Annotated in this window: 122 protein-coding genes and 1 tRNA gene (1 of these 123 running past the window's edge); 50 read left to right on the top strand and 73 right to left on the bottom strand. The window is 36.5% G+C overall.

Annotated elements, in window-relative coordinates; translation table 11 throughout:
• Together narX and narL are read left to right on the top strand one after the other, a co-directional pair.
• Positions 1-691: the final stretch of a nitrate/nitrite two-component system sensor histidine kinase NarX gene (gene narX / locus J3U18_RS08365; RefSeq protein ID WP_267353605.1), read on the top strand. It extends 1,118 nt beyond the left edge of the window; only the last 691 of its 1,809 coding nucleotides appear in the window; the start codon falls outside the window, past its left edge; it ends in the stop codon at positions 689-691.
• A gap of 3 nt (positions 692-694) precedes the next feature.
• Positions 695-1,348: a two-component system response regulator NarL gene (gene narL / locus J3U18_RS08360; protein WP_065562920.1), complete on the top strand. Its 654-nt coding sequence runs from the start codon at positions 695-697 to the stop codon at positions 1,346-1,348.
• 37 nt (positions 1,349-1,385) lie between these two features.
• Here the strand turns inward: narL and cysG are convergent, their stop codons facing one another.
• The 4 genes from cysG to nirB form a co-directional block, all read right to left on the bottom strand.
• Positions 1,386-2,759 carry a siroheme synthase CysG gene (gene cysG / locus J3U18_RS08355; protein WP_267353603.1) on the bottom strand — a complete coding sequence of 458 codons (1,374 nt, stop codon included), beginning with the start codon at positions 2,757-2,759 and terminating at the stop codon, positions 1,386-1,388.
• 111 nt (positions 2,760-2,870) lie between these two features.
• Entirely contained in the window at positions 2,871-3,638 is a 768-nt protein-coding gene (gene nirC, locus J3U18_RS08350; protein ID WP_065562922.1) for a nitrite transporter NirC, read from the bottom strand.
• 22 nt (positions 3,639-3,660) lie between these two features.
• Positions 3,661-3,993, bottom strand: a complete 333-nt coding sequence (nirD, locus tag J3U18_RS08345) for a nitrite reductase small subunit NirD (protein WP_267353601.1) — start codon at positions 3,991-3,993, stop codon at positions 3,661-3,663.
• 3 nt (positions 3,994-3,996) lie between these two features.
• The gene (nirB, locus tag J3U18_RS08340; protein ID WP_267353599.1) at positions 3,997-6,519 is read right to left on the bottom strand and encodes a nitrite reductase large subunit NirB; all 2,523 of its coding nucleotides are present in this window, start codon (positions 6,517-6,519) and stop codon (positions 3,997-3,999) included.
• A gap of 278 nt (positions 6,520-6,797) precedes the next feature.
• Between nirB and J3U18_RS08335 the strand changes: the two genes are divergently transcribed.
• From J3U18_RS08335 to J3U18_RS08320, 4 genes are all read left to right on the top strand, one after another.
• Positions 6,798-7,295: a MarR family winged helix-turn-helix transcriptional regulator gene (locus tag J3U18_RS08335; RefSeq protein ID WP_065562925.1), complete on the top strand. Its 498-nt coding sequence runs from the start codon at positions 6,798-6,800 to the stop codon at positions 7,293-7,295.
• A 58-nt stretch (positions 7,296-7,353) separates the two neighbouring features.
• Complete coding sequence (locus J3U18_RS08330) at positions 7,354-8,490, top strand: HlyD family secretion protein (protein WP_267330559.1); 1,137 nt, start codon at positions 7,354-7,356, stop codon at positions 8,488-8,490.
• Positions 8,487-9,656 (top strand): ABC transporter permease, encoded by a 1,170-nt coding sequence (locus tag J3U18_RS08325; protein ID WP_218060058.1) that lies wholly within the window; start codon positions 8,487-8,489, stop codon positions 9,654-9,656. Before J3U18_RS08330 ends, J3U18_RS08325 begins: the two co-directional genes overlap by 4 nt.
• 78 nt (positions 9,657-9,734) lie before the next feature.
• Entirely contained in the window at positions 9,735-9,911 is a 177-nt protein-coding gene (locus J3U18_RS08320; RefSeq protein WP_176713967.1) for a hypothetical protein, read from the top strand.
• 119 nt (positions 9,912-10,030) lie between these two features.
• On the opposite strand, the gene J3U18_RS08315 is transcribed toward J3U18_RS08320, so the two are convergent.
• The 8 genes from J3U18_RS08315 to gatA form a co-directional block, all read right to left on the bottom strand.
• Positions 10,031-10,693 (bottom strand): HAD-IA family hydrolase, encoded by a 663-nt coding sequence (locus J3U18_RS08315; RefSeq protein WP_267353597.1) that lies wholly within the window; start codon positions 10,691-10,693, stop codon positions 10,031-10,033.
• Between the two features lies 1 nt (position 10,694).
• Positions 10,695-11,549 carry a tagatose bisphosphate family class II aldolase gene (locus J3U18_RS08310; protein WP_267336174.1) on the bottom strand — a complete coding sequence of 285 codons (855 nt, stop codon included), beginning with the start codon at positions 11,547-11,549 and terminating at the stop codon, positions 10,695-10,697.
• Between the two features lie 26 nt (positions 11,550-11,575).
• Entirely contained in the window at positions 11,576-12,514 is a 939-nt protein-coding gene (locus J3U18_RS08305; RefSeq protein WP_267353595.1) for a hexose kinase, read from the bottom strand.
• Positions 12,515-12,719: 205 nt separating this feature from the next.
• On the bottom strand, positions 12,720-13,493 hold the full coding sequence (locus J3U18_RS08300) for a DeoR/GlpR family DNA-binding transcription regulator (RefSeq protein WP_267329614.1): 774 nt from the start codon (positions 13,491-13,493) through the stop codon (positions 12,720-12,722).
• A gap of 93 nt (positions 13,494-13,586) precedes the next feature.
• Complete coding sequence (locus tag J3U18_RS08295; protein ID WP_220218656.1) at positions 13,587-14,630, bottom strand: alcohol dehydrogenase catalytic domain-containing protein; 1,044 nt, start codon at positions 14,628-14,630, stop codon at positions 13,587-13,589.
• 95 nt (positions 14,631-14,725) lie between these two features.
• The gene (locus J3U18_RS08290) at positions 14,726-16,111 is read right to left on the bottom strand and encodes a PTS galactitol transporter subunit IIC (protein WP_267353593.1); all 1,386 of its coding nucleotides are present in this window, start codon (positions 16,109-16,111) and stop codon (positions 14,726-14,728) included.
• A 4-nt stretch (positions 16,112-16,115) separates the two neighbouring features.
• Positions 16,116-16,400 (bottom strand): PTS galactitol transporter subunit IIB, encoded by a 285-nt coding sequence (gene gatB, locus J3U18_RS08285; RefSeq protein ID WP_065734968.1) that lies wholly within the window; start codon positions 16,398-16,400, stop codon positions 16,116-16,118.
• Positions 16,401-16,417: 17 nt separating this feature from the next.
• Positions 16,418-16,870 carry a PTS galactitol transporter subunit IIA gene (gatA, locus tag J3U18_RS08280; RefSeq protein ID WP_267353591.1) on the bottom strand — a complete coding sequence of 151 codons (453 nt, stop codon included), beginning with the start codon at positions 16,868-16,870 and terminating at the stop codon, positions 16,418-16,420.
• Positions 16,871-17,159: 289 nt separating this feature from the next.
• Here gatA and J3U18_RS08275 point away from each other — a divergent pair, with 289 nt between their 5' ends.
• Positions 17,160-17,690, top strand: coding sequence for a gluconokinase, GntK/IdnK-type (locus tag J3U18_RS08275; RefSeq protein ID WP_267353590.1), 531 nt, complete (start codon positions 17,160-17,162; stop codon positions 17,688-17,690).
• Positions 17,691-17,738: 48 nt separating this feature from the next.
• Positions 17,739-19,544 (top strand): phosphogluconate dehydratase, encoded by a 1,806-nt coding sequence (edd, locus tag J3U18_RS08270; RefSeq protein ID WP_267353588.1) that lies wholly within the window; start codon positions 17,739-17,741, stop codon positions 19,542-19,544.
• Positions 19,545-19,633: 89 nt separating this feature from the next.
• On the opposite strand, the gene J3U18_RS08265 is transcribed toward edd, so the two are convergent.
• Positions 19,634-21,355: a thiamine pyrophosphate-dependent enzyme gene (locus J3U18_RS08265; RefSeq protein ID WP_065562929.1), complete on the bottom strand. Its 1,722-nt coding sequence runs from the start codon at positions 21,353-21,355 to the stop codon at positions 19,634-19,636.
• A gap of 260 nt (positions 21,356-21,615) precedes the next feature.
• On the opposite strand from J3U18_RS08265, the gene J3U18_RS08260 reads away from it, so the two are divergent.
• Together J3U18_RS08260 and fmt are read left to right on the top strand one after the other, a co-directional pair.
• On the top strand, positions 21,616-23,493 hold the full coding sequence (locus tag J3U18_RS08260; protein ID WP_416380396.1) for an SLC13 family permease: 1,878 nt from the start codon (positions 21,616-21,618) through the stop codon (positions 23,491-23,493).
• 243 nt (positions 23,494-23,736) lie between these two features.
• Positions 23,737-24,696: a methionyl-tRNA formyltransferase gene (gene fmt, locus J3U18_RS08255; RefSeq protein ID WP_267353585.1), complete on the top strand. Its 960-nt coding sequence runs from the start codon at positions 23,737-23,739 to the stop codon at positions 24,694-24,696.
• A 34-nt stretch (positions 24,697-24,730) separates the two neighbouring features.
• On the opposite strand, the gene tehB is transcribed toward fmt, so the two are convergent.
• Entirely contained in the window at positions 24,731-25,600 is an 870-nt protein-coding gene (tehB, locus tag J3U18_RS08250) for an SAM-dependent methyltransferase TehB (RefSeq protein WP_267353583.1), read from the bottom strand.
• A 190-nt stretch (positions 25,601-25,790) separates the two neighbouring features.
• Between tehB and fabI the strand changes: the two genes are divergently transcribed.
• Positions 25,791-26,579: an enoyl-ACP reductase FabI gene (gene fabI, locus J3U18_RS08245; RefSeq protein ID WP_065562933.1), complete on the top strand. Its 789-nt coding sequence runs from the start codon at positions 25,791-25,793 to the stop codon at positions 26,577-26,579.
• Positions 26,580-26,684: 105 nt separating this feature from the next.
• On the opposite strand, the gene ppnP is transcribed toward fabI, so the two are convergent.
• Positions 26,685-26,975: a pyrimidine/purine nucleoside phosphorylase gene (gene ppnP / locus J3U18_RS08240; protein WP_065562934.1), complete on the bottom strand. Its 291-nt coding sequence runs from the start codon at positions 26,973-26,975 to the stop codon at positions 26,685-26,687.
• Between the two features lie 242 nt (positions 26,976-27,217).
• On the opposite strand from ppnP, the gene slyD reads away from it, so the two are divergent.
• From slyD to J3U18_RS08225, 3 genes are all read left to right on the top strand, one after another.
• Positions 27,218-27,784, top strand: a complete 567-nt coding sequence (slyD, locus tag J3U18_RS08235) for a peptidylprolyl isomerase (RefSeq protein WP_267353581.1) — start codon at positions 27,218-27,220, stop codon at positions 27,782-27,784.
• A 159-nt stretch (positions 27,785-27,943) separates the two neighbouring features.
• The gene (gene radC / locus J3U18_RS08230; RefSeq protein ID WP_065562936.1) at positions 27,944-28,615 is read left to right on the top strand and encodes a RadC family protein; all 672 of its coding nucleotides are present in this window, start codon (positions 27,944-27,946) and stop codon (positions 28,613-28,615) included.
• 48 nt (positions 28,616-28,663) lie between these two features.
• Positions 28,664-28,867: a SlyX family protein gene (locus J3U18_RS08225; RefSeq protein ID WP_267353579.1), complete on the top strand. Its 204-nt coding sequence runs from the start codon at positions 28,664-28,666 to the stop codon at positions 28,865-28,867.
• A 180-nt stretch (positions 28,868-29,047) separates the two neighbouring features.
• Here the strand turns inward: J3U18_RS08225 and rplQ are convergent, their stop codons facing one another.
• The 35 genes from rplQ to iscR form a co-directional block, all read right to left on the bottom strand.
• Positions 29,048-29,434, bottom strand: a complete 387-nt coding sequence (gene rplQ / locus J3U18_RS08220; protein ID WP_034884211.1) for a 50S ribosomal protein L17 — start codon at positions 29,432-29,434, stop codon at positions 29,048-29,050.
• A 29-nt stretch (positions 29,435-29,463) separates the two neighbouring features.
• Entirely contained in the window at positions 29,464-30,453 is a 990-nt protein-coding gene (locus J3U18_RS08215; protein ID WP_065562938.1) for a DNA-directed RNA polymerase subunit alpha, read from the bottom strand.
• A 25-nt stretch (positions 30,454-30,478) separates the two neighbouring features.
• Positions 30,479-31,099, bottom strand: coding sequence for a 30S ribosomal protein S4 (gene rpsD, locus J3U18_RS08210; protein ID WP_065558591.1), 621 nt, complete (start codon positions 31,097-31,099; stop codon positions 30,479-30,481).
• Between the two features lie 46 nt (positions 31,100-31,145).
• Positions 31,146-31,535 (bottom strand): 30S ribosomal protein S11, encoded by a 390-nt coding sequence (rpsK, locus tag J3U18_RS08205; RefSeq protein WP_025314405.1) that lies wholly within the window; start codon positions 31,533-31,535, stop codon positions 31,146-31,148.
• Positions 31,536-31,550: 15 nt separating this feature from the next.
• Entirely contained in the window at positions 31,551-31,907 is a 357-nt protein-coding gene (rpsM, locus tag J3U18_RS08200; protein WP_034884217.1) for a 30S ribosomal protein S13, read from the bottom strand.
• Positions 31,908-32,078: 171 nt separating this feature from the next.
• The gene (gene rpmJ / locus J3U18_RS08195) at positions 32,079-32,192 is read right to left on the bottom strand and encodes a 50S ribosomal protein L36 (protein WP_034884218.1); all 114 of its coding nucleotides are present in this window, start codon (positions 32,190-32,192) and stop codon (positions 32,079-32,081) included.
• 26 nt (positions 32,193-32,218) lie between these two features.
• Positions 32,219-33,556, bottom strand: a complete 1,338-nt coding sequence (secY, locus tag J3U18_RS08190) for a preprotein translocase subunit SecY (protein ID WP_065562939.1) — start codon at positions 33,554-33,556, stop codon at positions 32,219-32,221.
• An 8-nt stretch (positions 33,557-33,564) separates the two neighbouring features.
• Complete coding sequence (gene rplO / locus J3U18_RS08185) at positions 33,565-33,999, bottom strand: 50S ribosomal protein L15 (protein ID WP_065562940.1); 435 nt, start codon at positions 33,997-33,999, stop codon at positions 33,565-33,567.
• 5 nt (positions 34,000-34,004) lie between these two features.
• Positions 34,005-34,184 (bottom strand): 50S ribosomal protein L30, encoded by a 180-nt coding sequence (rpmD, locus tag J3U18_RS08180; protein ID WP_025314400.1) that lies wholly within the window; start codon positions 34,182-34,184, stop codon positions 34,005-34,007.
• Between the two features lie 6 nt (positions 34,185-34,190).
• Entirely contained in the window at positions 34,191-34,691 is a 501-nt protein-coding gene (gene rpsE / locus J3U18_RS08175; protein ID WP_025314399.1) for a 30S ribosomal protein S5, read from the bottom strand.
• 14 nt (positions 34,692-34,705) lie between these two features.
• Positions 34,706-35,059 (bottom strand): 50S ribosomal protein L18, encoded by a 354-nt coding sequence (gene rplR / locus J3U18_RS08170; RefSeq protein ID WP_025314398.1) that lies wholly within the window; start codon positions 35,057-35,059, stop codon positions 34,706-34,708.
• Between the two features lie 9 nt (positions 35,060-35,068).
• On the bottom strand, positions 35,069-35,602 hold the full coding sequence (gene rplF / locus J3U18_RS08165; protein WP_065562941.1) for a 50S ribosomal protein L6: 534 nt from the start codon (positions 35,600-35,602) through the stop codon (positions 35,069-35,071).
• Between the two features lie 11 nt (positions 35,603-35,613).
• Positions 35,614-36,006, bottom strand: a complete 393-nt coding sequence (gene rpsH, locus J3U18_RS08160) for a 30S ribosomal protein S8 (protein ID WP_034884228.1) — start codon at positions 36,004-36,006, stop codon at positions 35,614-35,616.
• 17 nt (positions 36,007-36,023) lie between these two features.
• Positions 36,024-36,329: a 30S ribosomal protein S14 gene (rpsN, locus tag J3U18_RS08155; RefSeq protein WP_025314395.1), complete on the bottom strand. Its 306-nt coding sequence runs from the start codon at positions 36,327-36,329 to the stop codon at positions 36,024-36,026.
• An 11-nt stretch (positions 36,330-36,340) separates the two neighbouring features.
• A complete protein-coding gene (gene rplE / locus J3U18_RS08150; RefSeq protein WP_025314394.1) occupies positions 36,341-36,880 on the bottom strand; it encodes a 50S ribosomal protein L5 in 540 nt (179 codons plus the stop codon).
• A gap of 17 nt (positions 36,881-36,897) precedes the next feature.
• Complete coding sequence (gene rplX / locus J3U18_RS08145) at positions 36,898-37,212, bottom strand: 50S ribosomal protein L24 (protein ID WP_034884230.1); 315 nt, start codon at positions 37,210-37,212, stop codon at positions 36,898-36,900.
• 10 nt (positions 37,213-37,222) lie between these two features.
• Positions 37,223-37,594: a 50S ribosomal protein L14 gene (gene rplN / locus J3U18_RS08140; RefSeq protein WP_025314392.1), complete on the bottom strand. Its 372-nt coding sequence runs from the start codon at positions 37,592-37,594 to the stop codon at positions 37,223-37,225.
• A gap of 195 nt (positions 37,595-37,789) precedes the next feature.
• Positions 37,790-38,050, bottom strand: coding sequence for a 30S ribosomal protein S17 (gene rpsQ / locus J3U18_RS08135; RefSeq protein ID WP_025314391.1), 261 nt, complete (start codon positions 38,048-38,050; stop codon positions 37,790-37,792).
• A 1-nt stretch (position 38,051) separates the two neighbouring features.
• Complete coding sequence (rpmC, locus tag J3U18_RS08130) at positions 38,052-38,243, bottom strand: 50S ribosomal protein L29 (RefSeq protein ID WP_034902373.1); 192 nt, start codon at positions 38,241-38,243, stop codon at positions 38,052-38,054.
• A complete protein-coding gene (gene rplP / locus J3U18_RS08125; protein WP_025314389.1) occupies positions 38,244-38,654 on the bottom strand; it encodes a 50S ribosomal protein L16 in 411 nt (136 codons plus the stop codon).
• Positions 38,655-38,666: 12 nt separating this feature from the next.
• The gene (gene rpsC, locus J3U18_RS08120) at positions 38,667-39,404 is read right to left on the bottom strand and encodes a 30S ribosomal protein S3 (RefSeq protein WP_065562942.1); all 738 of its coding nucleotides are present in this window, start codon (positions 39,402-39,404) and stop codon (positions 38,667-38,669) included.
• 14 nt (positions 39,405-39,418) lie between these two features.
• Positions 39,419-39,751 (bottom strand): 50S ribosomal protein L22, encoded by a 333-nt coding sequence (rplV, locus tag J3U18_RS08115; protein ID WP_034884235.1) that lies wholly within the window; start codon positions 39,749-39,751, stop codon positions 39,419-39,421.
• 13 nt (positions 39,752-39,764) lie between these two features.
• The gene (gene rpsS, locus J3U18_RS08110; RefSeq protein ID WP_024496505.1) at positions 39,765-40,043 is read right to left on the bottom strand and encodes a 30S ribosomal protein S19; all 279 of its coding nucleotides are present in this window, start codon (positions 40,041-40,043) and stop codon (positions 39,765-39,767) included.
• Between the two features lie 19 nt (positions 40,044-40,062).
• Positions 40,063-40,887 (bottom strand): 50S ribosomal protein L2, encoded by an 825-nt coding sequence (rplB, locus tag J3U18_RS08105; RefSeq protein ID WP_065562943.1) that lies wholly within the window; start codon positions 40,885-40,887, stop codon positions 40,063-40,065.
• Positions 40,888-40,905: 18 nt separating this feature from the next.
• Entirely contained in the window at positions 40,906-41,208 is a 303-nt protein-coding gene (gene rplW / locus J3U18_RS08100) for a 50S ribosomal protein L23 (protein WP_034885052.1), read from the bottom strand.
• Positions 41,205-41,807: a 50S ribosomal protein L4 gene (rplD, locus tag J3U18_RS08095; protein WP_065562944.1), complete on the bottom strand. Its 603-nt coding sequence runs from the start codon at positions 41,805-41,807 to the stop codon at positions 41,205-41,207. Before rplD ends, rplW begins: the two co-directional genes overlap by 4 nt.
• A 16-nt stretch (positions 41,808-41,823) precedes the next feature.
• The gene (gene rplC / locus J3U18_RS08090) at positions 41,824-42,450 is read right to left on the bottom strand and encodes a 50S ribosomal protein L3 (protein ID WP_034902384.1); all 627 of its coding nucleotides are present in this window, start codon (positions 42,448-42,450) and stop codon (positions 41,824-41,826) included.
• 31 nt (positions 42,451-42,481) lie between these two features.
• Positions 42,482-42,793 carry a 30S ribosomal protein S10 gene (rpsJ, locus tag J3U18_RS08085; RefSeq protein WP_006120582.1) on the bottom strand — a complete coding sequence of 104 codons (312 nt, stop codon included), beginning with the start codon at positions 42,791-42,793 and terminating at the stop codon, positions 42,482-42,484.
• Positions 42,794-43,124: 331 nt separating this feature from the next.
• Entirely contained in the window at positions 43,125-43,463 is a 339-nt protein-coding gene (gene fdx / locus J3U18_RS08080) for an ISC system 2Fe-2S type ferredoxin (protein WP_065562946.1), read from the bottom strand.
• Between the two features lie 14 nt (positions 43,464-43,477).
• Complete coding sequence (gene hscA, locus J3U18_RS08075) at positions 43,478-45,337, bottom strand: Fe-S protein assembly chaperone HscA (protein WP_267353577.1); 1,860 nt, start codon at positions 45,335-45,337, stop codon at positions 43,478-43,480.
• A gap of 38 nt (positions 45,338-45,375) precedes the next feature.
• Positions 45,376-45,894 carry a Fe-S protein assembly co-chaperone HscB gene (gene hscB / locus J3U18_RS08070; RefSeq protein WP_267353575.1) on the bottom strand — a complete coding sequence of 173 codons (519 nt, stop codon included), beginning with the start codon at positions 45,892-45,894 and terminating at the stop codon, positions 45,376-45,378.
• Between the two features lie 14 nt (positions 45,895-45,908).
• Positions 45,909-46,232: an iron-sulfur cluster assembly protein IscA gene (iscA, locus tag J3U18_RS08065; RefSeq protein WP_267353573.1), complete on the bottom strand. Its 324-nt coding sequence runs from the start codon at positions 46,230-46,232 to the stop codon at positions 45,909-45,911.
• Positions 46,232-46,618, bottom strand: coding sequence for a Fe-S cluster assembly scaffold IscU (gene iscU / locus J3U18_RS08060; RefSeq protein ID WP_065562950.1), 387 nt, complete (start codon positions 46,616-46,618; stop codon positions 46,232-46,234). The genes iscA and iscU overlap by 1 nt, the downstream gene beginning before the upstream one ends.
• Before the next feature lie 15 nt (positions 46,619-46,633).
• A complete protein-coding gene (locus J3U18_RS08055; protein WP_065734977.1) occupies positions 46,634-47,848 on the bottom strand; it encodes an IscS subfamily cysteine desulfurase in 1,215 nt (404 codons plus the stop codon).
• Between the two features lie 37 nt (positions 47,849-47,885).
• The gene (gene iscR / locus J3U18_RS08050; RefSeq protein ID WP_065562952.1) at positions 47,886-48,341 is read right to left on the bottom strand and encodes a Fe-S cluster assembly transcriptional regulator IscR; all 456 of its coding nucleotides are present in this window, start codon (positions 48,339-48,341) and stop codon (positions 47,886-47,888) included.
• Positions 48,342-48,504: 163 nt separating this feature from the next.
• Here iscR and sltY point away from each other — a divergent pair, with 163 nt between their 5' ends.
• Both sltY and trpR read left to right on the top strand, forming a co-directional pair.
• Positions 48,505-50,433: a murein transglycosylase gene (gene sltY / locus J3U18_RS08045; protein ID WP_267353571.1), complete on the top strand. Its 1,929-nt coding sequence runs from the start codon at positions 48,505-48,507 to the stop codon at positions 50,431-50,433.
• An 11-nt stretch (positions 50,434-50,444) separates the two neighbouring features.
• Positions 50,445-50,735 (top strand): trp operon repressor, encoded by a 291-nt coding sequence (gene trpR, locus J3U18_RS08040; RefSeq protein ID WP_218058433.1) that lies wholly within the window; start codon positions 50,445-50,447, stop codon positions 50,733-50,735.
• A gap of 32 nt (positions 50,736-50,767) precedes the next feature.
• On the opposite strand, the gene robA is transcribed toward trpR, so the two are convergent.
• From robA to J3U18_RS08025, 3 genes are all read right to left on the bottom strand, one after another.
• Complete coding sequence (gene robA, locus J3U18_RS08035) at positions 50,768-51,691, bottom strand: MDR efflux pump AcrAB transcriptional activator RobA (RefSeq protein ID WP_065562955.1); 924 nt, start codon at positions 51,689-51,691, stop codon at positions 50,768-50,770.
• A gap of 85 nt (positions 51,692-51,776) precedes the next feature.
• Positions 51,777-52,355, bottom strand: a complete 579-nt coding sequence (gene nfuA / locus J3U18_RS08030; protein ID WP_065562971.1) for a Fe-S biogenesis protein NfuA — start codon at positions 52,353-52,355, stop codon at positions 51,777-51,779.
• A gap of 102 nt (positions 52,356-52,457) precedes the next feature.
• On the bottom strand, positions 52,458-53,129 hold the full coding sequence (locus J3U18_RS08025; RefSeq protein ID WP_176713969.1) for a phosphoribosyltransferase family protein: 672 nt from the start codon (positions 53,127-53,129) through the stop codon (positions 52,458-52,460).
• Between the two features lie 244 nt (positions 53,130-53,373).
• Between J3U18_RS08025 and J3U18_RS08020 the strand changes: the two genes are divergently transcribed.
• Positions 53,374-53,943 carry a peptidylprolyl isomerase gene (locus J3U18_RS08020; RefSeq protein WP_416380395.1) on the top strand — a complete coding sequence of 190 codons (570 nt, stop codon included), beginning with the start codon at positions 53,374-53,376 and terminating at the stop codon, positions 53,941-53,943.
• An 82-nt stretch (positions 53,944-54,025) separates the two neighbouring features.
• On the opposite strand, the gene J3U18_RS08015 is transcribed toward J3U18_RS08020, so the two are convergent.
• From J3U18_RS08015 to pepB, 3 genes are all read right to left on the bottom strand, one after another.
• On the bottom strand, positions 54,026-54,619 hold the full coding sequence (locus tag J3U18_RS08015; RefSeq protein ID WP_267353569.1) for a tetratricopeptide repeat protein: 594 nt from the start codon (positions 54,617-54,619) through the stop codon (positions 54,026-54,028).
• A 210-nt stretch (positions 54,620-54,829) separates the two neighbouring features.
• A complete protein-coding gene (locus J3U18_RS08010) occupies positions 54,830-55,423 on the bottom strand; it encodes a tetratricopeptide repeat protein (RefSeq protein WP_267353567.1) in 594 nt (197 codons plus the stop codon).
• A gap of 58 nt (positions 55,424-55,481) precedes the next feature.
• The gene (gene pepB / locus J3U18_RS08005) at positions 55,482-56,762 is read right to left on the bottom strand and encodes an aminopeptidase PepB (RefSeq protein WP_267353565.1); all 1,281 of its coding nucleotides are present in this window, start codon (positions 56,760-56,762) and stop codon (positions 55,482-55,484) included.
• A gap of 101 nt (positions 56,763-56,863) precedes the next feature.
• On the opposite strand from pepB, the gene J3U18_RS08000 reads away from it, so the two are divergent.
• Positions 56,864-57,637 carry a tyrosine-protein phosphatase gene (locus J3U18_RS08000; RefSeq protein ID WP_267353564.1) on the top strand — a complete coding sequence of 258 codons (774 nt, stop codon included), beginning with the start codon at positions 56,864-56,866 and terminating at the stop codon, positions 57,635-57,637.
• A 69-nt stretch (positions 57,638-57,706) separates the two neighbouring features.
• On the opposite strand, the gene J3U18_RS07995 is transcribed toward J3U18_RS08000, so the two are convergent.
• A complete protein-coding gene (locus tag J3U18_RS07995; RefSeq protein WP_267353563.1) occupies positions 57,707-58,324 on the bottom strand; it encodes a 4'-phosphopantetheinyl transferase family protein in 618 nt (205 codons plus the stop codon).
• Between the two features lie 97 nt (positions 58,325-58,421).
• On the opposite strand from J3U18_RS07995, the gene metC reads away from it, so the two are divergent.
• The gene (gene metC, locus J3U18_RS07990; RefSeq protein WP_065734987.1) at positions 58,422-59,639 is read left to right on the top strand and encodes a cystathionine beta-lyase; all 1,218 of its coding nucleotides are present in this window, start codon (positions 58,422-58,424) and stop codon (positions 59,637-59,639) included.
• Between the two features lie 11 nt (positions 59,640-59,650).
• Positions 59,651-60,952, top strand: coding sequence for a tRNA lysidine(34) synthetase TilS (gene tilS / locus J3U18_RS07985; RefSeq protein ID WP_267353562.1), 1,302 nt, complete (start codon positions 59,651-59,653; stop codon positions 60,950-60,952).
• A 44-nt stretch (positions 60,953-60,996) separates the two neighbouring features.
• Here tilS and J3U18_RS07980 read toward each other — a convergent pair whose 3' ends face one another.
• Positions 60,997-63,180: a heavy metal translocating P-type ATPase gene (locus J3U18_RS07980; protein ID WP_267353560.1), complete on the bottom strand. Its 2,184-nt coding sequence runs from the start codon at positions 63,178-63,180 to the stop codon at positions 60,997-60,999.
• A 198-nt stretch (positions 63,181-63,378) separates the two neighbouring features.
• On the opposite strand from J3U18_RS07980, the gene J3U18_RS07975 reads away from it, so the two are divergent.
• A complete protein-coding gene (locus J3U18_RS07975) occupies positions 63,379-63,693 on the top strand; it encodes a winged helix-turn-helix transcriptional regulator (RefSeq protein ID WP_416379940.1) in 315 nt (104 codons plus the stop codon).
• A gap of 74 nt (positions 63,694-63,767) precedes the next feature.
• Here the strand turns inward: J3U18_RS07975 and suhB are convergent, their stop codons facing one another.
• Positions 63,768-64,571, bottom strand: a complete 804-nt coding sequence (gene suhB / locus J3U18_RS07970) for an inositol-1-monophosphatase (protein ID WP_065734990.1) — start codon at positions 64,569-64,571, stop codon at positions 63,768-63,770.
• A gap of 698 nt (positions 64,572-65,269) precedes the next feature.
• Between suhB and J3U18_RS07965 the strand changes: the two genes are divergently transcribed.
• The 5 genes from J3U18_RS07965 (at position 65,270) to csdE (ending at position 69,943) form a co-directional block, all read left to right on the top strand.
• Positions 65,270-65,965, top strand: coding sequence for a hypothetical protein (locus J3U18_RS07965; protein ID WP_065563760.1), 696 nt, complete (start codon positions 65,270-65,272; stop codon positions 65,963-65,965).
• 349 nt (positions 65,966-66,314) lie between these two features.
• Positions 66,315-67,310, top strand: a complete 996-nt coding sequence (gene ubiU, locus J3U18_RS07960; protein WP_267353559.1) for a ubiquinone anaerobic biosynthesis protein UbiU — start codon at positions 66,315-66,317, stop codon at positions 67,308-67,310.
• A gap of 120 nt (positions 67,311-67,430) precedes the next feature.
• Positions 67,431-68,309: a U32 family peptidase gene (locus tag J3U18_RS07955; RefSeq protein WP_220225322.1), complete on the top strand. Its 879-nt coding sequence runs from the start codon at positions 67,431-67,433 to the stop codon at positions 68,307-68,309.
• A complete protein-coding gene (csdA, locus tag J3U18_RS07950) occupies positions 68,266-69,480 on the top strand; it encodes a cysteine desulfurase CsdA (RefSeq protein ID WP_267353558.1) in 1,215 nt (404 codons plus the stop codon). The genes J3U18_RS07955 and csdA overlap by 44 nt, the downstream gene beginning before the upstream one ends.
• 52 nt (positions 69,481-69,532) lie before the next feature.
• Entirely contained in the window at positions 69,533-69,943 is a 411-nt protein-coding gene (gene csdE / locus J3U18_RS07945) for a cysteine desulfurase sulfur acceptor subunit CsdE (RefSeq protein WP_267353557.1), read from the top strand.
• A gap of 25 nt (positions 69,944-69,968) precedes the next feature.
• Here csdE and dolP read toward each other — a convergent pair whose 3' ends face one another.
• On the bottom strand, positions 69,969-70,541 hold the full coding sequence (gene dolP / locus J3U18_RS07940) for a division/outer membrane stress-associated lipid-binding lipoprotein (RefSeq protein WP_220225325.1): 573 nt from the start codon (positions 70,539-70,541) through the stop codon (positions 69,969-69,971).
• A gap of 243 nt (positions 70,542-70,784) precedes the next feature.
• On the opposite strand from dolP, the gene J3U18_RS07935 reads away from it, so the two are divergent.
• Together J3U18_RS07935 and J3U18_RS07930 are read left to right on the top strand one after the other, a co-directional pair.
• Entirely contained in the window at positions 70,785-71,483 is a 699-nt protein-coding gene (locus J3U18_RS07935; RefSeq protein WP_267353555.1) for a DUF1266 domain-containing protein, read from the top strand.
• Entirely contained in the window at positions 71,480-74,095 is a 2,616-nt protein-coding gene (locus J3U18_RS07930) for a J domain-containing protein (RefSeq protein ID WP_267353553.1), read from the top strand. Before J3U18_RS07935 ends, J3U18_RS07930 begins: the two co-directional genes overlap by 4 nt.
• 109 nt (positions 74,096-74,204) lie before the next feature.
• Here the strand turns inward: J3U18_RS07930 and J3U18_RS07925 are convergent, their stop codons facing one another.
• The 3 genes from J3U18_RS07925 to xthA form a co-directional block, all read right to left on the bottom strand.
• Entirely contained in the window at positions 74,205-75,881 is a 1,677-nt protein-coding gene (locus tag J3U18_RS07925; RefSeq protein ID WP_267337259.1) for a molecular chaperone HscC, read from the bottom strand.
• Between the two features lie 109 nt (positions 75,882-75,990).
• Positions 75,991-77,334 (bottom strand): exodeoxyribonuclease VII large subunit, encoded by a 1,344-nt coding sequence (xseA, locus tag J3U18_RS07920; protein ID WP_220225329.1) that lies wholly within the window; start codon positions 77,332-77,334, stop codon positions 75,991-75,993.
• An 18-nt stretch (positions 77,335-77,352) separates the two neighbouring features.
• The gene (gene xthA, locus J3U18_RS07915) at positions 77,353-78,159 is read right to left on the bottom strand and encodes an exodeoxyribonuclease III (protein WP_370632635.1); all 807 of its coding nucleotides are present in this window, start codon (positions 78,157-78,159) and stop codon (positions 77,353-77,355) included.
• Between the two features lie 114 nt (positions 78,160-78,273).
• Between xthA and tyrA the strand changes: the two genes are divergently transcribed.
• From tyrA to J3U18_RS07865, 10 genes are all read left to right on the top strand, one after another.
• Complete coding sequence (tyrA, locus tag J3U18_RS07910) at positions 78,274-79,395, top strand: bifunctional chorismate mutase/prephenate dehydrogenase (RefSeq protein WP_065563769.1); 1,122 nt, start codon at positions 78,274-78,276, stop codon at positions 79,393-79,395.
• A gap of 87 nt (positions 79,396-79,482) precedes the next feature.
• Positions 79,483-80,814, top strand: coding sequence for a phosphoglucosamine mutase (glmM, locus tag J3U18_RS07905; protein WP_065563770.1), 1,332 nt, complete (start codon positions 79,483-79,485; stop codon positions 80,812-80,814).
• A gap of 245 nt (positions 80,815-81,059) precedes the next feature.
• Positions 81,060-81,842, top strand: a complete 783-nt coding sequence (gene atpB, locus J3U18_RS07900) for a F0F1 ATP synthase subunit A (protein ID WP_065734997.1) — start codon at positions 81,060-81,062, stop codon at positions 81,840-81,842.
• A 36-nt stretch (positions 81,843-81,878) separates the two neighbouring features.
• The gene (gene atpE / locus J3U18_RS07895) at positions 81,879-82,115 is read left to right on the top strand and encodes a F0F1 ATP synthase subunit C (protein ID WP_065563772.1); all 237 of its coding nucleotides are present in this window, start codon (positions 81,879-81,881) and stop codon (positions 82,113-82,115) included.
• Positions 82,116-82,139: 24 nt separating this feature from the next.
• A complete protein-coding gene (atpF, locus tag J3U18_RS07890; RefSeq protein ID WP_065563773.1) occupies positions 82,140-82,610 on the top strand; it encodes a F0F1 ATP synthase subunit B in 471 nt (156 codons plus the stop codon).
• Between the two features lie 13 nt (positions 82,611-82,623).
• Entirely contained in the window at positions 82,624-83,157 is a 534-nt protein-coding gene (gene atpH / locus J3U18_RS07885) for a F0F1 ATP synthase subunit delta (RefSeq protein ID WP_065563774.1), read from the top strand.
• Positions 83,158-83,168: 11 nt separating this feature from the next.
• Positions 83,169-84,710 (top strand): F0F1 ATP synthase subunit alpha, encoded by a 1,542-nt coding sequence (gene atpA, locus J3U18_RS07880; protein WP_065563775.1) that lies wholly within the window; start codon positions 83,169-83,171, stop codon positions 84,708-84,710.
• Between the two features lie 14 nt (positions 84,711-84,724).
• Complete coding sequence (atpG, locus tag J3U18_RS07875; RefSeq protein ID WP_065563776.1) at positions 84,725-85,594, top strand: F0F1 ATP synthase subunit gamma; 870 nt, start codon at positions 84,725-84,727, stop codon at positions 85,592-85,594.
• Between the two features lie 47 nt (positions 85,595-85,641).
• Positions 85,642-87,024, top strand: a complete 1,383-nt coding sequence (gene atpD, locus J3U18_RS07870) for a F0F1 ATP synthase subunit beta (protein WP_025314341.1) — start codon at positions 85,642-85,644, stop codon at positions 87,022-87,024.
• Between the two features lie 26 nt (positions 87,025-87,050).
• Positions 87,051-87,476 (top strand): F0F1 ATP synthase subunit epsilon, encoded by a 426-nt coding sequence (locus J3U18_RS07865; RefSeq protein WP_065734998.1) that lies wholly within the window; start codon positions 87,051-87,053, stop codon positions 87,474-87,476.
• Between the two features lie 311 nt (positions 87,477-87,787).
• Here the strand turns inward: J3U18_RS07865 and J3U18_RS07860 are convergent, their stop codons facing one another.
• A complete protein-coding gene (locus J3U18_RS07860; protein WP_267353550.1) occupies positions 87,788-89,305 on the bottom strand; it encodes a hypothetical protein in 1,518 nt (505 codons plus the stop codon).
• A 461-nt stretch (positions 89,306-89,766) separates the two neighbouring features.
• On the opposite strand from J3U18_RS07860, the gene recC reads away from it, so the two are divergent.
• The 8 genes from recC (at position 89,767) to J3U18_RS07820 (ending at position 98,286) form a co-directional block, all read left to right on the top strand.
• Positions 89,767-92,928 (top strand): exodeoxyribonuclease V subunit gamma, encoded by a 3,162-nt coding sequence (gene recC / locus J3U18_RS07855; RefSeq protein WP_267353548.1) that lies wholly within the window; start codon positions 89,767-89,769, stop codon positions 92,926-92,928.
• Positions 92,929-92,936: 8 nt separating this feature from the next.
• On the top strand, positions 92,937-93,728 hold the full coding sequence (locus J3U18_RS07850) for a TatD family hydrolase (protein WP_267353546.1): 792 nt from the start codon (positions 92,937-92,939) through the stop codon (positions 93,726-93,728).
• 43 nt (positions 93,729-93,771) lie between these two features.
• Positions 93,772-94,737, top strand: coding sequence for a ketopantoate/pantoate/pantothenate transporter PanS (gene panS / locus J3U18_RS07845; protein WP_065733586.1), 966 nt, complete (start codon positions 93,772-93,774; stop codon positions 94,735-94,737).
• A gap of 112 nt (positions 94,738-94,849) precedes the next feature.
• Positions 94,850-96,232 carry an MFS transporter gene (locus tag J3U18_RS07840; protein WP_220225337.1) on the top strand — a complete coding sequence of 461 codons (1,383 nt, stop codon included), beginning with the start codon at positions 94,850-94,852 and terminating at the stop codon, positions 96,230-96,232.
• 19 nt (positions 96,233-96,251) lie between these two features.
• The gene (locus J3U18_RS07835) at positions 96,252-96,884 is read left to right on the top strand and encodes an MBL fold metallo-hydrolase (RefSeq protein WP_267353545.1); all 633 of its coding nucleotides are present in this window, start codon (positions 96,252-96,254) and stop codon (positions 96,882-96,884) included.
• A 120-nt stretch (positions 96,885-97,004) separates the two neighbouring features.
• Positions 97,005-97,583: a biotin transporter BioY gene (locus J3U18_RS07830; RefSeq protein ID WP_267353543.1), complete on the top strand. Its 579-nt coding sequence runs from the start codon at positions 97,005-97,007 to the stop codon at positions 97,581-97,583.
• Positions 97,559-98,161, top strand: coding sequence for a YiiX/YebB-like N1pC/P60 family cysteine hydrolase (locus J3U18_RS07825; protein WP_267353541.1), 603 nt, complete (start codon positions 97,559-97,561; stop codon positions 98,159-98,161). Before J3U18_RS07830 ends, J3U18_RS07825 begins: the two co-directional genes overlap by 25 nt.
• A gap of 49 nt (positions 98,162-98,210) precedes the next feature.
• A tRNA-Asn gene (locus J3U18_RS07820) sits at positions 98,211-98,286 on the top strand.
• 309 nt (positions 98,287-98,595) lie between these two features.
• On the opposite strand, the gene J3U18_RS07815 is transcribed toward J3U18_RS07820, so the two are convergent.
• The 8 genes from J3U18_RS07815 to J3U18_RS07780 form a co-directional block, all read right to left on the bottom strand.
• The gene (locus J3U18_RS07815) at positions 98,596-99,012 is read right to left on the bottom strand and encodes an SUKH-3 domain-containing protein (protein ID WP_267353539.1); all 417 of its coding nucleotides are present in this window, start codon (positions 99,010-99,012) and stop codon (positions 98,596-98,598) included.
• 421 nt (positions 99,013-99,433) lie between these two features.
• The gene (locus tag J3U18_RS07810; RefSeq protein ID WP_065733579.1) at positions 99,434-99,685 is read right to left on the bottom strand and encodes a hypothetical protein; all 252 of its coding nucleotides are present in this window, start codon (positions 99,683-99,685) and stop codon (positions 99,434-99,436) included.
• 587 nt (positions 99,686-100,272) lie between these two features.
• Complete coding sequence (locus J3U18_RS07805) at positions 100,273-101,286, bottom strand: hypothetical protein (protein WP_267353537.1); 1,014 nt, start codon at positions 101,284-101,286, stop codon at positions 100,273-100,275.
• 366 nt (positions 101,287-101,652) lie between these two features.
• Positions 101,653-102,246 carry a hypothetical protein gene (locus J3U18_RS07800; RefSeq protein WP_267353535.1) on the bottom strand — a complete coding sequence of 198 codons (594 nt, stop codon included), beginning with the start codon at positions 102,244-102,246 and terminating at the stop codon, positions 101,653-101,655.
• 76 nt (positions 102,247-102,322) lie between these two features.
• The gene (locus J3U18_RS07795) at positions 102,323-103,021 is read right to left on the bottom strand and encodes a hypothetical protein (protein WP_267353533.1); all 699 of its coding nucleotides are present in this window, start codon (positions 103,019-103,021) and stop codon (positions 102,323-102,325) included.
• A gap of 647 nt (positions 103,022-103,668) precedes the next feature.
• Positions 103,669-105,051: an MATE family efflux transporter gene (locus J3U18_RS07790; RefSeq protein WP_267353531.1), complete on the bottom strand. Its 1,383-nt coding sequence runs from the start codon at positions 105,049-105,051 to the stop codon at positions 103,669-103,671.
• A gap of 240 nt (positions 105,052-105,291) precedes the next feature.
• Positions 105,292-106,302 (bottom strand): serine hydrolase domain-containing protein, encoded by a 1,011-nt coding sequence (locus tag J3U18_RS07785; RefSeq protein ID WP_267353529.1) that lies wholly within the window; start codon positions 106,300-106,302, stop codon positions 105,292-105,294.
• Between the two features lie 17 nt (positions 106,303-106,319).
• The gene (locus J3U18_RS07780) at positions 106,320-108,752 is read right to left on the bottom strand and encodes an excinuclease ABC subunit UvrA (protein WP_267353527.1); all 2,433 of its coding nucleotides are present in this window, start codon (positions 108,750-108,752) and stop codon (positions 106,320-106,322) included.
• A gap of 634 nt (positions 108,753-109,386) precedes the next feature.
• Here J3U18_RS07780 and J3U18_RS07775 point away from each other — a divergent pair.
• The 4 genes from J3U18_RS07775 to lysS all read left to right on the top strand — a co-directional run bounded on the left by J3U18_RS07775 (position 109,387) and on the right by lysS (position 113,727).
• On the top strand, positions 109,387-110,109 hold the full coding sequence (locus J3U18_RS07775; RefSeq protein WP_267353526.1) for a type 1 glutamine amidotransferase: 723 nt from the start codon (positions 109,387-109,389) through the stop codon (positions 110,107-110,109).
• Positions 110,110-110,295: 186 nt separating this feature from the next.
• Positions 110,296-110,922: a Fe-Mn family superoxide dismutase gene (locus J3U18_RS07770; RefSeq protein WP_065563798.1), complete on the top strand. Its 627-nt coding sequence runs from the start codon at positions 110,296-110,298 to the stop codon at positions 110,920-110,922.
• A gap of 166 nt (positions 110,923-111,088) precedes the next feature.
• Positions 111,089-112,187 (top strand): peptide chain release factor 2 gene (gene prfB / locus J3U18_RS07765; RefSeq protein WP_141677433.1). Its coding sequence is split into 2 segments (ribosomal slippage): positions 111,089-111,163 and positions 111,165-112,187, totalling 1,098 coding nucleotides; the frame shifts between segments, so codons are not numbered across the junction.
• Between the two features lie 25 nt (positions 112,188-112,212).
• A complete protein-coding gene (gene lysS, locus J3U18_RS07760) occupies positions 112,213-113,727 on the top strand; it encodes a lysine--tRNA ligase (RefSeq protein ID WP_267353525.1) in 1,515 nt (504 codons plus the stop codon).
• A gap of 149 nt (positions 113,728-113,876) precedes the next feature.
• Here the strand turns inward: lysS and J3U18_RS07755 are convergent.
• Positions 113,877-115,343, bottom strand: a 1,467-nt coding sequence (locus J3U18_RS07755; RefSeq protein ID WP_267353524.1) for a hypothetical protein, incomplete at its 5' end; no start/stop codon positions are given.

Below are 115,343 nucleotides of genomic sequence, written 5' to 3'. Positions count from 1 at the left end.
AATGACGACAGCACTAATGCTTGATAGGCAAATAGAACAACAAAAACAATATCTATTAATGAAAGAGCGCTCAGCAATGGCCAGAGAGTTACATGACTCTATAGCACAATCTCTTTCTTGTTTAAAAATTCATCTTAGTTGCTTACAAATGCAACCAGATTTAACCTCACAAACAAGTAGTGATTTGCTAGCTATTATGCGTACAGAAGTTAATATTACTTATTCTCAATTAAGAGAATTAATAACTTCTTTTCGTTTACGACTTAATCAAACCGGTTTTTATGCCAGCTTAATGGAATTGATCGAAGAATTTAATCAAAAATTGAAATTTAAAATACAAGCTGAATATCAACTACCTCTCAATGTCATTAAGAGCAAATATGCATTCCATCTATTGCAATGTGTACGCGAATCTTTAAATAATATTTATAAACATGCTAATGCAACACAAGTTAAAATAAGTTTAACTATTGATGATAATCATATTATTAGTGTCAGCATAAAAGATAATGGTATTGGTTTACAAAATAATGCTAATCAAGATAATCATTATGGATTAATAATTATGCGTGATAGAGTTGGAATATTAAATGGCAATTTAACCATTAATAGTAAGCCTAATCTAGGCACTGAGATTGTAATAACGTTTAAAGCAACTACAATGATCCCATTTAAAATGATAGAAGAATAACAAATGGAACAAGTTAAAAGTTCAATATTACTTATTGATGATCATCCCATGTTAAGAAATGGGGTTAAGCAACTTATAAAAACAATCAATAATTTTGAGGTTATCGGTGAAACAGGCTCTGGCTTAGAAGGGGTTATGCTTGCAGAAACACTTGATCCGGACATAATTTTATTAGATATCAATATGAATGATGTGAATGGATTAGAAATCTTGCGTTATTTACGAGAAAAAAATATTTCTGCACGAATCATTATATTTACTGTATCAGATGCAAAAGAAGATATCATTACTGCTATCAAAACCGGTGCTGATGGCTATTTATTAAAAGATATGGAACCGGAAAACCTTCTGAAAGCATTAATAGATATTTCTGAAGGCAAAATCACCATGGATGAAGCAATTTCACCTATTATTCTTGATTATATGCGTCATGGTGGAGGCACGACTACAAGCCAGTCCCATAATATTAATTTACTCACACCAAGAGAACGAGAAATATTTAATTTATTAGTTCAAGGATTATCAAATAAATTAATAGCGAAAGAGTTAGATATTGTCGAAAACACAGTAAAAGTCCATATAAAAAGCATATTTAAAAAACTAAATTTTAAATCTAGAATGGAAATGACTGTATGGTATTTACAAAGTAAAGAATAGCTAGTACTAATTATGCCATTCTTCACTTTATCTAACATTAAAGTTTAGAAAACCAATTTAACTTTTTGCGTAATGCAACTACACGTCCAATAATAATTAAACTAGGACTACAAGCATGTAATGCAAGTTGAGTAAGATCACATAACAATCCCTCTACAACTTTCTGATTGGCTTTTGTACCTTCTTCTACTATAGCCACAGGTATATTACTATCCATACCATGTTTAATTAATTGTGTTTTAATATTTTCTGCTTGTGATAACCCCATATAAAAAACGAGAGTCTGTTTTTCAGCAGCTAAACTTTGCCAATCCAAATGCGAGCCATCTTTCAAATGCCCCGTAATTAAACGAACACTATGAGCATAATCACGATGAGTTAATGGTATTCCACTATAAGCTGAGCATCCTGAAGCAGCTGTAATTCCTGGTACTAACGAAAAAGGAATATTAGCATCAAATAGTGTTTCAAGCTCCTCTCCGCCTCGACCAAAAATGAAGGGGTCACCACCTTTAAGTCTTACTACTCGCAACCCTTTTTGGGCTTGCTCAAGTAATATTTGGTTAATTTGTTCTTGTGGCACACAATGAAAACCAGGCCGCTTACCGACAAAAATTCGCTGAGCATCTCGTCGAGCTAAATTCATTATTTCATCGGATACTAATCGATCGTAAACAATAATATCGGCTTGTTGAATTTGTTGAAGAGCTTTTAATGTCAACAACCCTGGGTCACCCGGACCGGCACCAACTAAAACCACTTCACCTCGATAATCAACTGGCTCTTCAAATAATTCATTAGTTAACATTTCAACTTTTTCTGAATCATTATTAGCTATAGCTTGAGCTAACCTATCATGTGTAAATAGCTTTTCCCAGAATCTTCTACGTTCAGTCATGCTTTGATAAGTTGCTTTTACTTTATTACGTAAATAACCAGCATATTTCGCTAGTTTTCCAATATTTTGCGGTAAAATCGCTTCTAATTTTTCACGTAATAACCGTGCCAATACAGGAGCATGACCTTCTGAAGATATCGCAACCATTATTGGAGAGCGATCAATAATAGAAGGCATAATAAAACTAGCACCTTTAGGTGAATCAACGATATTGCAAAAAATACGTCGCTTTTCTGATTCTATACTGACTTGCTGATTGGTTTGTTGACAATCTGTTGCAGCAATAACTAACCATTTATTATCGAGTAGTTGTGTATCAAATTCACCTTGTATTAAAACCAATTGTTTTTGTTCTTGCCAACAGACAAATTGCTGAGTAAATTCAAGAGCATTGACAGTTAAATTTGCGCCAGCTTCAAGCAATAACCGAGCTTTACGCTCGGCTATTTCCCCACCACCAACTAATAAGCAATCACGGTTTTCTAATTTACAAAATAAAGGTAAATAATCCATAGACTTTAAAAACAACCATTAATATCTTATTGATCTAAAAAATTTACTGTTAATAATCCAATAATTCTTAAAAACAGTAAGCTAAACAATTACAACCTTATTCAATAATGATTAAGGTCGATCTGCTTTAGGTGTTGAAAACCAATATCCTAAGCCCATAAACAGTGCTCCAGATACTAAATTACCCAATGAAACCCATAACAAGTTATGCCCAATACCACCTAAAGTATAGGCATCAGTATGATTTCCAAACCAAGAAAGAGAAAATAACGTCATATTAGCAACACTATGCTCATACCCACAAGCAATAAATGCCAATAAACACCACCATATAGCAATAAATTTGGCTGAACCTTCAACTCGATTTGCCATCCAAATAGCTAAACAAACTAACCAATTACATAAAATTCCACGAAAAAATAGAGCCATTGCGGGAGTGGATGTTTTTGCTAATGCCGCAGTATGTATAAGGGAAGTATCTGTTGCCAATAATGGGCTTGCCGCCCAATAAAATAAAGCAGCAACAAAAATAGATCCCAGTAAATTGCCTAGCCACGTTTGTGGTAATACCCACCACATTTGAAAGTGTGTAATCTTTTTAGCTTGAACACCAAATGTTAAAAACATGGTATGCCCAGTAAATAACTCCGAGCCTGCTATAACAACTAAAGTTAATGCAATTCCAAATGTTGCTCCCATAACTAAAGGTCTAACTGAGGCATCAAGCAAATTACCCAGCGTAAAAATTAATATGATACCCAGACCAACATAAGCACCAGCCATAGCAGAACTTAGCCAAAACCCTATAGGATTGGTTTTAGCTAATTTAACAATACGTGCTGCATTAACAGCACATTTATTAATTGTTTCTGTATACATTTATTATTCCTATTTTTATTTATTAGTTAAATTTAACTTTAACAAATCCATCATTATCAATTTTGACCTCATAGTGTGCGATGGAATAACTTGCATTTTCAAAACAATAACCATCTTTTAAACGAAAGCGTTGTTTTTTCAGAGGACTAGCAACCCATAATTCATTTTGATGCTCACAAATAATCCCCCTAGAAAGCACACTAGCATTAGCAAAAGGATCAATATTACTAATCGCATAAAGCTCGTCAGAATGAAAAGGACGAAAAACAGCGACATGCTCTTTACCAACTAAAGCACAAACTCCTGTTTCAGGAAAAATATCTTCAATTTTACAGATAGTTACCCATTGACTCATAATCTACTCTCCTGACATAACTTGACGTTCTTCAAGGGTGGCGGGACGATGTTGTTGTCGCTCAGGTACAAACTGAACATTATCGTCTCGTTTAGGACTATTAATAAAATGAGCAAACCGGATTTGTGCTTCTGGATTATTAACAGTTTCTTTCCATTCACAAACAAAAAGCTTACGAATGCGAGCCATCTCTTTTTCAAGGTCGTCATTGATACCTAATTTGTCATCAATAATGACACTACGCAAATATTCGATCCCACCCTCAAGGTTTTCAAACCAGACAGAAGTCCGTTGTAATTTATCCGCTGTACGAATATAGAACATAAGGAAACGGTCTAGGTAGCGAATAAGGGTTTCTCGATCTAAATCTGCAGCTAAAAGATCGGCATGACGAGGTTTCATACCACCATTACCACAAACATAAAGATTCCAACCTTTTTCAGTTGCAATAACGCCAATATCCTTACCCTGAGCTTCGGCACATTCACGGGTACAACCTGAAACACCAAGTTTGAATTTATGAGGCGCTCGAATACCTTTATAGCGGTTTTCTAATTCGACACCTAAACTAACACTATCTCCTACCCCAAACCGACACCAAGTGCTACCTACGCAAGTTTTTGCCATACGTAATGCCTTAGCGTAAGCGTGACCACTCTCAAAACCAGCATCAATCAGTTCTTTCCAGATAGCAGGAAGATCATCTTTTTGCGCACCAAACAACGCTATACGTTGTGAACCAGTAATTTTTGAATAGAGATTGTATTTCTTAGCAATCTGACCAACCGCAATCAATCCTTCTGGAGTAATTTCACCACCAGCACTACGAGGAATAATTGAATAAGTACCATTTTTTTGAATATTACCTAAAAAGATATCATTACTATCTTGTAACGGTACAAGATCTGGTTTAAGAATATAATTATTCCAACATGAAGCTAATATAGATCCAACTGTTGGTTTACAAACTTCACAGCCATAGCCGGTACCATGCTTTTTTATCACTTCATCAAAGGAAGTTAATCCTTCAACACGAATTAAGTGAAAAAGCTCTTGCCGAGAATATTTAAAATGTTCACAAAGTGCATGGCTTACTTCAATACCTTGTTTCGCTAATTCCAAATTAAGGATTTGCGTTACTAGTGGTATACAACCACCACATCCACTACCTGCTTTAGTTTCAGCTTTAATTGCAGCAACAGTATGACAACCAGCATGAATAGCTTGAACAATTTTTGCCTTTGTCACATCAAAACAAGAACATATTTGTGCACTATCAGGTAATGCGTCAGCGCCTAATGCAGGCTTAGCACCTGCATGTGATGGTAAAATTAGAGAATCAGGATGTTCAGGTAAATCCATATCATTAAGCATCAGTTGCAGCAAGTTACTATAATCAGATGTATCACCAACTAAAACAGCACCTAATAGTTTTTTATTATCATTAGATACCACTAACTTTTTATAAACTGGTACACTTTCATCTAAATAAACATAGCTTCTGCTAGCTATTGTTTTAGCCTTTGCATCACCAATACTACCAACGTCGACTCCCATTAATTTGAGTTTAGCACTCATATCGGCACCTTCAAATTTAGCGCTTTCACCGATTAAATGTGCTAAGGCAACTTGTGCCATTTTGTAACCAGGTGCAACTAAACCGTAAACTTTACCTTGCCAACAGGCGCATTCACCTATGGCATAAATATCCGGATCTGAAGTTTGGCAATAATCGTTAATAACGATACCTCCTCTAGGTCCAATATCTAATTCACACGCTTTAGCTAATTGGTCATTGGGACGGATGCCAGTTGAAAAAACAATAAAATCAATTTCAAGTGATGAACCATCAGAAAATTGCATAACTTTACCTGATGGGGTATGAATAATTTCTTGAGTATTTTTGCTTGTATGAACTCCAACTCCCATCTCTTCGATTTTTCTACGCAGTTGATCACCACCCATTGCATCAAGTTGCTCTGACATTAAGACTGGAGCAAATTCGACAACATGAGTTTCAACTCCTAAGTTTTTCAATGCACCAGCAGCTTCAAGTCCAAGTAAACCACCACCGACAACTGCACCTATTTTACAATTACTAGCACAATCACGAATCGCATCGAGATCTTCAATGGTACGATAAACAAAACAATTCGCCCCTTCAGCACCTTTAATTGGAGGAACCCATGGATAAGAGCCCGTTGCAATAATCAACTTATCATAAGAAACAATACGCCCAGTTTGTGAATGCACCTCTTTACGTTGGCGATTAATCAAAATAACCCGTTCATTAAGTAAAATATTAATATCATTTTCTTGGTACAAGCCTTCCCGAACTAAAGACAGTGCTTCTGCAGTATGGCCTGAAAAATAGGAAGAAAGATGAACACGATCGTAAGCTACTCTTGGTTCTTGGCAAAAGATGGTAATTTTAAAATTATCAGACTGCATTTTTTCGATAATTTCTTCGACAAAACGATGTCCAACCATCCCATTGCCTATAATAACGAGATTGGTTTTACTCATAAAAAGCTCCAAATTTATTTTTAATTCAATTATTTAATTTTTATCTATACGATATTTTAAGGAACTTTAAATAGAATATAATTACCCTCAAGGATTACCACTTTAGTAGTAGATTAAATAATAAGCTTTAAAACAATAAGTTATCATTATTGACTAACTAAATATCAATGAAAATTAACAAATTAATGAGATCAACCTCTTAAACTAAAGTAAAAAAACAATTGCCATTTTAGGACAAACCAGTATAATTAGCCGACTAAATAAATTAGGTAAAGCAATTGAATTACAACTCAAGAATACTTCCTTCGCGCGAAACTTTAGCAAAAGCACAAAGTTTTAATGATGAAATTATCGAGGTTTCAGGCGTTGATCTGGTCCTAAGTTTAATTACTACTGCCGATTTAATTCGTTCTAATATTTATGCACAACTTGCAAAAGATTATGATGTTTCTGAAGGAAAATTTGCATTGCTAATGTCATTGTATAGTGAAGGTGAAACCTGCGCTAGCGAGCTAGCATTGAAAGTTGGCGTCACTCCTGCAACTGTCTCAGTAATGGTTAAACGGATGTTAGCTGCGCAAGATCCTCTAATATCGATGACGAAAAGTGGGGAAGATGGTCGTTCTCGACTAATCAGGCTCACCACAACTGGTGTAAATCTTATACAAAAAGCGCTACCTAATCACTTAAAATCGATTCGTGCTTTTGCTCAGGTTTTAAATGCACAAGAGCAGGAATCTTTAATTGCAATGTTACGTAAATTATTACGTAAATAATTGCTTTTAATCACTAAAAATCATGATATTTTAACAATATACTTAGCTGACTAAATAAATGAAAAATAAACTAAACTTAGATTTACCAAAAAACATTAAAATTCCTGCTATATTTTTATTGCTACTTCTAATTGGATCAACATTGATTTGTCTTGGTTCAAGGAACGATGCAGTAACTGTTGCTAAAAGTATCAAATCAGGCGTATTAACTGCTGATGAAATCAATGTTGCATTTCAAAATGTAGGTGGCAAAGTCATTAAACGGTTTGTCCAAGAATCACAATTTGTAAAAAAAGGCGATCCATTAATGCAACTTGAAGATACTGATACGCAGCTATCAATAGATCGCTTACAAGCGCTAGTTGATAGTCAAACAGCCGCAGTTAATCAAGAACAAGCAGCAATCGAAATCACTGAAAATGAAACTAACCTCAATGAATTATCAACATGGCGGAAAATAGAAGAAGTTAAAGCAAACTTAGAGGCTGCAATATCTTCTCGAGACTTAGCTAATACTGAATTTCAACGTCATACTCAATTAAGAAAAACTGGAGGTACTTCACAATCACAACTTGATGCTGCACGCAATGCCTACATTAATTCAAAAATGCAAGTTGTACAGATTGAAAGTCAATTATCAACATTGATGATTGGTGCATCACCTGAGCAAATCACCCAGTTTGAACAAACTAGAAATGCAACGGGAATGACATTGCAGTCGATTACTATTGCTAGACAAAAACTGCAAAATCGCCAAAATCAGCTTGCTCAAATCCGTGCTCAACTCGCACAAGCCGAAGCTGATTTAAAGCAACTGAAAGTAAATTATAGCCGCCTTACATTAGTTGCACCAGAAGATGGAAAAGTACTAAAACTAATGTTTGAAGATGGTGAAATGGTGCCTGCTGGCGCACCAGCAGTATTGTTAGAAACAGACCGTAAATATGTTGACATCTATGTTAACGAAAAAATGGTTAATGATTATCAACCTGAAACTAAAGTAAAAGCTAATGTGATTGCTCTGGACAAAACAGTAAAAGGTACTGTCCGTTTTGCAACCGCGGCGCCTTCATTTGCTGATTTACGAATGACTCGGGAACGAGGTCAGGCAGATTTAACATCTTATCAAGTCAGAATTTATATAGAACCTATACCGCATTTATTAACTGGTATGACAATTGAGGTTGATCAATGATGCAAAACATCATTAAATCTATGCTTGAAGAGCTTGATGCTATGTTATCTGGCCACTTCATTCCATATTATAAAGTGTGCTTAGGTTTAGCGGCTATCGTATCACTTGTTTTTTCAATTGTGCTAAGCCATGGTTCAGTTTTTGAAGGAAAAATTGCTGTTATTGATCTTGATGGTTCCAATTACTCAACTGAATTAATCAGTAAAGTAAATACTTCACCATTTATTGAAATAACAGAAGTAATTCGCTCACCAATAAATCCAATTACATTAGTATCACACGACCGTAATTTAGGAGTGTTATATATTCCTAAAGGACTTGAAAAGTCTCTAAAAAAAGGGGATCAAACCGTTAAATTAGGTTATTTTGCTGATGATTCAAATGACGCACAAAATGCCAAGGTAATGCAAAGTCTTAATGAAATCATTCCTGAATCGGGTGCTGAATTGAGCGTTGGTAAAGTTGCAGCATTAGGACTTGGAAGAGAAGCAACTGAAGCAACCTTATCACCAATGCAATTGAAAACTAGGACCATGTTTAATCCATCTAGTTCATCAACAATATCCACTATAATCTATTTCGTTTACTTCTTCTCGTCATTAACGTATGGATTAACATCATTAATGATAATTGGCCGATTAAAAACAATGGGGATGTGGAATACCGTAATAGAACGTGGTTTTGTACCACTATTAGCGAGAACCGTGCCTTATGCCCTATTTTATACCACTGCTTTAACTTTAATTACTGCAATACTGGTTTTATTTGGACAATTACGCTTTGACGGTAATTACTTTATTTTTGTACCTAGCGTATTTATGACTGGACTCGCTTTTGGCTGGTTAGGTTTCCTATTATCTTGGAATACCAACCATCCTGGTGAAGGTGCTAGCAGAATGATTTTCCTTGTTCCACCAGGATTTATCATGGGCGGTTCAACCATGGCAGTAGGCATTATGCCAATCTGGGCATTTTATGTCAGCCACGCATTTCCATTAGTTTGGCTCTTCCGCTTTTTCCGCGATATAGGTATACGAGGACGCTCATTTGTCGATATGTTATCAACATATGGGATATTCATTATTTATTTAACCGTTATTGCTTTTATCGTGATGATGTTTGTTAATCGCTTGAAAAAACCAGACAATCAAACGCAAATTAATTAATTTATTCATACATAAGTTATTGAAACGCTTCCGCGATTCAATAACTTTCTTCTTTACTATTATTCCAAGCGACCAGTGATGATGAAAATTGAATATTTTTATCAATCCACCGTTCAAATTCGTCATTTAACCAAATTAAACCGGCGAAACCCACCACCTAAAGTGACGTTAGAAATGGGGAATTTCCCAATTAACATGCAGGGCTTTTGTACTTTTTCAACCTTTAAACAAGCGATGAGTAAGGCAACGCAATAACCTTTATCTGATTGAAAGTATGCATAAATTTATGCTAAATTTTGTATGCTTTCAATCTAAAGACGGTTAAATAGATTGCGCTTGTGTGGAGCAAAAGCAGGTTGCCGGGTGTTATCCTATTAGCAAAACGTTTTTTTATTAATAATGAATTGATCGCTACCTGTGATTTTTTCAACAATCAGATCATTAAAGTTATCGATAGTTAGCTGAGCATGATGATTAATCAAATTAGACGTATTGACACCAATCACCTGACAATTAGCCTTATTTGCTGACTCAATGCCCGCAGCGGAATCTTCAAAAACAATACACGAACTGGCAGCTAAACCTAATAGTTTTGCGCCTTGCAAATAGCCGTCCGGCGCTGGTTTGGTGTTAACCACCATTTCGCCGGTGATAAATACCGCCGGTTTGGTAACCTGTAGCAAACTAAATCTTGCTTCAGCCACAATTTTAGTGCCGGAAGTAACAATCCCCCAAGGGATATTCATTGATGATAATTGCCGCAGAAAATCGCTTGCGCCCGGTATTTCATCAATCCCTTGTACATCATTTGACTCTAATTGCTCCATCCAATGATATTCTTGCTCAATCAAACTAGCGGGCTGATCAGGTAAAAACAGCTTAATATTATCGATAGCTTTACGCCCATGAATGGTTGTTAATACCTGAGTGGCATCTAAATGATGCCGCTGAGCAAATTTCAACCAGCAGCGTTCAACTGCTGGTAGAGAGTTCACCAAAGTTCCATCTAAATCAAACAAAATACCTTTAGCTTTCATATCATAATTTACCTGCACTTCCACAAATACGGATTTTATCTTCCACAATTTTCGCCATTGCCAGTTTAGCTGGTTGCATGTAGTGCCTTGGATCGTTAGCATCCGGTTGCGCTTGAAAGTATTGTTTCAACGCATCTGAAAAAGCAATTTTTAATTCAGTTGCCACATTCACTTTACAGATACCTAATGAAATCGATTTTTTCACCATTGCTTCAGGTATTCCCGAAGCGCCATGCAACACCAATGGAATGGCAACTTTTTCGCGTATTTTGGCTAATCGATCAAAATCCAATTTAGGCTCACCTTTATACATCCCATGAGCGGATCCAATTGCCACCGCTAAAGAATCGATGCCAGTGCGCTCGACATATTCCCTTGCCGCATCCGGATCGGTAAAGGCACTGTCTTTATCATCCACGATAAGATCGTCTTCTTGTCCGCCCAGACGCCCTAATTCAGCTTCAACACTGGCATTAAATTTATGACTAAATTCGACCATTTTACGCACAATGTCAATATTTTCTTCAAAGGGATGATGTGAAGCATCGATCATAATTGAGCGAATGCCGCCGGCAATTTTGGCTTGGATATCATCGACATCTTCATGGTGATCAAGATGCAAAGCAAACGGGAAATGCTTAATTTGGGCCGCTGTTTTACAAATATTGATTAAATACTCTGTGCCGGCATAACGATAAGTGCCGGGGGTGGCGGCTAATATAACCGGCGACTGCAACTGTTTTGCGGTATCAATCACAACTTGAATTGTTTCAAGGTTATGAATATTAAATGCCGGAACAGCATAATTTTCACGTTGCGCTTTTTTTAACATCTCTTGACTTGAAATAAGATACATAATAACTCCTGAATTAATCTTGATATTTAATAAATTTGGTTAACAATAACTTGTTGAAAATAATCATCATAATTGTGCATATTCACAAACCCGGTTTGCGATTCCATGGCATTTAACATGCCCATTGTCATCGCCCGTTTGAGCATGGTTTCTATCGATTCGTTTTCATGGATACTCACCGCAAGCCCCGCTAACGTTACATCGCCAGATCCAACCGGATTGACAACATTAATTTTAGGGATTGAAACTTGATAATATTGCTGATAACAACGCGCAAAAGCACCATTTTTACCCAGTGAAATAATGATGTAAGGGATTGCATTTAGCAGTGGATGATCAACCGCCTTAATCAACGAAGCCGTATCATTTACATCAATATCCATTTGAATTATTTGTTGTAATTCATCTTTATTCGGCTTAATTAAGTAAGGTTTATGTTCAGACACCAGCGTAGCTAATAACATCTTGCCGGAGGAATCTAGCAAAACAGGAATGCCCTTTTTATTGGCGATTTGAATTAATGTGGCATAAAAATCAACCGGAAAACCTTGTGGCAGCGATCCGGAAATGGTCATCACTTTGGCTTTGTCCATTAACGTTTGATAGTGCGCTAAAAAGGCGTCCACCTCTTTTTGTCCGAGTGTTGGCCCGGATTCGAGAATTTCGGTTTGATTGCCTTCATGTAGTATTGCAATACAATTTCGTGATTCATGCTTGGTAACATAAAAATGGTAGTAGATATTGTCACTATCTAACTGTTTTTGTATATATTCACCTGTTGTACCGCCAACAATACCGGAAGCTAACACCTCGATGCCGGAAAACTTCACACCTCGTGTGACATTGAGTCCTTTACCACCAGCAGTTTTTCTAACATTGGCAACACGATTAATATCATTAATATGGAGCGTATTGAGTGGATAAGAGATATCCACGGAAGGATTCATGGTAATTGTTAATATCATATTCTCACCTACGTATTGATTGCAAAGTCATAGCATTGGGAGAAATAACAAGCTTAAATAATCAAATGAGTTCAATAGTATTAATCAACCAAATAGCCAACAACAATCCATTGCTATCATTACGTTCATTACCCAAAATCGACTATTTAGCTAAAAGATCTTTTAAGCTTTGTTCAAAAAGATACACAATCACCAGTTAAAAAATTTAAACAGCTATAAAACCAATGCCTTTTTCTTCAAATTGTTGTTTATAACTGTTATCGACATCAGTATCGGTAATTATGGTACTTAGTTTATTAAGTGGTAATACGATATTAATGCCATTTCGTCCAAATTTTGATGAATCTAAAACCGCAACAACCTGCCTTGCCGCATTAGCCATCACACTACTGATAGTGTAGCCTTCGTTAAACGTTGTTATTCCTCTTTTTGCATCTATTCCATCTGCACCCACAAACAAAATATCAGCAGAAATGCCGTCTAACGATTGCTCAGCAAGTTTTCCATGAAAAGAACGGGTCTTATGCCTCAGCGTACCACCACACATAAATAACATAATGTCACTGTTATCCGATAAAATAAATGCAGAAGTAAGACTGTTGGTAATGACAGTGATATGCTTGAGTTTTACTAACTCTTCAGCTATCAACATTGTGGTACTACCACTATCTAAAATAATGGTATCCCCCTCTTTAACATGTTTAACTGCTTCAATTGCAATGCGTTTTTTGGCTTCTATAAAACGTTGATAACGTTCTTCTAATTGCAACTCTTTAAATGATTTTAAATCGCCTTTACTCATGATTTTGGTTGCGCCGCCATGAAATCGAGTCAAAACCCCTTGTTTTTCCAACAAACGAAGATCGGTTCTGATTGTCACTTCCGAAACATCATATTGTCCTGATAAATCACTAACCAAAACAGTTCCTTTCGTATTAAGAAGTTCGACTATTTGTTGACGTCTTTCACTTGCATTCATAATATTTCCTTTTTCGAAAATTTTTCAGCAGTGTATAACAAACAAAATCAAAAGATAAGCGCTCATTTTTATTGGCTGATTTAATTCAGATAATTACATGCAATTTAATAAAATCTTACCGTTCATTGGATGACCGTTTAACGCACTAACTTGCTGAGTAAATTCATCAAAATCCCCCACCCCAGCAATTAACTCATCAAGCCTGATTTTACCGTCAACAAAAAACTGACTAACGAGTTGCCACTCTTTGCCAGGCCATGGTGCTGAGTAATTCATCCAGCTACCTAAAATCTCAAGCTCTTTGCGTAAAATCATTCCGAACGTTTTTTCTGAAAGGGTCACATCATGATGCAATGTACCAATCAAACCAACTTTGGCTCTAGCGCCAGCTATTTCAATGGCTAAGCTTACTGTCGCTGGCGTGCCGGCGGTTTCTAATACCACCTGATCAAATCGATGTGGCATCAATGCTTCATAGATCGCTGAAGCTGTCATATTTTTTGAGTGATAAACCGCATCAGCACCTAGTTTTTTAGCCAGATCTAAGCGCTCTTGATTAATATCTAATACCGCAACAAATTTAGCGCCCATCGCTTTGGCACACTGCATAGCAAGCAAACCAATGGTACCGCCGCCAACAATCACTACATTTTTATTTTGACAACCGTCAGCCAATAATAGTGCATGCATCCCAACGGTCATTGGCTCAAAAAATGCCCCTTCAATAGGGCTAACACTTTTCGGTAACTTAAAGGCATTTTTCTTATTTATGACGATATACTGTGCCAAACCGCCGGTAATTCTTGAACCAACGAAGGTGTAGTGTTTACAAAGTGAATAGTAATGTTTTTGACACTCATCACATTTAAAACAAGGCAATAAAGGTACACAAGAGATCAGATCACCAATCTCAAACTCTGTCACATCGCTGCCCATTTCGACAACCGTGCCACTAAATTCATGACCAAGTGTGATTGGGTAAAAATGTGCACCATGATGAAAAATACGTGGAATATCAGAACCGCATAACCCACAATACGCCACTTTCACCAGAATTTGATCTGGTGAAGTGATTTTGGGCATCTCAATATCTTCTACAGATAAAGTCCCCTCATCATTAACAACGACTGCTTTCATATTATTTTCCTATGTTAATAATCAAATAGGTGGCTGTTTTAACGTTCACTGGTTTGACAGTGAACGTTGCTTAATGGATTTAAAAAATGACTTTTTTATTGCTTATTTACGCTGTTTGCACCGTCTACCTGTTGCTGTTTTAATAACAATTTGTATTTTTGCGCGCGTTGCCAGGTCAAAAATAGGCAAAACAGGTAAAAGAGACCAATGCAGGCAAACCCGATCGGTTGTTTTAAATTAACCAGTTGAACTAAGATATAGGTAATTGGCGAACCACCTTGATCCATTGCGCCAACCGAGATGCCATTACCGGCAGTAATGGTACCGGCATTGACGGCAAGCTGAGTGGTTAATGGCACCATTTGCGTGGCAATCCATAAGGTAATAGCAATAATGATTGAACCGGAAATAATAATCCTAAACAGATTGCCTTGATGAATCGCCACACCCATTGCGATAAAAAAGCCGATAGTTGCTAAGTCACCAAAAGGAAGCACTTCATTACCGGGCAGCACAATGGCAATAAAAATACTTAATGGGATAAAAATTAAGCTGGCAGAAACAACGGTTGAATGACCCAATAATAGAGCCGGATCTAAGCCGATAAGGAAGTCTTGCCCACCAAATTTTGATTGTAGATGTTTACGCGCTTGTTTAGATATTGGGGTTAAACCGTCCATAATAGGTTTAATCACTCTTGGCATTAATAGCATGACCGCTGCGGTTTGAATCGCAAGTTGTAAAGTCTGTTTCACCCCATAACCGGCTAATACGCCTAATAAAATCCCCATAAATAAACCAACTGTGACGGGCTCGCCAAATGCGCCAAATCTTTTTTGCATATCTACCGCATTGAAATTAATCTTTCTAATGCCGGGTATTTTTTCAATCACCGCATCGACAAATACCGCTATCGGTCCACAATAGGCCGAAGTACCATGTGGCACGGCAATGCCGTCAAGCTCAAAAAAATCTTTGGTATCTTTAGCAAACCAATCCCCCAATTTATAAGCGATAATTGCATGTACAATCACGCCAGCAATACCTAGCCAGTAAGAGCCGGTTGCAATATAAACCAGCGCCCCGCTGAAGGTCATATGCCAAATGTTCCAAATATCAACATTAACAACACGGGTTAATCTTAAAAGTAACATGGCAATGTTTACTGCAATGGCAATGGGAATGGCAACCAGCGCAATTTGCGATGCCCACGTCATAGGGGCTGCGCCAGGCCAACCAACATCGACAACATTCAAACTGATATCAAATCTTTCTGCCATAGCTTGAGCTGCAGGCCCAACTGAGCTGGTTAATAAGCCAACCACCAAACCAATACCGACAAAGCCAATCCCAATATGAATCCCGGCTTTTAATGCATCACCAATTTTCATTCTTAGCGAAAGTGAAAACAGAATAATCACAATGGGTAGCATTACAGACGGTCCCAAATCTAAGATGTACTGCATAATTTCAGTAAACATAGGTTCATCCTTTTAAAATAGACAATATTTTTGCTTTTAACTGCTCAATACCAACGCCAGACACAAAAGGCATACCATGCACAATCGGAATATCGCCAAATGTTTGATCCATTTTTGCCGTCGTACAGATCAGGTCGACATCATCAATAAAGGTATTAATTTCATTAATACGACACTGCACTAAATCGAGCTCAATATTATTTTCATTACATAGCTCTTTTATCTCTTCTGCTGCTAAAGTTGACGTCGCAACTGCGCCACCACATGCAACAATAATCTTTTTTTTCATAATGCCTCCTAAACAACTTATTGATTAAATATCACTTCATTAAAACGGTCAGCCACTTCGTCTTGCGAGCGATTTAATAAAAAGTGATAAAATTCTTTATCTTGTAAATGGGTAAAAAGTGCTTTTAACAGTGATAGTTGATCAGCCGGTGAAGTCACTACCAATGAAATAATCAATGAAACATCAACGGTGCCATCGTCATCTGCACGTTGAAATGAAACCGGAGATTGGGTGCGAAGAATAAAAATCGCAGGACTGTTAGCATGCTCAGCTTCACAATGTGGAATCGCCACTGCATAGCCATCGAGCAAAATACCGGTTGGATATAATGCTTCCCGATCAAGTAAAGCTTTCAAATGGCTCTGTTTGACAATCCCTTTTTTTTGTAACTGTTGACTTAAATAAGTCAGTAAGGCTAACTCATTGTCAAATTTAAGATTGTCTTCGAAAAGAAGCTGACATTTATTCATATTTACTCTCCATTTTTTATCTTTTTGATATTACGTTTTAGGTTATTACTTTCGAAAACAAAAACAATATCGAAAGATTAAATACTTTCGAAATAAAAAACAAATAGGATTTTATATTTTTGTGATCGAAATCTATTTTTTAAAATAAACTTGAGATCCCAAATCGGGATAAAAACCTTTACCCAAAACAAAGTATGATCCAGATCACAAAATCAACTTTTTTGAATTGCAATAATGGATTAAAATGTCAAAATGTTACCCGTAACAGGTTATTTTGGAGAATAACGTAATGACACAACAAAGGAAAAATGTTTTCGTATTCATGGGTGTATCAGGTAGCGGTAAATCGGTTGTTGCAAAACAAATAGCCGATAACCTAAATGCCGCTTTTTTAGATGGGGACTTTTTACATCCCAAAGCCAATATATTGAAAATGCGTAGCGGTACCCCGCTAAATGATAACGACAGGATGCCTTGGTTAAACTTAATTAGTAATGCTGCATTTGCAATGAGTAATGTCAATGATATTTCGATTATTATCTGCTCTGCATTAAAAGAAAAATATCGAGACATTATTCGTGGAGAAAATGAAAATGTGCACTTTATTTATTTAAAAGGAAGCTTTGATGTTATTTCCCAACGTTTAGCTAAACGCCAAGGACATTATCAAAAAACAGGAATGCTACAGTCGCAATTTGATGCATTAGAAGAACCAACAGCCAATGAAAAAGATGTTTATGATATCAATATTGAACAATCACTAAATGGTGTTATTGAAGATAGTATGAAGGTTATTAATTCGATATGTCATTGTGAATAAATTTATAAAAGTTCAGAAATTATAATAAATATAATCTAAGAGGTTAATGTGAATTCCACTATTTTAGCTGTAACTCAGCGCATTATTAATCGCTCTAAAGCAACACGTGAAGCTTATCTGCAAAAAATAGAACATGCTATGTTAAAGAAAGTTACCCGAGCAAGTTTGCCTTGTAGTAACTTAGCTCATGGCTTTGCCGCTTGTTGCCTCGATGAGAAAAATGATCTTAAAAATATATTAAAAAGTAATATCGGTATTATCAGTTCTTATAACGATATGTTATCAGCACATAAACCTTATGAATTTTATCCAGAACAAATTCGAAAAGTGCTACATGAAGTCGGCGCTGTTGGCCAAATGGCTGGAGGGGTACCGGCTATGTGTGATGGTGTAACCCAAGGCGAACCGGGTATGGAAATTTCGCTAATGAGTCGAGATGTAATTGCAATGTCTGTTGCCGTTGGGTTATCACATAATATGTTTGATGGCGCACTGTATCTAGGAGTCTGCGATAAAATTTTACCAGGATTATTTATTGGGGCCCTATCTTTTGGGCATTTACCCGCTATCTTTGTTCCTTCTGGACCGATGCCTTCAGGTTTACCAAATAAAGAGAAAGTTCGCATTCGTCAACTTTATTCAGAAGGAAAAGCTTCTCGCGAAGATTTATTAGAATCTGAATCAGCCTCATACCATACCAGTGGAACTTGTACGTTTTATGGCACGGCAAATAGTAACCAAATGGTCATTGAGTTAATGGGATTACATTTACCTGGAGCCGCTTTTGTTCACCCTGAAACAACATTACGCAATGAACTAACCAATGCCGCTGCAAGACAGATCACTCGTTTAACTAACCAATCAGGAAACTATATGCCCGTTGGTAAAATGGTGGATGAAAAAGTAATTGTTAATGGTTTAGTTGCGCTTTTAGCTACAGGTGGCTCAACCAATTTGACTATGCACATTGTCGCTATGGCTAAAGCGGCTGGTATTGTTATTAATTGGGACGATATTTCAGACTTATCAACAGTTGTTCCGTTATTGAGCCGAATATACCCTAATGGGCCGGCCGACATTAACTACTTCCAAGCAGCAGGTGGAACTTCATTATTGGTCCGAGAACTATTATCCGGTGGTTTGTTACATGAAGATGTTGAAACTGTAGTTGGCCATGGACTGAGCCGTTACACGAAAGAGCCAATTTTAGAAAATGGTAAACTCATCTTCCGCGAAGGTCCTAAAGAATCTTTAGATGAAAATGTGATTGCTTCAATAAAAAAACCTTTCAACTCTCATGGAGGCTTAAAAGTGATGTCTGGCAATTTAGGGAGAGCGATAATGAAAACGTCTGCAGTTACCGCTGAGCACCAAATTATCGAAGCACCTGCAGTAGTTTTTAATAGTCAGTATGATTTAGATGCAGAATATAAAGCTGGCAACCTCAACAAAGACTGTGTTGTAGTTGTTCGTTATCAAGGTCCAAAAGCTATCGGTATGCCAGAGCTACATAAATTAATAACACCATTGGGTGTTTTACAAGATCGCGGCTATAAAGTTGCGTTATTAACTGATGGACGGCTATCTGGCGCATCAGGCAAAGTACCGGCAGCTATTCATGTTACACCTGAAGCCTATGCCGGTGGATTATTAAGCAAAGTTGAACAAGGTGATATGATCAGAGTCAATGGTCAAACCGGTGAAATAACACTATTAGTTGATGAAGGTGAACTCGCAAAACGCAGTCCAGCACCAATCGATTTAACCTATTCCCATAAAGGTTTTGGTCGAGAACTTTATACAGTTGTTAGAAAAAATTTATCTTCAGCTGAAGAAGGCGCTGTTAGTTTTTAATCCAACTTATCTGCCGCAAAATGCGGCAGATATCGTAAAAATCCCTCTAAAAACCCCGTTCCTCAACTTTTTTTTATCTATTGCTTAGTCTATTTTTTTACAAAATTATCAACCAACAAATTAACCACATCTTTCATTTTGCCACTCAAAGATGCTTTTACACTATAAAGCGCCATTCCCATTACTTGTGAAGTATGAATTTCAGGCGGCATAACTAATTCATATTCGTTTGTCTTAACATCTAATAATGCAGGTCCAGGGTGAGCTAAAAATGATTGCACTGCGGCTTCAAGCAAATCTGAACTATCGACACGAATAGCAAATAATCCCATCGCTTCAGCTACTTTAGCAAAATCAGGATTTTTTAAATCAGTATAGTGATCGACAAGCCCTTCTGATTTTTGTTCCAATTCGACAAAGTTAAGTGAGCTATTATTAAGTACAACAACTTTGATTGGCAGGTTTTCTTGGATTGTGGTTAACAAATCGCCTAACAACATACTAATACCACCATCTCCTGATAAGGTAATGACTTGACGATTAGGAAAGGCTTTTTGTACACCTAATGCTTGTGGCATCGCATTGGCCATAGTGCCATGTTTTAAACTAATAACGGTCCGTCTTTTACCATTGGTTGAAAAATGACGGCAAGCCCAAACCATAGCAGAACCAACATCTGCACATAGTACGGCATCATCATTGGCATATTTATCAATCAATTCGGTTAAATATTGAGGGTGAATAACCGTTTTTGATGGTATCGCTTTCTTACCTAATTTATCAATTGCTTTAGTGTGTAATTCACGACATTTATCTAAAAATGCACTGTCTGCTTTTTCATTAACTAATGGCAATAAAGCGGCTAGGGTTGGTTTACTTGCACCTACAACACCAATATCTACACTATGGCGATGACCAAGATGAGTTGCATCGATATCTACCTGAATAATTGTTGCATCATCTGGATAAAATTGTGACCACGCAAAATCAACACCAAACATCAAAAGCACATCACACTCTTTTATCGCCGTTGCGCCAGACTCCATACCAAACATCCCTGTCATGCCAACGTTATACGGATTATCATATTCGACGAAATCTTTAGCTCTTGAAGTATGAACAATTGGTGACTTTAATTTTTTTGCTAACGCAACTAATTCATCATGAGCTTCTGATACTCCATGACCTGCAAATATTGCCACTTTACTGTTTTTATTTAGAATTTCGGAGATTTGTGCAAGCTCTTCATCAGATGGACGAATTACTGGTTTCGGGTGAAAAATTTTATGTCCACTATTATCTTCAACTTTGACTAAACTTATATTATAAGGAATGACTATAACAGCAACACCTCGTTGATTTATTGCTGCTTGTACAGCCGCTGTAGTAATTCGTCGTGCTTGTGTTGGATCCGAAATTTGCTGACAAAAGACAGAACAGTTTTTATAAATAGATTCAAAATCAACCTCTTGCGGAAAATCAGTTCCTTGTTGAGAGGTAACTAACTGGCTAGCCAGTAAAACCAACGGTACTTTATTACGTTGTGCTTCATAAATACCATTTATAAAATGTAGGCTTCCTGGTCCACAAGAACCAGCACAAGCGGTTATTTGATCGGTAAGATAAGCTTCAGCCCCTGCAGCAAAAGCACCAACTTCTTCATGACGAACATGTACCCATTCAATATCACTTTTTTTGATAGCAGACGTAATTTGATTTAAGGTATCTCCAACAATACCATAACAATGTTTAACCCCCGCTTGAGATAACACTTCAATAATAATTTCCGCAACTGACTTTTTTGATGACATATTGACTCCTAAATATGGTTTTAAAATTAAACGCATCAAGTTGACTAAATTACACCTAAGTTTTATAAATGCGAATAGTTTAAAAACAAAACAGCAAAAAATGTTAAAAATGTCATTTTAACCATAATTGATACTTGAGAATCTTTACTTCAAGATATTCCCTATTACAATAAATCAAGGTATTATGTCAAAAATATAATCAACTTCATGAGCTACCTTTTGTGGAACATTCGTCATCTGGACATAGTTTTTTATCATCAATGTCTGCTCTTTTACCTAATTATATAATCCAATATTACCCACTCATTACTGTTTGTTTGTTACTTTTTATTGCGATTTTATTGTTTTCATTCAGTAAATTAAGAATGGATATTATTGCGTTATTGACGATAACTGCAATTACCGTCACGGGTGTATTAACTCCGGCTGAAGCGCTTGCGGGATTTAGCGATCCCAATATTATCCTCATTGCACTGTTATTCGTAATCGGTGAAAGTTTAGTAAGAACGGGTATCTCTTACAAAATGAGTGAATATATCTTAAAAGCAGCAGGTAAAAATGATATTCGAATTATTACCTTTATTATGTTAGGTGTAGCTTTACTGGGTTCGGTTATGAGCTCAACTGGTGTAGTTGCAATCTTTATTCCTGTTGCTATCAGTATTGCTAACCATACAGGTATCCATGTAAAAAAATTGATGATGCCACTGTGTATTGCAGCATTAATTAGTGGCATGATGACTCTTGTCGCAACAGCTCCAAACCTTGTAGTAAATAGTGAACTTAGCCGAGCTGCATTAACCGAGTTTGGCTTCTTTTCAATTACGCCAATAGGCCTTGGCGTATTAGTTGTTGGTGTGATTTATTGTTTATTAACACGCAATTGGTTACTTACAGTGGACCAAGTCACCGCTAACAATAGTTTACCTCAAAGACGTAAAATTACCGATTTAATTAGAGATTATAAATTAATTGGCCGAGCTCACCGCGCACAAATTCTTGCTGGTTCTCCTTTTGTTGGGCGAACCATTGATGGATTACATTTACGTACTGAGCATGGTGTAAATGTAATTGGTATTGAACGTTGGCGAAAATTCCAAAAAGTGCTCATCCCTGTAAATGGTAGTACTGAATTTAGAGAAAACGATATTCTTTTATTGGACATGTCTCATTCCGAAGCTGACTATCGCACATTTCTAACCACTAACAATCTTGAACCAAAAGTGTTACGTGGTGAATATTTTTCAGAACAAGTCAAAGAAGTCGGTATGGCTGAAGTTGCATTGCTGCCTGAGTCATCATTGTGTGGAAAGACCCTTAATGAAATTGATTTTAGGGAAAAATATTTTCTGACCGTTATTGGAATCTGGCGAAACCATGCGCCAGTTGAAACCAACAACCTATTCCAAGAACGACTAGAAATGAGCGATACACTTTTAGTATGCGGAGACTGGGGATCTATACAAAAACTACAAACCCGGACTAGTGATTTTGTGGTACTTGATTACCCATCAGACATTGATGATGTTGCACCAGCAAGCTCTCAGGCTTTTATCGCACTATTTAATCTAGCGGTAATGATTATTTTAATGGTGACAGGTATTGTCCCAAATGTTGTTGCTGCACTGATTGCTTGTTTATTAATGGGTGCCACCCGCTGTATTGATATGGCAAATGCTTATAAATCAATTCATTGGCCAACATTAATTCTCATTATTGGTATGATGCCTTTCGCGGTAGCATTAAATAAGACGGGAGGGATTTCGCTCATATCACAATGGCTTGAAATCCACTTACGTTCATTTGGCCCTTACATGGTGTTAACTTTTATCTTTTTATTATGCTCAACGGTAGGATTGTTTATTTCTAATACCGCAACCGCGATTTTAATTGCACCAATTGCGATTGATTTAGCAATAAAATTTGGATATTCACCCTATCCATTTGCTATGACCGTTGCTATTGCGACATCTGCATCGTTTATTACACCGGTTTCATCACCTGTAAAAACAATGGTTGTTGCACCTGGTGGATATAGCTTTAGTGATTTTGTTAAAGTTGGTGTGCCGTTAACCTTCTTGGTTATGTTAGTTGATATAGCGTTGGTACCAATATTTTTTCCATTTAAAGTAAAATAAAAACATAATTAATTGGTTAAATATAAGGTTACTAAGTTGTTTGTGGATTTTTACTATTATTTATCCACAAACTTTTCACCAGCTATTATGAGATTTCGCTATGATTCAAGATCACTTAACGCTATAACCACCTTTACTCGGTATACATATGATATCCATTATGAGTACAGTGATGTGATTAAGGATTATTAGGTCAATTTAAAGTATAATATCTGTCATATTTTGATTATGGATATATTACACATGTCACACACAACAAATCCCCTAAAGATTATTTTTGCTGGTACGCCTGATTTTGCCGCTACCCATTTAAAAGCATTAATTGATGCTAAACATAATGTCATTGCAGTTTTTACTCAGCCCGATCGCCCTGCTGGACGTGGCAATAAGTTAACTGCAAGTCCGGTTAAACAATTAGCAATCGAAAATCATCTTCCTGTTTATCAACCTGCTACACTCAAAACTGAAGAAAATCAAAAAATCATTGCTGAGCTCAATGCCGACATTATGATTGTGGTAGCATATGGTCTTATTTTACCGCAAGCTGTGCTTGATATGCCTAAACTAGGTTGTTTAAATGTGCATGGTTCATTATTACCAAGATGGCGAGGCGCAGCTCCTATTCAACGCGCTTGTTGGGCTGGTGATACTTTAACCGGTATCACAATTATGCAAATGGATGCAGGGCTTGATACGGGTGATATGTTATATAAACTCACCTGTCCAATTGAACCTTCTGATACCAGTGCAACGTTATATAACAAATTGGCGCAATTAGGTCCACAAGGACTACTTGATACCTTAACACTAATTACCGAAGGAAAAATCCAACCTGAAAAACAAGATCCATCACAGGTCACTTATGCTGAAAAATTATCTAAACAAGAAGCTAAACTTGATTGGAACCTATCGGCACAGCAACTTGAACGTTGCATTCGCGCCTTTAATCCTTGGCCTGTTAGTTATTTTGACGTTAATGGCGAACCAGTAAAGGTATGGCAAGCAGAAGTGATAAAAACATCCCACAATCGACCTGTTGGCACTATTTTACAAGCGGATAAAAAAGGAATATGTATTGCAACAAGTGATGGCGCATTAAATATGACACTTTTACAACCTGCTGGTAAAAAACCAATGTCTGCTCAAGATCTATTGAACTCTCGCAAAGCATGGTTTGAAGTAGGTAAGATACTGGGGAAATAGTTAAAAAGATATTACAGGATAAATTCCTGTAGTATTATCGTTTTTTGGCTAACAGCGTCGCAAAGCGGAGCTTTATTCGGTTGCCATGGATATCCGTTTTATGCAGTTCGCCAACATCTTCATTGTATTTTAGGATGTCCCAATTCTGATAATAATTAAGTAACTCATTCTCTTTAAACGTAAACGAAAATCCTACAGTGCAAGGAAAATCATCAGTTGACATAGCGCAAACAATTAAATTATAACCACCCGTTTTAGTTATGTTTTGCATATTATGAATGATATCGGGAATTCTATCTGGTTGTAAAAACATCATTACAACAGTTGAAATAATTAAATCGTAGTTACCTTTTAAATTAGCCTGATTAATATCATAAATAGATGCATTGATATGCGATAAATGATCGTTTGCAATAATTTCTTGTAAATTACTAATACTCATTTCTGACTTATCAACGGCATCAACATCAAAACCAAGTAGCTGTAGATAGAGTGAATTACGGCCTGAACCACAACCTAAATCTAGCGCTTTTCCGGCCTGAATGATTTGACAGACTTCCAACACGTCAGAATGGGTTTTAGTCATCTGATATTTTTTCTGACTATAATCCTCAGGTTGACAATAAAAAGCCAACTGGCACTGCAAATCATCTGAAACTTGAGCTATTCGATGCCATTGCTGAGGCTCAATAAATGGAGGCTGATGCTGAACATCAAAAACATATTGAGAAACGATATCGCCTTGCTCGGTTAACATATCAAAATTGATATGACCTTTTATGATGTTTAATTTTGCCCAAGTACCTAGTTGTGTATTATGTTTTTCACGAAACAAATCGGGTAAAGTTTTTGCATCCCAAACAGGTAACGTTTTATAACAAACTAAATCTTTATCTTTCATCATGAAGTACCAACAATGTCATCTAATAGTTGAGTATTATAGTCAAGTATTAATTAAATAAACAACTTATTTTTTAGAAATAAAATGACGATTAAATAAGGAAAAATAAATTTATAGTAGCGAAGTTAACTATATCAACATATAATCATCAGCATTCTAGAATATATAGTAAAAAATATTAGAGGAACAATTTATGGGATTTTTAACAGGTAAACGCATACTGGTTACCGGCGTTGCAAGTAATCGTTCTATTGCTTACGGTATTGCAAAAGCGATGCACCGTGAAGGTGCAGAATTAGCTTTTACTTATCAAAGCGAAAAATTAAAAGGCCGTGTTGAAGAGTTTGCTGCTGATTTTAATTCTAAAATCGTTTTACCTTGTGATGTTGCGCATGATGAAAGCATCACAACATTATTTACAGAGCTAGCTAAAACTTGGGATAAATTCGATGGTTTTGTTCATGCAATTGCCTTCGCTCCTGGTGATCAATTAGATGGTGATTATGTTAATGCGGTAACTCGTGAAGGTTTTGCCATCGCACATGATATTAGCTCTTATAGCTTTGTTGCTATGGCTAAAGCTTGTCGTTCAATGCTAAATCCTGACTCAGCATTAGTCACTCTTTCTTATTTAGGCGCTGAACGTGCAATTCCTAATTATAACGTTATGGGTCTTGCTAAAGCATCTTTAGAAGCAAATGTACGTTACATGGCAAATGCAATGGGACCTGAAGGTATTCGTGTAAATGCAATTTCTGCTGGCCCTATTCGTACTTTAGCTGCATCAGGAATTAAAGATTTCAAAAAGATGTTATCACATTGTGAATCAGTAACCCCTATTCGTCGTACAGTAACCATTGAAGACGTAGGTAATTCAGCTGCATTCTTATGTTCAAATTTATCGTCAGGTATTACAGGTGAAGTCATTCATGTTGATGGTGGCTTTAGCATCGCAGCGATGAATGAATTAGAACTTAAGTAATATAGTAGAATATTTTAATGAAAGGCTAATTGTAAAATTAGCCTTTTTTATTGCATAAAAGTAAATCTATCAATGATTAAGCTTTCTTAGATTTAATCTGAATGCCTATTTTGCTAAGTAACGACACAAATAAACTGTTGTCTCGCTGACTTGCACATCAAATTGACTCTCTTTGGCGACATGAAAAATCTGCCCGGCTTCAAAAATTTGCCAATCAGTTGCAGTAGGTAATAAAACTTTGAGCGAACCAGTTATCACTGTCATTTCTTCTGGATTATTGGTACTAAAAACATATTCGCCAGGCATCATCACACCAACAGAGGCTTTACCCGTTGAGCCATTTTCAAAACCTATAGACTTCACTTTTCCATCAAAATAATCATTAATTTCTAACATAAAAACCCCTCTCCTCAACTTTTTTTATAAATTTTATTAAACTTATTATTATCAGCTTAATTGATTTCAATTAGCTATCCAACGATTATTTATTAGTTAAAAGTTATTTTTTAAACCAAAATCGCATCAATAACAAAGATAATATTAAAACTTCCTAAATTACAAAGAAAATAGCATACAGAAGCGTTTTTTTCCGTTAAAATTTAACATTATTTGCTCAGTAACAGTTTGTTGGAGAAAACATGAAAATAGCAAAAAATACAGTTGTAAGTTTAGCATATAAAGTTCGTACAAAAGATGGCGTGTTAGTTGATGAAGCTACAGCAGCTGCGCCACTTGAATATTTACAAGGTGCAGGAAACTTATTACAAGACCTTGAAAATGCGTTAGAAGGCCGTCAAGTTGGTGATAAATTTGATGTGGAATTAGTTAACCCTTATGGTGATTTTAACGATGCATTGGTACAAAATGTACCGCGTGATGTTTTTGTTGGAGTTGATGACCTCGAAGTTGGTATGCGTTTTTTTGCTGATACTGACCAAGGTTCTTTACCCGTTGAAATCACGGCTATTGATGGCGATACCGTTACTATTGATGGTAACCATATGTTAGCTGGCCAAGACTTAAATTTTAATGTTGAAGTGCTTGCTATTCGTGAAGCGACACCTGATGAGATATCTCATGGTCATATTCATGGTGCACACGATCATGGACATGGTGGCTGTGGTTGTGGTGGTCACGATGATCATGACGATGATGAAGAAAGCGGTTGTTGTGGCGGTGGAAACGGCAGTTGCGGATGTCACTAATATTTAAATAAAATAGAATTTTAAAAGCGCTGATTAGCGCTTTTTTTGTAAAATAGTCTCGATCTTTGCGAACCATTTCACAACTTTTCATCTGTTTCGTTATCAATTTATAAAAATTAATCAATAATCTCATTTTAAAAAAATGGGAATACCATAATTATGTCAACACAATGCAGACTTTTGATGCCACGAGAAAAATTATTACAATTTGGTGTTGAAGCGCTGTCAGATGCTGAATTACTTGCTCTTTTTTTACGTACGGGAACTCGTAATTTACCAGTATTAACGTTATCCCAAAAATTATTAAATGAATTCGGTTCCTTTTACCATTTAATGAATGCAAGTCATGATGAATTTTGTAAAAAAGAAGGTTTGGGAACAGCTAAATACACTCAATTGAAAGCGGTGGTTGAACTATCTCATCGTTATTTAAAAGTTAAAATGACCAAAGAAAATTATCTTACATCACCTACTTTAACTCATCATTATCTAGCTAATCGTTTAATGGATAAAGATCGTGAAATTTTTATGGTTATTTTTCTAGATAACCAGAATCACGTGATTAATTGTGAGGAGATGTTTGTAGGAACATACAACTGCGTTGAGGTTCATCCTAGAGAAGTCGCTAGAAAAGCCTTACAATACAATGCGGCAGCATTAATTTTAGCACATAACCATCCTTCAGGCTTAGCTGAACCAAGTCAAGCTGATCGTGCATTAACTAAAAAAATCGAACAAGTTTGTGAATTAATTGATGTCCGAGTTATCGATCATCTCGTCATTGGTAAAGGTGAATACGTCTCTTTTGCGGAACGAGGATGGATTTTATAATAACTTTTACTTACAATATAAAATTAAATAGCCATTAAGTAACAGACTATGAACCAACAATTGGAATTATTAGAAACAAAAGTTGCATTTCAAGAGATGACCATTGAAGAATTAAATCAAATGGTGGTTAATCTACAGTCCGATATCAGCAAACTTAAAGAACAATTAACGTTATTATCACAAAAGTTACAAGCAAACCAAACATCGAACATAGCAAGTTTATCAGAAGAAACTCCGCCTCCACATTATTAACTTATAGCATTAAAATGTTTTGAAGAATTCCTACTAATTACGGACAAAATGGTGGCTATATCATTTGCCATTTCGTTTAAAATTGCTGGTACTTATATTAAACTTTGGTTGATAACTCTATAATAATTAGCTAATAAAAAACCGGCTCATTAGCCGGTTTTAATTTTAAGCTTTAATTATTTATTCAGCTGCTGCTTCTGCTTCTACAGCAGGGCGATCAACTAATTCAATATAAGCCATTGGAGCATTATCTCCATCACGGAAACCACATTTTAAAATGCGTACATAACCGCCAGGACGGGTAGCAAAACGTGGGCCTAAATCTGAAAATAATTTTTTCACTGTATCTTTATCACGGATACGAGCAAAAGCCAAACGGCGATTAGCTACGCTATCGCTTTTGGCTAGCGTAATTAACGGTTCAACAACACGACGCAACTCTTTTGCTTTAGGCAATGTAGTTTTGATGATTTCATGTTCAACAAGTGAACTAGTCATGTTACGAAACATTGCTTGACGATGGCTGCTATTTCGGTTCAGTTGACGACCACTTTTACGATGGCGCATAACTTTATCCTTCTTATATAAATTTTATTTTAGTCTTCAACAATACTTGCTGGTGGCCAGTTCTCAAGACGCATGCCTAAAGACAAACCACGAGACGCGAGCACATCCTTAATTTCAGTAAGTGATTTCTTACCAAGATTAGGGGTTTTAAGTAACTCAACTTCGGTACGTTGTACTAAATCACCAATATAATGAACTGCTTCTGCTTTTAAGCAATTAGCAGACCGAACAGTTAATTCGAGATCATCTACTGGACGTAGAAGAATCGGATCAAATTCCGGTTTATCTTCTTTAACTTCAGGTTGACGTACATCACGTAAATCAACGAAAGCTTCAAGTTGTTCAGCCAAAATAGTTGAAGCACGACGAATAGCCTCTTCAGGATCAATCGTACCATTAGTTTCCATATCAATAACTAATTTATCTAAATCGGTACGTTGTTCCACACGAGCCGCATCGACAGAATAAGCGATACGCTCGACTGGGCTATAACATGCATCAACTAATAGACGACCAATCGGTCGCTCTTCATCTTCTGACTTAACGCGAGCAGAAGCAGGGACATAACCACGTCCTCGTTGTACACGAATACGCATACTAATTGAAGCATTGGCATCAGTAAGATGACAAATTACTAAATCAGGATTTACAATTTCAACATCACCATCGTGAGTGATATCCGATGCAGTTACCGCACCTACCCCTGATTTATTTAAAGTCAGCATAACATCATCTTTAGTATGTACACGTACTGCTAATTTTTTCAAATTAAGCAGAATATCAAGCACATCTTCTTGAACGCCTTCTTTAGTACTATACTCATGCAGAACACCGTCAATTTCAACTTCGGTCACTGCATATCCCGGCATAGATGATAATAAAATGCGGCGTAGTGCATTACCTAAAGTATGTCCAAAACCACGCTCAAGTGGCTCTAAAGTCACTTTTGCATGAGTTGGGCTGTATTGAACAACGTCAACTAGGTGAGGTTTTAAAAACTCTGTTACAGAACCCTGCATTATGTCCTCTCTTAAGTGCTAAACTTTACTTAGAGTAAAGTTCGACGATCAAATGTTCGTTGATGTCAGCAGATAAATCTGAACGTTCTGGTAAGCGTTTGAACACACCTTCCATTTTGCTAGCATCAACTTCTAACCATGTTGGTTTTTCACGTTGTTCAGCTAACTCTAAAGCGGCTTTAATACGTGCTTGTTTTTTAGATTTTTCACGAACACTAATCACATCTTCAGGTGAAACTTGATAAGATGCGATGTTAACAACGTGACCATTAACAAGAACAGCTTTATGACTAACTAATTGACGAGCTTCAGCACGAGTTGCACCGAATCCCATACGATAAACAACGTTATCTAAGCGACGTTCTAAAAGACCTAACAAGTTTTCACCTGTATTACCTTTAATACGTGCTGCATTTTTGTAGTAATTACGGAATTGACGTTCTAGAATTCCATAAATACGTCTAACTTTTTGTTTTTCGCGTAACTGAACACCATAATCTGATAAACGCGGTTTACGCGCACCATGTTGTCCAGGAGCTTGTTCTAACTTACATTTACTGTCAACCGCTCGGACGCCAGACTTAAGGAATAAATCTGTACCTTCACGACGACTTAATTTGAGCTTTGGTCCCAAATATCTTGCCATTTTTTTTCTCCAATAATCCTATAAACATTCAATGTTTAATAAAAAATTAAACACGACGTTTCTTTGGTGGACGACAACCGTTATGAGGAATCGGAGTAACATCAGTAATATTAGTGATGCGATAACCCGCTGCATTTAATGCACGAATTGTTGACTCACGACCAGGACCAGGTCCTTTTACCATAACTTCTAGATTCTTAATTCCGTAGTCTTTTACGGCTTCTGCACAACGCTCTGCTGCTACTTGAGCTGCGAACGGAGTTGACTTACGAGAGCCACGGAAACCAGAACCACCAGCGGTTGCCCAACCCAACGCATTACCTTGACGATCGGTAATTGTTACGATTGTATTGTTAAATGATGCATGAATATGAGCTATACCATCAGAAACTTGCTTTTTAACACGTTTACGTGTACGAACAGGTGTCTTTGCCATTTATTATCACCTCAATTATTTCTTGATTGGCTTACGCGGTCCCTTACGGGTACGAGCGTTAGTCTTAGTGCGTTGACCACGGACAGGAAGTCCACGACGATGACGCACACCACGATAACAACCAAGGTCTAATAAACGCTTGATACTCATAGTTACTTCACGACGTAAATCACCTTCAACAGTGAATTTAGCGACTTGTTCACGTAACTTTTCAATCTGATCTTCAGATAGTTCTCTGATCTTAACATGTTCAGGAATACCAGCTTCAGCACAAATTGTCTTAGCACGGGTATTACCGATACCATAAATTGCTTGTAACGCAATAACAGTATGTTGTTGATCAGGAATGTTAATGCCTGCTATACGGGCCACTATGCACTCCTTTATTGTTAATGTTCAGCAAATCCACCATACTGAAAAGCCCGTTTTCAGGATACTCAAACGGCGGATCTACAAAAAAATTTTAGGCTGGCTATTCTAGCCAGCTTTACTATACTTTGGCAAGTAAAATATGCAAAAGTTCAATTTCGCAGTTAAATAATATTAACCTTGACGTTGTTTGTGTTTACCTTCAATGCAAATAACACGAACGATGCCATTGCGTTTGATGATTTTACAATTTCTGCATAATTTCTTGACTGAAGCACGAACTTTCATGTTTTTCTCCGTAACTTCTGGCTAACTTATCGGCCGTAGCCTTTAAGGTTCGCTTTCTTTAACACTGACTCATAACGATTTGGCATCATTAAAGTCTGTACTTGTGCCATAAAATCCATGATTACAACAACTACAATTAATAAAGATGTTCCACCAAATTGAACTGGAACTTTCATCGCACTTGTCATAAACATTGGTACCAAACATACAAAAGTAATGTAGATAGCGCCAATTAGCGTTAAACGTGTCATTACTTTATCAATATACTTAGATGTTTGTTCACCTGGACGGATACCTGGAATAAATGCACCAGATTTTTTTAACTGATCTGCTGTTTCTCTCGGATTGAAAACCAATGCGGTATAGAAGAAACAGAAGAAAATAATCGCAGCTGCAAAAAAGATTATGTATAACGGTTGATCATGAGAGAAATATTGCCCAATAAGAACAAAGATATATCTCCATCCTTCACCATTTCCTTGAAACCAAGAAGCCATCATTGATGGTAACATAATAATTGTTGAAGCAAATATTGCTGGAATTACACCTGCCATATTAATTTTAAGAGGTAAATGCGTACTTTGTGCGGCATACACACGACGACCTTGTTGTCTTTGAGCGTAATTAACGACAATACGTCGTTGACCACGTTCAACAAAAACGACAAAGTAAGTCACACCAACCACTAATGCAGCGATTACTAATAATAAAATCGGATGCAAATCACCAGAACGAGCTTGTTCAATTGTTTCATATATCGCATGAGGAAGACTTGCCACAATACCAGCAAAGATAATGATAGAAATACCATTACCTACACCGCGCTCTGTGATCTGTTCACCCAACCACATAAGAAACATAGTGCCAGTAACTAAGCTAACCGATGCAATAAAATAGAAAGAAAATCCTGGGTTAATCACAACCTGACTATAACCAGGAATATTCGGTAAACCAGTCGCAATACCGACTGCCTGTACAATCGCTAAAGCTAGTGTGCCATAACGAGTATATTGGCTAATTTTCTTACGACCTGATTCACCTTCTTTCTTCAATTCAGCTAATTTAGGATTAATTGATGTCAATAACTGCACAATGATTGATGCAGAAATATAAGGCATTATCCCTAAAGCAAATATTGAAGCACGGCTTAAAGCACCACCAGAGAACATATTGAACATACCAACAATACCATTAGATGATGCTTGTAGTAAGTCCGATAACGCTTTAGTATCAACACCAGGAACCGGAACGTAAGAACCAAGACGGAAAACAATAAGCGCTAAAAGCACAAATAATAAACGTCTTTTAAGCTCACTACTACCGCCTCGTGTGCTTTGAAAATCTAATCCTGGTTGCTTTGCCATCTTTCTAATTATTCCTCAATTTTTCCGCCAGCAGCTTCAATTGCAGCTTTAGCACCTTTAGTTACTCGAATACCACGAACTGTTACTGGTTTAGAAATTTCACCAGATAACATGATTTTTGCATATTCGATTTGTGAATTAATCACATTAGCAACTTTTAAGCTATTTAGGTCAACAATATCACCTTCAACTTTCATTAAATCTGAAAGACGAACTTGTGCTGTTACCATAGCTTTACGTGAGGTAAAACCAAATTTTGGTAAACGACGATATAAAGGCATTTGACCACCTTCAAAGCCACGACGAACGCCGCCACCTGAACGAGATTTTTGACCTTTGATACCACGAGTACCAGTTTTACCAAGCCCTGAACCGATTCCACGGCCTACGCGCTTAGGTGCATGCTTTGAACCTTCAGCAGGAGATAAAGTATTTAAACGCATTACTATTACTCCTCAACTTTAACCATGTAATAAACTTGGTTTACCATACCGCGAATTGCAGGTGTATCTTCACGTTCAACAGTATGACCAATACGACGTAATCCTAAACCAACTAACGTTGCTTTATGCTTCGGTAGACGACCAATAGAACTACGAGTTTGTGTAATTTTAATTGTCTTTGCCATGGCTAATTACCCCAAAATTTCTTCGACGGTTTTACCACGCTTAGCAGCAACCATTTCTGGAGATTTCATATTTTCTAAGCCATCAATCGTTGCACGAACCACGTTAATTGGGTTTGTAGAACCATATGCTTTAGCTAGAACGTTACGAACACCAGCAACTTCTAATACAGCACGCATCGCACCACCGGCGATAATACCAGTACCTTCTGATGCTGGTTGCATATAAACACGAGAACCTGTGTGAGCACCTTTAACTGGATGCTGTAAAGTATCGTTGTTTAACGCAACATTGATCATATTGCGACGTGCTTTTTCCATTGCTTTTTGGATTGCTGCTGGCACTTCACGTGCTTTACCATATCCAAAACCTACGCGGCCATTACCGTCACCAACAACAGTTAGTGCAGAAAAACTAAAAATACGACCACCTTTTACGGTTTTAGAGACTCGGTTAACTGCGATTAATTTTTCCTGCAGTTCACCAGCTTGTTTTTCGATGTTTGACATCTTTAACTCCTACCTTAGAACTGTAGGCCAGCTTCGCGAGCAGCATCTGCTAGCGCCTGAACTCGACCATGATATTGGAAACCTGAACGATCAAAAGAAACTTCTTTGATATCTTTCGCTAATGCACGCTCTGCAATTGCTTTACCAACTGCTGCTGCGGCATCTTTGTTTCCAGTGTATTTTAAACTTTCACTGATAGCTTTTTCTAATGTAGAAGCGGCTGCCAGTACTTCTGATCCGTTTGGTGCGATAATCTGCGCATAAATATGACGCGGAGTACGGTGAACTACTAAGCGAGTTGCAAGTAGTTCATGCATCTTACGACGCGCTTTAGTTGCACGACGGATACGAGCTGATTTCTTATCCATAGTGTTACCTTACTTTTTCTTAGCTTCTTTAGTACGCACAACTTCATCTGCGTAACGAACACCTTTACCTTTATAAGGTTCAGGACGACGATAAGCACGGATATCTGCTGCTACTTGTCCGATTAACTGTTTATCAGCACTTTTTAGTACGATTTCAGTTTGAGAAGGACACTCAGCTGTTACACCTTTAGGTAATTGATGTTCAATTGGATGTGAATATCCAAGAGATAAACCAATTGCATTACCTTTAACTTGTGCACGATAACCGACACCAACTAGCTGAAGTTTTTTAGTAAAACCTTCAGTAACACCAATTACCATTGCATTAATCAATGCACGAGCTGTACCTGCTTGAGCCCAAGCATCAGCAAAGCCGTCACGAGGTGCAAATTTAATTTGACCTTCTTCTTGATTAATTACAACAGCATTATTTATTGTGCGAGATAACTCGCCATTTTTACCTTTAATCGTAATTACCTGACCATTGAGTTTTACCTCTACGCCAGCAGGAACAACGACAGGTGCTTTTGCAACACGAGACATTTTTTTCTCCCTTACGCTACGTAGCAGATAATTTCACCACCAAGACCAGCTTGGCGTGCTGCACGATCAGTCATAACACCTTTAGAAGTAGAAATAACTGCAATACCTAATCCAGCCATTACTTTTGGTAATTCATCTTTACGTTTATAAATACGTAAACCTGGACGGCTAACACGTTTAATACTTTCTACAACAGCCTTACCTTGGAAATATTTTAAAGTGATTTCCAATTCTGGTTTAGTGTCACCAACTACTTTATAGTCCCCGATATAACCTTCTTCTTTTAGCACATTGGCAATTGCCACTTTTAGCTTAGAGGAAGGCATGGTGACTGCAACTTTATTCGCAGCTTGACCGTTACGAATACGGGTCAACATATCTGCTATAGGATCTTGCATGCTCATCTATAACACTCCCCTGATTACCAACTTGCCTTTTTAAGACCAGGAATCTCACCACGCATGGCTGACTCACGAACCTTAATACGGCTTAAACCAAATTTACGAAGGACGCCATGAGGACGACCGGTTTGACGACAACGACGACGTTGACGTGATGGACTAGAATCACGAGGAAGCGTTTGCAATTTAAGCACTGCATTCCAACGATCTTCATCTGATGCATTAAGATCAGAGATAATCGCTTTTAATTCTTGACGCTTTGCAAAATATTTTTCTGCTAGCTTTACGCGTTTCTTATCGCGTTCAATCATTGATTGTTTAGCCATTATGCCCTACCTTACTTACGAAATGGGAAGTTAAAGGCAGATAATAAAGCTCGGCCTTCTTCATCAGATTGTGCAGTAGTTGTGATAGTAATATCTAAACCACGAACACGATCAACTTTATCATAATCGATTTCAGGGAAAACGATTTGTTCACGAACACCCATGCTATAGTTACCACGACCATCGAAAGATTTTGCGCTTAAGCCACGAAAATCTCGAGTACGAGGAAGAGCAATATAAACTAGACGTTCAAAAAATTCCCACATACGTTCGCCACGTAAAGTGACCTTACAACCAATAGGATACCCTTGACGGATTTTAAAACCAGCAACTGATTTGCGTGCTTTAGTGACAAGTGGTTTTTGACCACTGATTGCTGCTAAATCAGCAACCGCATTATCTAATAATTTCTTATCAGTAATTGCTTCACCCACACCCATATTCAAGGTGATCTTTTCGATCCGAGGGACTTGCATGACAGATTTGTAGCCAAACTGTTCTTGCAGTTTATTTACTACCTGTGCTTTGTAGTAATCATGCAGTTTCGCCATCGTACACTCCAAATTACTTAATTGATTAATTTATTAGTAGACTTATAAAAACGGACTTTTTTTCCATCTTCAAAACGAAAGCCTACGCGATCTGCTTTGCCTGTATCTTGGTTAAAAATTGCTACGTTAGAAACGTTAATTGGCGCTTCTTTCTCAACAATTCCACCTTCTTGATTTAATGCAGGTACTGGTTTTTGATGTTTTTTCACCAAATTAATACCTTCAACAATCACTTTACCAGTAGACAAAACACTTTTTACTTTACCGCGTTTACCTTTATCTTTACCGGCTAACACGATAACTTCATCTTCTCGACGGATTTTAGCTGCCATTACCCGCTCCTTACAGTACTTCTGGTGCTAATGAAATGATCTTCATAAACTTCTCAGAACGAAGTTCACGAGTGACCGGTCCAAAAATACGCGTACCAATCGGTTGCTCACTGTTATTATTTAAAATAACGCAAGCATTGCGATCGAAACGAATGACAGATCCATCAGGACGACGAACACCTTTTCTAGTGCGCACGACTACAGCTTTAAGTACATCACCTTTTTTCACTTTACCACGTGGAATTGCTTCTTTAATGGTAACTTTGATGATATCACCGACAGCTGCATAACGACGATGCGATCCACCGAGAACCTTGATACACATTACGCTACGTGCGCCAGAGTTATCAGCAACATCGAGCCTAGTCTGTTCTTGGATCATTTTAATGCTCCGTATAAATTAATTATTGTCTAATCTACCTTCATCCACCTCAACTACCATGGATAAGAATAGACAACCAAAAACCCACATATGTGAGGGCGCATAGTATAACACCACTCAAATAAAATGGATAGCATAAAATAAACGGCCGATGAGCCGCTTATTAAATTATGTACAGTTTTTAATCAAAAAAGATTAACTAACTGCTTTTTCAACGATTCGAACAAGAGTCCAAGATTTGGTTTTTGATAATGGACGACACTCTTTAATTTCAACAGTATCGCCAATACCACACTCGTTGTTTTCATCATGTACATGCAATTTAGTCGTACGTTTAATGAACTTACCATATAACGGATGCTTCACTTTACGTTCAATAGCTACAGTAATAGATTTATCCATTTTGTCGCTAATAACACGACCTTGCTGAGTACGAATTTTTACTTCAGTAGTCATATTACGCACCCGCCTTCTCAGTTAATAACGTTTTAACTCGTGCAATATTACGACGCACTTGTTTTAACATATGAGTTTGTGTTAACTGACCCCCAGCTAATTGCATACGTAAGTTAAATTGCTCACGTAATAAATTAAGAAGTTCAGTATTTAACTCTTCAACGCTTTTTTCGCGTAGCTCTTTTGCTTTCATTTACATCACCGTCTTAATCACAAAGGTGGTTTTAATTGGCAGTTTTGCAGCTGCCAACGCAAATGCTTCACGAGCAACTTCTTCCGGTACACCGTCCATTTCATAAAGGACTTTACCTGGTTGAATCTGAGCAACCCAGTATTCAACGTTACCCTTACCTTTACCCATACGCACTTCAAGTGGTTTTTCAGTAATTGGTTTATCAGGGAAAACTCGAATCCAGATTTTACCTTGACGCTTAACTGCACGAGTCATTGCACGACGTGCCGCTTCGATCTGGCGCGCAGTCAAACGACCACGACCCACAGCCTTAAGACCGAATGTACCGAAACTAACGTCAGTACTTACAGCAAGACCACGATTGCGGCCCTTGTGCACTTTACGGAATTTTGTACGCTTTGGTTGTAACATCAGCGACGCTCCTTATTGTTTTCGGCCTTTGCGCTGCTTTTTCGGTTGAGCAGCAGGTTGTTTTTCTGCTTGTTCAACGGCAGCCATACCACCAAGGATCTCACCTTTGAAGATCCACACTTTAACACCAATAATACCATAGGTAGTTAATGCTTCAGATGTACCATAATCGATATCAGCACGTAGAGTATGTAGAGGCACACGACCTTCACGATACCATTCACTACGAGCGATTTCAGCGCCGCCTAAACGACCACTTACTTCAACTTTGATACCTTTAGCACCCGCTTTCATTGCGTTTTGAACCGCACGTTTCATAGCGCGACGGAACATAACACGGCGTTCTAACTGAGAGGTAATACTGTCAGCAACTAATTTAGCGTCAAGTTCTGGTTTACGAACTTCAGCAATATTAATTTGTACTGCAACATCACGTTTCTCTCTTTTGTCTTTGTATTTATTGACAATAGAAGCTACGGCATTACGTAATTTTTCAACGTCCTCACCTTTTTTACCAATCACAATACCTGGACGAGCAGTGTGAATAGTAATGCGAACGTTAGTTTCTGCTGAACGGTCGATCACAATTTTAGAGATAGATGCTTGTGCTAATTCTTTATTTAAGAATTCACGCACTCTAAAATCACTTTCTAAATTATCAGCGAATGTCTTTGTACCCGAATACCATGTAGATGTCCAAGGCTTGACGATGCCTAGTCGGATACCATTTGGATTTACTTTTTGACCCATTGCTATTCTCCAGCCTAGCGATCAGAGACGATCACGGTGATGTGACTCGTACGCTTCAAAATTCGATCTGCACGACCTTTTGCACGAGGCATAATACGCTTCATGGTTGGGCCTTCGTCTACGAAAATTTTCGCAACTTTCAGATCATCAATATCAGCACCATCGTTATGCTCTGCATTAGCAATAGCAGACTCTAATACTTTTTTAACCAGTACAGCCGCTTTTTTATTGGTGTACGTTAAAATATCAAGTGCCTGAGACACTTTTTTACCGCGAACAAGATCTGCAACTAAGCGAACTTTTTGTGCAGAAGAACGAGCGTGGCGGTACTTTGCAATTGTTTCCATCTCTTTCTCCTACTTATTTCTTCTTAGCTTTCTTATCCGCAGCGTGGCCGCGATAAGTACGAGTCGGCGCGAATTCACCCAATTTATGACCAACCATTTCGTCGGAAACATAAACTGGAACGTGCTGACGACCATTATGGACAGCGATGGTCAAACCGATCATGTTAGGAAAGATCGTTGAACGACGGGACCAAGTACGAATTGGTTTCTTGTCCCCGCTTTCCACCGCTTTCTCTACCTTCTTCAGCAAGTGTAGGTCAATAAAAGGACCCTTCTTGAGAGAACGTGGCATAGCTAATCCTCTATATTAATTATTTCTTATTGCGACGGCGAACAATATACTTATCAGTACGTTTGTTGCTACGCGTTTTCAATCCTTTGGCTTTTTGACCCCATGGAGACACAGGATGTTTACCAAAGTTACGACCTTCACCACCACCATGTGGATGGTCTACCGGGTTCATTGCTGTACCACGAACAGTAGGACGAACACCACGCCAACGCGAAGCACCCGCTTTACCTAATACGCGAAGCATATGTTCTGAATTACCCACTTCACCAATAGTGGCGCGGCAATCAGATAATACTTTACGCATTTCACCTGAACGTAGACGTAATGTTACATAAGCACCATCACGAGCAACGATTTGAACATAACTACCAGCAGAGCGAGCAAGTTGTCCGCCTTTACCTGGTTTCATTTCAATATTATGCACGGTAGAACCGACTGGAATATTGCGCATCGGTAAACAGTTACCTGTTTTAATTGATGCATCAACACCAGATTGGATCTGATCACCTGCTTTTAAGCCTTTAGGCGCTAAAATATAACGACGTTCACCGTCTTTATATAGAACCAATGCAATATTTGCACTACGGTTCGGATCATATTCCAAACGTTCAACAACTGCTGGAATACCATCTTTATTACGCTTAAAGTCGACAATACGATAATGTTGTTTATGACCACCACCGATATGACGGGTAGTGATACGACCATTATTATTGCGACCACCAGTTTTGCTTTTTGAATCAAGCAACGGTGCATAAGGCTTACCTTTATGCAACTCTGGGTTAACCACTTTAACAACGTGGCGACGACCCGGAGATGTAGGTTTACACTTAACAACTGCCATTGTTCTTACTCCTCCGAATTACTCAGCGACGCCAGCAAGGTCTAAGTTTTGACCTTCTGCTAAAGTAACGTAAGCTTTTTTCCAGTCGCTACGGCGACCGATTTGTTGACCACGACGTTTTACTTTGCCTTTAACAACAAGAGTATTTACGTCATCTACTTTAACTTCAAATAGTTGTTCAACTGCGGCTTTAATCTCTCTCTTAGTAGCATCTTTAGCAACTTTTAATACTAATGTATTTGTTTTTTCCATTGAAATAGATGCTTTTTCAGAAACATGTGGTGCTCGCAGGACTTTAAGCAGACGCTCTTCACGAATCATGCTAACATCTCCTCTACTTGTTTAACGGCATCAACAGTGATAACCACTTTGTCAAATGCAATCAAACTAACTGGATCAATACCTGCCACATCACGCACATCAACTTTATATAAGTTACGTGCTGCTAAGAAAAGATTTTCATCAACTTCAGAGGTAATGATTAGAACATCATTTAAGTTCATATCATTTAATTTCTGAGTTAATAATTTAGTCTTAGGTGCTTCAACAGTAAATGTTTCAACCACGATTAAACGTTCTTGACGCACTAATTCAGAGAAAATACTCTTTAATGCACCACGATACATTTTACGGTTAACTTTTTGGCTATGATCTTGTGGTTTTGCTGCAAATGTTACACCACCACTACGCCAGATTGGGCTCTTAATAGAACCTGAACGAGCACGACCAGTGCCTTTTTGACGCCATGGTTTTTTGCCTGAACCAGCGATTTCTGCACGAGTTTTTTGTGCGCGAGAGCCTTGACGAGCAGCAGATGCATAAGCAACAACTACTTGGTGAACTAACGCTTCATTAAACTCACGTCCGAAGGTAGTTTCGGAAACAGAAAGCGCTTGCGCGTCTTTTACTACTAATTCCATCTCTATCTCCTCGACGTTAAGCCTTGATTGCCGGTTTAACAATTACGTCACTATTGATTGCGCCTGGTACTGCACCTTTAATTAATAAAAGGTTACGTTCTGCATCAACACGCACAATATCTAAGTTTTGAACAGTTACACGTTCATTACCTAGGTGACCTGCCATTTTACGACCTTTGAACACTTTACCTGGAGTTTGGTTTTGACCGATAGAGCCATGACCACGGTGTGCCAAAGAGTTACCATGTGTTGCATCTTGAGTACGGAAATTCCAACGTTTAGTTACGCCAGCAAAACCTTTACCTTTAGATGTTCCAGTAACATCAACTTTTTTAACGTCTGTAAAAATATCAACGTTAATGCTTTGACCTACAGTATATTCGCCTTCTTCAAAACGGAATTCCCATAGACCACGACCAGCTTCAACGCCAGCCTTAGCGAAATGACCTGCTTCAGGTTTATTTACGCGGCTTGCTTTTTTGCTGCCAGTAGTAACCTGAATAGCTTGATAACCATCATTCTCAAGCGTTTTAACTTGAGTAACGCGGTTGCTTTGAACTTCAACTACGGTGACAGGAATAGAAACACCCTCTTCGGTGAAGATTCGTGTCATTCCTACTTTACGACCGATTAAACCAATCATTGTTTAGACCTCTCAATCATTCAGCTTAGGATTAACCTAAACTGATCTGCACATCAACACCGGCAGCAAGGTCTAGACGCATTAAAGCATCAACTGTTTTTTCAGTTGGCTCAACGATATCAACTAGACGTTTGTGAGTACGAATCTCATATTGATCACGCGCATCTTTATTTACGTGCGGAGAAATCAATACGGTGAAACGTTCTTTGCGTGTCGGTAATGGAATAGGACCACGAACTTGTGCGCCTGTGCGCTTCGCAGTTTCTACAATTTCAGCAGTTGATTGATCAATCAAACGATGATCAAACGCTTTTAACCGAATACGGATTCTTTGGTTCGACATGAGACCAGAGCTCCACTATTTAAAAGTTATAACAAAAGATTACTCCTCTTGCCCTGTTTCGATTGACAGGAGAGTGTAATCCGTTCTTTTTCGTAATTCCCAAATCGGGAATATTGTTGATATAATTCAATATTTTTACATAAAGATTATATCTTTTTACTCATTTGCTTACATAAAGACAATAAACAAAGTGGCGGGATTATACCCCGTTAGTTAATCAACATCAAGTATTAATTATCATACAGATAGAGAAAATATGATCATTAATAGCTATCAAAAAAGTTGAGGAACGGGGTTTTTAAGGAAATCACGTCGCCATAAAGGCGACTAATTAATGATCTTCTTTGGCGTGATTTAAGCTATATCTTGGAATTTCGACTTCAAGGTCTTCGTCGGTCACTCGAGCTTGACAACTTAAACGGCTATGAGGCTCAACGCCCCAAGCTTTATCGAGCATGTCATCTTCTTGTTCATCACTCTCTTCAAGTGAATCAAATCCTTTTCGAACTATACAGTGGCAAGTTGAACAAGCACAAGACATCTCACAAGCATGTTCAATTTCAATGTCATTGCGCAAAGCAACTTCTAAAATAGATTCGCCTTCTTCTGCCTCAACAGTTTTTCCTTCAGGACAAAGATCAGCATTTGGTAAAAAGGTAATTTTTGGCATAATAATCTCATTGGTTAAATATCATCAACGCTATGCCCGGTTAAGGCATGGCGTATTGATCTATTCATGCGTTTTGCTGCAAAAGTTTGCGTTGCATTATCAACATGTTTAATTTCTTGCTCAATCAAATAATAATCATCAGATCCAGTCGCTTGCTGTAATTGATTTTTAGCCTGTAATATGAGGTTAAGTTCCTCTTCATCTAATAAATCGGCATCTTTATCTAAAGCACTTTGCAATGTTTCAAGAACTCGTGCTGCTTCCACTTTCTGCTCTGCAAGCATTCTTATTTGTTTATCTTGATTTGCATAATTGATTGAATCTTGAATCATGGTCGCAATTTCATTTTCTGTCAGTCCATAAGATGGTTTAACTTGAATTGCAGCCTCAACTCCTGTCGATTTTTCCATTGCAGTGACACTTAATAGGCCATCAGCGTCAACTTGAAAGGTAACTCGAATATGAGCTCCACCTGCTGGCATAGGAGGAATGCCCCTTAAAGTAAATTTTGCTAATGATCGACAATCATTAACACTTTCTCGTTCACCTTGTAAAACATGAATCATCATAGCCGTTTGGCCATCTTTAAATGTGGTAAATTCTTGCGCTCTCGCACACGGTATTGTGCTATTACGAGGGATGATTTTTTCTACTAAATCGCCCATCGTTTCAATACCTAATGATAAAGGAATCACGTCAAGCAATAACATATCCGAATCAGGCTTATTGCCAACCAGTATATCCGCCTGTATTGCTGCACCAATGGCAACAACTTTATCTGGATCTATTGAAGTTAAAGGTTCGGTTTCAAAATATTGACCAACCAATTGTCTTACTAATGGCACTCGTGTTGAACCACCGACCATCACAACTTCACTAACTTCTTCAACATTAATTTGAGCATCTTTTAATGCTCGACGACAAACCGCCAACGTTCGTTTGACTAAAGGTTCAATTAGCGTTTCAAATTGCTCACGCGTTATAGTTAAAGATTGACCTTCTATGTTGACTAAAACAGAATCTTTCTGGCTTAGTGCAATTTTGACTTTAACCGCTTCATCAATAATTTTTTGGTTGATATGGGGATCAGTGTTATTTTCTAAACCGACTTGTCTTTTTAAATAATCTGCAAGTAGTCGGTCAAAATCATCACCGCCAAGCGCAGAATCACCCCCCGTTGCTAAAACTTCAAATACTCCTTTATATAAGCGCAAGATAGAAATATCAAACGTACCACCACCTAAATCATAAACTGCAATCACCCCTTCTTTGCCTGAATCTAAACCATAAGCAATCGCGGCAGCAGTTGGTTCATTCAATAATCTTAAAACATGCAGTCCAGCTAATTTAGCTGCATCTTTAGTTGCTTGTCTTTGCGCATCATCAAAATAAGCCGGTACGGTTATTACCGCCCCATCAATTTCACTTGCGAAACTCTGCTTAGCACGTTCAGCTAAAGCAATCAAAATTTCAGATGAAACTTGTACAGGATTAACTTGTTGATTAGGTAAATTTAATAAAGGAACACCATTATCAGTTTGGGAAAACGTATAAGGAAAACGCGAAATATCAATATCAGATAAGCTTCTTCCCATTAAACGTTTTATAGAACTAACAGTATTTAATGGATCACTTGCCGCATTAGTTTTAGCATTTCTTCCGACAGTTATAATAGTATTATCATCATGATCAACACCATAATGCACAACTGAAGGCAATAAGGCATCGCCTTCTAAATCAGGCAATACTTCGGATTGTCCGCTACGAACTGTTGCGACTAAGGAATTAGTTGTTCCAAGATCGATACCAATTGCTACACGACGCTGGTGAGGTTCTGGTGTTTGCCCTGGTTCACTAATCTGTAATAATACCATTTGATCTATCTCTAATTGATGTGTGACTTAATCTTAAATTATAAAGCAAATTGCTTTTCTTGTAACTTTTCGATTTGTTCAATCAACCTAGCCAGATAACGGATTTTATAGATTTGATTAAGTGCGGTTTGCCAATCTTGTTTCGAAATATAATCCAATAATTGTTGATAGACTTGTTTTTTTCGTTCTGAAATTTCCGAATAAAAATTATCTAAAAGATCGAGATTATTTTGGCTTTCAATATCATCCAATTTTTCTCGCAAACTGAATTGTTCCATTAAAAAATCAGCATCGTGAATAATATTCTGTTCTGTAGCGACATTAAATCCCTGCAAAGATAACAAATATTCAGCCGCTTTTATCGGATTTTTTAATGTTTGATAGCCATCATTAATCATTGCCGACTTCTGAATAATTGCCACTTTTTCATTATCAGCTACCTGAGCGAAATTATCAGGATGATATTGCCGTTGTAACTGTTGATAGTTGACCGTTAACTGACCATTATCAATTGGCAATTTAATCGGTAATTGAAATAATTCAAAATAATTAGTCAAAATTCATGTCCCAACTAAACATTAAAGCTTTCGCCACAACCGCATTCATTCTTAGAATTAGGATTATTGAATTTAAAGCCTTCGTTTAGGCCTTCTTTGACAAAATCAAGCTCTGTTCCATCAATATAAACTAAGCTCTTTTTATCAACGATAACTTTGATATCTTTATCTTCAAATACACTATCATCGTCATTAATAGCATCAGCAAATTCTAGGACATAAGCCATACCTGAGCAACCAGAGGTTCTCACGCCTAATCTGAGTCCAACCCCTTTACCTCTATTAGCTAAGAAAGCTTGAACTCGATTGGCTGCATTATTAGTTAATGTGATTGCCATCAACGTTGTCCTTTTTTGGATTTATAATCATCAATTGCCGCTTTAATTGCGTCTTCGGCTAAAATTGAACAGTGAATTTTAACTGGTGGCAAGGCAAGTTCTTTAGCGATATCTGTGTTTTTAATCGCTTCAGCTTCATCTAACGATTTACCTTTGATCCATTCAGTCACTAATGAACTTGAAGCAATGGCGCTACCACAACCATAAGTTTTGAATTTAGCATCTTCAATAATACCATCATCATTAACTTTGATTTGTAATCGCATTACATCGCCACACGCTGGGGCGCCAACCATTCCACTACCGACATTAGGATCATTTTGATCGAAAGAGCCAACATTGCGGGGATTTTCATAATGATCGACGACTTTATCACTGTATGCCATAATTTGCTCCTAATTTTAATGGGCTGACCACTTAATTTTTGTTAGATCAACACCATCTTTAAACATTTCCCAAAGTGGAGAAAGATCTCTTAATTTACCGATAGAATCTTTAATTAGCTTAATAACATAATCCACTTCTTCTTCGGTACTAAATCGCCCAAGTGAGAATCGAATTGAGCTATGTGCAAGTTCATCGTTAAGTCCTAATGCTCGCAATACATAAGATGGTTCTAAACTTGCAGATGTACATGCAGAACCTGATGATACTGCTAAGTCTTTTAAAGCCATCATAAGTGATTCACCTTCAATATAAGCAAAGCTTACATTTAAGATATTAGGAACACTATGTTCTAATGAACCATTAAGGTAGACTTCTTCGATATCTTTTAAACCATTCCATAAACGGTTTTTTAATGCCAAAAGGCGGGGCATTTCTGTAGCCATTTCTTCTTTGGCTATGCGATAAGCTTCGCCCATACCAACAATTTGATGAACTGGTAATGTACCAGAGCGCATACCGCGTTCATGACCTCCACCATGCATTTGAGCTTCAATGCGCACACGAGGTTTACGTCTAACATAAAGTCCACCAATCCCTTTTGGTCCATAGATTTTATGTCCAGAAAATGACATAAGATCGACTTTTAATTTAGACAGATCAATTGGCAACTTACCAACACTTTGGGTTGCATCAACATGAAATACAATACCTCTTTCACGACACATCTCACCAATTTTTTCGATATCTTGAATAACGCCAGTTTCATTATTAACGTGCATAATAGATACCACTGTTGTATCACTACGCATTGCCGCAGCTAATTTATCAAGGTTAAGTATACCATCTGATTCTGGCGCTAAATAAGTAACTTCATAACCTTCTCGTTCTAATTGACGACAAGTATCAAGTACGGCTTTATGTTCAGTTTTACAGGTAATAATGTGTTTACCTTTAGCTTGATTGAAATGTGCTGCACCTTTAATGGCTAAGTTATCTGCTTCTGTCGCTCCTGATGTAAAAACAATTTCTCGTGAATCTGCACCAATTAAATCAGCAATTTGGTTACGTGCTATGTCAACAGCTTCTTCTGCTTGCCAACCAAATTTATGAGAACGTGAAGCGGGATTTCCAAAAACACCATCCGGTGTTAAATACTGCATCATTTTTTCAGCTACTCTTGGATCAACAGGCGTAGTGGCTGCATAATCCATATAAATAGGTAATTTCATTAATTACTCCCAATTACAAATTCTGTATTCTATTTCTTTAATTAATTCTGGCGTGATGGAGATGACTTTGTCGATTTGCGACAGCTCTTACTTCTTGATTATTCACTAGTTCGCTTAACGTGATGCTGGTCAAAAAATCGTTTATTCGTTCACTTAAATCATTCCATAAACTATGAGTAAGGCATCTTACACCTTTTTGACATCCAGTATGCCCATGGCATTTGGTTGCATGAACAGTTTCGTCTACTGCTTTAACAATCGAACTAATCGCAATTTGATCCATACTACGGCCAAGTACATAACCACCGCCAGGACCTCTTACACTTGAGACTAGACCATTTTTACGCAACCTAGAAAAAAGTTGTTCTAAATAAGATAGTGAAATTTCCTGACGTTCTGAAATATCAGCAAGTGATACAGGGCCGGAACCAGAATGCAGCGCTACATCTAACATAGCTGTAACCGCATAACGCCCTTTTGATGTCAATTTCATTAATCATTCCTCTATATTTAATAATAAATATTTTATATATCCTTTAATTTTAGTCAAGTATTTAGTTGACTATTTTAGTGGGAATTAAGTTATCAGTTCATCATCGACGAAATATAACCAAATATGCTAATCTAATAGGCTGATTTGATACTGGAGTTAAGGAATGAATTTAGTAATACGTTGGTGTTTAATATCAAGCACTTTATTGGCAAACAGTCTATTTGTAGAAGCATCACAACATGAGTTGCGCCAAAATTATCAAAGATGGCAAAACACTTATCAATCATTAAACTATGATGAGCAACAAGCATTACTAAAACAATTAAATAATTACTCACTTTATCCTTATGCGGCTGTGCAGTTTTTTCAAAAAAATATCAAAACGGTACCACCACAACTCGTCAGTAATTTTGTAAAAAAATATGATGACTTTCCATTAACTTCATCATTAACTCAAGCTTATTTGAATGAACTATCAAATCGCAAAGATTGGAATGCCATAGTCTCCTTTCCTAAAGACAATTCAATTAGCTCCACTTGTCGATATCAATATGCAAAATTACAAAAAAATAATGACAAATCGGTTTTAAATAGTGTCGAATCGCTATGGTTAACGGGTAAAGAATTGCCTTCAGCCTGTGATCCATTGTTGGATGCATGGTCAAAAAGTGGAAAACGTACATCAAATCTTATTTTATCTCGTATTGAACTCGCATTTGAAAGCAATAATTTAAAACTCGCTCGTCATTTAACCAACTTATTAGATGACAATAATCAAACAAATTATTTATTGGCCGTGCTTGATAATCCAAGAAAACTTGATGAATTTTCCAAAAACATTAAAACCAGCACATTTACCAAAAAAATAGTCTTAGCATCTTACCCTCGTTTGGTCAAAGCCGACAAAAATCTTGCGGCAGCATTGTTACCACAACTGATAAAAAAACAGAATCTAACTGATGAGGAACAAAATAGATTACAAAGTAGCTTAGCAAATAGCTATTTTAGTGATTCAGTAACAACAGAACAGAGCAAATGGCGAGATAATTACCTAACTAAAAGCCATGATACTGCATTAGTTGAAAAGCGTATTCGCATGGCTATTGATGCAAATAACTACAAAGATATTGCTCATTGGATAAAACAATTAAAGCCAGAAGACCAATTAAAAGAAGAATGGCAATACTGGCAAGCCAGAGTATTACTTAAAAATAAGAAAACCAATGAAGCTAAAAATATTCTAAAAACATTAAGCCACAACCGAGGTTTTTATGGAATGATCAGTGCTCAAGCACTCAATCAACCATATATAATCAATAATTTATCTAAAAAACTATCAACTACAGAAGTCAATTCTTTGAAAGCCAAATATGATCAAAAACCATTTGCCATTCGAATCAAAGAGCTAAGGTTTTTAGGTATGCTAGCGGAATCAAAACAAGAATGGCGTTACATACTTAAAGCAAAAGAAAATGAGTATCTCGATTTAGCTCAATATGCTTACCATAAGGGTTGGGGAGATCTTAGTATTCAAGCAACAATATCTGGAAAATTATGGGATAATTGGACAGAACGATTACCAATCATGTACAAAAAGCTATATAATGAAGCTTTAAAAGATAAAGCTATTCCGCTATCTTACGCTTTAGCCATCACGCGTCAAGAAAGTGCTTTTGATACAGCAATACAGTCTCCTGTTGGCGCAAGTGGTTTAATGCAATTAATGCCAGCAACAGCAAGAGAAACGGCCAAAAAAGTTACCAACATTAGCTATAATTCACCAAACCAATTATTTGAGCCTATGACGAATGTACAATTAGGCACTTATTTTCTAAACAGCGTTTATTTACAAAATGATAACAACCGTATTTTATCTTCAGCAGCCTATAATGCAGGTCCAAGCCGAGTAAAAAAATGGTTGAATAATAGCAACGGAAAGCTTGATGCAGTCGAATTTATTGAAAGTATTCCTTTCAATGAAACACGAAATTATGTCAAAAGTGTATTAGTATATGATTATATTTATCAGCACATTTTAGGGGAACAAACCCCACATATACTGACAAAAAAAGAATTTAATAGACAATACTAATGGTGCATTACATGAAAACTAAAGAATGGAACCAAACGGTTGAAATATTACACCAAGCATTTAATAACGGTTATTCATTAGATATTTTAAAACTACTGATGACATCTGATGAACGTGATGCTTTAATTACACGAGTCAAAATTGTACGCTCATTACTTGATGGATCAATTAATCAGCGCCAGCTTAAAGATCAACTGAAAATCGGTATTGCAACAGTCACCCGAGGTTCAAACAGTTTAAAAGAAGCAACACCTGAATTTAAAGCATGGCTAGAAAAGATTTTATTGAACTCTAATGACTAAAAACTATCGTCAATATTCATGACGATAGCATGTTATAACGATAGGTTTGATTGAATATTGACTTCTTCATCCGCCACAACAGGGACACAATAATCACATTCCATGCTAAGGATATCTTCAAAACATTTTACAGAATCATCATGGTGATTATGATGGATTTCAATTAAACAGCTTGAACTACGCAATCGCACTTTTAAGGCTGGCATCGCCGCTAAATGGACTTGAGAAATAAAATCACTAAAATTTTCTGGTGGACCGATATATTTAAAACAAAGATATAAACCACCTTCACTAACAAAAGGCTCAATATGCTCCAAATTGTTATTGTGATCTAAAGCAATGGTATATAAAAGTTCTTGTTCATTAGCATTATCTTTACTTTTTAAAATACGACTAAAAGCAAAGATTTTATCGGGTAAACATTCACTTTTGTTCTCATAATGAGAAAGATAATTATGAAAAAACTGCGATCTTAATTTATTTTCTTCATCTAAAATTTGGCTCAAATTACAGTTATTCTTATATGAAATTCCCCAAAATGTTTGCTTTGGCATATTAACAAATTTAGGTTCAGGTAAAGAGAGTCGATTTTTATTTAATTCAATAGCCGGGGTTAAGCCAGTTGGATCCCAAAATTCACCACGGCGATAACTCGCGGGTGTCTCATTAAATTGTTTTTTAAACGATCGCGTAAAAGTTTGTTGTGAATCAAAACGATATTGCATAGCAATATCTAAAATAGGTTTGCTTGTCATTCGCAAAGATAATGCCGCATAAGTTAATCTGCGGTGACGAATATAAGTACCGAGCACTTGACCGGTTACTTCTTTAAACATCCGTTGTAAATGCCACTTTGAATAACCTGATTTTTGGGCAACATTATCAATAGATAAGGGCTGCTCCAAATTTTTTTCAATCCAAACGATAAGATCTGAAATAATACTAACTTGATTCATAAAACCCCATCATAAAGTGAATTGGCAGACATCATGCGATTATGACTTAATCCCAGCAATAAGCAAGATTTAAATCGAAAAATTTTTAACAATAAGAATGGCTTCCCGCTTGATGTTCAGTAATATCTTTAACGCCTGCTAATTCAGGGAATTCCGCAAGCAATTGCTTTTCAATACCCTCTTTTAAAGTAAAATCAACCATTGAACAACCATTACAACCACCACCAAATTGCAATATAGCATAATTATCTTCAGTCAATTCCACTAAGCTAACATGGCCACCATGACTAGCTAATTGAGGATTAACCTGAGCTTGAATAACATAATTAACGCGCTCAATTAATGGGGCATCATCCGCAACCTTTTTCATTTTTGAATTTGGCGCTTTTAAAGTTAACTGTGAACCTAATTCATCTGTCACATAATCAATCACGGTTTCTTCTAAAAAAGGTGCACTAATTTCATCGATATAAACAGAAAAACCTGCTTGTTGTTCTTCTTCGATATCACCATCTTCAACAGTATCTGCAGGACAATAGGAAACCCCACATTCAGCAGATGGCGTGCCAGGATTAATAACAAAAACCCGAATTTGAGTACCATCAGGCTGATTAGCAAGCAATTTTTTAAAATGTTGTTGAGCTGATTCAGAAATGGTAATAATAGACATAATCCCTCACTTTGACACGATTGACATTGATAATCCTCAACATCATCGATAATAGTTGGCTTACTCTCTTGGTTATTATAGGGGGTGTTTTGGATTTTACAAGACGGTCCGACACAAACAAACTACCTGCACATAAGCGGCACCACTCTCTTTTAATTGCTGGCTAATAACATTTATCGTATTACCGGTAGTAACAATATCATCAATAAGCATTACCGATTGATTGGTTAAATCAGAGTGACATCGAAAAAGTGTTTCTACATTACTCATTCTTTGCTTAAGCGATAGGTTCTTCTGATCGCGAGCTGCAAATTTTCGCGACAATAGGTAAGGCTTAAATTCTCGATTTAACCATCTAGCTATTGGCTTAGCCAATAATGCCGCTTGATTAAAACCTCTAGACCAATAACGAAAATGGTGTAAAGGGACACAAGTCACAATGTCAGGTTTAGCAAGACCATCACTTAATCGACGTTGATACCAGGCTAAAAACATTAACCTAGCTAATGCGTTGGTTAATTCGATTTTATTATGAAATTTTAAATGTTGAATTAATTTTTTTAATGGATCGATATAGCCTGTTACAGCCACCATTTCATCCCAATAAGGTCTTTTCTCTCGGCATCGATAACATTCATTTGTTGATAATGAGTGAGGAAGGCAGCATTGATGGCAAACTTTATTAAGCTTCGGTAAGTTTTCTATACATTGACTGCAAATTCCATGGTGAGATAACACCAAAGGCATATTACATAAAATACATCGCATCATCATTCAGAAAAAAGTTGAGGAACGGGGTTTTTGAGCTAATTAATGGATTAAAAATAGTCATAAATAAGAATATCAATTTAATAATATTCTGGATTATAGTGAATATAAGTCATTTTTTACTGGTTTAGAAAAATATTGCGATTTACCACACAAAATTTTAATTGATTTTGCATATTTATGATTTCAATTAAACCAATATTAGGTATAATTTGCCGGCAATATAATAATAAGGATTCATAAAATGAAAAAAATCAAAGCGTTATTTATAGGAATATTATTAACCCTCTTTTCAACCATTACTTTGGCTGATACTAAAGTATTAATTCAAACCAGCATGGGCGATATTGAAGTTGAGTTAGATAGCGAACATGCTCCAATCACTACGAAAAACTTTCTTGATTATGCTAATAGTGGTTATTACGAAAATCTAACATTCCATCGTGTCATTCCTGGATTTATGATTCAAGGTGGTGGTGCTGATGATCAATTAAAATTTAAAGAAACTAAACAACCCATCAAAAATGAAGCTAATAATGGCTTAAAAAATGATCGTGGAACTATCGCAATGGCAAGAACCAATGCTGTAGATAGCGCAACTAGCCAATTCTTCATTAATGTTGTGAATAACGATTTCCTCAACTACCAAGGACCAGAAAAATATGGCTATGCTGTTTTTGGAAAAGTCACCAAAGGAATGGATATTGTTGATAAAATTGTGAATGTACCAACTAAACGTATGGGACCACATCAAAATGTGCCTGTTGAGCCAGTTTATATTAAAAAAGTTACAGTTGTTGAAGATAAACAATAAGTTTATTTAAAACCAATAAATATTTCATGCAAACCATCTTAATGATTTAAGGTGGTTTTTCTCAAATCATCAAATAATAGTATTATTTTTCTAATTCGTCACAAGCCTTTTGAAAAGCTTGATCACAAGACTGCTTGAAATACTCTTTAGCTAACGATCTATTTTGCTCCACTCCGTTACCATTATAGTACATGATAGCGACATTGTACTGTGAAAAAGGATTACCTTGTGCTGCCGCTTTTTCAAACCAGAAAAATGCCTTTTGTTTATCCGCTTCGGTTCCTTCACCATTAAAATACATAGCTGCTAAATTATTTTGAGCATTTAAGTAACCTTGTTCTGCAGCTTTAGTGTACCAAAAAAGAGTTTTTTGTTTATCCTGCTCAATTCCATCGCCTTGATAATACATCTGCGCTAAATTGAATTGGGCTTCAAGGTGACCTAGTTCTGCCGCTTTAGTATACCAATAAGCTGCTTTTTGTTTATCTTGCCCAACGCCTTTACCCTCATCATATACAAGTGCTAAATTGAATTGAGCATTAGGGTTATTTTGTTCTGCTTCTTGATGACATTGAGCAAAAAACTTTTCAAAATTTATTTTATGAAAACTTAGTTCGCACTGGCTAGCGTGAACAGAGGGAAAAAATAATAATATAATCCATAATATTTTTTTCATGGCTTTCCTTATTTCACTATTATCAACAATAGTTTAATCAGAAATTTAGTACCTATAAAATTATTGATAAATATTATAAACAATTCTTAAATTCACCTTTAATTATCAAGATTAAAGATAATCAAACGCTTTTCAATTAATTGGAATAAATGCTTTTGTGTAAAACTATCTTCATATTGAAGATAGTTTTTCTAATTTATTTAATTATTTCTACAAAGTATTATCACAAGCAATCTGTAGCCCCAATGAACAAGCTTGTTTTAGATACTTTTTGGCTAAAGTTTTATCTTTTTCAACACCTTCGCCCTCATAGTACATAACAGCTAAATTATTCATTGATTCAGCTTTGCCCTGGTCTGCTGCTTTTTTATACCAAAATGCTGCCTTTTTTTTGTCTTGAGCTATACCATCACCTTCATCATACATAATAGCTAAATTATGCTGAGCATCAGCATCACCTTGTTCTGCCGATTTTGTATACCACAATATAGCTTTTTCTTTATCCTGCTCTACACCCTCGCCATCATCATACAGAACCGCTAAATTAAATTGCGCATCAGAGTCACCTTGTTCTGCACTTTTAGAGTACCATTCGAAAGCTTTTTGTTTATCTTCTTCAGTACCTTCGCCTTTGTCATACATAACCCCTAAATAAAATTGTGCAACAGAGTCACCATTCGTCGCTTCTTTTGTACAAGCATTAAAAGCTTTTTCAAAATTTTCTTTTTCAAATTCTGTTTTACAATCACTTGCATAGACAGAAACTGAAAATAAAAGGGTTATCAGTGTTAATAACTTTTTCATACTATTCCTCATTCCTTATATATTTATAAATAACTTAGCGATTCAATTTTATTACAATTTAATACAATTTGCTTAATAAATTAGCAAGTGTTCTTATACCAATACCTGTTGCACCTGTTGCCCATAATGCGGTTGCGCTTTTACGAAAGGTTGCTGAGCAGTCAATGTGGAGCCAATTTTTTTTATAATTTTTAATAAAATAGGATAAAAATGCCGCTGCTGTACTTGCACCAGCGGTGTTCGGTAATCCAGAATTTGCCATATCTGCAAACGAAGATGGGAATTGGGCTCGATGAAAATCAGCTAATGGTAATCGCCAAAAGGCTTCATGTTCAGCTTGGCTACTTGCTAATAGCTGGTTAGCAAAGCTATCATCAAACGTAAGTAATGATTGATAATCGTTACCAACCGCGATTTTTGCTGCTCCTGTAAGGGTGGCACAATCGATAATATAGCGAGGCTTATCATTATCAGCGCTAATTAATCCGTCAGCTAAAACCAAGCGACCTTCGGCATCAGTGTTATCAACTTCCACTGTTTTACCATTACGATAACGAATGATATCGCCAAGTTTGAAAGCATTACCACTTACCAAATTATCTGCACAGCATAAATAAAGTTTAATACGGTGCTTAACTCCACGTGCAATCGCAAGGGCTAGCGCCCCTGTCACCAATGCTGCTCCCCCCATATCTGATCGCATTGATTCCATAAAACTGCTTGGTTTCAAGCTATATCCACCTGAATCAAAAGTAATTCCTTTGCCAACTAAGCAAGCAATGATTGGTGCTTTAGGATTTTTAGTAGGATTATAATCAAGCTCAAGCAAGGCAGCCGGTCGTTGAGACCCTTTGCCAACTGTGTAGATCCCCATATAATCTTGCTCTTTTAATGCTTCACCTGAAATAATGTTATAAGCTACATCAGAGGAATAATGGCTAATTAAGTTTGCACTTTGCGTTGCCAGTTCGAAAGGGCTTAATGTTTCCGCTTGTTGATTAACAATGTCTCGACACCAATCAATAATGGCTAAGCGATTTTTTAGTTCTTGTTTATCTTTATTACTTAGCTTTGACCAACTGATTTTATTATTATTCTTGGCATTACGATAACCCATCCAAAAATGCCAACATGACTCTAAATCCCAATTGTCACCACTCAATTTAACCGATCTAATACCTTGATTATCTAGTTTTCGTGCAGCTCGTTGAATAGCACCATGCCGATGCTCAGGTCGATAATGAATAGTAACAGCATCTTCTGAAAAACTAAGTAATGCATCTTTACCCCACTTTGATGGAGCAGGTTTTTCCGAAAGTAATATAGATAACATCGACATAATAAATTCCTCAAGCAATAATAATGCGAAAACAATGAATCAATTCTAATCAGAAACATGCTAATATAGCAAGCAAAGTTAAGCATAAATAAGGACCTATAATGACATCAGTTGTACCGATCAAAAATGGAATCAATTTTCGTGACTTAGGTGGAATTAAAACTAGTGATGGTCGCCAAATTCGAACTGGAATGTTGTATCGTTCAGGTGAGTTTTCACGCCTAAATGATGATGAAAAAGATTTTTTATCTGATGAGCTTAATTTACATTATGTTTTAGATTATCGCGATCAACATGAAATCGATCGTCATCCAGATAATCTTTGGAACAATAGCCAATATATTAATATCCCTGCCAATCCATTAAGTGATGAATTTACAGCAAGCTTAACCAGTGAACAAGGTAAGGATATTTTTGTGTTAAAAAAATACTCACCGTTTGATTTTATGGTTAAGCTTTATCAATTGTTACCTTTTAATAATCTTGCGTATAAAAAGTTAACATCACTATTACTTAATGCTAACGGAAAACCTTTAGTACAACACTGTGCTGTAGGTAAAGATAGAACAGGTGTTGGAGTAGCTTTAACCCTTTTTGCTTTAGGTGTGAGCGAAGAGGTTGTTATGCAAGATTATTTGCTTACCGAACGCTATTTAAACGACTATCGTGAAGCGGTACTTAGCGAAAATAAAAGTAAATTATCGCCTGAAGAATTTGAAAAGCATAAAATCATTTTTGCGGCTAAAAAAGAGTTTTTAACCGCAGCTATTGATGAAATAAAAAAACGTTATGACACGATTGATAACTGGTTAGCAAAAGAATATCAATTGGACAATAAAAACAGAAAAATTCTTCAAGATATTTATCTGATTTAGATCAGCTTAATTGTTTGGACAGCCACCATACATTTATCATAAAGCTATCTGTAGCAATTGGCTAATGCATTAAGATTGTAAGATAAATTTTGTGATAGGTTTATCATGATTTACAGCAAGATGAACGGGGGCCTGTTGTTGATAATAATAATAAAAATGCTGACCAAACGGCGCGCTAATTAATTGGTTTTCAATATCTACTTTTACCAATTTCATTTGCCAAACCCCTTTGGCATATAATTTAAGTGCCGATTCTTTTAATGTCCAAAGTTGCCAAAAGGCGTTTAAAGTATTACTTTGCGCTAACATCCACTGATATTCATCATTAGCAAAAAAACTTTTGGCAACATTCAGGTAATTTTGACGTTGTCGAGAAACTTCAATATCGAGCCCAACTTTACCATTAAGCGAAATTGCAACGGCTACCCAATCTTGGCTATGGCTGATATTAAAATCAGGAAGATGACTATCTAAAAAGCTTGGGCGATTATTGTCGCCGATTATCATCCTCGGTAAAGTATCAATATGGCAATACTGTTTAAGCAAACTCGCTAATATTGAACGGCAAGCTAAAAACTGTTTTTTACGTGTTCCATTTAACGATTCCGCATCATTAATAACTTGTGGTGATAACAGAGAATAATTTAATTCGACTGAATCTAAATGGGCAAGTTTGACAATTACCATGTGTGTAAGCCAGTTTAAACAAAAATTATTTTTTACTATTTTAACAGCATGCTATGCTAACTGTTATCGAAATTTATCAGATCACTAAGGATGCATCATGTCATTACAAACAAAATTAGTTCATGCTGGTCGAAAAAAACGCTATACCCAAGGTGCAGTCAATTCCGTTATTCAGCGAGCTTCATCGCTAGTTTTTGATTCAATCAAAGCAAAAAAAGAAGCAATGGAAAATCGTACTAAAGGGGCTCTATTTTACGGTCGTCGTGGCACTTTAACTCATTTTGCTTTGCAAGATGCCATGGTAGAAATAGAGGGAGGAGCAGGCTGTTACCTATATCCTTGTGGAGCAGCAGCAATTGCAAATGCCATTTTAGCTTTTGTAAAAGCAGGAGATCATATTCTGGTATCGGAAGCCAGTTACGAACCAACCCAAGAATTTTGCGAGCATATACTTAAAGATTTTGGCGTGGAAACTGATTATTTCCCGCCACTCATTGGTCGATATATTACTAAATATATAAAACCGAATACTAAAGTGGTATTTCTTGAATCACCAAGCTCAATTACCATGGAACTGCATGATGTGCCTGCAATTGTTAAAGCAATCCGCAGCGTGAATCCAGAAATTGTAATTATGATGGATAATACATGGGGAGCAGGTGTTTTATTTAAAGCATTAGAGCACGATGTTGATATCTCAATTCAAGCCGGTACAAAGTATTTAATTGGTCACTCAGATGCCATGTTAGGAACGGCTGTAGCTAATCAACGCTGTTGGGATAAATTACGTGAACGTTCTTATTTAATGGGGCAAATGTGTGATGCAGATACCGCTTATATGGCAGCACGAGGATTGCGAACTTTAGCCGTTAGATTAAAACAACATCATGAAAGCAGTATAAAAGTGGCAAATTGGTTAGCTAATCACCCCAAAGTGGCAACCGTTAATCATCCAGCACTCGAAAGTTGTAAAGGGCATGAGTTTTTTAAACGTGATTTTAGTGGCGCTAGTGGTCTATTTTCCTTTGTACTTAACGATCATTTAAGCGAAGTGCAATTATCTGATTTCTTAGATAATATGACTCACTTCTCAATGGCATATTCATGGGGTGGATTCGAATCACTAATATTGGCCAACCAACCCGAAGATCTAGCAAAAATACGACCAATATCCGGCATTGATTTCACTGGTACGTTAATCCGATTACATATCGGTCTTGAAGATCCTGATGATTTAATTGCCGATTTGGCTGCCGGTTTGGATAGGATCAAACTACATAAAAACAAGGTTAATGCATTACAAAGTTTAGTATAAATGGATAGCAGATGGGTCATCAAACAAAGAACGACAATGTGATTGAACAAACTATTTTACAACATCTAAACGGTCGGAAATCGCTACTAGTTGCTTTTAGTGGTGGGGTCGATTCAACCGTTTTAATGCAAGCATTAGTCAATTTAAAGCGACAGTTACAAAATTTGCAACTCAGAGCAATTTATATCCATCATGGTTTGAGTCAAAATGCCGATAATTGGGCTGAACATTGCAAACAACAATGCCTAGTTTGGCAAGTCCCTTTGATTATTGAAAAAGTCAAACTTGATAAAACGGCCGGCAATATTGAAGAACAAGCTAGAGAAGCCCGTTATCAAGCCATTTATCAACATTTAAAACATAATGAGTTTTTATGTACTGCTCAGCATCTTGATGATCAGAGCGAAACGTTCTTTCTAGCCTTAAAACGTGGCAGTGGTCCGGCTGGATTGTCAAGTATGCCACTTGAAAATGGTCAACACCTTCGACCATTACTCACAATTTCTCGTCAAGAAATTGAGCAATATGCCAATCAACACCAATTAAGTTGGATAGAGGACGAAAGTAATCAAGATGACCATTATGATCGCAACTTTTTACGTTTAAATGTTCTGCCAACACTTAATCATCGTTGGCCTCATTTTTCACAAATGGTCGCTCGCAGTGCAGAGTTATGCCAACAGCAAGAAGCATTAATACATGAAATTCTATTTCCAGAATTTAAAGACATTATTGGCGATAAGAAGCAACTTAACCTTCAACCATTATATGATTATTCAGAATATAAACGTAATGCAATGTTGCGAATGTGGTTCAAAGAGCAACATATTGGAATGCCAAGCCAAAAGCAACTTTCACTAATTTGGCATACAGTTATTCAAGCTAAACAAGATGCTAACCCGCGATTTATTTTACATAATTGGCAAATTCGCCGATATCAAAATCAGCTCTATTTGTTGCCTTTGTATCAAGATATTGAGCAACAAATTTTACCTTGGGATTTAACCGCTTCGCTAACCTTGCCGGATAATTTAGGTATATTACAACTCAATAACCAAACCGATTTAACTTGTCGTTTACCACAAAATGATGAAACCGTATCAGTCCGATTTCATGCTCAAGGAGAATTTCAAATTGTTCAACGCAAGGGATCGCGATCGATAAAAAAATTGTGGCAAGAGCATCATATTCCACCTTGGATGCGCACGCGTATTCCCTTAATTTATTATAATGAACAACTCATTACCGCAGTTGGGGTATTTGTTACTGAGCAAGGAAAAGGATCACAAATTGGGTTTAATCTTATAAATTAAAAAATAAGGAGACAATACGTCTCCTCAATTTATAAAATATCAAATTATTTTGTTTCAGAACGAGCTTTCCATCGCTTCAACAACAACGCATTTGTCACCACACTCACACTGCTCAGTGCCATTGCTGCACCGGCTATCATTGGATTTAAAAAGCCTAAAGCAGCGAGAGGTATGCCAATTAAATTATATAAAAACGCCCAAAATAGGTTTTGTTTAATTTTATTATAAGTTCTTCGAGAAATATCGATAGCATCGGCAATTAAAAATAGATTGCCACGCATTAAAGTGATACTGGCTGTATGCATTGCCACATCAGTTCCCGTCCCCATTGCAATACCAATATCAGCGGCAGCTAAAGCCGGTGCGTCATTGATACCATCACCAACCATGGCAACTTTATTATTGTTTTGGCTATCTTTTTGTAATTGATAAATATAGTTCGCTTTATCTTGAGGCAAAACTTCAGCAATAACTTTATCTAAATTTAATTGCTGTCCTACATAATTAGCAGCTTGTTGATTGTCACCGGTTAACATAACCGTATTTACCTTTAATTGACGTAATGCATCAATAGCACTTTTCGCTTCAGGCTTAATCACATCAGAAAAACCGAATATGGCTAATATCACAATACTATTTTCTGATTGCTGTTTGGCTAAAAATGAGATTGTGTAACCTTTTTGCGTAAGCTCATTAACTTTATCCTGCATATCGACAAAATAGGCATTTAACGTTTTCATCCAACGCAGACTGCCTAAATAATATTCATGACTATCAATCGTTGCCATCACTCCTGAACCAGTGATGGATGTAATATTTTGTGCATAACTATAAGATTTAGCCTTCGCCAATACTGCTTTAGCAAGTGGGTGTTCACTACCCGCTTGCATAGATGCTGCGACAGAAAGGATTTGATCGGCAGTTTCCATACCCAGCACATCTAGCTCTACTAACTCTGGTTTACCAATCGTTAATGTGCCAGTTTTATCAAATGCTACAGTATTAATGTTATGTAAGGTCTCAAGTGCTTCGGCATCTTTAATCAAAATACCATGACGAGCAGCAACCCCCGTACCAACCATTATGGCTGTTGGCGTTGCTAACCCTAGCGCACATGGGCAAGCAATCACTAACACCGCAACCGCATGAAGTAAAGCTTGCTGCCAATCATGAGAAATAAAGCCCCAAGCAAGCAGTGTAATTAAAGCAATCAATAAAATGACGGGTACAAAAATAGCACTAATCCGATCCACAATACGCTGAATTGGTGCTTTTTTCGCTTGGGCTGACTCAACCATAGCAATAATCTTAGACAACATAGAATCAGCTTGAATAGCGGTTGTTTTAACAATTAATAGTCCTTCACCATTTATAGTTCCGCCGGTTACGGTACTATTGAGTGTTTTAGTAACCGGAAAACTTTCCCCAGTCAACATAGATTCATCACAACTTGATGTGCCTTCAATAACAATACCATCAACTGGGATTCGCTCACCGGGTTTAATAACCACCACATCATTAACCTTAACCTGATTTATTGGCAAACTCACCTCTTGCTCCCCTTGTCGAACTAATGCCACTTCAGGGCGAAGTGCAGAAAGTGCCTCAATCGCTTGGGTCGTTTGATGTTTGGCCCTTGACTCTAACCATTTACCAATCAAGATTAAAGTAATAATAACCACTGATGACTCAAAATAGAGGTGATCGGCATGACCAATAATAAGCTGATAAAGAGAAAGTCCATAAGCAGCGCTGGTACCAATTGCAACAAGTAAATCCATATTCCCAGACAATGCTTTAGCTGCGTTAAAACCACTACGATAAAATTTAGCGCCAAGTCCAAATTGTACAATCGAAGCAATCACTAATTGCAACCAAGCGGGCATCATCCAATGAATTCCAAATAATTCAAGTAACATCGGCAAAACAAAAGGGATCGCAAATATAACCGAAATAATAATCGGCCAAACTGATGCTTGCTTACTCACATCTTTAGCGTGAATTTCCGGCTCGGAAATCTTCACTGCATGGTAACCAGCTTTATCAACTGCGGCCATTAAAGTTTCTAATTTAACATCAGCATTAGCCTTAACGGTGGCCTTTTCAGTTGCAAGGTTTACACTAACATCAATCACACCATCAATCTTTCTTAATGCTTTTTCTACACGGCTAACACATGATGCGCAGCTCATCTCTTCAACAAAAAAATTATATTCGATAGTTTTCATTTGAGGCATTCCTTGATTTTAGGTATGGTAGATATTGTAGTATTAATTATCTTTTTAACAAGAATGTACCTTTTTGATATATACTACCCCAAAAGATACTGTAAAGATAACCAAGTGAAAAATAATTCGATTATCAACCCCCATTGTGAAAAACAAGACCAGACAATTACCTATTGCCCAGTTGATGTCACAATTAATATGATTGGTGGTAAATATAAATCGCTAATACTATGGAAATTGATGTCCAAAAGCGCCATGAGATTTTCTGAGTTACACAAAGAAATTCCAACGGCCACAGCTAAAATGCTAACCCAACAACTACGCGAACTTGAATCAAATGGCTTAATTCATCGACAGGTTTTTCCGGTGGTACCACCTAAAGTTGAATATTCTTTAACTAATTTTGGCAAAAGTATAAAACCAGTACTTGAATCAATGTATTTATGGGGCAGTGACTATTTAAATAATCAAGGCTTACAAGTTAATTGTTCAATGACCGCATTAGATCAATAAATTACTGTTCGTGGTTAATGACAAGTATAGATACAGGGACAATACATCCCTGCATTTAAAGAAAGAAATTAAACTTAATTACGCAATTTTTCTGGCCAATCATTTTGAGTCGTCACCAGCAAATCTTTAACAATTTTCGGATTTCCTGCAACAATATTACCAGAAACCATATAATTGTTACCGCCAGCAAAGTCGGTAACCACACCACCAGCTTCACGTAAAATCAGTTCACCTGCAGCAATATCCCATGGTTTTAAACCAATTTCAAAAAAGCCATCCAAACGCCCTGATGCAACATAAGCGAGATCTAACGCAGCTGAGCCAGTACGGCGGAAATCACCACATTTAGTAAATAACTTTTGTAAAACCGCAAAATAACTATCACTATGTTGTTTCGCTTTAAAAGGGAAAGCTGTTGCAAGCACACTACCTTCTAAATCTTTAGCATTACTTACACGAATACGATAACCATTAAGTTGAGCGCCTTTACCACGTGCAGCAGTAAACAACTCATTACTCATTGGATTATAAACGACCGCCACTTCGGTTTTACCTTTAACACGAGCAGCAATAGAAACAGCGAAATGTGGAATATTTTTAATAAAATTTGTAGTACCATCAATTGGGTCAATTATCCATTGCGTATCAGCATCACTACCTTTAGCAAGGCCACTTTCTTCGGCAATAATAGTATGATCTGGATAAGCTTTTTTGATTGTTTCGATAATCAAAGCTTCAGCGGCACGATCTGCATTAGTCGCAAAATCATTAGCACCTTTAGTATCAATTTCGATTGAACTAGGATTTTCATAAGCCTTAATGGCAACATTACCTGCTTTACGAGCAGCACGAATAGCAATATTAAGCATCGGATGCATAATTTTCTTCCAATTGATGATGTTAAAGAACGGGTTAATTTAGCAAACTTACAAAGTCATACTAAAATTTAGGGCATAGTATAAAGGTTTTATCGATTTATTGCCAGATTATGTTGGGATCTAGATTTGAAATCGCAAAAGTAAAAATCTAAGCAATAAATAAGCTGGTGCGTAATATAAAAACAAAATTTAATGATAAAAGTTATAATTATACTATTTAATAAATTTAACATACTTACTTGAATTTAATAGATTTAATATGAAAATATAAATTTTGTGTAATACCTGTGTAAATATTAAATTGTGAAGTTTTCGAATGAAAATGCATATTTTAAGTTTAGACTTTCTCGTCTTGTAAACTAAGCCCCTCCCCATTTAAAAAGCACATTATTTGCATAAAACCTAAATGTTTTAAAGCTAGACGAAAAGCTTATCTAGCTTGGGTAAAATCAAACAGGAAAGATAAAGAATTAACGGAATATGGAAAAAAGATTAGCGTTCTTTGAAAAATAAACCCCCTCACAAATTAAATTGCTTTAACTAGCACACTAATATGTTCTTCAGAAATATAATGAACAAAATCTAGACAAATGTCATATTCAATACAATAATAAAAATGCTTCAAATATTAACTTATTATTTATGGAGATAAAAAATAATTTGATGAAATAAAAATATACAAAAGGAAACATAAAATTATGAAAATTTTTAAATACGCTTTATTAAGTTGTAGTTTGTTCATATTATTTGGATGTTCTGGAAATAGAGAATCATTACCAAGAACAAAGATTGTAGAAACAGAAGTAATTACCTTAAATAATGGTACGAATATTAATGTAATAACTGAAAATGCCATTAATGGGCAGGTAATTAATGATACTAATAATTATTTAAACGTTGTTACCCGAGGTGATACAGCACAAGCTGTTGGAGTAAAAATGGTTCAATTTGCCACTGCATTTTTTGGTAACCTTGGTGGAAATGTAAATACTTTTTCAAAAACAGATTTAAAAGGTAGTTATGTAAATTCAGTACCAAATAAAACCATGGAGCTTTTAAAACCTCAGTTATATACAATATTAAAAAAAATAAAAGCCAACAAACAAAAAGAACACACCATAACTATTCAACCTTATAAATTTAAACTAATTTATGATGGTATAACTGATAATAAATACAATTTTATTTACCAAACATTCATTAAAACCAATGGATTTACTTTTACTTGTTCTAGCGATAGTTTACCGCTAGATGATAAAACCAAAACTTTTGATGCATGGGAAAGTAATAACTATCAGTTGGTCCAAAATATTACTTCAAAATTAATCAACAATTGTATAACTCAATTAAATTCAGAAAAAAATTTCATACAACTTGAAGATGCTTTTAAATAAGAATTAATTATTAGCAATATAGTATGCTAACCATATAAAAGATTGATTTTAATTAATCTGTTATAAAATTCTTTTTTGATTATAAAAACCAGAAATTAAAATTATAAATATCTGGTTTTTTACTCATCACATCGTAAATTATCATATATTAACTATTACCGTTTAAATTCAATATGATTATTAATCATAATCATTTGCTTTAGTAAAAATAGCATTTAATACATACACTTAAATTAAAAATAAAGTTACATGTTTTTTTGTCGGGGAATTCGCTTTCTATTCGCATTAAATCAGGAATTATTGCATAATATATGGCGTATAAAATACCGAACTTAAGTTAGGAATAATTATGGAACTTCTTTGCCCCGCTGGCTCATTACCATCCCTAAAAGTGGCGATTGATAATGGAGCTGATGCTGTCTATATTGGTTTAAAAGATGATACCAATGCTCGCCATTTTGCTGGTTTAAATTTTAATGAAAAGCGACTTGTTGAAGCATCAGATTATGTTCACAAGCGTGGTAAAAAATTACATATAGCTATTAATACCTTTGCTCATCCTGAAAACTTTGAGCGATGGCAATATGCTGTTGATACTGCGGCTAACATTGGTGCTGATGCTTTAATCATTGCTGATTTAGCGATGCTTGATTATGCTGCTGAGAAGTATCCGAACCTTGAACGTCATGTCTCGGTGCAAGCGTCATCAACCAATGAAGAGTCAATTAAGTTTTATTATAATAACTTTCAGGTGCATCGTATTGTTTTACCACGTGTGTTATCTATGCATCAAGTTAAACAGTTATCACAAGTATCCCCCGTACCTTTAGAGGTTTTTGCGTTTGGTAGTTTATGTATTATGGCGGAAGGTCGCTGTTATTTATCTTCATACCTAACAGGTGAATCGCCAAATACTGTTGGCGCTTGCTCTCCTGCAAAATTTGTCCGTTGGGAAGAGACCGATAAAGGGCTTGAATCAAGACTCAACAATGTTTTAATTGATTGTCATAAACAAGGTGAAAATGCTGGTTATCCAACACTTTGTAAGGGACGTTATTTTGTTGGAAATACACTTTATCATCCAATTGAAGAGCCAACCAGTTTAAATACAATTGAACTATTACCAGAGCTTTTTGCTGCAAATATCGCTTCCGTTAAAATTGAAGGAAGGCAACGCAGTCCAGCTTATGTAGAACAAGTCACAAAAGTATGGAGACAAGCTATTGATCGCTATAAAGCGAATCCACAAGCATTCCAAGCTGAAAAAAATTGGATAGATACCTTGGGCTCTGTTTCAGAAGGGACTCAAACAACTTTAGGTGCTTATCACCGTAAATGGCAATAATTGGCCAGCATTGATATTGAAATTTTAAAATAAAATAAACATATAATAATCTTAGTAGTTTTCAATATTAATGTGCTAGCCAATTGACTATTCAAGAATTTAAATATAGTGAGCAAAACTATGAAATATGCATTAGGACCAGTGCTTTATTATTGGCCTAAAATTGAAACTGAATCTTTTTATCAAGCCGCTAAAGATAGCGAAGCTGATATTATTTATATGGGCGAAACGGTATGCACCAAACGCCGTGAAATGAAAGTACCTAATTGGTTAGATTTAGCCAAAGAAATTGCTAAGTCTGGTAAACAAGTAGTACTCTCTACCCTTGCATTACTGGAAGCGCCATCAGAACTGAACGATTTAAGACAATTAGTAAATAATGGTGACTTTTTAGTTGAAGCTAATGATTTGGCTGCCATTAATATTGCCCACGATAATAAAGTACCTTTCGTCGCTGGCCCAGCGATTAACTGTTACAACGCATTTACGCTAAAATTATTACAAAAACAAGGTATGGTACGGTGGTGTATGCCCGTAGAACTATCTCGTGATTGGTTAAATAATGTTCTCAACCAATTTGATTCTTTAAAAATTGATCGTAAATTTGAGGTTGAAGTGTTTAGTTATGGTTATTTACCATTAGCTTATTCTGCTCGTTGTTTTACAGCCAGATCAGAAGATAGACCAAAAGATAAATGTGAAACCTGTTGTATAAAATATCCTGTAGGACGAGAAGTGTTTTCTCAAGAACAACAAAAGGTGTTTGTACTAAATGGCATTCAAACCCAAAGTGGTTATTGTTACAATTTAGGTAATAATCTGAAAGATATGAAAGGGTTAGTCGATATTGTGCGTATTTCACCACTTGGTATTGAAACGCTTGATGTAGTTAAACAATTTAAAGCCAATGAAGACGGTACAAACCCATTACATATTGAACATAAACGAGACTGTAATGGTTATTGGAATGGGATTGCTGGACTTGAACTTACACAATAAACTACCTGAAAAATTTAGAGCAGATTTCCCTGCTCTAAATCACTCTGTTTATCTTGATTCGGCTGCTACTGCGTTAAAACCGCAAACTATGATTGATACAACGGTTGAATATTATGCACATAATACCGCAACCGCACAGCGCAGTTTACACCAAGATGCACTAAAAGTTACCACAGCTATTAGTGAAGCTCGGCAAAGTGTGGCTAAGTTTATTCATAGCCAATCAAGCCAACAAATTGTTTGGACTCGTGGAACCACCGAATCAATAAATATAATTGCGCAAAGTTATGCTAGACCTTTACTACAGGCCGATGATGAAATAATTGTCAGCGAATTAGAGCACCATAGCAACCTATTACCTTGGCTGATCGTAGCCAAACAGACTGGTGCAAAGGTAATTAAATGGACTGCTGATGTTAATGAACTTTCATCATTACTATCACCCAAAACTAAAATTGTGGCCATAACCCAGATGTCTAATGTTACTGGCTTTTGCCCTGACTTAGTTAAAATTAGTCAATTAGTCCATCAGCATAATGCCATTTTAGTGGTAGATGGTGCACAAGGTGTTGTTCATCAGCCAATTGATGTTGAAAAGCTAGATATCGATTTTTACGCTTTTTCTGCCCATAAGTTATATGGCCCAACAGGGCTTGGCGTTCTATATGGAAAACAACATTTATTAGAACAGATGGATGTTTGGCAAGGTGGCGGTAAAATGTTGAAAAATACAACATTTTCAGATTTTGAAGTCGAAGATTTGCCTTATAAATTCGAAGCTGGTACCCAAAATATTGCAGGAATACTTGGTTTTAAAGCAACATTAGATTGGCTAAAAAAATGGGATGAAGCACAATTAAATGGTTATATAACACAATTGGCAAATTACGCTGAATCAAAATTAAGTAAATTGAACCATATCCAATTCTACAGTGTTAAAAATAGTCCAATAGTTAGCTTTAATATGCATAACATTCATCATAATGATATCGCTATTTTATTAAGTGAACAAAACATAGCCATTCGAACAGGTGGATTATGTGCAAAGCCGTTGATGGATAAACTTGGCTGTCATGGGGTTATTCGCATTTCAATAATGCCATATAATAATCAGCAAGACATTGATAGTTTTGTTACAGCACTGAAAAATGCTATTGAGGTTTTAACTTAGGATTTTACGCTAATCGCTTATCTTTTATCTCTAATTACTAACTGGTTTTATTATGTTATCACCACTATTTGAACTATTTTCTAAGCAACATAACTGGCAAGATCGTTATCGGCAATTAGTTGCTTTATCAAAGCAATTACCAGATTTTCCTGATGACCAAAAAACTGAAGCGAATCAGATTGATGGCTGTGAAAATCGAGTATGGTTAACCGTCAAAAAACAACCTGATGATTCATTTATTTTTCAAGGTGACAGCGAAGGTCGAATTGTTAAAGGATTACTCGCCGTTTTAATTACGATTGCCAATAATAAAAATGCAGAACAAATTAAGGCTCTTGATTTTCACGCGATATTAAATCAGTTAAAAATTATTGATGAATTGAGTCAATCCAGGCAGCAAGGACTAGATAAAATGATTGAACGAATTAAATTGTTAACTAATGATGTAAAAAAAGGAGAATAAATTCTCCTTTTTTAATTATTTATGATTAGCGTTGGGTAAATAACGTAATAACTTTTTTCACGCCAGCAACTTTACTTGCAACATTAGCGGCTTCTTGCCCTTCTTCACTGGTAACAATGCCAATTAAAAACACTTCGCCATTTTCAGTTACCACTTTGATATTACGTGCTTTGGTTTTGGAATTCATGATAAGTTGAGATTTAACTTTTGTTGTTATCCACATATCATTACTGATAGTTCCAGCACCGACAGGCTCACCTGAGCGAATTTGGTTATAAACTTTCTTCACACCTTCAACTTGATATGCAAGACGTTCAGCCTTTTCAATTTGTTCTGCATTCGCTTGGCCAGTTAAAATAATATTGCCATCATAGGTACTTGAGGAAATACGAGAGCCTATAAAGAAAGGACCATTTTCGCTTAGCTTATTATTCATTCTGGTATTGAGCGTTGTATCATCAACTTGCGTTCCAGTAGTACGTGGATCGGTTGCAACTTTTGCTGTAGCGCCAGCGCCGACACCAATAACAGCCGCTACACAACCTTGTAGCATTAATGCACCCGATACTAATACAGCAACTAAGACAATTTTTTTCATTATTACTCCTTTTATTTACAGCTCAGTAAAATTCAAATACTGATAAATTCTTTTTATTATGCCTTGTAGATAATGATTTGCAAAATAATTTTATTATTCTGAAATGTAAAAGTTATTTAATTATTTTTAATTAACATATCTCAATAAAGCAATTACTCTACTTGTTAAAACAAACATTTATTTTTCTATAAAATCTGCTATCTTTTTACACAGATTAATAATAAACATTAACAGAGTTAAGCTATGCATCAAGATTGTATCGATTGGTTATTTGGATTATCTGCACCAATGGTTGCATTAAATAAAGAAGAAGGCGCAAGTTATACCTCACCTTATTTTTATCCAGAACGAAATTATACTGATATGAAAAAAGACTGGGGTATTGACTCTCGACAAAGCCTATTATCAATGATTTTTGATATGGTTGATGATGGTCATGCGCCGGCTTTATCTAAACACTATTTTATGTACCCAAGATTAACCGCTCCTCATTGGCTTAAATATATTGAAAAACACTGCGATTACGATAAAGTCTTAATTGAATATGTAGAAAAAACCTATTCCGAGTGTGGTGTTGGTGGCATACGTAGCTTTGATTATGCAAGAATGGGCTATCTATTACGCAATGGCACCAGCAATATGTTTATTACCGAAGATGAAGCACTATGGATTTTTTATAGAATAGCGCTACGTGCTCAACACTATTATTCATCTTGGCAAAGTTATTTTTCAGGATGGTTTATTGGGTATCAATATTGGGAATCATTATCCAATAAAGAAGATTTAGAGCAGCTACGTTGCGAATTATGTCGCTCATCGCGTAATTGGACTATGTCCAAGTTATATTCCAATGAAGACTCCCCCTATCATCACTTACCTTGGTATATCGAACTTGAAGAAATAGAAAAACCACAATCTTTAATGGAGTATGCTTGGTCATGAATAATAATTTTTGGCAATTATTGGGTATTGATAAAACCATTGATATAACAGAAATTCGTAATGCTTATCGAGCAAAACTTCCTCAATATCACCCCGAAACAGATCCAGTAGGCTTTAAAGCTTTACGGGAAGCTTATGAATTGGCGTTGCAATACGCAAAGTCACCAGAAGAAACAGATGAACAGTCCAATCAAGAGCAAGAGGAAGTAAGCATTACCGAAGAAGAACGCCAAGTCAAAGAGATCTGTGATAATTATCAAGCATTACTCGATGATCCTGCTCGCTGCAATGATGTTGATGAATGGCAAAAGTTTATTGCCTCCTTTTTTGATTACCCAATGTCTGTATTAGATATTGCTAAATGGAAAATGTTAGATATCAGTTATGATACATTAACCATATCACTTACTTGCTTAAAAATATTGGCAGAAAATTTACGTTGGCGCCAACAAGTGATGGATCACTATCCTGATAAGATTGAAATGTACGAGAATTTTTTCGATCACATTGAACGGGGTGATTTGTTTGACTATAACTGCCTGCCTAAAAATAATAAAGCAGTACAAAATGAAACTATCAATTATGTGCGTAATGCGCAATGGATTTTTTGGGATAAACCTTATAAGGAATTAAATAAGTATTTTTCTATTCATACTGTGATTTACTTACCCAATAACCAGGAATTGATGGAAGATTTAGCTCATTGGCATAGCTTTGCTAAAATGAAAAATAAAAGTTTATTAGAATATGCTTTAACTCGCATCGCTAATTCCAACCAAGATGAAGCTAATCAATGGAAAGTTGTTGCAGCAATACAATACTCTTTACTTGAAGATGAAGAAAATGCCTTTCAATTCTGGGTAGAGTTATATCATTTACCACAATATCAAGAGCAAGCTGCTATTTGGTTAATTAAGTGGTGTACCAAAAACCATCACAATTATTTACCTTTACTGCTCCTTGCACTTAATCAATCATATTGTTTACCTGCTGAAACTGATAATAAATATTTATATGCAATACCCCAACTCACTACAACTACAAACTCACGATTGTTCAAATTAAAAATAGAAGATTACCCAGAAGAAATTTCTAGTGTTATTAGATGGGCAACGGATATTAATTGGAATTATCGCCAAGTGTTATATACATTATTACATGATGATGGAACCAGTAGCTTTTATCGCTTATATCGTCATGCAATTATGTTACGACACGGTAATGAAACATTATTACATGCAATCTTAAATGATCACTTTGAAGATCAATTTGAACAATTTATCTTACAAAATCTACAACGCCAGGCTAAACAGCACCTTGAATGGCTAACAAAACTTTCACCAGTCCAAGAATTTAAAGCTTGGTTATATTATGATGATACTATTATTCCAACTCAGTTTGACCCTGACGAAAATGGTGAATATGTTTTATTTGGTCGTTTATGGCTAGATAGATTCGATGATATTCCAGACACAGCTAAACTAAATTTATATAGAAATATTAGCTATCGCAATATGGAGATGTTTGACTGGCCAATATATTTTCATTTCAGAGGGCGAGATAATTTACCCAAATTACCAGTCGAGTTAATTACTGATAATAAAGATGCATATTGGCAATGGTATCGTCATTGTCTATTGGTCGTGACTATTGGTAATTCGCCGTTTAAAGCTGCAAATTTCATTAGGAAAAATAATCAGTTATTTCATTTGCCTGATGATGATCAACTCACACCACTATTAAATACTTTTAAGTCTAATGAATGGCAAAATGAAGTTGAGTTATATAATCTGATCGATTGTAATAACAAGCTAACAAGTAGTATGTTATGTAATTACCCTAATGCCATTGAATATTTTATTGATATACCTGAGGATGTTAATTTTACCGATATCAAACAAAATATAGATCAATTATGGCAAGCTAAATTAGCTAACCACTCACCAGCATATTTAATGCTACTCCATACAATAATCTTAAATAAACTGAATCAAAAAGAGGAGTTACATCAGGTCTTACAAAAATTAGCTGGTGATGATGAAGCATTGCAACAATTAGCTAAAGCATTTGAGAACAAACTATCAATCTCCTCCTCATTTAGGAAAGAAAATCGTGATATTTATCAATTATTAAACCAATTGAAAACCCTTAATGAAAATTTATCTGAAGATAATATGATTTTTAATGATGATAAAAGTAATAAATTGGAGAATATTAGAAGTGATACGGATAATGATCTAATATTACGTTTATGCTCTACACTGCTTCTAGCAAAAAATATTGAAAATCAAAAAAATCTTGAAGCAAAATCACTGCCTAAAAATAAATCGCATCAAATATGGCGTTGGAATGGTCGAACCAATGGCAAAGGTTTTTATAATCAAATATGTTGCGTCACCACGATATTAAGTTTTTTGATAATAAAGTTAAGTGGGGTGAAATCATCTCATCATATGATTTACTATATATTATTTGCATTAATTATAATTAATATTATTTTTGCAATTAGGCGACGTTCAAATGATGCATATAGTAGCGGAAAATATCGTCTTTCTATTTTCTCACCCTCAATTAATCAAACTAATCGCTATGGACCACCGTTAGATAGCTAAGCAAAGATACGGCTTATACTATCTTCTTTGTATACTATCTCGTTTGTATACAATCCCCTTTGAAAAGCTATTTAATTATGACCAAAGGGGATTTTTTAAGTCTATCTGATTATCGATTAAGATCGTTAAGATTCGATTCAATTTCGCTTCGAACCTGTTCTATCTCTTCAAGATTTTGCTGATTTAAGACTTCCATAAAAGCTTCGATATAAGAGCCAATGAGTAGTCGTTCATCACCCAATGATTGTGCCCATGCTCGCTCTAACCTTGCTAATAAAGTACGATTTAACATTTCATCACGAGGATGAATTTTAAGTGCCGCTAATCGGTCATGGCTTTCTTGTTTTTGTTTATCGGTTAATCCAATCGGACTGTGATCAATCACTTTACCATGCAATGCCCCTGTTTCAAGTAGTACCACGTCGACTTCAAGCAAACCATTTAAATCATAACTAAAGCGAACATCAATACCTTGTATTTTTTCCATAGGAGTTACTGGCACTTCAAATTCATCAATTAAAACGTTATTTTCAACCTTTGGATTCTCACCTTGATAAACAGAAAGCATAATACTTTTTTGTTGAGGATATGAAGTGTAAAACGTTTTTACCTTTGAAGTTGGAACAATCGTATTACGCTCAATAATTGGCGAAAATAACCCTTTAATATTACCCGAAGAAATTTCAATACCAAGTGTATATGGGCAAACATCGGTTAGAATAACCTCTTCAACATCGGCATTTCGCAAACGACATGCCGCCTGAACAGCTGCACCTTGTGCAACAATAGTAGTTGGATTGATATGACGATAAGGCAGTTTACCAAATAACTTTGTCACTAACTCACGAACCACACCTAATTGCGATGAACCACCAACTAAAACAATATGTTCGAGTTCATTAGCCTTTAAGCGAGCATCACTTAATGCTTGTTCAACTGGCGCTCGTAATCGATTGAGTAATGGCAACCAAATCGACTTAGCTCTTACTTCATTTAATGAAAATTGCCATTGCTTATCTTGCCAAAACCATGTCAAATTATGCATTTGCTCACCACTTAGCTTACATTTTAATTGTTCAGCTAAATCCAATAAACGCGCATAATCATCGACAGGAATATCTTCTTGTTTAAGTTCCCATTCACTCAAACATGCTTTAACTATTTCATGGGTAAAATCTTCACCGCCTAAGTAGTTATCGCCTGCTGATGCATGAACCTCAATGATAGGCATTGCATATTCCAATACTGTCACATCAAATGTGCCACCACCTAAGTCAAAAACCAGCGTATTTCCTGATTGTTCTTCATGTAATCCATACGCCATTGAAGCAGCGGTGGGCTCATTGATTAGACGGACTGCGTTTAATCCTGCAAGCTCAGCAGCAAAGCGAGTTTGTTTACGCTGTTCGTCATTGAAATAAGCGGGAACGGAAATCACGACATCACGAATTTCTTGTTTCAAGAAAGCTTCAGCATCCGCTTTTAATGATTTTAAAACTAGTGCTGAAAGTTCTGTTGGGGTAAATTTTTTATCACCCAACTCAAAAACTTTACTTGAACCTAAAAAACGTTTGAATGCTGCTGCACTACGACTAGGATGAGTAGTTAAACGAGATAAAGCCGCATGACCAACCAAAATGGTATTATCTTCATCAATGCTGACAGCTGAAGGAGTAACAACTTCACCTATTGAATTGGGAATTAGTGTCGGCTGGCCGTTTTGCCAAACACAAATTAAACTATTGGTAGTACCTAAATCAATACCTATTGGAGGATGTATAACCACTTTAATCTCTTAGTATTTTCCAACATGTCAGATATTATATCCTTAATACTATTTGAGGTGCAATTTTATCCAATGTGTTGAGTTAAACATTATTGAAAAAAGAGCATTTTTACTTATTTTTTTTATCTATCTCAACAATTTGGCTGATTAATTTACCTGTCTTAAGCTGGGTTAAAATAAAGTCACCAATAGACACTTGTTCAACCGTTCTTATCACTTGTTGTTGCTGGTTAGTTGTTACAGAATAACCACGATCTAAAGTAGCAAGTGGACTAACACTATTAAGCTGAGATGTTTTTAATACAAATTCATGCTTAGCATCCGTTAACCTTTTTTGAACCAGATTAATCAGTTGTTGCTGTTTTCTCTCTAGGTTTTGACCATAATAGAGCACTTTATGTTGTGGCGAAACACGTAACAAATATTTATCCAGCACATTATGACGATAGGATTGTTTAGATAAATAGTGCTGCATATTTTCAAATAAAGCATGACGACTGGTTAATAAACGATTTAATTGCTTAGATAATTTAGTTTGAGGATGTTGTGATTGCAATCGTTGATAACGCTTATTTAATAATTCTCGTCGACGTACCAAATAGTAATCAATCGCCATACATAAGTATTGTTCTTGAACTTGTAAACTTTTAATCTGCTCTAGCTTATCCCGGCTAACTAACTCAGCTGCTGCCGATGGGGTAGCTGCGCGCACATCAGCAACAAAGTCAGCAATGGTGAAATCAACTTCATGACCAACAGCACTAATAATAGGTAATTGACTAGCAAAAATAGCTCTAGCTAAAAGCTCCTCATTAAATGACCAAAGATCTTCAAGCGATCCCCCTCCTCGCCCAACAATTAAAACATCACATTCTTGGCGAATATTTGCGATTTGAATCATTCTGGCAATTTGTGCCGCAGCTTCGGTACCTTGTACCGACGTTGGGTAAATAATCAAATTCAGACTTGGATCGCGCCGGTTTAATATCTGACAAATATCATGTAGTGCTGCACCTGTTGACGAAGTAATAATTCCAACCGTACGAATATTATCAGGTAACGACTTTTTATAAATCGGATCAAACAATCCTTCTTCTGACAGTTTTTGCTTTAGTTGCTCAAACTTTTGTTGTAACAAACCAGCACCAGCTGGTTGCAATTGATTAATAACCAATTGATAATCACCACGTGCTTCATAAAGAGTTACCGAGGCATTAACTAAAACTTGTTGACCATTTTGAGGGGTAAATCCCGTACGATAATTATTATTACGAAACATGGCACAACGCACTTGCGCAATATCATCTTTCAATGTGAAATACCAATGACCTGAAGCTGGGCGAGAAAAATTGGAAATTTCACCAACCAACCAAACTTGCCCAATAGCATCAGAAAGCAGATCTTTAACTATTTGATTAAGATCTTTTACCGATAAAATCGAACTATTGTGCATACTATTATCCTAACAAGTTTAATCTAAATCAAAGTCGGCCCAAATTGGCGCATGATCGGAAGGTTTTTCCATACCACGAATATCGTAATCAATACCGGTTTCACCACAATACTGCATAAGTTTTTCACTAGCTAAGATAAGATCGATTCGTAATCCGGTTTTTACACTAAAACCTCTGGAACGATAATCAAACCAAGAAAATCTCTGTGTATCTGGGTTGGCATGACGGTAAGTATCAGTATAACCTGCTGCCATTAAATTATTTATCCATTCACGCTCTTCAGGTAAAAAAGAGCATTTACCCGCACTTAACCACCGTTTGCGGTTATTTTCATTAATCCCAATATCTAAATCAGTTGGACAAATATTCATATCACCCATAACGAGTGATAATTGGCTATTCAGCTGTCGATCCTGTATATATTCAACTAAATCTTGATAAAATTTACGCTTAGCTGGATATTTAATTTCATTATGCAAACTTTCACCTTGCGGAAAATAACCATTAATGACGGTTAAATTACCTTTGCTAGTCGGAAACTCAGCTACCATTAATCGACATTGTGCACCATCTTCATCGGTCGGAAACCCACACTCGACCGATAACGGTTTTTGCTTAGTCAATAAAGCTACACCGTAATAACCTTTTTGACCGTGATAATATAAATGGTAGCCAAATTGCTTAAGTTCCTCGATTGGAAATTGGTCATTATGAACTTTAGTCTCTTGTAAACCAATGATATCGGGCTGATGTCTTTCAATAATCGCAGCTAATTGATGGATTCTAATACGAATACTATTAATATTAAAAGATAAAACTTTAATCATAAATTTATTGTATTTGATTTAATTTTGCAATTGACCCATGCTACCAAAAATACGTTATACTGTTAAGCAATTACAGCGAAAGCTATAACTAGTGATTAAAGGATCAACAATATGTCTAAGGAATTACTTTCATTACGTCATAAAATTGATGAAGTCGACAAATCAATTTTAGCTTTAATTAGTCAACGACTAGCATTAGTTGCTGAAGTTGGTGAGGTAAAAAGCGAGCATGGAATTCCGATTTATGATCCTAAACGTGAAGCCGATATGTTAGCTAAACGTAAACAAGAAGCTGAAAACTTAGGCATATCACCCGCCTTAATTGAAGATATTTTACGCCGATTAATGCGTGAGTCCTATATAAGTGAAAACGACAAAGGTTTTAAAAAAGTTTACAACGGCAAAGGCTCGATTGTCATCATTGGCGGTAATGGACAAATGGGTAGACTATTTGCCAAACTATTTACCCTATCAGGTTATGAAGTTAAAACCTTAGGTTCCAAAACCATGCATCAAGCAGCCGAAGTTGTCGCTGATGCCGCTGCCGTTATTGTTACAGTACCTATCAACAAAACATGCGAAATCATTGAACAATTACCACCGTTACCTAAAGATTGCATTTTAACCGATTTTACATCAATCAAAGTCAAACCTTTACAAGCCATGCTAGCCAAACACGCGGGGCCTGTGGTTGGATTGCATCCAATGTTTGGTCCTGACGTGCCAAATTTAGCCAAACAAGTCATTGTCTACTGCCAAGGTCGATATCCTGAGCAATATCAATGGTTAATTGAACAGATGCGAATTTGGGGAGCCAATTTGTGCGCGATTGATGCCAAAGAGCATGACAAATGTATGTCGTTTATTCAAGCATTACGCCATTTTACTTCGTTCTCATATGGTGTAAATTTACAACGAGAACACGCTGATTTAGAACAATTAATTACCTTATCATCACCTATTTATCGCTTGGAGTTAATGATGGTTGGTCGCTTATTTGCTCAAGATCCCGTTCTTTATGCCGATATCATCATGGCGTCAGATGAAAATATTGAATTAATCAAACGCTATTATGAATGTTTTGGACAAATGGTTAAATTAATTGAACAACGAAATAAAGCTAAATTCATTGAAAATTTTAATGAAGTAACTAAATGGTTTGGCAGTTATGCTGAACGTTTTATAAAAGAGAGCCAAGTATTATTAAAATTTGCTAATGACAATCGAGAATAATTTTACTTCGCTTCCTTTTATAGGATAAAAAACGACTTATAAGAAAGGCAATTGGTCAAATAAAAAACTTTAGTATGAGGAAATAACATGTCTAATCGGAAATATTTTGGGACAGATGGTATTCGTGGAAAAGTTGGAGAATATCCTATCACGCCTGATTTCGCCCTCAAGTTAGGCTGGGCAGCAGGACGAGTACTGGCTAAAGATGGTGTTAAAAAAGTCCTCATCGGTAAAGATACTCGTATTTCAGGTTATATGCTTGAATCGGCTTTAGAAGCAGGATTTGCCTCCGCGGGCGTCGCTGCTGCTTTTACTGGACCAATGCCAACACCTGCCATTGCTTATCTAACTCGCACATTTCGGGCTGATGCGGGTGTAGTCATATCGGCCTCTCATAACCCATTTTATGATAACGGTATTAAATTTTTCTCAACTGAAGGGCGAAAACTCGATGACGCCATTGAATTAGAAATCGAAGCCGAGCTTGAAAAACAGATCGACTGTGTTGAATCAAAACAACTTGGCCGAGCAAGCCGAATAACCGATGCAGCTGGCCGATATATCGAATTTTGTAAAAGCACCTTTGATCACGACTTAAGTCTATCAGGACTAAAAGTTGTTGTGGATTGTGCCAATGGAGCCACTTACCACATTGCCCCAAAAGTACTTCGAGAACTTGGTGCTAAAGTAATAAAAATTGGTTGCGAACCGGATGGAGTCAATATTAATGAAAACTGTGGTGCTACTGATGTAAAAGCATTAACTAAAACTGTCCTTGAAGAAAAAGCTGACTTGGGCTTTGCTCTTGATGGTGATGGTGACCGCATCATTATGGTCGATCATAAAGGCAATAGAATTGATGGTGATTTAATTATTTACATTATTGCTCGTGAAGCCTTAAGGCAAGGTCAACTTAAAGGTGGCGTTGTCGGGACATTGATGAGCAACATGGGACTTGAAATCGCCCTTAAAAATCTTGGCATCCCATTTGTACGAGCAAAAGTGGGGGACCGTTATGTGCTTGAAATGCTGGTTGAAAAAAATTGGCGATTAGGTGCTGAAAATTCAGGCCATGTCCTTTTACTTGATAAAACCACAACAGGCGATGGTATTGTTGCAGGCTTACAAGTTCTGGCTGCAATGATAAGAAATAACATGTCACTCGCTGAATTATGTCAAGGCATGACCATGCTACCACAAATATTAATTAACGTTCGTTATACAGGAAACCCATTAGCCAATGCTGCGGTCAAATCTGCAATTGAACAGGCAGAAACGCAACTTGGCAATGAAGGTCGGGTATTGATACGCAAATCCGGCACCGAACCGCTTATCCGCGTAATGGTAGAAGGTAGTAATCACTCTCAAGTGCAAAAATTAGCGGAACAAATTGCCAATGCAGTTAAAGCATCAAATTAGCCTGTTTTTTCATCATTAATTAAGCTATTGATGAACAATATTTCTAATAAAGTGAGCGGTAAAGCTGTTATTCTTTACACAAAATTAGTAAAAAGTGTCTAAATTCTTTATTTTTTTAATCAGTTGTTGACTTATTATAGGGAATTAGGTTTAAAATAATAGCTTCGGTTATTGCAGTGATTGTTTATACCTTTTAAGGAAAAGCAAACTGTAGTTTTCATTTTTAAAATAGGTAAGAGGGTTATATGGCAGTTTCCTCTCCAGCTTCACCGCAAGCTTATATAAAACACCATCTGGAGAACTTACAAGTTGGTTCTGGTTTTTGGACCTTTAATCTTGATTCCTTGTTCTTCTCAATTGTACTTGGTGTGCTTTTCTTATGGATTTTCCATCGTGTAGCAAGGAAAGCGACGAGTGGCGTACCAGGTAAACTTCAATGTGCGGTAGAGATGATCTTTGAATTTGTAAATAATACTGTCAAAGACATGTTCACAGGTCAAAATAAACTCATTGCCCCTTTAGCACTTACTGTGTTTATCTGGGTATTTTTGATGAACTTAATGGATCTAATTCCTGTTGATTTCCTACCTTATGCGGGACAATATTTAGGTCTATCTCATTTAAGAGTCGTACCGACAGCTGACGTGAGTATCACAATGTCAATGTCACTCGGTGTCTTTGCACTTATCATCATTTATTCAATCAAATATAAAGGGATTTCAGGGTTTATTAAAGAATACACCTTGCATCCATTTAATCATTGGGCATTTGCACCAATCAATTTAGTCCTTGAACTTGTTAGCTTATTGGCTAAACCTGTTTCATTAGGATTACGACTCTTCGGTAACATGTATGCTGGTGAACTTATCTTCATCTTAATAGCAGCATTATTACCTTGGTGGTCACAATGGGTATTATCACTACCATGGGCTATCTTCCATATTTTGATAATCACCTTACAAGCATTTATTTTTATGGTGTTGACTATCGTCTATTTAGCGATGGCCTCAACAACAGAAGATCATTAATTTTAACTTTTTTTAGATAATAAACTGGAGTATATAATGGATAGTATGAGTATGTTATTTGTAGCCGCTGGCATAATGATGGGATTAGCTGCAATCGGTGGTGCAGTTGGTATCGGTCTATTAGGTGGTAAATTCTTAGAAGGAGCTGCTCGTCAACCAGAATTAATGCCTATGTTACGTACACAATTCTTTATCGTTATGGGCTTAGTTGATGCGATTCCTATGATTTGTGTGGGTATTGCGCTATATGTTATTTTTGCTGTTGCTGGTTAATAATAATTTAAGAGGAATTGTCTCATGAATATGAACGCAACTCTCCTCGGCCAAGCAATTACATTTGTATTGTTTGTTTGGTTCTGTATGAAGTTTGTTTGGCCTCCGGTTATCCGAGCGATTGAAAAACGCCAAAAAGAGATAGCGGAAGGATTAGCTTCAGCAGAAACAGCAAAAAAAGATTTGGAATTAGCCAAAGCAAATACATCTGACATAATGCAACAGGCTAAGGTTGAGGCTAATGCAATTATTGAGCAAGCGAATAAACGCAAAGCAGCCATTCTAGAAGAAGCTAAACAAGAAGCTACTCGTGAAAAAGAAAGGATTGTTGCTCAAGGACTTGCTGAAGTTGAGGCTGAGCGTAAACGCGCTCGTGAAGAGCTTAAACAACAAGTCGCTACACTCGCTATTGCCGGTGCAGAAAAAATTATTGAACGTTCTGTTAATGAAGCCGCTAACAGCGACATCATTGATAAACTCGTAGCTGAACTATAAGGAGAATAGAGCAATGGCTGACTTAATTACGATTGCTCGCCCTTATGCTAAAGCCGCTTTCGACTTTGCTGTTGAAAAAAATAGCATCGAATCATGGCACAAAATGTTAGTGTTAACTGCTGAAGTGAGCAAAGATGCTCAAATAAAAAGCATTTTAACATCTGACATGAAAACCGATTCAGTGGCTAACTTACTCATCAACATCTGTAAAGATGTGCTTGATGAGTTTAGCACTAATTTTATTAAAGTGATGGCTGAAAACAAACGCTTATCCCTTCTTCCTGAAGTGTTAACCTTGTTTGAGCAATACTGTTTAGAAAGAGAAGCACAAGCAGACGTTGATGTAATTTCTGCCAATGAGCTTACTAGTGAACAACTTGATAAAATTTCTGTCGCTGTCGAAAAACGTTTATCACGAAAAGTAAAACTAAAATGTCATATTGATAAATCGCTCATTTCTGGTTTTATTATTCGTACGGGCGATATGGTTATTGATAGTAGTATCAGAGGACGTCTAAATCGACTAAATGACGTTCTACAGTCTTAAGGGGACTGATAATGCAGCTAAATTCAACTGAAATAAGTGAACTAATTAAAGAGCGGATAGCTCAGTTCAATATTGTGAGTGATGCTCACAATGAAGGAACGATCATCTCAGTAAGTGATGGTATCCTTCGAATCCACGGATTAACTGATGTCATGCAAGGCGAAATGATTGCATTACCAGGCAACCGATATGCAATGGCATTAAACCTTGAAAGAGATTCTGTTGGTGCGGTGGTCATGGGACCATACGAAGACTTATCTGAAGGGATGAAAGTACAATGTACTGGCCGTATTTTACAGGTACCAGTAGGTGATGGTTTATTAGGCCGTGTTATTAATACACTTGGTGAACCAATTGATGGTAAAGGTTCGATTCAACATGACGGCTTCTCACCTGTAGAAGTTGTTGCGCCAGGCGTTATCGATCGTCAATCTGTTGACCAAGCGTTACAAACTGGTTATAAAGCGGTTGACTCAATGATTCCAATTGGTCGTGGTCAACGTGAACTTATCATCGGTGACCGTCAAACCGGTAAAACCGCATTAGCCATCGACGCCATTATTAATCAACGTGATTCTGGTGTTAAATGTATTTACGTCGCAATCGGTCAAAAACAATCAACTATTGCTAACGTAGTGCGTAAACTTGAAGAGCACGGTGCACTTAAAAATACCATTGTGGTTGTTGCATCAGCATCTGAATCAGCAGCATTACAATACTTAGCACCTTACGCGGGTTGTGCTATGGGAGAATACTTCCGTGACCGCGGACAAGATGCACTAATTGTTTATGATGATTTATCTAAACAAGCCGTTGCTTATCGTCAAATTTCATTACTACTTCGTCGCCCACCTGGACGTGAAGCTTACCCTGGTGACGTGTTCTATCTTCACTCACGTTTACTTGAACGTGCAGCTCGTGTTAACGAAGCTTATGTTGAAGAGTTCACTAAAGGCGAAGTAAAAGGTAAAACCGGTTCATTAACTGCGTTACCAATTATCGAAACTCAAGCGGGTGACGTTTCTGCATTCGTACCAACTAACGTAATTTCGATTACAGATGGTCAGATCTTCCTTGAAACCAGCTTATTCAACTCGGGTATCCGTCCTGCGGTAAACCCAGGTATCTCGGTTTCTCGTGTGGGTGGTGCTGCTCAAACTAAGATAATGAAAAAATTATCAGGCGGTATTCGTACAGCACTTGCACAATATCGTGAATTAGCCGCTTTCTCACAATTTGCATCTGACTTAGACGAAGCAACAAGAAACCAATTAAGCCACGGTGAAAAAGTAACTGAATTACTCAAACAAAAGCAATATTCACCAATGACTGTTGCAGAGCAATCAATTGTACTTTATGCCGCTGAGCGTGGTTATCTAGAAGATGTTGAACTTGCTAAAGTATTATCATTTGAAACAGCACTTCTATCTTATGCCCATAGTCAATATGCCGATTTTGTAAAACAGATCGACGAGACAGGCAATTACAACGATGAGATTGAAAGTAAGTTAAAAGCATTGCTTGAAAGCTTTAAATCAACTCAAACTTGGTAAGGGTGAGGTAACAAATGGCTAATGCAAAAGAGATTAGAACGAAAATTGCCAGTATCCAAAGTACGCAAAAGATCACCAAAGCGATGGAAATGGTAGCCAACTCTAAAATGCGTAAAACGCAGGACAGAATGGCTGCTAGTCGTCCATATGCTGAAATGATTCGTGAAGTAATTGGACATTTAGCGTTAGCTCAAATAGGCGCCAAACATCCCTATTTAGAAGAAAGAGATGTAAAGCGAGTTGGCTATCTTATCATATCAACCGATCGTGGTTTATGTGGTGGATTAAATATCAATCTTTTCAAAACTGTTATCGCTGATATGTCAGCATGGCAAGAGAAAGGTGTTGAAGCAGATGTGGCTTTAATTGGTTCACGTGGGGTATCGTTTTTCTCTTCAGTAAAAACGAATATTTTAACGCAAGTAACTAATTTAGGTGACGAACCCACTTTATCTGATTTAATTGGTCCGGTAAAAACAATGCTTGAGGCATATGACAACGGTAAAATTGATAAATTATATATAGTAACCAATAAATTTATTAATACCATGTCCCAAAAGCCGACAATACAGCAATTATTACCATTACCACATTCAGAAGATAAAGAGCTAAAAGCTTCATCATGGGATTATATTTATGAGCCAGATGCAAAATCATTATTAGATGTGATTTTACGTCGTTATATTGAATCACAAGTCTATCAAGCGGTGGTTGACAATTTAGCGAGTGAACAAGCAGCAAGAATGGTGGCCATGAAAGCAGCAACCGATAACGGTGCAAATTTAATTAATGAATTACAAATTGTGTATAACAAAGCACGTCAAGGTGCGATTACCAACGAATTAATTGATATTGTATCGGGTGCAGCTGCTGTTTCAGGTTAGTGCTAAATATTGGCTTATAGTTAAGAAAAAGACGTAGAGGAATAAAAATGGCTACTGGAAAGATTGTCCAGATCATCGGTGCGGTGGTTGATGTCGAATTCCCAGAAGATGCAGTACCAAAGGTATATGATGCATTAGAAGTGGAAACTGGCACTGAAAAATTAGTTCTGGAAGTTCAGCAACAATTAGGTGGTGGCGTTGTATGTTGTATTGCAATGGGCTCATCTGATGGTTTAAGACGTGGACTTAAAGTAGTAAATACAGGTCACGGCATAGAAGTTCCTGTAGGAACAAAAACACTTGGCCGAATTATGAACGTACTTGGTGATCCTGTTGATAAAGCAGGTCCTATTGGTGAAGAAGAGCGTTGGGCGATTCACCGTGCAGCACCAACATACGAAGAGTTGGCTAACTCAACAGAATTACTTGAAACCGGTATCAAAGTTATCGACTTAATTTGTCCATTTGCAAAAGGTGGTAAAGTTGGTCTATTTGGTGGTGCGGGTGTGGGTAAAACCGTTAACATGATGGAATTAATTCGTAACATCGCGATCGAGCACTCAGGTTACTCAGTATTTACTGGTGTGGGTGAACGTACTCGTGAAGGTAACGACTTCTATCATGAAATGAAAGAATCAAACGTACTTGATAAAGTATCGTTAGTTTATGGTCAGATGAATGAGCCACCAGGGAACCGTTTACGCGTAGCGTTAACTGGCTTAACCATGGCGGAAAAATTCCGTGACGAAGGTAAAGACGTACTATTATTTATCGATAATATTTACCGTTATACCTTAGCCGGTACTGAAGTATCTGCACTATTAGGTCGTATGCCATCTGCGGTAGGTTACCAACCGACATTAGCAGAAGAGATGGGGTTATTACAAGAACGTATCACCTCAACTAAAACCGGTTCAATTACCTCAATCCAAGCAGTATACGTACCAGCCGATGACTTAACTGACCCATCGCCGGCAACAACCTTTGCTCACTTGGATGCAACAATCGTATTAAGTCGTCAAATCGCATCATTAGGTATTTACCCAGCGGTTGACCCACTTGACTCAACAAGTCGTCAATTAGATCCACTTGTTGTTGGTCAAGAACATTATGATTGTGCTCGTGGCGTACAGTCAATTCTTCAACGTTATCAAGAATTAAAAGATATCATTGCAATTCTTGGTATGGATGAATTATCGGAAGATGATAAATTAACTGTTGCTCGTGCACGTAAGATTCAACGTTTCTTATCTCAACCATTCTTCGTTGCGGAAGTGTTCACTGGTTCACCAGGTAAATACGTACCATTAAAAGACACCATCAGTGCATTTAAAGGTATTATGAACGGTGATTATGACCATATTCCTGAGCAGGCATTTTATATGGTTGGTTCAATCGACGAAGCGATTGAGAAAGCAAAATCTCTCTAAGAGATTTATAGAACGGAGAGAGCATTATGGCACTAACTTCCTATCAATTAGAAGTTGTTAGTGCTGAATCTCACCTTTTTTCAGGTGATGTTCAGCGAATCAGAGTCACAGGGCGAGAAGGTGAACTCGGAATTTATCCCGGTCACACTCCGTTACTGACCACCATAAAGCCGGGAATGGTCGGGATTGTAAAAGCCAATGGTGAAGAAGAGTTTATCTATCTATCAGGTGGTATTTTAGAAGTACAACCAACTTTGGTCACAATCTTAGCTGATACCGCTATTCGTGGTGAAGACTTAGATGAAGCAAGGGCGCAAGAAGCAGTAAGACAAGCACAAGAACACATTAATCACCCAAGCGATGATATGTCTTTTGCTCAAGCATCTGCTGAACTGTCAAAAGCCTTAGCAAAAATACGTGTTATCGAGTTAACGCGTCGTATGGGTCAATAAAATATACGTTGATCATTCAACAAAGCAATAAAGGTTACAAATTAATAAATTGTAGCCTTTTTTATTAGCGACTTAATCACATCATTTGATAACGAAAAAACACAACTTTTCCCTTCAAAAACCCCACTCCTCAACTTTTTTTGAGATAAAATACCTCAAAAATAAACCCGCCGAGGCGGGTAATTGAAGCGTCGCTAAGCCGCAAAATCGCTTTTTATGGCTAAACGACGTTGACTCGTAGCTTACTTTTAATCACTTAATACTATTTTTTATCCCCCCCACCCTAAGGATTAAGGACGAAGAAATAAAAACTAAGGATGGGAGCAAAGTCCGTAGGAGTCGTGGTAGTCCCAACCTATGCTACCGCTGCTTGTGCTCACGATAAACTGGTTACTACCACCATTCGGGTCACTAGTCCAGTACCAACCGTAGTTGAAGCCAACGCCTGAATAACTGCGCAGAGCGCCCCACTCAGTGAAAAACCCAGAACCTATATGACGCATATAATAATTAGCCGGCGAAGAAGGGGTGGCGCCAGAGATAGCAGGAGAGCCTGTAAGAACTGCGTTGGTTAAATCCTTTACGCGAGGCATTCGATAACCGAGACTATTACACCAAGATAATGTATTAGGATAAGTGTCATACTTAGAACCTCGGTTCACGAACCACTGCTTCAAAGTAAAACCATATTTGACGATAGGAGTACCATTATTGTCACGACCGACCAACTCAAAGGTCTGAGGCAAAGAAGGAGTAGAAATACGATCAGGAGTGGATGAACTATGCTGGGATGTGGTAGCGAAAGGACCCGTTAAAGTAACACGTACGCTTGTAGCAGTAGAATTAGACATTGTAACTGTGATACCACCCTGAGAAACAGGAGACCAAGACAAAGGTTGACTACTACCGGTAATGAGTAAATCAAAGTACAATCCATTAGCACCAGTTGTAGGAAAGTTTCTACCGTAAAGTGACGGGTCTGTTGACTGAGGGGTAAAACCATTACGAGGGTCCCACATTGAAGCTGGGCCAGCATATTGGCCTGTACCGTAAGTCAAATTAGGTCTGGAAAAACAAACCACAGTCACAGCCTTAGGATTGACGTAATAAGTCACACTATTGGGACTGAAACCACTACGATTAGGAACACCATAACGAGTAGATAATGTACCGTCAGTACTGGATAACGTAACCCTATAAGGTGCCTTACAAATCTCTGGCACGGTACTACGTGATACCGTTTGACCACTTTTATCAACGATAGATAAACTCAAAGAACCTGTAGCAGTAACGTCACTATCACCATCATCATCTCCCCAATAATTATAAGGCGGACCGATAAGAGAACTTAAATCGACTGAACTAGTATTAGTAGGAACGAACATACTTATATCAGCAAAACTCTGACCCTCAACCGGCAAGACGATTGGGGTTGTAGATGATGAATTGTTAGAAGGCGTGTAATTAGCTCCGTTAGATAGCGTAATCCCAAGCAGACCGTTAACATCAACCGCACGAGTACGACCACCATCGAAAGTTAAATAGGGCGCATTACCCTGAATTACATTCGAGGTTTTAACGGTTAATGCATGGCTGGAATAAAAAGGTATTAACAAAAAGCCGAGCGGTAAAAAGATCTGTCGACGTAATTTAGATCTGAGAGATGATCCGAATGATGATCCAAATAACGATCGGCGCAACGATCGACTACGCGATCTTAGATTTTCGTCGATTAATAAACTGGAATGAAAAAAAATAGGCTGGGAGTTTGAATTTGGCGAATTTAAATTATAGGTTGGCCATGTTGCCTGTTGAAAATTATAGAACATATGCGACAATCCTGTCAAGTATATTTATGATTTATTTACTTTTTTATATTTTTTAGTTAAATTTGATCTGTCTAACTAATAATGATCCGGAAGTATAGTGACTGAAAAAATATGACGCAATAATTTTTTCATTTTAGATCGTTAATCTTTGTAAAGATCTTCAGAAAAGGATCTAAAATTTTTTGTGAAATTATGTTTTAATTGATAAATATCAACTTTACAAATCTTTAAAAAATAAAATTTTTAATTCTAGAAAAATTTTATTTCATTGGGATTTTTTTCAATTATTGATTTTTAGGCGAGGTTTTAAATGCCAAAAACCCCGCTCCTCAACTTTTTTACAAAAGCGAGTTGGATATTATAAGAATTATTACGATATAAAAAACACCGCCGATACGTAACTGGATTTATTAATAACAATCGGCGATAATCAATTTAATTATATTAAAACTAATGTAACCATGTTTACTATTTATCATTCTAATCAAGTCGATTTACTCAAATCATTAGTCAGCGAATTAATGCGCAGAGACCCATTAGAGCAAGTATTTACACCTGATATGGTCATTGTGCAAAGCCAAGGGATGGCGCAGTGGTTACAAATTGAATTGGCTAACGATCTTGGTATTGTGGCTAATGTTGATTTTCCCTTTCCGAGTCAATTTATTTGGCAGTTATACCAAGCCCTTCTGCCTGAGGCACCAATTGAAAATAGTTATAATGTCGAATCAATGATTTGGCGTTTATATTATCTATTGCCAAAAATTATTGAGCGGCCAGAATTTGAAACAATCAAATATTATCTTGATATTGATAAAGAAGAACGAAAACAGTACCAATTAGCAACTCGCATAGCAAAATTATTTGATCAGTATTTAGTTTATCGCCCAGACTGGCTAGCCAAATGGGAAGCTAATCAAACAGTAACTGAATTAAACAACCATCCGGATGAGAAGTGGCAAGCGGAATTATGGCGTCAACTCATCTCGATTAGCCAACCCTATCATCGTGCTAACATTTATCAACAAATGTTAGAGATTATGTTAGATAGTGACTTTGATCGTTCCAGATTAAACAATTTACCTAAGCGGATTTATATTTTTGGCATCACCTCTTTGCCCCCAATTTATCTATCACTATTATCCGCACTTGGACAACATATAGACGTTCACCTCATGTTTAACAACCCTTGTAAATGGTATTGGGGAGATATTGTTGAAATATCGGATACACAAAACCCACTACTGACATCGTGGGGAAAATTGGGACGCGATAACCTATTTTTATTGCAAGAGTTCCAAAATAAACAGGATATTGATCTCTTTGTCGACAATGAGCGTAATTGCCTATTACATGCTATTCAGCAAGATATTTTAGAGCTCTACCGTGAAGCACCAGTAGATGAAATCGATAACCAAGATAGATCGATAACATTTCATGCTTGCCATAGCGAACAGCGGGAAGTCGAAGTACTTTATGATTATCTATTATCGGCATTTGATGCTGATCCTACACTGGAATTACGTGATTGTATTGTCATGGTTTCAGATATTGATAAGTATGTACCTTATATTCGATCCGTATTTGGTAATGCTGAAGGACAACGTCATTTACCATTTACCATTTCCGATCAAAAAGCGCGTAACATCGATCCAATTGTGCAAGGATTTTTTGCTATTTTAAACTTTACTGAAAGCCGCTTTACTGCCGAAGAGTTATTTAACCTGCTAGAAATCCCAGCAATTGCTGAAAAATTTACCATAAGTGAGCCACAACTAACTTTATTACATACTTGGATTATTGAGTCTGGTATTCGTTTTGGTCTCGAAAATGCTCACAGTTGGCTATTTGGTCTTGAGCGCTTACTACTTGGTTACACCATGAATAGTGAACAAGGTGGCTGGCAACAGATATTACCTTATGATGGGGCAACAGGATTAGATGCCGAATTAATCGGCCAATTAGCAGAATTTATAAAATCTGTACGTAAATGGCTAAATATTTTAAGTGAAAACAAACCGTTATCTGAATGGCAAAGTTGCTGTATTGAGCTTATCAATGACTTCTTTGTTAGCAATACATCGCGTGAATCAATTTTACTCATGATCCAAGAAGAGTGGGAAAAACTCATCAGCAGTGGTTTAAATGCCAATTTTACCGACAATATTTCGATAACCGTCTTACATGATGCTATGCAAACCCGATTGGAACAAAACCACTTAGCGCATCGATTCTTAGTTGGTAAAATAAACTTTTGTACTATGATGCCAATGCGTTCTATTCCGTTTAAATTGGTTTGCTTATTAGGTATGAACGATGGTGACTATCCAAGAACATCATTACCTTTAGATTTTGATTTAATTGCTCAAAATCCAAGACGCGGCGATCGTAGTCGACGCATTGATGATCGTTATCTATTTTTAGAAGCTATTTTATCGGCACAAAATCAACTCTATATCAGTTATATTGGCCGTGATATGAAAGATGATAGTGAACGTTATCCATCGGTATTGGTTGATGAACTTTGGGATTATATTGTGCAGTATTATGCAACGGATGAAAATTCCACTAAAAAAAATCATCTAATAGATAAATTAAAAACATTGCATACCCGCACCCCATTTAATCCGCTAAATTTCTTAAATGAGCCAAGAAGTTATGCCGATGAGTGGTTACCAGCAGCGTTAAAAGCAGGGGAAAGCCAATCATTTATCAGTGATATCACCAATATGGTTGTTGATAACATCAATTTGGATGAACTAAAGCGATTTTATCAACACTCTATTCGATTTTTTTTACAAAAACGCTTTAATTTTTATATCAATTATTTAGATGACACATTACCCGATGCCGAAAACTTTAGCCTAGATAGCTTGAAACGCTATCAACTCAATTTACAGATTCTAAATGAGATGATCACTAAGGACTCAACTGATAATTTGTATCAACGCCTAACATTGACGGGTGAATTACCAGATGGAGCTTTTGGTGAGATTATTTATGATGAACAATGTGAATTATTACAGCCATTAGCTAACAAAATCCTTAAAGAGCGAACCGATCTTTCAACGTCAGAGGTGAATTTAACCATTTCGATAAATAAACAACATTATCAATTACAAGGATGGTTAACTCATATTCAACAAGATGGCATTTTAACTTGGCGACCGACTAATCTCTCTATTCGTGATGGTATATCATTATGGATTGACCATTTAATTTATTGTATTTTAAATACAGATAAAAGCCAAAGTCGATTATATGGGCGAGAAGACAATCAATGGCGTTTTTCACACATTGATGCTAACCAAGCTTTAGCAATATTAACTGATTTGGTTGACGGTTATATACAAGGTATTAATCAACCGATGTTGTTACCATTACAAAGTGCATGGAGTTGGTTAATTACCGCATATAATCCAAAAACAGCAGAAATTGAGCCGAGTGAAAAAGCTATCAGTAAATTATTAAATGCATGGCAAGGTGGACAATTTCACTCCGCTGAATGTGATAGTTATTACGCAAGATTATACCCTGAGTTGAACAATGAATTAATTGAGCAAATAATCCATCTTGCTCAGCGATTTTTATTACCGGTATTATTACATCAAGTCGAAGAATAGGAGGCATTATGTTTATTGATACACATTGCCATTTCAATTTTCCTGCTTTTGTTACCGATTTAGATAATTCAATCAACCACATTCGCCAAGCTCAGATTACTGGTTTAATTATTCCGGCCGTATGTGCCGATCATTTTAGCGAAATTTTGCAACTCAGCGGACAGTATCATGAACTTTATGCTGCACTTGGCCTACATCCTATATATCAACACTCCCCTACTGACCTTGAAATATTAGTAGATAAAGTTAGTACTCACTCAAAAAAAATAGTCGCTATTGGCGAAATCGGTTTGGATCGTTATGACAACTCGATTGCGTGGCAACAGCAACTTGATTTTTTTCGAGCACAATTGAGTATAGCCAAGCGCTTTGATTTACCGGTTTTAATCCATTCCCGCAAAACACACGATGTTATCTATCATGAATTACATCAAGCCAATTTACCCTATCGTGGCGTGATCCACGGTTTTTCTGGAAGTTATCAACAAGCCATGCAATTTGTTAAATTAGGCTATTACATTGGTGTGGGTGGCGTAATAAGCTATGCGCGAGCCAATAAAACTCGTCAAACCATCGCCAAATTACCGCTCGAAAGTTTAGTGATAGAAACCGATGCACCTGACATGCCGTTAAGTGGCCGGCAAGGACAAATCAATCGACCAGAAAATATTGTCGATATTTTTAAGATTCTTTGTCAATTACGTCCTGAAAATCCGATAGAAATACGCGACACAATTCTAACAAATACCTTGACGCTATTTAATAGAATCAATAAAATGGAAATACTAAATCAAACTTAACCATATAATTATTAAAAAATTATTCAGCCACAAGGTGGTGCTTATGTCTCGACGCTATAGTCAGTTATTTGTGCAATCCCTTATTTCACTTACTCGATTATTTCCTCTATGGGCAGTGCTTTGCGCAATAATCGCCTATTTTTTACCTAACGCATTCCTTCCAATTCGCCCCCATACATCACAACTATTAATGTTTGTCATGTTTACCATGGGCGTAACGTTAAGTATTGATGATTTTAAACGCGTCGTTACCAAACCTAAAGCGGTAATAATTTGCACCCTACTGCATTATATTGTTATGCCACTAACCGCATTGATCTTATCTAAATTATTTACCATGCGACCTGAGTTATTAGTTGGCATGGTTTTAGTTGGTAGTGTTGCGAGTGGAACTGCCTCGAATGTAATGATTTATCTGGCTAAGGGTGATGTGGCTTTATCAGTCACCATCTCATCAGTATCAACACTTGTTGGTGTCGTGGTCACCCCACTACTTACACTACTATTAGTCGGCACCACTGTTGAAGTACCAGTATGGGATATGTTAGTGCATATTGTCCAAATAGTACTTGTTCCAATATTATTGGGATTAATTGTTCACCACTTTTTATATTCAGTAGTAAAAAAATGTGAGCGCTTCCTACCATTACTCTCAATGTTATGTATTTTATTAATTATTTGCATAGTGGTAGCGGGTAGTCATGCGCTCATTGGTCAAGTCGGTATCACGGTCATTTTTGCCGTAATCATCCATAATGGAATTGGTTTGTTAGGTGGTTATTGGGGAGGACGTTTATTTGGATTTGATGAATCGACCTGCCGAACCATGTCTTTAGAAGTGGGAATGCAAAACTCAGCATTAGCTGCAACACTGGGTACCACCTATTTTTCAGCTTTATCAGCACTGCCAGCTGCGGTATTTTCTGTTTGGCACAATATTTCTGGCTCACTCTTGGCGGGTTATTGGCAAGGCAAACCGGTTAAAGATAAGAAAAAAGCTAATAATTAATTATCATAAAATAGCATTCATGGGCTCTCTTACCCAATCATAAAGGTAAGAGAGCATAATCTTAGCGCTAAGCATATCATTCGTGCAATTTAATAACATTAGGCTGAATAAAATGAATCGCGAATTACCTCCTTTTGTCTATCGAATATTACCTTGGATTGCAGCCTTTGCTTTTTTTATGCAATCGCTTGATACCTCGATTTTAAATACTGCGCTGCCAACCATGGCTAAAGATCTCAATGAATCGCCATTAAATATGCAATCAGCGGTAATTTGTTACGCATTAACCTTGGCACTATTTATTCCGGTAAGTGGTTTTTTATCTGACAAATTTGGTACCAAAAACGTGTTTGTCATGGCGGTCGCACTCTTTACATTAGGATCATTGCTTTGTGCGCTATCTAATTCGTTAATATTCTTAGATATATCAAGAGTAATTCAAGGCATTGGTGGCTCAATGATGGTCCCCGTTTCCCGTTTGGTTTTAATTAAGGCATTTAAACGTAATGAGTTTTTATCCGCATTAAATACTGCCACCATTCCCGGATTAATTGGACCAGTACTCGGACCTGTTTTAGGTGGTTATTTGGTTGATATGGTAAGTTGGCATTGGGTCTTTTTGATTAATTTGCCCATTGGTATTTTAGGCGTACTTGTCAGCTTAAAATATATGCCGAACCTAAAAGGTGAACACATGCCTTTTGACGCATTTGGATTTATTTTTATTGTTATTACCTTCATCAGCGCGACGCTGAGTATTGAATGTTTAAATGAAGGCCAACAATATTATTTACCGCTATCGCTTGCTATTATTAGCATCGTATTTCTCTTTATTTATCGAAGCTACGCCAAAAAGAGACAAGCACCGCTGTTTCCACTCTCATTATTCAATATCCGTACATTCAAAATTGGCATTATCGGGAATTTAGTTTGTCGCTTAGGTATTTCAGGTGTACCTTTTCTTATTCCGTTATTTTTACAGGTTGGATTTGGCTATTCAGCCATGTTTGCCGGAATGATGTTAGTACCAATGGCGATCGCTTCAATTTTTACGCGATTTTTTATTACCAAATTATTGGCTCGATTAGGCTATCGTTTTGTGCTGGTTGCAAATACTATTTTAGCGGGAATATTGATTCTTTTACTGTCATTATTAAATTTAACCACACCACTAGTCATATTAGGTATTTTACTATTTTGTATTGGTGGCGTTAACTCAATGCAATTTACCTCAATGAATAGTATAACTTTAGCTAACCTACAAGGCGAAAACACTAGCAGTGGCAATAGCTTAATGGCAGTTAATCAACAATTAGCCATCAGTTTTGGTACTGGCTTTGGTGCGGTATTGGTTAGATTATTTAGCAACTCAACAACGACTATTCACGCATTTCAGCTATCCTTTGTTATACTAGGTGTGGTAACTATGCTATCAAGCATAATCTTTGCGCAATTAACAAAAGAAGATGGTCAAAATTTAACGGCTCGGCACTAAACAACAAGGAGATAACAATATGTTTCAGTATCAAATCATTCCCGTTACAGCTTTTCAAGAAAACTGTAGCATTATTTGGTGTGATGAAACAAATCAAGCCGCATTTATCGACCCAGGTGGTGAGCCAGAACTACTAAAAAAAGCAGTTGAAAAGCTTAATGTAGATATTAAACAAATACTGCTTACCCACGGTCATTTAGATCATGTTGGTGCAGCGGTGGAATTAGCTAAACACTATAACGTTAAAATTATTGGCCCTAGCCAAGAAGATGAATTTTTACTGTCAGGCTTACCACAACAATGCATACAATTTGGTTTTCCTCACATTGATAGCTTTTTACCCGATCGCTGGTTAACAGAAGGGGAACAAATAAAAATAGGAAATGTCACTTTAGATGTTTTATTCTGCCCAGGTCATACTCCGGGCCATATCGTATTTATTAACAAACAAGATAAAATTGCGTTTGTGGGTGATGTGCTGTTCAAAAGCAGTATTGGACGAACCGACTTTCCTCGCGGAAATCATGCAGATCTGATCTCATCAATTACCCATAAACTCTTTCCATTAGGCGACGATTTTATCTTTGTACCTGGTCATGGCCCGATGTCGAGCTTTGGTAATGAACGAATGACTAACCCTTACTTAGTATAACGTCACTATTTGTTTAAATAGATTAAAGAATAATGTAAACTTTTTTGAAACAAAAAAGTTTACATTATAAATTTTTGTATTATTATTGCACTACTGTTTATCTTTTAATGGTAGAAAATAATGAAACTCACAACATATTATCCAACTTATATCAATACACTATTTAACTTATCATCTTGGCAACGCAAACTGTGTGCAACTACAGGGGCTGCCCTACTGCTAGGGTTAGCAGCTAATATCAGTATTCCCACATACCCAGTACCATTCACACTTCAATCGTTAGCCGTATTGTTAATTGGCGCTTTTTTAGGTCGTAAACTAGGTGCATTAACCATACTTCAATATCTCTTTTTAGGTGCAATAGGATTACCACTATTCGCTAACGGTAGCGGTGGAATTATGGCATTAGCTTCACCGTCATCAGGTTATTTGTATGGTTATATATTTAGTGCTTATTTAGCCGGTTTTGCTGCCGAAAAAGGGTACGATCGTCACTTTATTTTAGGATTAATTGCCTTCGCTTGTGCACATCAACTCTTATTTGTATTTGGTGTCGTTTATCTAATGGGATATATGCATATTTCACTTATCGAAGCACTAAAAGTAGGCTACTTACCTTTTGTTGGTGTTGATGCAGTTAAATTTATTATTGCAACTTGCGTAATGTTCTCATTATGGCGCCACCACGCACGCAAATAACCATGCAAATTGGCGATATTATTTTCCAAGCCCAGAATGAAGAAAGCGAATTCAATACCGCAGTGACGCATTCTGGTGCCGACACTGATGAAATAATCAAACAGATAAACCATGTTGGTTTATATATTGGTAATAATATCGTCATAGAAGCCACTCAACAGCATGGCGTGATTCAACAACCCCTTAATGACTTTTTAGCGAGAGCTAAATATAATCTGGTCGCAACCATTTATGATGATTCAGTCATCAAAAATACAATAACCCGAGTTAAAACGTGTTTAGGATTGCCCTATAACCATAGTTTCCGTGCTGAAGATGAAGGATTTTACTGTAGCGAATTAATTACTTATGCCTTTAAATACCCATCAGGTGAAGACTATTTTCAGCGCTATCCAATGAATTTCAAAGATTCTGCGACTGGTCAAATTCTCCCTTATTGGATCAAATACTACCAAAAACAACCCATCCCGCAAGGCGAACTTGGCTCACACCCTCAGCAATTACTTAGACAAAAAGCCTTATTCAAAACAATCGTGAATCATCATAAATGCGTTAAAAATACAGTTAAAAAAATTTAACAGTTGACATGGGGCGATTAAATCTATAATATGCGCGCTACATTTCGGTTCCTCCATAGTTCAGTCGGTAGAACGGCGGACTGTTAATCCGTATGTCACAGGTTCAAGTCCTGTTGGAGGAGCCAACTTTCCACTTCATCTCATATCTATACGTCTCTATTTGATTATAAATCAATATTTTATATTTTTTTAGTATACCGCTCATCCATATACATCTATCAATTTTTCTATCAATTCAATATTTTTTCGGGTTTAAATGCGGGTCAGCAAAAATGCTCTTTTTTTTCAAATAAGAAGTAAAGCGATACTTTGAGGATCGCTTTCGATTGCTGCATGATAATCTATCTCTCGGAAGAAAAGAACAAATTAGAAGATTTAAATTCTATTCGTTATAGTTAAAATTAGTTATAAGTAAGGTTTTGTTTTTTAATACTCTACCACCAATCAGGTATGGGTAATTCCTGAAATTCTCTCCATTCCTTACTAAATAAATTATTTAATGCATTATCTGGATTTTCACCTATAATCAGAACACTTCCATCATATAAAGAATATATTTTTTTATTTTCGTCTATGACTAAATAAGATGTTCCATCAATATTTCCTATAGGAATTAAATTTTTAGAACCTATTATTTTAGGGTAATCATTTATAATAACTTCATCATAATCATAACTTACTGGAGTATATATATTAAAATCAATTACTCTATCGTTTCCTTTTACCTTAATATCAATATACAATTGCCCATATTCTTTATAAAAAGAAACAAAAGAATCTGATATGATATAGCCTTTAATTGCTAAAAATTCTATTTCTTTTTTATTTTTTTCTCTCTCCCTAATTCCCATCCTGCTTTTTTTAATATTTCTATCGTTTCCTTTGTTTTCATCAGATTTTATTTATCCCTTATTAAACACAAAATAAAATTAATCTATACCAAATATTTTTTTCAATATATCAATTCTTTGCCCAGTCAATTCTTTTGTAGAAAATGAAGTGTTTTTTAATTTTTCATTTAAATAATCCAATCCTTTTTTTGTTGTCAAAATATTTTTATAAAAAGAGGGATCTTTATCAAAAATACCTTCATGTAATATTAATTTATCTTGTTCTAACTCATCAAGTTACCTAGTTGGACTCGCTATACTTCCAATATGTAGAAACATTCTCTCAAACTGGTAACTAGATTCTATTTTTCGAAGTTTACTCATAAATTTTTATATCTTTCAATACATAAAAAATATAGGATAGTAAAATTAGCTACCAATTTTAAATATTACTCATTTTTTCAAATCCATCTAAGTATTCAATGCCTTTTTTAGTAATTATTACACTAGAATTTTCTCTTACCCATTCAATATAAGATTTTTCAAGTAAATTATTAATGATGATTAATAATTCTTTATGGTAAACAACTTCAGGACATTTCATCATTACCCTCATATCAATACTTCTTAAATTGATAGCTTCTGTATGATTAGTTTCTTTAATAATTTTTAAGATTTCAATATTTTTCTGCATTATTTAATTCTTCTCCATCATTTATTTATTATTTTAATGCGTTAGGGTGGTCTATTATCTGCTCTATAAGTTCTTTTACTTTTGTTACATTTTTAGATGTCAAAGATGCTTTTTCTTTTGATCTTGTACCTGTTTCTATATGTGCAAGAGATCCACTATCGCCATCTTCAGCTATAGTATCAAAAGGGGTTTTTCCTCCTGCTGACTTCTCATGCGCACCGTTTCCTTTTTCCTGAGAAAGCAGCTTTTCTAGCTGTTCTGGTTTCTTTTGTTGAAGTTGTAGCTCTCTCTTACTATAGGTAGTAAGGGAACTACAACGTAAAAGGCAAAGTATGTTCTAGAAAAATTTTATACTGCCGCTTAAATAACCAATAACAATCAGTTAAGAAAACAGCAAGGAAAGATAGATTTCTTCATTTTTAATCTCTTTTATAAACTTCAATGATTTTATTATCCATAAAGTTTGCTGATTACAAATCATATTTTTAATCTTTAATAAACAGGATAAAAATAAAATAGCCTTACGTTTGTTCTCTTTATTTCCTTTGTGACTTCATGAATTTTTCTATTTCTGCAAAATTTTGTAATTATTTCATCATTAACAATGGTCCCACAAATTTACGTTCGATAAGCTCACCGTCTTTATAGGTTTCTGTGTACAAAAGTTTGCCTTTTTTGCGAGTGGATAAGATGGGTTCATTCAGTTCATTATGTTCTAATTGATGACATTTCCAAATACCAACAGGCAGGCCATTTTTGTATTCCGATTCGAGATAAATATAACCGATACCTAAAGGCGCATATTTACTGCCTGTTATCTCGATCCATACCCCCTCGCGAGTATGGTTTTGAACTAAACCTTCCTCTGTATCATTAAGATCTGTATTTTGAAAAGAACCATTAGTATCATAATAGCGGATGAATTTGCCTTGGGGTGTCAGTTGGTATGTTCTTTTTTCATTAGCAGCACTGTCTGTCTCATCACTACCAAAATCCCTAATAATTATTTTCCCATTATCATAATAGAAAAATCGATAGCTTCTACCCAGATCATTTCCATATTCGTAAGTGGCTGCTAATTTATCCACAATTTGATCAGAGCTGATAGAGATAATGGATTGAAAAATAAGGTGTCTTCCATACTCGCAATGGTTGCATTCTAACTCAAGATTCTCAGTGGTGAGTAGAAACAGATCAAACTGAGGAAAGCCGGCTATTTTTTCCACATGAACTGTAATCTTCTGGTTTAAAATATCGTTGATATTAAATGGGATATCATAGGAATCCTGAACAATCTGCTTTAAATTTTCTTGGGTTAAAGTAATCTTATAGGATTGTTCTGATTGGGACTGCTTATCTAAATTTCCGGCCAATTCATCAAAAGCCTTTTCACTCCCCGAACGTTCATTTTCTGTTTCTGCATGTTGCCAATGTGTGGCAAAAGGATATAAAACATGTTTATCACCAATTGGCGGGCAGGCAAGGGGAGCTTGCATAATTTGGGTAATAAGATCGTCTTTTTTATTTTTATTAATCGGTTGGCTATTCGCTATTTGATTACTCATAAATAAGAGGGTTATACATGCTATTATCAATCTCATTGCCAATATTCCTTGTTTATTTTTTACAATGTTTCCCCCGTACTTTAAAAAACGCTTGTATAGAATAACGGGTGCAGTATATGAGTGCGGTTTTCAGAATTTATGGAGAGTATATACCTAATTTCAGATAATAGTGAATTTATTTCCGCTTTATTTTAGGTGAATTTTTAATTGATAAGTTACTATGAATATTAACAATTTCTGCCAATATATTTTTTTATTATCACGCATATTATGCACGGCAATCCATAGTGAAAAATCCTGAATAATTATATATCATTTAGTCGCAATAAATTGGTATATCATTATTCAGGATTTTTATGTTGATTTTCTATAAAACTATTTAAAACTAATTCTTTTTTAAAACTATAATTTTCTATTGCCTAATACGCCATATTTGAAGTAATCTTCCATACCTATATTATCCTCAGTATTATAATCAGCAGGTATAGGGCAGTCCAATATTTTGGTCTCAATTGGTAAAGGTTCTAATTTTATTTCCTTAGTGACTTCATAAATTTTTTCAATCTCAAAAAAAACATTTTCTTCATCAAATGTCCCCAAACAAATTCCATTTTTATTATTTTCTAATCGAACATCAATAGAATATACATATTTATTAGCAACGGGGAGCACATCTCTTAAAATGTCATTTTTATCATATAAGAGAATATAATAATTTTTATGATTATCTTTAATTTCAATGGGTCGAACATAATAAAACTCTGTATCAAGACCAAAAGTATCTGGAAGCAAATAGTCTTCATTATTAAGATTAAAAAGCTTGTCTAACTCTTTTGATTTAAAATAATCATTATTTCGATCATATTGTTCTTCATAGACAAATTTTGTATCTATATATTGATTTTCGTAGGCATTACAACTGAATGGTAAAAAAATTGCTAAAAATAAACTAATCAAATAGTTTTTAATTTTTATGGTAGTGCGGTTTATTTTCATTTTCATCATCTTTATCTTTGGTATTATAGGAATTTAGTCTAATTTTTGCCGATATATTTTTTTATTACCACGCATTTTATGCGCTGCAATCCATAGTATAAAAATCTAAAATTGTTAAATACCATTTATTATCCAGTTGTGTAAGATAAAATATGAAAATATTTTTTTCATCATCCGGTAATGTATCAGGAAAGTTTTCAATATAAACAACTTTCACTGTTTTAGAGGCTATTTTATCGGCAATGGATTGGTACTTCTCCCAAATAGGTCTTTTTTCAAATTGATAGTGTTTTAATTCCCAATGATAATAATCAAGCGCTATTTTTAAAGCCTCAATATTTTTTTCTTTTGGATTGGCATACAGACCTAGTTTATTAACTTTTTCACTACATGGATCAAATGGAGGATATTGTTCATATTGTATTTTAGGATTGCCAGATATTGTAACCCCTAGCAATTCATCTTCTACCCAAGAGGGTATTTTATTTTCAACTCCTTTATCATTAAATTTAAATTGTTCAATTCTTCTCATTGTGGGACTGGTACTCGCATTATATACAATGAAAAGACCTATATCTTTATTAATATATTGGTTAATTCCTTTAAAATTTTTTTTATTAAAAAGGTCAATAAGTTGATAAACCGTAGCATCAAAATGTGGGATTGTTTGAGTCACTGCTGATTGATTTTCTATTTTTTGACTACATGCTATGTTAGCCAAAGACAATAAAATAAGTAACAATATTCTCATTATAAAATTTTTCCTTTCCATCATTAAATCAACCTAGTAAATGTTTCTTTATTTCATTACTTAATAATTGTGGTCAATTAACCTGTTTATAAAAAGCAAAAATATATCAAACCCCAAAAAGCAATATGAGGTAAAAATTGCTTCATAGGGTTTTCTCTTTTGTATTTTTATGTTTTAAAAAAAATAATATAAGCAAAACTGAAATATAAAGAATTAAAGGAATCTTATAAATCATATCAATGATATTTTGTCCTATCATTTCATTTTCATCAGAAAACAAAACATAATAACTATTGTGACTTAAATAATTAATATAATTTTCAGAAAGAGGATTGAATTTTAGCGCCAAAAAGACAGTAGGATCATCCTTGCAAATAAGAATTTGGGTAAAACATTTAATTAATAGTAATAGTATTATTAAGATCTTTAATAATTTCATATTGCCATCCATTTATAATCTTATTGAACTGATTGAATTTCGACTTTAATTCGGGGATGTGCTTCATAAATATTAATTTTTCCCTATTCTTTTCTTCCAATAATATAATGATATTCAATATCTACCCAATTATTTTTTACAATATGTCTTTTTTCTACTTGATTAACTTTTGTACTTAGCTTATTTGCTTAATATTGTTTGAGATAATAGCGTAGCAATAGACGAAAATAACTTATTCCAAAATTGATTTGAATTTTAATGATTTCAGCCTTTTCTTCACCCACAAAAATGACAATAAACATGAAATTAGGTTTCCGATTGCCATAGAGATAAAAATGCCATTCATTCCCATTTTTTGAACATAGACTAAATATAGTCCTATAGAAAAAATCATGATCATTCTAATATAAAGGATAATTACCGCAGGTAGGGGTTTTCCTGTCGCTTGAAAGAATGATGCGATTATCCACGTTATTGCCATAAAACAAAAGGTAAATGATACGATTAGCACTTGTTTTGTGGCAAGATCAATCACTTCTGGTATTGAAGTAAATATTGAAAATAACCAAGGAGAAAGTAATACATACACTGCTGCAATGAAGCTACATAGTATCATTATTGCCCTTAAGCTTAGATTAAAAGCTTCTTTAATCCGATCAAGTTGATTACGTCCATAATTTTGCGAAATAAAGACCGTCATTGCACCAGCAATAGCAATCATCGGAATAACTAAAATCTGATCAATTCTCCCAACCAATGTCCATGCATTCATTGCATTTTCATCAAAGGTATTGGTAATAATTTTATTGTAGGCAACGATAATGATATAAGTTGAGGCTGTCATTAAAAACTGAGGCAATCCAATCCGTATGATTTCTCTGGCAATTTTTCCGTTAAAGTGAGCAAAGTTAAATGTTAACGGAATTCTTGATTTTCCCTTGTGTATAAAGCGGATTAAATAGATAAAAGCCATAAATAACGATATTGTTGTGGCTAAACCTGCACCAGCCACCCCCATATCGAGTACAAATATCAATATCGGATCAAGTATGATATTGAGCGTTACCATAATCATAAATGATATTGCAGTAACATATGTCAGGCCTTCGCCAATAAGAATACCCCCATAAACCTGTAATAATATTATGAACAGTAAACCTGGGGCTAATGAATATAAAAACTGTAGGCTATAGACTGTTGCTTCAAGGCTTAATTTATCACCTGATAATAAATTAATAATTTGTGGGCCAAAAGCATAACACATAATCATAAATGGCACGGTTAGCAGTAAAGCTATGACGACACCTGTAACACCTAGATTTTGATAATGATTAAATCGTTTTTCACCGATCAATCGCCCAGTAGTGGTACTGAGTCCAACGGCTAAACCTGAGGCGATAGCTTCAAAGGCAAAAAATAATGGAAATAAAAGACCGGTTCCCGCCAACGGGGCTGAAGAAGTAGGATTGATCAATGAAATAAAATAGGTATTTATGATTAAGTAAGCATAATTTAATAAGTGACCAATGAGAATGGGAATCCCTATTTTTATAATTATTGGCATGATTGGACCTTCAAACATGCCTTTTTGCAATTTTTCTTGAAAATTTGACATAGATTTCTCTTTAAGTTTATTTTTTAAATAGTGATGTTATTTTTCTCTAGCGCAAAAAAGCGTCTAATCGACATGTTATCGAGAGCAAAATATCCATTATATTTTTCACTTTATAGCACCTGCCCGAACAGCACCTATCCCAACCTAAAACGTTTTGTTAGACAGTTCATCGCGGTAAAACCTTCTTGCCTTTTGGTGGAATGAATCGAAGAAACGATATTTTGCTTACGACGAAAAAAATTAACTGTCTGTAATTGATGGAATAATATAATCCGCCATGAGTTCCCACCTGTCGATTATCATTTTGTCGACTTTCGATACGATTGCCACTATCAGATCCTTTTCGGGAACACAATAGAGATAAGTTCCGCCTATGCCTGCCGCAAGAAAAGTGTTAATCCCCTTATCCTCTCTAAGCCACCACAAATAACCACAATCTTCCGTATGCTGTTTTAGCGATTCAGTTATCCAGTTTTCTGAAATGATCGGCTTATCATTGAATTGGCCTTTATTCAAATACAAATATCCCAAACGAAGCATATCCCGCAGAGTTAAAGACAGTCCCCAGCCTCCAGTATTGATATTTTGAGGATCTTTTATCCAACCGGTAATACTTTCACCATAGACCTCTTCTTTAGAAAAGGATTTCATCTGCTGGTCAACGATCTCTTTAACCCCTAAATGGCTGAATAATGATTTATTGGCAAATTCTCGGGTTGATAGTCCCGTACTCCGCGTAATAATCGCTGAAAGAAGGTGGGCATTAGACATATTGAATTGAAACTCCCCAAGCTGGCCTTTTTGTCCCAACATTTCAAGCATAAACATCGTCCAATTCTTTTGCCTTCTCAACCTATCTAATGGCTCACTCTTTTTCCAAGAATAGGGTGCAGTCATGGTTAGTAAATGTTTGATTGTTAGATTTCGCTTTAACATATCACTAGCTTTGGATTCCGCTTCTGGAAAGAAATCCAGTATTGGTTGATCGACGCTTTTTATATATCCTTTATCAATGGCTATTCCCACTAAAGCGGAAGTAACGCTTTGTGTTACTGAAGTGAGATGATGAGTATTTTCAGCATGGTAACCTTTGAAATATTTTTCAAACACAATGCCGCCTTTTCGCAAAATCGCGATTCCTTTAATAATACCTAGTTGAAAATTCAAGGCGACATCCAGCTCTCTCAATTTATCTGGATTCATATCCACCGATTCTGCATCAATGGTTTTCAATTCTTTTATATTAGCCATAATCAAGTATCCACTTTTCAAGTCGTAGGAGTTAAATATTTTCCGATTAGTGATTTTGGATTTTTCACCAAGTCTTTAGGGGTTCCTTCGGCAATGATTTCACCGCCTTTTAATCCTCCTTCAGGGCCAAGCTCCACGATCCAATCGCACGATTCAAGAACTTCATGATTATGTTCAATAACAATCACAGAGTTTCCGCTTTTGATTAATTCATCCAACAGTTTTATCAGCTGAGCTGTATCATAGAGACTTAAACCAGTAGTGGGTTCATCCATGATATACAAGATATGACCTTTTCGTTGCCGTCCTAATTCCTTCGCGAGTTTTAGTCTTTGGGTTTCCCCTCCGCTCATTGTTGAAGTGGGTTGCCCAAGCTTTATATATCCCATACCAATCCGTTCCATTATCTGTAACGGACGAACGATGAAATCATTATCACTAAATAGGGCTATCGCTTCAGAAATCTGCATATCAAGAATTTCTGAAATATTTTTCCCTTTATACGTGACAGTTAAAACTTCGTTGTTATATCTTTTACCTTTACATTTTTCGCACGTTGCGTACATTTTTAAGCTACCCTCAGGAAAAATAGCTTTACGTCCACTACCATTACACTCTCGGCAAGCGCCCTCGGAATTGAAGGAAAAGTGTCCAGCCGTTAAATTTAACCGTTTTGCTTCGGGTTGTTCTGCAAATAACCTGCGTATCTTGTCCCATATTTTGGTAAAAGTAACAGGATTCGAATTTATATTTCTTCCTATTGGTGCCTGCGATACTTCAGCAAAGCCAGAAATATTTTCTGCACCATCAAGCCTTTCGGCTATTGTTTCGATTAATAGTGATTCATCTTCAAAATCTACTTCTTCTCCATTGGTATTGTTCTTATTGGCGTCTAAGCGAAAATAACTTTTTAACAGGGGCGTTAGCGTGCTCGATATCAAGGAGCTTTTACCACTTCCGGAAACGCCCGAAACCCCAATAAGAATGCCTAATGGAAATGCGACTGAAATATCTTTTAAATTGTTGGTTTTGGCGTGTCGAATGACTAAACGAGGAATAGCAGAATCATCGATATTTTGTTTTAACATCCTTACCGGCATTTTTGCTTTGCCGGAAAGATATTGTCCTGTCAATGATTTATCGCATTTTAACAGACCTGCATAATCACCTTCATAAATCACTTCTCCGCCTTCAATCCCCGCTTTTGGGCCAATATCAATGATATGTTCAGCTATTTCTATCGTACTTCTGTCATGTTCCACGACAATAACCGTGTTGCCCAAATCTTTAAGCGCTTTTATAGATTGTAAAAGTTCAAGTTTTTCTGATTCATGTAGACCTACCGTGGGTTCATCAAGAATATAGATAAGTGACTCAAGTTTGGATTCCAAATGCGAGTTAAGGAAGAGTCGTTGTATTTCTCCGCCACTTAGTGAGGACATTTTTCTATAAAGTGATAAATGCCCTAAACGAGAAACAATTAATGAGTTTGTTTTACCCAAAATATCTTTAAGAAGATTTTTCCCAAATTGCGTTATTTCGTTTAGTTCTAATGCCGATTCAAAAAACGTTTTAGCCTCGTCTAAAGTCATTTTGCCGACTTGACCAATATGTTTATCATTAATTAATATGTTGCGAGCTTCTTCACCAATGCGATATCCATGACATTCTGAGCAGAGGGTTATTTCGTACAGACCATTTAAATATTCGCCTCTTTTGTGTTTAGCTTGCAAAATTCTTGATAAGCAGAAGCTTTGATTTGCACTGTTATTGCTGACATAATGCCCGTTTACCACTTCTTCTTTTATTTCATCCGGTATTTCTAAATAAGGCTGATCCATATAGTCTTTGAAATTCCTTTCCAAGACGCGAAGTATACCGGGGGTGACCCCGATAAAATTAAATAACTCTCGAACGGTGGGATTTTTATTTGCAATAAGCTTTTCCATATTAACGTGATAATATGCGCCTCTGCCAGCGCATTTCATACACATTCCGTTAGGGTTATTATAGGAAAAATAGCCTAATTCAAGGCGCTCTTCCTCATGTCCACACTTAGCGCAGACCTTATCTTGTCCAATAGTTTCGTTGCACTCTGAACATTTAACCTGCCCTTCACTTGAATACAGTAGGGCGAGAAGGTTGAATATGTTTGTTTTAGAACCGACTGTTGATCTTGGGTTATTCTGACGTACAACGCTTTGTTTAACTGCAATTGTCGGGCCGATACCCTCTATGCTTGCAAATTTTCTCTCATTTTCAAGTCCCGGAAAGATTCCTAATGATTGAAGATACCCTTTACGTCCTTCTTCAAACACAATATCAAACATCAGACTAGACTTTCCTGATCCACTTATACCGGTAGCAACGGTTAATTTGTTTTTGGGAATAGTAATATCAACGTCTTTAAGATTGTGAATGCGAGCTCCTGTTATTTTTATACTTTTCATCTAATCAAACCTTGTCTTTTTAATTAAGAAATTCCAACTAATTTATTTATCGTTAAGATCAAACTACTGGGGAAATATAGAGCATTATTTTTTATTAGTGAAATGAAATATCTATATTTTTTAAAATTTATTGACAAAATTGCAATTTTGTGCATTGGTTGTGTTGGATCGATATTTTTACTCGAACTTCACCGAAAAATTATCTAATAATTTTATATTGGCTTTCGCTTCTTTTGCTTAGCTAAATTAGGTACCTTAATTAGTAATTAAAAAATTTATTAATAAAAATTCAAAAGGATAAAAGTGTTTAAGAAAAAGTTTAAAATTAAAAAATGACATTGTTTTTTTAAATGTCCCAGTATTTATTATCCAAAAATAACGTATTAGAAATTATGTGCATCTATCATCAAACAAAAGCGACTGTCATTTTCGCGCGAAAACCATAAAATCTCTCACAAGAACCAACTTTACGAATTCTAAATCCGACTAAAACAGATTTTTATACCAAATATCTCCCACAAAATGCCAAATCTTCACATTTGTTAATAAAAGATTCATAATAAACTTCGCGTTTAATTGTCCATATTCGATATAAAATAGAACCCAGATCGATAAGATTAAAGGAGATTTACCAATGCATGTGCACTTTATCATCCACGAAGATTTCGAAGCACCTGGCGCATATGAGCAATGGGCAAAAATGCATCAACACACCATTAGTTATTCTCGTGTTTATCTTGGTCAGCCGCTTCCCGATAAGATAGATAAGATTGATATGTTGATTATCATGGGTGGTCCTCAATCACCAGCAACGACCAAAAAAGAGTGTCCACATTTTGACTCATTAGCCGAGCAAGCCATCATATCTACGGCAATCAAATCACAAAAAATAGTCATCGGTATCTGTCTTGGCTCGCAATTAATTGGTGAAGCCTTAGGTGCACATTTCGAGCATAGTCCGGAAAAAGAGATTGGCAAATTCCCAATTACGTTGACTGAAGCAGGCAAAAAAAATCCGCTTTTTGCGCATTTCGGTGATAGTTTGGCTGTCGGCCACTGGCACAATGATATGCCAGGTTTAACTCAAGATGCCCAAATCATTGCCTATAGTGAAGGCTGTCCACGGCAAATCATTGCCTATGGTCCATTCGTGTATGGTTTCCAATGTCATATGGAGCTAACCCATGACGTGGTTGAACAACTTATTGCTCACTCTGAAAACGACCTAAAACAAGCCGAGAAATACCGTTTTATTGATACTCCCCAGCAACTTCGTTTACATGACTATTCTGAAATGAATCAAACGCTTTTTGGATTTCTAGACAAGTTAAGCCTTTTATCACAGACCCAAAAATAATAAATTTGATGATGATATAGAAACAATCCAAAGCTATATCATCAAAAAATCATAAGTAACGAAAATTAAACAAAAATTAGGATAGCCACCAGCTATCTAAGTAATAGTTTGTGAGATATATTGATAGTTCGTATACTCATAAAATAATGTAGTTAATAATTCCGATTAGATGAAAGGAGCGATTCCATGGCTTACACACTACCCCCTCTACCTTATGCTTATGATGCTTTAGAACCTTATATTGATACTGAAACAATGCATCTACACCATGATAAACATCATCAAACTTACGTAAACAATGCCAACGCATTATTAGAAACCCTACCTGCTGAATTAAACGATTTTTGTCCAGAAACATTATTAAAAAATTTAGACAAAGTACCAGCAGACAAATTGACTGGAATTAAAAACAATGTCGGTGGTCACGTTAATCACACCCTATTTTGGGAACTGCTAAAAATTGGAACCGAGCTTAAGGGCGAACTTAAAGCGGCAATAGAAAAAGATTTTGGTTCGGTTGATGCGTTTAAAGAAAAATTCTCAGCAGCGGCTGCAACCCGTTTTGGTTCAGGTTGGGCGTGGTTAGTATTGAAAAATGACAAACTTGAAGTCGTGTCAACCGCGAATCAAGATACCCCAATTATGGGCGAAAAATTTGCCGGCGTGTCAGGCACACCAATTCTAGCGCTTGATGTTTGGGAACATGCTTACTACTTAAAATACCAAAACCGCCGTGCGGATTACATTGGTGCATTTTGGAATGTCATCAATTGGGACAAAGTCGCTCAATTATATGCAGCAGCCAAAAAATAATCATCTCAAATAAACCTAAAAAATGACGCTTTATGCGTCATTTTTATTTTTTACCATAGCGTTAAACGATCGCATTTACTCAAATCGCGAAAGCAAAGTCATTGCTAAGTTATACTTAAATCCGTTACAATGTACGATTAGTTAAAAACAGCAAAAATAGCAAAACATGTTTGAAATTAATCCTATCAAATCAAAAATAACCGAATTAACCGAACGAACGAATGTCATTCGGGGGTATCTTTGACTATGACCTCAAAAAAGAGCGTCTAGAGGAAGTCAATGCCGAACTAGAACAATCCGAAGTTTGGGCCGATCCAGAAAAGGCACAAGCATTAGGCAAAGAACGCGTTGCGCTAGAAGAGATCATCAATACCATCAATACTTTAGAACAAGGTCTGGACGACGTCGAAGGTCTACTTGAACTTGCTATTGAAGCAGAAGATCAAGACACTTTTGACGAAGCCAATCAAGAAGTTGAACAACTCGAAAAAAAGCTAGCCGGTCTTGAATTTCGCCGAATGTTCTCGGGTGATTATGACAGTGCTGACTGTTACTTAGATATCCAATCAGGCTCAGGGGGTACTGAAGCTCAAGATTGGGCTGAAATGTTATTGCGAATGTATTTACGCTGGGCTGAATCGAAAGGTTTTACAACCGAAGTGATGGAAGTATCAGACGGCGATGTAGCTGGTATAAAATCAGCCACAATCAAAGTGACCGGCGATTATGCTTATGGTTGGTTACGCACTGAAACCGGTGTCCACCGCTTAGTACGAAAAAGCCCATTTGACTCAGGAAACCGCCGTCATACCTCATTTGCATCAGTATTTGTCTATCCAGAGGTTGATGACAATATTGATATCGACATCAATCCAGCCGATCTACGCATTGACGTTTATCGGGCATCGGGTGCGGGTGGTCAGCATGTCAATAAAACCGAATCTGCTGTACGTATTACCCACGTACCAACCGGAATTGTGACACAATGTCAAAATAACCGCTCGCAACATAGCAATAAAGATCAGGCCATGAAACAGTTAAAAGCAAAACTGTATGAGCTTGAAATGCACAAAAAGAATGCCGAAAAACAACAAATGGAAGAAAACAAATCCGACATTGGTTGGGGCAGCCAAATTCGTTCGTATGTACTTGATGATTCACGAATCAAAGACTTACGCACCGGCGTTGAAACACGCAATACTCAAGCCGTATTAGACGGCGATTTAGATCAATTTATTGAAGAAAGCTTAAAAGCCGGTTTATAACTGGTGATAAATAAAAGGTAAAATTATGTCAACACAGCAAGAGCAACAAAACCATATTGAAGAGTTAAATAACGAGCTTACAATACGTCGTGAAAAGCTAGCTGCAATTCGCGAACAAGGCATTGCTTTCCCGAATGATTTCCGTCGTGACGCAATTTCAAGCGATCTTCATAAATTGTATGATGAAAAAACTAACGAAGAGTTAATTGAAAACAAAATTATTGTAACCGTTGCGGGTCGAATGATGATGCGCCGTATTATGGGTAAAGCCTCATTTGTATCATTACAAGATGTTGCAGGGCAAATCCAACTTTATGTCACTCGTTATGATCTACCCGAAAACTACTACAACGAACAATTCAAAAAATGGGATCTTGGTGACATCGTTGGTGCTAAAGGCTACTTATTTAAAACCAAAACAGGCGAACTATCAATCCACTGTGAAGAAATCCGCCTACTAACAAAAGCATTACGCCCATTACCCGATAAATTCCACGGTTTAGCAGATCAAGAAATGCGCTATCGTCAACGTTACCTTGATTTAATTACCAATCAACAATCACGTGACACCTTTATTGCGCGCTCAAAGGTGGTAACTGAAATTCGTAACTTTATGTTAGAAAACCACTTTATGGAAGTTGAAACCCCAATGATGCAAGTCATCCCAGGTGGTGCATCAGCCAAACCATTTATTACGCACCATAATGCGCTTGATCTAGACATGTATTTACGAATTGCGCCAGAACTTTACTTAAAACGTCTCGTCGTAGGTGGCTTTGAACGTGTATTTGAAATCAACCGCAATTTCCGAAACGAAGGGGTATCGCCAAGACATAATCCTGAATTCACCATGATGGAAATGTATATGGCTTATGCCGATTATAAAGATTTGATCGTATTAACTGAAGCGTTATTCCGTCGTTTAGCCATTGCCGTGACGGGGAATGCCGTAGTGCAATATGGCGAACACACTTTTGATTTCGGCAAACCATTTATCAAAATGACCATGCGCGAAGCAATCTGCCATTATCGCCCAGAAACCAGTAATGCTGATTTAGATGATTTTGACAAAGCTTGTGCGATTGCAAAAGCAGTGGGAATCAAAGTGGAAAAAGGCTGGGGACTTGGTCGAGTGGTAACTGAAATATTTGAAGAAGTGGCTGAAGCTAACCTCATTCAACCAACATTTATCACCGAATACCCGGCAGAAGTCTCACCACTTGCTCGTCGAAACGATGAAAACCCATTTGTAACAGACCGCTTTGAATTCTTTATTGGTGGACGTGAAATTGGTAACGGCTTCTCAGAACTTAATGATGCCGAAGACCAAGCACAACGTTTTGCCGACCAAGTATCACAAAAAGACGCGGGTGATGATGAAGCAATGTTTTATGATGAAGATTACATCACCGCATTAGAACATGGCTTACCGCCAACAGCAGGGCTAGGAATTGGGATTGACCGAACCGTAATGCTATTTACCAATAGCCATACCATTCGGGATGTCATTTTATTCCCAACAATGCGCCCAGTTAAATAGTTTCGACAAAGTTAATCAAACTCACTTATTCACCAATAAGTGAGTTTTTTTATATCAAAAACCCTGCTCCTCAACTTTTTTTGCTATAAAAAAGCAAAAATAAACCCACCAAGGTGGGGGTTTATGTGGGTTACGCTCAAAATTGCTTTTTATTGCTCGGGGGCGGTGATGGTACAAAGCCCTTCCAAAATGCTTTCATAGCCAGTATAAAACCAATGTATACGACCATCCTCAGGGTAAACAACATACCGATTATCGTTGTCAGGAGCTATAACATTGGTCCAGAACCTGGTAATACCAAAGTCGGCTTTTTCATATTTGTTTAGATTACCCCACTCCGCAATAAAGCTGGCACCAATTCTACGCTGATAATGATTATCAGGTGAGGAAGGTGTAGCACCAATCACTTCAAAACGTTTTGCATTAGTTAAATCTTTAACCGTAGGCATACGGTAACCAATTTTATTACACCAAGACTCCATATTAGAATAGGTATAAAAACCTTTACCTCGGTTGACAAACCATTGTTTTATCTGAAATCCATACTTGACAGCCCTCTCACCATTATGGGCATAATGACCAATTAACTCGAAAGTCTGAGGGAAAGTAGGCTTAGCAATAAGACCAGGATTGTTAGAATTCCATTGGGATGCCTTCGCAACTGGACCGGTTAAGGTAACCCGTACGCTTGTCGGTGTGGGATTGCTCATAGTAGCGGTGATACCTCCCTGAGTGACAGAAGACCAAGCCAATAGCTGACTATTACCAGCAATTTCTAAATCAAAGTACATGTTATTAGCACCCGTAGTCGGAAAGTTTTTACCATAATAATCAGGCCTAGTATCCTGAGTGAAAAAACCCTTATAACGGTTCCAAATAGAAGATGGACCATCGTTATGATCTGCATCTGCAACCGAAACGGGTTTGGCAAAACAAACCTCTGGTTCAGTATCAGGGTTAGGAGTAACATAATAAGTCACACTACTTGCATTGAAACTACGACTACGAGGAACCCCATAACGTGTGGATAGTGTACCATCCGTACTGGTTAATTTAAGACGATAAGGGGCACCACAATGCCCTAATACTGTATGACGTGGTACAGCTCGGCTGTATTTATCGGTGACAGATAAACTTAGAGTACCTCCTGTAGCTGTAACATCTGTATCGCCATCATTATCCCCCCAATATTTATAAGTATCAACAAGCCTAGTTAATGTGACTGAATTTGTATTAACTGGAACAAACATGTTAACGCGAGCAAGACTTTGACCAGCAACAGGTAAGACGATTGGTTCTGAAGAAGATGAAGTATTAGTTGAAGGCGTGTATTGCACACCATTTGATAAAGTAATACTGAGCAGACCATCAGTATCAACCGCACGTGTAAGGCCACCGTCATAAGTTAAATAAGGCGCACTACCCTGAATATGATTTCTTGTTGTCTGTGAAGTTAATGCATGGCTGGAGTAAAAAGGTATGAGTAAAAGGCCTAGCGGTAAAAAGATCTGTCGGAGTAATTTAGATCTGAGAGATGATCGGAATGATGATCCAAATGATGATCGAAATAACGATCGGCGCAACGATCGACTACGCGATCTTAAATTTTCGTCGAT

The organism is Gilliamella sp. B3482 (assembly GCF_026536805.1).
In the GTDB taxonomy this organism is placed as follows: Bacteria; Pseudomonadota; Gammaproteobacteria; order Enterobacterales; family Orbaceae; genus Gilliamella; species Gilliamella apicola_E.
This window is presented reverse-complemented; position numbering and strand designations above follow the sequence as displayed.

What these genes read in the sequence shown, in the direction of transcription:
- narL (WP_065562920.1), top strand. Translation starts at nt 695, where the DNA reads ATGGAACAAGTTAAAAGTTCAATATTACTTATTGATGATCATCCCATG.
- cysG (WP_267353603.1), bottom strand. Translation starts at nt 2,759, where the DNA reads ATGGATTATTTACCTTTATTTTGTAAATTAGAAAACCGTGATTGCTTA.
- nirC (WP_065562922.1), bottom strand. Translation starts at nt 3,638, where the DNA reads ATGTATACAGAAACAATTAATAAATGTGCTGTTAATGCAGCACGTATT.
- nirD (WP_267353601.1), bottom strand. Translation starts at nt 3,993, where the DNA reads ATGAGTCAATGGGTAACTATCTGTAAAATTGAAGATATTTTTCCTGAA.
- nirB (WP_267353599.1), bottom strand. Translation starts at nt 6,519, where the DNA reads ATGAGTAAAACCAATCTCGTTATTATAGGCAATGGGATGGTTGGACAT.
- J3U18_RS08330 (WP_267330559.1), top strand. Translation starts at nt 7,354, where the DNA reads ATGAAAAATAAACTAAACTTAGATTTACCAAAAAACATTAAAATTCCT.
- J3U18_RS08325 (WP_218060058.1), top strand. Translation starts at nt 8,487, where the DNA reads ATGATGCAAAACATCATTAAATCTATGCTTGAAGAGCTTGATGCTATG.
- J3U18_RS08320 (WP_176713967.1), top strand. Translation starts at nt 9,735, where the DNA reads ATGATGAAAATTGAATATTTTTATCAATCCACCGTTCAAATTCGTCAT.
- J3U18_RS08315 (WP_267353597.1), bottom strand. Translation starts at nt 10,693, where the DNA reads ATGAAAGCTAAAGGTATTTTGTTTGATTTAGATGGAACTTTGGTGAAC.
- J3U18_RS08310 (WP_267336174.1), bottom strand. Translation starts at nt 11,549, where the DNA reads ATGTATCTTATTTCAAGTCAAGAGATGTTAAAAAAAGCGCAACGTGAA.
- J3U18_RS08305 (WP_267353595.1), bottom strand. Translation starts at nt 12,514, where the DNA reads ATGATATTAACAATTACCATGAATCCTTCCGTGGATATCTCTTATCCA.
- J3U18_RS08300 (WP_267329614.1), bottom strand. Translation starts at nt 13,493, where the DNA reads ATGAATGCAAGTGAAAGACGTCAACAAATAGTCGAACTTCTTAATACG.
- J3U18_RS08295 (WP_220218656.1), bottom strand. Translation starts at nt 14,630, where the DNA reads ATGAAAGCAGTCGTTGTTAATGATGAGGGGACTTTATCTGTAGAAGAT.
- J3U18_RS08290 (WP_267353593.1), bottom strand. Translation starts at nt 16,111, where the DNA reads ATGTTTACTGAAATTATGCAGTACATCTTAGATTTGGGACCGTCTGTA.
- gatB (WP_065734968.1), bottom strand. Translation starts at nt 16,400, where the DNA reads ATGAAAAAAAAGATTATTGTTGCATGTGGTGGCGCAGTTGCGACGTCA.
- gatA (WP_267353591.1), bottom strand. Translation starts at nt 16,870, where the DNA reads ATGAATAAATGTCAGCTTCTTTTCGAAGACAATCTTAAATTTGACAAT.
- J3U18_RS08275 (WP_267353590.1), top strand. Translation starts at nt 17,160, where the DNA reads ATGACACAACAAAGGAAAAATGTTTTCGTATTCATGGGTGTATCAGGT.
- J3U18_RS08265 (WP_065562929.1), bottom strand. Translation starts at nt 21,355, where the DNA reads ATGTCATCAAAAAAGTCAGTTGCGGAAATTATTATTGAAGTGTTATCT.
- J3U18_RS08260 (WP_416380396.1), top strand. Translation starts at nt 21,616, where the DNA reads ATGTCTGCTCTTTTACCTAATTATATAATCCAATATTACCCACTCATT.
- fmt (WP_267353585.1), top strand. Translation starts at nt 23,737, where the DNA reads ATGTCACACACAACAAATCCCCTAAAGATTATTTTTGCTGGTACGCCT.
- tehB (WP_267353583.1), bottom strand. Translation starts at nt 25,600, where the DNA reads ATGATGAAAGATAAAGATTTAGTTTGTTATAAAACGTTACCTGTTTGG.
- fabI (WP_065562933.1), top strand. Translation starts at nt 25,791, where the DNA reads ATGGGATTTTTAACAGGTAAACGCATACTGGTTACCGGCGTTGCAAGT.
- ppnP (WP_065562934.1), bottom strand. Translation starts at nt 26,975, where the DNA reads ATGTTAGAAATTAATGATTATTTTGATGGAAAAGTGAAGTCTATAGGT.
- slyD (WP_267353581.1), top strand. Translation starts at nt 27,218, where the DNA reads ATGAAAATAGCAAAAAATACAGTTGTAAGTTTAGCATATAAAGTTCGT.
- radC (WP_065562936.1), top strand. Translation starts at nt 27,944, where the DNA reads ATGTCAACACAATGCAGACTTTTGATGCCACGAGAAAAATTATTACAA.
- J3U18_RS08225 (WP_267353579.1), top strand. Translation starts at nt 28,664, where the DNA reads ATGAACCAACAATTGGAATTATTAGAAACAAAAGTTGCATTTCAAGAG.
- rplQ (WP_034884211.1), bottom strand. Translation starts at nt 29,434, where the DNA reads ATGCGCCATCGTAAAAGTGGTCGTCAACTGAACCGAAATAGCAGCCAT.
- J3U18_RS08215 (WP_065562938.1), bottom strand. Translation starts at nt 30,453, where the DNA reads ATGCAGGGTTCTGTAACAGAGTTTTTAAAACCTCACCTAGTTGACGTT.
- rpsD (WP_065558591.1), bottom strand. Translation starts at nt 31,099, where the DNA reads ATGGCAAGATATTTGGGACCAAAGCTCAAATTAAGTCGTCGTGAAGGT.
- rpsK (WP_025314405.1), bottom strand. Translation starts at nt 31,535, where the DNA reads ATGGCAAAGACACCTGTTCGTACACGTAAACGTGTTAAAAAGCAAGTT.
- rpmJ (WP_034884218.1), bottom strand. Translation starts at nt 32,192, where the DNA reads ATGAAAGTTCGTGCTTCAGTCAAGAAATTATGCAGAAATTGTAAAATC.
- secY (WP_065562939.1), bottom strand. Translation starts at nt 33,556, where the DNA reads ATGGCAAAGCAACCAGGATTAGATTTTCAAAGCACACGAGGCGGTAGT.
- rplO (WP_065562940.1), bottom strand. Translation starts at nt 33,999, where the DNA reads ATGCGTTTAAATACTTTATCTCCTGCTGAAGGTTCAAAGCATGCACCT.
- rpmD (WP_025314400.1), bottom strand. Translation starts at nt 34,184, where the DNA reads ATGGCAAAGACAATTAAAATTACACAAACTCGTAGTTCTATTGGTCGT.
- rpsE (WP_025314399.1), bottom strand. Translation starts at nt 34,691, where the DNA reads ATGTCAAACATCGAAAAACAAGCTGGTGAACTGCAGGAAAAATTAATC.
- rplR (WP_025314398.1), bottom strand. Translation starts at nt 35,059, where the DNA reads ATGGATAAGAAATCAGCTCGTATCCGTCGTGCAACTAAAGCGCGTCGT.
- rplF (WP_065562941.1), bottom strand. Translation starts at nt 35,602, where the DNA reads ATGTCTCGTGTTGCAAAAGCACCTGTCGTTGTTCCTGCTGGCGTAGAG.
- rpsH (WP_034884228.1), bottom strand. Translation starts at nt 36,006, where the DNA reads ATGAGCATGCAAGATCCTATAGCAGATATGTTGACCCGTATTCGTAAC.
- rpsN (WP_025314395.1), bottom strand. Translation starts at nt 36,329, where the DNA reads ATGGCTAAACAATCAATGATTGAACGCGATAAGAAACGCGTAAAGCTA.
- rplE (WP_025314394.1), bottom strand. Translation starts at nt 36,880, where the DNA reads ATGGCGAAACTGCATGATTACTACAAAGCACAGGTAGTAAATAAACTG.
- rplX (WP_034884230.1), bottom strand. Translation starts at nt 37,212, where the DNA reads ATGGCAGCTAAAATCCGTCGAGAAGATGAAGTTATCGTGTTAGCCGGT.
- rplN (WP_025314392.1), bottom strand. Translation starts at nt 37,594, where the DNA reads ATGATCCAAGAACAGACTAGGCTCGATGTTGCTGATAACTCTGGCGCA.
- rpsQ (WP_025314391.1), bottom strand. Translation starts at nt 38,050, where the DNA reads ATGACTACTGAAGTAAAAATTCGTACTCAGCAAGGTCGTGTTATTAGC.
- rpmC (WP_034902373.1), bottom strand. Translation starts at nt 38,243, where the DNA reads ATGAAAGCAAAAGAGCTACGCGAAAAAAGCGTTGAAGAGTTAAATACT.
- rplP (WP_025314389.1), bottom strand. Translation starts at nt 38,654, where the DNA reads ATGTTACAACCAAAGCGTACAAAATTCCGTAAAGTGCACAAGGGCCGC.
- rpsC (WP_065562942.1), bottom strand. Translation starts at nt 39,404, where the DNA reads ATGGGTCAAAAAGTAAATCCAAATGGTATCCGACTAGGCATCGTCAAG.
- rplV (WP_034884235.1), bottom strand. Translation starts at nt 39,751, where the DNA reads ATGGAAACAATTGCAAAGTACCGCCACGCTCGTTCTTCTGCACAAAAA.
- rpsS (WP_024496505.1), bottom strand. Translation starts at nt 40,043, where the DNA reads ATGCCACGTTCTCTCAAGAAGGGTCCTTTTATTGACCTACACTTGCTG.
- rplB (WP_065562943.1), bottom strand. Translation starts at nt 40,887, where the DNA reads ATGGCAGTTGTTAAGTGTAAACCTACATCTCCGGGTCGTCGCCACGTT.
- rplW (WP_034885052.1), bottom strand. Translation starts at nt 41,208, where the DNA reads ATGATTCGTGAAGAGCGTCTGCTTAAAGTCCTGCGAGCACCACATGTT.
- rplD (WP_065562944.1), bottom strand. Translation starts at nt 41,807, where the DNA reads ATGGAATTAGTAGTAAAAGACGCGCAAGCGCTTTCTGTTTCCGAAACT.
- rplC (WP_034902384.1), bottom strand. Translation starts at nt 42,450, where the DNA reads ATGATTGGTTTAATCGGTCGTAAAGTAGGAATGACACGAATCTTCACC.
- rpsJ (WP_006120582.1), bottom strand. Translation starts at nt 42,793, where the DNA reads ATGTCGAACCAAAGAATCCGTATTCGGTTAAAAGCGTTTGATCATCGT.
- fdx (WP_065562946.1), bottom strand. Translation starts at nt 43,463, where the DNA reads ATGCCAAAAATTACCTTTTTACCAAATGCTGATCTTTGTCCTGAAGGA.
- hscA (WP_267353577.1), bottom strand. Translation starts at nt 45,337, where the DNA reads ATGGTATTATTACAGATTAGTGAACCAGGGCAAACACCAGAACCTCAC.
- iscA (WP_267353573.1), bottom strand. Translation starts at nt 46,232, where the DNA reads ATGGCAATCACATTAACTAATAATGCAGCCAATCGAGTTCAAGCTTTC.
- iscU (WP_065562950.1), bottom strand. Translation starts at nt 46,618, where the DNA reads ATGGCATACAGTGATAAAGTCGTCGATCATTATGAAAATCCCCGCAAT.
- J3U18_RS08055 (WP_065734977.1), bottom strand. Translation starts at nt 47,848, where the DNA reads ATGAAATTACCTATTTATATGGATTATGCAGCCACTACGCCTGTTGAT.
- iscR (WP_065562952.1), bottom strand. Translation starts at nt 48,341, where the DNA reads ATGAAATTGACATCAAAAGGGCGTTATGCGGTTACAGCTATGTTAGAT.
- sltY (WP_267353571.1), top strand. Translation starts at nt 48,505, where the DNA reads ATGAATTTAGTAATACGTTGGTGTTTAATATCAAGCACTTTATTGGCA.
- trpR (WP_218058433.1), top strand. Translation starts at nt 50,445, where the DNA reads ATGAAAACTAAAGAATGGAACCAAACGGTTGAAATATTACACCAAGCA.
- robA (WP_065562955.1), bottom strand. Translation starts at nt 51,691, where the DNA reads ATGAATCAAGTTAGTATTATTTCAGATCTTATCGTTTGGATTGAAAAA.
- J3U18_RS08025 (WP_176713969.1), bottom strand. Translation starts at nt 53,129, where the DNA reads ATGCGATGTATTTTATGTAATATGCCTTTGGTGTTATCTCACCATGGA.
- J3U18_RS08020 (WP_416380395.1), top strand. Translation starts at nt 53,374, where the DNA reads ATGAAAAAAATCAAAGCGTTATTTATAGGAATATTATTAACCCTCTTT.
- J3U18_RS08015 (WP_267353569.1), bottom strand. Translation starts at nt 54,619, where the DNA reads ATGAAAAAAATATTATGGATTATATTATTATTTTTTCCCTCTGTTCAC.
- J3U18_RS08010 (WP_267353567.1), bottom strand. Translation starts at nt 55,423, where the DNA reads ATGAAAAAGTTATTAACACTGATAACCCTTTTATTTTCAGTTTCTGTC.
- pepB (WP_267353565.1), bottom strand. Translation starts at nt 56,762, where the DNA reads ATGTCGATGTTATCTATATTACTTTCGGAAAAACCTGCTCCATCAAAG.
- J3U18_RS08000 (WP_267353564.1), top strand. Translation starts at nt 56,864, where the DNA reads ATGACATCAGTTGTACCGATCAAAAATGGAATCAATTTTCGTGACTTA.
- J3U18_RS07995 (WP_267353563.1), bottom strand. Translation starts at nt 58,324, where the DNA reads ATGGTAATTGTCAAACTTGCCCATTTAGATTCAGTCGAATTAAATTAT.
- metC (WP_065734987.1), top strand. Translation starts at nt 58,422, where the DNA reads ATGTCATTACAAACAAAATTAGTTCATGCTGGTCGAAAAAAACGCTAT.
- tilS (WP_267353562.1), top strand. Translation starts at nt 59,651, where the DNA reads ATGGGTCATCAAACAAAGAACGACAATGTGATTGAACAAACTATTTTA.
- J3U18_RS07980 (WP_267353560.1), bottom strand. Translation starts at nt 63,180, where the DNA reads ATGAAAACTATCGAATATAATTTTTTTGTTGAAGAGATGAGCTGCGCA.
- J3U18_RS07975 (WP_416379940.1), top strand. Translation starts at nt 63,379, where the DNA reads ATGATTGGTGGTAAATATAAATCGCTAATACTATGGAAATTGATGTCC.
- suhB (WP_065734990.1), bottom strand. Translation starts at nt 64,571, where the DNA reads ATGCATCCGATGCTTAATATTGCTATTCGTGCTGCTCGTAAAGCAGGT.
- J3U18_RS07965 (WP_065563760.1), top strand. Translation starts at nt 65,270, where the DNA reads ATGAAAATTTTTAAATACGCTTTATTAAGTTGTAGTTTGTTCATATTA.
- ubiU (WP_267353559.1), top strand. Translation starts at nt 66,315, where the DNA reads ATGGAACTTCTTTGCCCCGCTGGCTCATTACCATCCCTAAAAGTGGCG.
- J3U18_RS07955 (WP_220225322.1), top strand. Translation starts at nt 67,431, where the DNA reads ATGAAATATGCATTAGGACCAGTGCTTTATTATTGGCCTAAAATTGAA.
- csdA (WP_267353558.1), top strand. Translation starts at nt 68,266, where the DNA reads ATGGTTATTGGAATGGGATTGCTGGACTTGAACTTACACAATAAACTA.
- csdE (WP_267353557.1), top strand. Translation starts at nt 69,533, where the DNA reads ATGTTATCACCACTATTTGAACTATTTTCTAAGCAACATAACTGGCAA.
- dolP (WP_220225325.1), bottom strand. Translation starts at nt 70,541, where the DNA reads ATGAAAAAAATTGTCTTAGTTGCTGTATTAGTATCGGGTGCATTAATG.
- J3U18_RS07935 (WP_267353555.1), top strand. Translation starts at nt 70,785, where the DNA reads ATGCATCAAGATTGTATCGATTGGTTATTTGGATTATCTGCACCAATG.
- J3U18_RS07930 (WP_267353553.1), top strand. Translation starts at nt 71,480, where the DNA reads ATGAATAATAATTTTTGGCAATTATTGGGTATTGATAAAACCATTGAT.
- xseA (WP_220225329.1), bottom strand. Translation starts at nt 77,334, where the DNA reads ATGCACAATAGTTCGATTTTATCGGTAAAAGATCTTAATCAAATAGTT.
- tyrA (WP_065563769.1), top strand. Translation starts at nt 78,274, where the DNA reads ATGTCTAAGGAATTACTTTCATTACGTCATAAAATTGATGAAGTCGAC.
- glmM (WP_065563770.1), top strand. Translation starts at nt 79,483, where the DNA reads ATGTCTAATCGGAAATATTTTGGGACAGATGGTATTCGTGGAAAAGTT.
- atpB (WP_065734997.1), top strand. Translation starts at nt 81,060, where the DNA reads ATGGCAGTTTCCTCTCCAGCTTCACCGCAAGCTTATATAAAACACCAT.
- atpE (WP_065563772.1), top strand. Translation starts at nt 81,879, where the DNA reads ATGGATAGTATGAGTATGTTATTTGTAGCCGCTGGCATAATGATGGGA.
- atpF (WP_065563773.1), top strand. Translation starts at nt 82,140, where the DNA reads ATGAATATGAACGCAACTCTCCTCGGCCAAGCAATTACATTTGTATTG.
- atpH (WP_065563774.1), top strand. Translation starts at nt 82,624, where the DNA reads ATGGCTGACTTAATTACGATTGCTCGCCCTTATGCTAAAGCCGCTTTC.
- atpA (WP_065563775.1), top strand. Translation starts at nt 83,169, where the DNA reads ATGCAGCTAAATTCAACTGAAATAAGTGAACTAATTAAAGAGCGGATA.
- atpG (WP_065563776.1), top strand. Translation starts at nt 84,725, where the DNA reads ATGGCTAATGCAAAAGAGATTAGAACGAAAATTGCCAGTATCCAAAGT.
- atpD (WP_025314341.1), top strand. Translation starts at nt 85,642, where the DNA reads ATGGCTACTGGAAAGATTGTCCAGATCATCGGTGCGGTGGTTGATGTC.
- J3U18_RS07865 (WP_065734998.1), top strand. Translation starts at nt 87,051, where the DNA reads ATGGCACTAACTTCCTATCAATTAGAAGTTGTTAGTGCTGAATCTCAC.
- J3U18_RS07860 (WP_267353550.1), bottom strand. Translation starts at nt 89,305, where the DNA reads ATGTTCTATAATTTTCAACAGGCAACATGGCCAACCTATAATTTAAAT.
- recC (WP_267353548.1), top strand. Translation starts at nt 89,767, where the DNA reads ATGTTTACTATTTATCATTCTAATCAAGTCGATTTACTCAAATCATTA.
- J3U18_RS07850 (WP_267353546.1), top strand. Translation starts at nt 92,937, where the DNA reads ATGTTTATTGATACACATTGCCATTTCAATTTTCCTGCTTTTGTTACC.
- panS (WP_065733586.1), top strand. Translation starts at nt 93,772, where the DNA reads ATGTCTCGACGCTATAGTCAGTTATTTGTGCAATCCCTTATTTCACTT.
- J3U18_RS07840 (WP_220225337.1), top strand. Translation starts at nt 94,850, where the DNA reads ATGAATCGCGAATTACCTCCTTTTGTCTATCGAATATTACCTTGGATT.
- J3U18_RS07835 (WP_267353545.1), top strand. Translation starts at nt 96,252, where the DNA reads ATGTTTCAGTATCAAATCATTCCCGTTACAGCTTTTCAAGAAAACTGT.
- J3U18_RS07830 (WP_267353543.1), top strand. Translation starts at nt 97,005, where the DNA reads ATGAAACTCACAACATATTATCCAACTTATATCAATACACTATTTAAC.
- J3U18_RS07825 (WP_267353541.1), top strand. Translation starts at nt 97,559, where the DNA reads ATGGCGCCACCACGCACGCAAATAACCATGCAAATTGGCGATATTATT.
- J3U18_RS07815 (WP_267353539.1), bottom strand. Translation starts at nt 99,012, where the DNA reads ATGGGAATTAGGGAGAGAGAAAAAAATAAAAAAGAAATAGAATTTTTA.
- J3U18_RS07810 (WP_065733579.1), bottom strand. Translation starts at nt 99,685, where the DNA reads ATGCAGAAAAATATTGAAATCTTAAAAATTATTAAAGAAACTAATCAT.
- J3U18_RS07805 (WP_267353537.1), bottom strand. Translation starts at nt 101,286, where the DNA reads ATGAGATTGATAATAGCATGTATAACCCTCTTATTTATGAGTAATCAA.
- J3U18_RS07800 (WP_267353535.1), bottom strand. Translation starts at nt 102,246, where the DNA reads ATGAAAATAAACCGCACTACCATAAAAATTAAAAACTATTTGATTAGT.
- J3U18_RS07795 (WP_267353533.1), bottom strand. Translation starts at nt 103,021, where the DNA reads ATGATGGAAAGGAAAAATTTTATAATGAGAATATTGTTACTTATTTTA.
- J3U18_RS07790 (WP_267353531.1), bottom strand. Translation starts at nt 105,051, where the DNA reads ATGTCAAATTTTCAAGAAAAATTGCAAAAAGGCATGTTTGAAGGTCCA.
- J3U18_RS07785 (WP_267353529.1), bottom strand. Translation starts at nt 106,302, where the DNA reads ATGGCTAATATAAAAGAATTGAAAACCATTGATGCAGAATCGGTGGAT.
- J3U18_RS07780 (WP_267353527.1), bottom strand. Translation starts at nt 108,752, where the DNA reads ATGAAAAGTATAAAAATAACAGGAGCTCGCATTCACAATCTTAAAGAC.
- J3U18_RS07775 (WP_267353526.1), top strand. Translation starts at nt 109,387, where the DNA reads ATGCATGTGCACTTTATCATCCACGAAGATTTCGAAGCACCTGGCGCA.
- J3U18_RS07770 (WP_065563798.1), top strand. Translation starts at nt 110,296, where the DNA reads ATGGCTTACACACTACCCCCTCTACCTTATGCTTATGATGCTTTAGAA.
- lysS (WP_267353525.1), top strand. Translation starts at nt 112,213, where the DNA reads ATGTCAACACAGCAAGAGCAACAAAACCATATTGAAGAGTTAAATAAC.